The sequence below is a fragment of the Geodermatophilus sp. SYSU D00708 genome (assembly GCF_054050115.1).
The window spans coordinates 57672-172660 of the sequence record NZ_JBJGYS010000004.1 but is presented as its reverse complement, the minus strand read 5'-3'; the positions used below and the strand labels follow the sequence as shown (position 1 = coordinate 172660).

Here is a 114989-nt window from a genome sequence, read left to right as displayed (position 1 = left end):
CCGCGTGCGCTCGACGGCGGCCTCGGCCAGCAGCCGGTCGGCCGTCGCCCTGGCCTGCCGCAGCACCTCCGCCGCCTGCTCGCGGGCCTCCTGCCGGGTGGCCGCCGCCTCCTCCGCGGCCCGATGCCGCTCCCCGGCCGCGTCGGCCGCCGCCTCCTCCCGCATCCGGACCGCCTCGGCGCCGGCCAGCTCCCACTCCGCGGCGGCGTCCTCGCGGACCGCCTGCGCCTCCTCCTGGATCCGGCCGGACTCGGCCACCGCCTCGTCCTTGACCTGGTGCGCCCGCCGCAGCAGGACGTCGGCCTCGCTGCGTGCCTGGGCGCGGATCCGGTCGGCCTCGACCTGCCCGGCCTCGGTCAGCTGGGCCGCCTCGTCCGCGGCCAGGCGGAGGATCTCGCCGACGCGCTCGGAGGTGCGGACCATCTCGCGGCCCTCGGGCGAGCAGGCCAGCAGGCGCCGGGAGAGCTCCAGCTCCGCCGAGCACGCCCCGTACCGGCTGAGCAGGTCCTCGTTCTCCCGGCGGGCGGCCAGCAGCTCGGACTCGGCCCAGGAGACGTAGTTGTCCACCTGCAGCCGGTCGTAGCCGCGCAGCGCCGTCCGGAAGAGGGGGCGGGGACCGAGGAGGGACTCGAGGTCACCGGCGAGGTTGGGCCGCCGGGACGACCCGCCGGAGGGGACGGGTTCCGGCTGCCGGGCGCCGTCGCCGACCTCGGCCGCACCGTGTCGGAACATGCGGGCTCCCCTCTCCCCCGAGCCACGACCACGCCCCCGCCTCGACCGACCCGACGCCGGGACGACGCGAACGACTGCTCGGGGCTCCGCACAGTGCCAGAACGCAGCGTTCCGTCAGGGCGACACCGGCGTCCCGGCACGCCGGTCGGGATGACACCGGCGTAGTCCCGTCCACGAGTACCGGAACGGCTACGGCCGGTGAGGTCGGGTCAGCGGTAGGCGGAGCCCCCGCGCAGCCGCGCGCCGACCGCGACCCGCAGCGGCGCCAACACCACGCCGTCGCGCGCCAGCCGCTGCCGGATCTGCCGCCGGTGGCGCAGCACACCGACGAACCCGATGGCCCAGAACACGTACTGGACGGAGAAGGCCGCCCGGAAGGCGTCGAGGGAGTAGGCGGTGGAGCCGCCCGGCGTGAGCAGGTCGAGCACCGCGCCCACGGCCAGGATGGTCAGCAGCGACGCCAGGAAGCCGCCGACGTTCACCACCCCGCTCGCGCTGCCCTGCCGCTCGGCGGGGTTCCAGGTGCGGGCGAAGTCGAAGCCGATCATCGAACCGGGGCCGTTGGTGCCCAGGACGACGACCAGCAGCACCAGGAGCGGCAGCGGAGCGCGGCCCGGCCACAGCAGCACGACGGTCCAGGTGGCCGCGGTGAGCACGAGGATCGTGAAGACCAGCGTCGAGCGGCGCAGCGGCCAGCGGCCGCACAGCCGGCCCAGCAGCGGGCCGACCAGGATCCCGACGACGACCAGCAGCGTCAGCAGCCCCGCCGCCGTCTGCGGGCTGCGGCCCTCGGCGACGACGAGGAAGGGGTAGCCCCACAGCAGGGCGAAGACGGTGCCGGAGAACTGGGTGACCAGGTGGGTGTAGAGGCCGATCCGGGTGCCCGGCTCCCGCCAGGTGAGCGCCAGGCTGCGGCGGACCTCCTCCAGCCCGGACGGCGGGCTGAGCACGGTGCCGGGCGGGGCGTCCCGCAGCGCGACGACGACGAGGACGGCGACGAGGACCCCGACCGCCCCGGCGCCGAGGAACGTGGCCTCCCACGACGTCGAGTGCAGCAGCGCGACCAGCGGGTAGGCGGCGACGATCTGCCCGAACTGGCCGAGCATGCCGGTGAGCTGGGTGATCAGCGGAACCGTCGGGCCGGGGAACCAGAAGCTGATCACCCGCAGCACGCTGACGAAGGTCATCGCGTCGCCGGCGCCGACCAGGACCCGCGCGGCGACGGCGGTCGGCACGTCCCCGGCCAGGGCCAGCAGCGCCTGGCCGGCGGCCATGGTGAGCGCCCCGGCCAGGATCAGTCTGCGGGAGCCGAACCGGTCCAGGGCCACCCCGACCGGCACCTGCATGCCGGCGTAGACGACGAGCTGGAGGACCAGGAACAGCGAGATCGCCGAGGCCCCGGCCGAGAAGCGCTCCTGCGCCTCCACCCCGGCGACCCCCAGCGAGGCGCGGTGGAAGACGGCGACCGCGTACGCGGCGAGCGCCACCAGCCACACGGTGTAGGCACGGGCCGTCGGTCGGGCAGCGGTCGGCGTCGTCACCCCATGGACGACGCCCTCCTCCGCCGAGTGCTTCCCCTCGGAGCCGTGAGATCCCTCACCGCCGGTCCCCGCCGCGCCTCCGCCGCGGGCACGGCCGCACCCCCTGCGCCGGTCCGTCCGGGCGCCTCGTCCGACCGGGTGAGCGTGATCAACTCCTCGCCGATCGAGGACTAACCGTGCACGTCGGCGGGCAGGAGCAGCGCAGCCGCCGGGTCCGACCCCGGCCGCAACTGCCCACGCGACGAGAGGAGTGCCCTCGAATGGCGTCCGTCATCCACTACGAGATCGCGACCGAGGCCGAGAAGTACGCCGACTTCCGCCGGGTCCTGTGGACCGGCAAGAACACCCAGCTGGTGATCATGACCATCCCGCCGGGCGGCGAGATCGGCGAGGAGGTGCACGAGGACATCGACCAGATCCTCACCTTCGTCAGCGGTACCGGCGAGGCGCGGATCGCGGGCAACAAGAAGAAGGTCACCCAGGGCGACCTGGTGGTGGTGCCGGCCGGCACGAAGCACAACTTCGTCAACACCGGGCCCAACCCGCTGGTCCTCTACACGGTGTACGGCCCGCCGGAGCACGCCGACGGCGCGGTGCACAAGACCAAGGAGGAGGCCGACGCCGCCGAGGAGGCGGGCAAGGACGAGCCGCCGACCGAGTGAGCCCCGGGCCCGGTGTGCGGGAGCGCGGTCCGGCGCTCCCGCACACCGGTCAGCCGCGCGCGGTGCCGCGGTGCGACCGCGCGGCAGGCGGCCGCGGCGCGAGCGCCGGGGAGGGCGCGACCTGCGCGGGCATCAGGGTGGTGCCGCCGTCGCCGGCCGCGCGGTGCTGCACGCGCGCCGGCTGCTCCGGCTGGATGCGGGTCAGGATGAACAGGCAGAAGGCGATGACGGTCAGCAGTCCGCCGACGACGAGGTAGTCCAGCACGCGGTCCAGTCTCCCGGCGTGACCGTTTCGTGACACTGCGAGAAGCCTCACCCGGGGGTGCCGCGTGTCGCTCCCCGGGCCGGCGGATCCCCGGCGTGTAGAGGGCGGTGCGCGGGCTGGCCCCGTCCCGGCCGCGGCAGCAGACTCCATAGGCGCGCACCGCGCCCGACCGTCGCCGACCCAGGAGGGGTCATGCCGTCGCCCACCTACTCCCCCGCGAACCCCGAGAGCGTCTTCACCTACGGCGCCCCGCAACTGAAGTTCGGCCCCGGCGCCTCCGACGAGATCGGCTACGACCTGAGCCTCACCGGCGCCAAGCGGGTCCTCGTCGTGACCGACCCCGGGGTCGCGGCGACCGGACACCCCCAGCGGGTCGCCGACCAGATGGCGCAGTTCGGCATCGAGGCGCAGGTCTTCGACGGCGCGCACGTCGAGCCCACCGACGAGAGCCTCGAGCACGCCGTCGCCTGGGCGCGCGACCACGGCCCCTGGGACGCGATCGTCGCCGTCGGCGGCGGGACGAGCATCGACACGGCCAAGGCGATCAACCTGCTCACCACCAACCCGGGTGAGCTCATGGACTACGTCAACAAGCCGGTCGGTGAGGGCCGCGCGCCGGTCAACCCGCTCAACCCGCTGGTCGCCGTCCCGACGACCACCGGCACCGGCGCGGAGAGCACGACGATCTGCGTGCTCGACGTCCTGGCCCAGAAGGTGAAGACCGGGATCAGCCACGCCCGGCTGCGGCCCACCATGGCCGTGGTCGACCCCGCGCTGACCCGCACCCAGCCGGCCGGGGTCACCGCCGCCGCCGGCATGGACATCCTCTGCCACGCGCTGGAGAGCTACACCGCGCGGCCCTACACGACCTTCGAGCACAAGCGCCCGGAGGAGCGGGTGCCCTACAACGGCGCCAACCCGATCGCCGACATGTGGTCGGAGAAGGCGCTCAGCCTGCTCGCCGGGTCGTTCCGCACGGCGGTGCGCAACGGGGAGGACACCGAGGCCCGCGGGCAGATGGCGATGGCGGCCACCTTCGCGGGGCTGGGGTTCGGCAACGCCGGCGTGCACATCCCGCACGCCAACGCCTACCCGATCGCCGGGCGGGTGAAGGACTTCCACCCCAAGGACTACCCGGCCGACGAGCCGATGATCCCGCACGGCATGTCGGTCGCGCTGACCGCGCCGGAGGCCTTCCGGTTCACCTTCGACGCCGACCCCGACCGGCACCTGCGGGCCGCGCGGCTGCTCGACCCGCGCGCCGAGCAGACCGACGACCCCGCCGAGTTCCTGCCGACCGTCCTGACCGCGCTGATGCGCGACATCGACATCCCCGGCGGCATCGGCGCGGTCGGCTACGACGAGGGCGACGTCCCCGACCTGGTCCAGGGCACGATGAAGCAGCAGCGACTGCTGGCCACCGCGCCCAAGGAGGTCACCGAGGACGACGTCGCCGGCATCTTCCGCCGCTCGATGACCCTCTGGTGACCGGCGGGTCGTAGGACCCCTGTCCAGGTGCGGCGCCCCCGTCCGGGCTGGTCTGCTCCCTCGGGTGCGGACGACGGAGCGCGGGCGGACCGCGGTGGCGGACGGCACCCCGTCCGGCCCGCGTCTGCTGCTGGGCGTCGCCCCCCTGACGCCGGCCGGCGGCGTCGACACCCTGCTGACCGCCTTCGGCCTGCTCGCCGGGGACCGGCCGGGCCTGGTCCTCGAGGTGGTCGGCGGCGGCCCCCTCGGCCGGGACCTGCGCTGCGGCGCCGACCACCTCGGCCTGGACGGGCGGGTGCGCTTCTGCGGCGCTCTCCCCCGCTCCGCGGTGCGGGCGGCGGTAGGCCGCAACGAGGTGCTCGTCCTCCCCCACCGCCGCCACGACGACCGGGAGCACCTGGTGCCCGGCCTCCTCGACGCGTTCGCGGCCGGCCGCCCGGTGGTGGCCACCCGACCGGTCGCCGACCCGCTCCTCGTGCGGCACGGCGAGACCGGTCTGGTCGTGCCACCCGGCGACGCGCCCGCGCTCGCGTCGGCGCTGGCCGACCTCCTCGACCACCCCGACCGGGCCGGCGCGCTGGCGGCGGCCGGAGAGTCCGCCGCCGGCGCGCTCCCCGCCGAGGGGCCGACCTCCCCGCTGCAGCGCCTGTGGCAGCGGGTCACTGGATGAGGTCGTACGACTCCCGTCCCCTTGCGCACTCGACGTCCCCGATGGCACAACTCCCCGGCAGGGCAGTGCCGGAGGGTCCGGAGACCGCGCAGCAGTGCGCGACGCACGCGGGGGGGTGGGCCATGGCCACGCGCCAGTCGACGAGCCCCGTGCCGCCGCCGCGGACGGCGCCCGACACCGGCCGCGCCCGCGACTGGGTCGCCCTGGTCGACCACACCGAGGCCCGGCACCGCCCGCGGGTCGCCTCGGTCGGCCGCGTCGTCGCCCGCTTCCTCGCCGCCAACGTCGCGGCCATCCTGCTGCTGCTCGGGCTCGGCGTGTGGGCCAGCGCCCGGGCCGCCGAGCACGAGGCGCTCGCCGACGCCCGCCGCATGACCGACCTGCTGGCCGAGGTCCTCGTCCAGCCCACCCTCGACGAGCCCCTGCTCGCCGGGGAGCCGGCCGCGATCGCCGCGTTCGACGACCGCATGCGCGACCGCCTGCCGGGGGTCGGCATCATCCGGATCAAGATCTGGACCGGCGACGGGCGGATCGTCTACTCCGACGAGCCCCTGCTGATCGGCCGCTCGTTCCCGCTCGGCGACGACGACCGGGAGGCCCTGCGCGACGGCGTCACGCGGGCCGAGGTCAGCGACCTGAGCCGGCCGGAGAACCGGTTCGAGGAGGCCGACAGCGGCCGCCTGCTCGAGGTCTACAGGCAGATCACCGGCCCCGGCGGGCAGCGGCTGCTGCTGGAGACCTACTCCGACTACAGCCAGGCCACCGCCCGGCAGCAGGAGATCTGGTGGGAGTTCGCCCCCATCTCCGCGGCCGCGCTGCTGGCCATGGTCGCCGTGCAGCTCCCCCTGGCCCGCCGGATGGTCACCCAGCTGCGCGCCATCCAGCAGGAGCGCGAGCTGCTGCAGGCGCGGGCGCTGGACGCCTCCGACGAGGAGCGCCGCCGGATCGCCGGCAGCCTGCACGACGGCCTGGTCCAGGACGTCTCCGCGGCCGCGCTGCTGGTCGCCCGCGCCGCCGACGACCTGGGACGGACCTCGTGCACCGCGCCGTCCCACGACGTCGCCGACCGACTCGGGCAGGCCGCCGGGGCGCTGCGGGACTCCGTGGCGTCCCTGCGGTCGCTGCTGGTCGAGATCTACCCACCGACCCTCGAGCAGGCGGGGTTGCCGGCCACCCTGGTCGACTGCGCGGACCGGCTGCGCCCCCGCGGCATCGCCGTGCGGCTGTCCCTCCCGGACCGGCTCTGCCCGCCCCCGGACGTGGCCGCGCTGGTCCTGCGCACCGTCCAGGAGGCGCTGCGCAACGTGGTGAAGCACTCGGGCGCCCGCCGGGTCGACGTCACCGTCTCGCAGCTCCCGGCGGCACTGGTCCTGGAGATCGCCGACGACGGCGTCGGGTTCGACGTCGGCCCGGCACTCGACCGGCAGGACGGCGGCCACCTGGGGCTGCGCCTGCTCGCCGACCGGGCCGCCGCCGAGGGCGCGACCCTGTCCCTGCGCGCCGCACCCGGCGCCGGGACCAGTCTCCGGCTGGAGGTGCCCCAGCGGTGATCGACGTCCTGGTGGTCGACGACCACGCACTCATGCGGTCGGGGCTGGCCGGCCTCATCGCCGGCGCCGACGACATGCGGGTCGTCGGCACGGCCGCCGACGGCGCCGAGGCGGTGGCCGCGGTCGCCCGGCTGTCCCCCGACGTCGTCCTCATGGACCTGTCCATGCCGGTCCTGGACGGCGTGACCGCGACCCGCCGAATCGTCGAGGACCACCCCGAGGTGGAGGTGCTGGTGCTCACCTCCTTCTCCGACCAGCAGCGGGTGGTCGAGGCGCTGGACGCCGGCGCCGGCGGCTACGTGCTCAAGGACACCGAGCCGGCCGACCTGCTGGCCGCGATCCGCTCGACCGCGCGGGGCCACTCGCCGCTGGACCCGCGGGTGGCCCGGACCCTGCTGCACGCCCGGCGCAGACCGGCCCGGGTCGCCGAGCTGACCGAGCGGGAGCAGGAGGTGCTCGCCCTGGTCGGCCGGGGGCTGGCCAACAAGCAGATCGCCCGGGCCCTGGGCATCCGCGAGGGCACCGTGAAGGCGCACCTGACCAACGTGTTCCAGCGCATCGGGGTCCGGGACCGGACGTCGGCGGCGCTGTGGGCGCGCACCCACCTGCCCGAGGTCCCGCCCGGCCTCGCGGAGTGACCCCCCTCGCCGCGGCCCGGGCCCCGGGCCGAGACTGGGCAGCGTGACCCGGACAGCCACTCCCCCTGACGCCGACCTCCTCCCCGCGCTGCGCCGGGCCGGCATCGGCGACGTCGACGACTCCGGGCTCGCGCGGGCGCTCTACTCCTCCGACGGCTCGCTGTACCGGGTGCTGCCGCGGGCGGTGGTGCGACCCCGCCACCCCGACGAGATCGAGGCCACCCTCGCCGTCTGCCGGGAGCTGGGCGTCCCGCTGACCGCCCGCGGTGCGGGCACCTCCATCGCCGGCAACGCGGTCGGGCCCGGCGTCGTCGTCGACACCAGCCGCCACCTCGCCCGGGTGCGCGCGATCGACGCCGAGGCGCGGACGGCGACGGTCGACCCCGGCGTGGTCCAGGCGGCGCTGCAGGCGGCGGCCCGGCCGCACGGGCTGCGCTTCGGGCCCGACCCGAGCACGCACAACCGCTGCACGATCGGCGGGATGATCGGCAACAACGCCTGCGGCTCCCGCGCCCTGGGCTACGGCCGGACGTCGGACAACGTCGTCGGCCTCGACGTCGTCACCGGCGCCGGCGAGCGGCTGCGGCTGGGCCGCGACGGCGCCCCGGACGGCGGGGTGGTCGGGGAGCTGCGGCGGCTGGTCGAGGACAACCTGGCACCGATCCGCACCGAGCTGGGCCGCTTCGGCCGCCAGGTGTCGGGCTACTCGCTGGAGCACCTGCTGCCCGAGCGCGGCTTCGACGTCGCCCGGGCACTGGTCGGCAGCGAGGGCACGCTGGGCCTGGTGCTCGGCGCGACCGTGCGGCTGGTGGCCGACGCCCCGTACCGCGGCCTCGTCGTGCTCGGCTACCCGTCGATGGCCGACGCCGCCGACGCCACCCCGCCGCTGCTGCGGCACGAGCCGACCGCCTGCGAGGGCCTGGACCAGCGGATCGTCCAGCGGCTGCGGGACGTGCCCGCCGCGGTCGTGCCGGACCTGCCGCGCGGCGACGGCTGGCTGATCGTCGAGCTGACCGGCGACTCGGTGGCCGAGATCGAGGCCAAGGCGAAGGGAGTGCTCGACGACGCCGGCGCGCTGGACTCGCTGGTGGTCACCGACCCCGCCGAGGCCGCCGCCATCTGGCGCATCCGCGAGGACGGCGCGGGCCTGGCCGCCCGCACCTCCGACGGCCGGCCCGCGCACGCCGGCTGGGAGGACGCGGCGGTGCCGGTCGAGCAGCTCGGCGCCTACCTGCGCGGGTTCGAGGCGCTGCTGCGCGAGCACGGGCTGCAGGGCGTCCCCTACGGCCACTTCGGCGACGGCTGCGTGCACGTCCGGATCGACTTCCCGCTCGGGCGCGGCGAGGACCGCGGCCGCAGCGCCTACCGCGCCTTCGTGCAGGACGCCGCGGCGCTCGTGGCCCGCTTCGGCGGGTCGGTCTCCGGCGAGCACGGGGACGGGCGGGCCCGCAGCGAGCTGCTGGCGACCATGTACTCCCCCGAGGTCCTCGCCCTCTTCGAGCGGGTCAAGGGCCTGTTCGACCCGGCCGACGTGCTCAACCCCGGCGTCCTGGTGCGGCCGGCGCGGGTGGACGACGACATCCGGGTGGCCGCCGCGCCGCGCCGGACCGAGCGCCTGGCGCTGGCCTACCGGCACGACGGCGGGGACTTCTCCGCCGCCGTCCACCGCTGCACCGGCGTGGGCAAGTGCCGGGCCGACCTGCAGGCCGCCGGCGGGGTGATGTGCCCGTCCTGGCCGGCCACCCGCGAGGAGAAGGACACCACCCGCGGCCGGGCCCGCGTGCTGCAGGAGATGCTCGCCCCCGGCGGCCCGGTGCGTGACTGGCGCTCCCCCGAGGTGCACGCCGCGCTGGACCTGTGCCTGTCCTGCAAGGGCTGCTCGCGGGACTGCCCGACCGGGGTGGACATGGCCTCGTACAAGGCCGAGGTGCTGCACCAGAGCTACCGGCGGCGGCTGCGGCCGCGGTCGCACTACGCGCTGGGCCGGCTGCCGCGCTGGGCCGACCTGGCCGCACGGGCGCCGCGGGTGGTCAACGCGGTGATGACCTCCCGGCTCGGCGGCCGGCTGGCGAAGTGGGGCGCCGGGGTCGACCAGCGGCGCAGCCTCCCCGCCTTCGCGACCCGCACCTTCCGGGCCGGCTGGGCGGCCCGGCCGGTGTCCACGGACGGACCGCCGGTCGCGCTGTGGGTGGACTCGTTCACCGACCACTTCGCCCCCGAGGTCGCCGAGGCCACCGCCGCGGTGCTGGAGGCCGCCGGCTACCGGGTGCAGGTGCCGCCCGCCGAGACCTGCTGCGGGCTGACCTGGATCACCACCGGCCAGCTCGACGCCGCCCGCCGCACCCTGGGCCGCACCGTCGAGCTGCTGCGTCCCCTGGTCGACGCCGGGGTGCCGGTCGTGGGCGTCGAGCCCTCCTGCACCGCCGTCCTGCGCGGGGAGGCGCTGGAGCTGGTGGGCGGGCCGGCCGCGGAGGCGGTCGCGGCGGGCACCCGCACGCTGGCCGAGCTGCTGCGGGAGACGCCGGGCTGGACGCCGCCGTCCCTGGCCGGGGTCGAGGTCGTCGCCCAGCCGCACTGCCACCACCACGCCGTGCTGGGGTGGGCGACCGACGAGCGGCTGCTGCGCGACGCCGGCGCCACCGTGCACCGGGTGGGCGGCTGCTGCGGGCTGGCCGGCAACTGGGGCGTCGAGCGGGGCCACCACGACGTGTCGGTCGCGATCGCCGAGCACCAGCTGCTGCCCGCCGTCCGGGCGGCGGGGCCGGACGCCGTCGTGCTGGCCGACGGGTTCTCCTGCCGCACCCAGCTCGACCAGCTCGCCGGCCGGCGCGCCCTGCACCTCGCCGAGCTCCTGGCCGCCCGGCTACCCTCCGCCGCCCGCTGAGCGGCGCGCGCTCTGCCACGATGCGGCGGTGGAGCTCGAGGAGACCCTGCTGCCGGGCGTGGGCGTCCGCTACGAGATGCGCACGCGGGCCGGCCAGGTGCTGGCCATCGTCGTCCAGCGGGAGGGGGGCGCCGAGGCCGCGGTCTACGACCCGCGCGACCCGGACCGGGCGCTGGGCGTGGTCCGGCTCGACCCCGAGGAGGTCGACGCCGTGGCCGAGGTGCTCGGCGCGCCGCGGCTGACCCAGCGGTTCGCCGACCTGTCCCGCGAGGTGCCCGGCCTGGAGTCCGGCCGGTTCACCGTCTCGGCGCACTCCCGGTTCGCCGGCCGGCCGCTGGGCGACACCCGGGCACGCACGCTGACCGGCTGCTCGATCGTGGCGCTGGTGCGCGACACCGACGTCGTTCCCTCGCCCGGCCCGGCGGACCTGCTGCACGCGGGCGACGTGCTGGTCGCGATCGGGTCGGAGCAGGGGCTGGAGCAGCTCGAGCGACGCCTGAACGAGCACCCGTAGGGGCGGCCCGGTGGAGCACGTCACCGCCCTCCTGCTCGAGCTCGGCCTGCTGTTCCTCGGCCTGTCGGTGCTCGGCCTCCTCGCGCGCCGGGTGGGCCTGTCCCCCATCCCGTTCGTGCTGGTGGCCGCGCTGGCCCTCGGGGAGGGCGGCGTCGTCCCGCTGGCCACGTCCCAGCCGTTCCTCGAAGCCGCGGCCGAGATCGGCGTGGTCCTGCTGCTGCTCGCGCTGGGCCTGGAGTTCTCCGCCGAGGAGCTGTTCGCCTCGCTGCGCCACCACGGCCCCTCGGGCCTGGCCGACCTGCTGCTCAACGCCCCGCCGGGGTTCGTCGCCGGGCTGCTGCTCGGCCTGCCGTGGCAGGGTGCGCTGGCGCTGGCAGGGATCACCTGGATCTCCTCCTCGGGCATCGTCGCCCGGCTGCTGGGCGACCTGGGACGCCTGGCCAACCGGGAGACGCCGGCGGTGCTGTCGGTGCTGGTGCTCGAGGACCTCGCGATGGCGCTGTTCCTCCCGCTGCTGGTGGTCGCCCTGGCCGGCGGCGGGCCGGCCTCGGCGGCCGCGGGCGTCGCGCTCGCGGTGGGCGCGGTGGTGCTCGTGCTGCTCGCCGCCCAGCGGCACGGGTCCCGGCTGGGACGGCTGATGGCCTCCCCCGACGACGAGCAGGTGATGCTGCGCCTGGTCGGGCTGACCCTGCTGGTCGCCGGGGTGACGCAGGCGCTCGGCGCCTCGGCGGCGGTCGGGGCCTTCCTCGTCGGCCTGGCGCTGCCCGCGTCGTTCGCCGACCGGGCGCGCGCCGTGCTGGGTCCGCTGCGCGACCTGTTCGCCGCCACGTTCTTCGTCGCCTTCGGGCTGGCGACCGACCCGGCCCTGGTGCTGCCGGTGCTGCCCGCGGTGCTGCTGCTCGCGCTGGTCACGACCGCCACCAAGGTGGGCACCGGCTGGTTCGCCGCCCGCCGGGACGGCGTCGGCGTGCCGGGCCGGCTGCGCGCGGGGACGGCGCTGGTGGCCCGCGGCGAGTTCTCGATCGTCATCGCCGGCCTGGCGGTGACCGCGGGCGTCGGCGAGCTCGGCCCGGTGGCGACCGGCTACGTGCTCGTCCTCGCGGTCACCGGGCCGGTGCTGACCCGGTTCGCCGACCGGCCCGCGCTGCGCGCCCCGCTGCGCCGCTGATCACCGCCGCGGGCGCCGCAGCCGCTCCACCACGGGCGCGGTGGACCCCGGCAGCAGCCGGACGGCCGGCACCGGCGTCCGGACCTCCAGGTGCACGTCCTCGCCGATGCGGTAGGGCTGGGCCGAGACGACCGACCCCAGCGTGCGCCGCAGCCGCGACACCTCGGCGCGCACGGTGACGGTGCGGGCGGGGTCGCCGAACAGGTCGCCGGCGAGGTCGGCGGCCGACCGGCCGGCGCGGTGCTCGGCGAGAGCCAGCAGGATCTCCGCGTGCCGCAGGCTCAGCGGCGCCGACCAGGTCCCGCTCGCGCCGGTGACCCGCACCTCCGGGCGCGGCCCGGCGAGGTCGAGGACGACGCCGGCCGGTCGGGCGTCGTCGGCCCCGCCGGCCGGCCGCAGCAGCCAGCCCCCGGGCAGCGGCTCCGCGGTGCACCGGCCCAGCACCGGCAGCTCGAGGGGCCCGGCCTGCAGGCCGTCGGGCAGCGCGACCCGGTCGGGGGCGGCCAGGCCGGACGCGGCCGCGGTGCACCCGTCGGGTCCGACCACCAGGGCGGGGCCGGCGAGCCGGGCCAGCAGCGGGGCGGCCAGCGCGCGCAGCCGCTCCACCTGACGGGCGTGCGCGGCGGACAGCTCGAGCTCGGCCAGGCGGGCGACCGCGTCGACCAGCGCGATCGTGCTCGGGTGCACCGTCGACGCCGGGCCGGAGAGGTCGACCGCCCCGAGCAGGCGGCCGGTGACCGGGGCGTGCAGCGGCGCGGCGGCGCAGGTCCAGGGCTGGTGCCCCTCCGCGTAGTGCTCACCGGCGTGCACCTGCAGTGGAGCGCCGACCACCAGGCTGGTGCCGATCGCGTTGGTGCCCACGGTGTCCTCGTCCCAGGCCGAGCCCTCGACGAAGCCCAGCCGGTCGGCCCGGCGGCGCACCTGCGGCCCGCCCTCGCGCCACAGCACCCGGGACTCGGCGTCGACCACGACGAGCACCTGGCCGGCGTCGCGCGCCACCGGCAGCAGCCGCTCGCGCAGCAGCGGCAGGAGGGGCGCCAGCCCGCTCTCGGCGCGCCGGCGCTCCAGTTCCGCGCCGTCCAGCGGCGGGACGTCGGGCGCCTCGGAGGGGTCCAGGCCCGCGCACCGCACCCGCCGCCAGGAGGCCCCGATCACCGGGCGCGGCGCGGCCGGGGGTGTGCCGCCGCCCAGCGCCGCGGCGCGGACGCGCTCGAGCAGGCGGGTGTGGGCCCGCGGGTCGGCGCCGGGCGGGAGGGCGCTCTGGACGGCGCTGGACATGGGCAGCTCCTCGGGCTGTGACCTGCGCCACGACCATAGGCGGTGCAACCCCCTGCAACGCTCCCCTCCCGCCCGTCGACGGGAGTGTGCTGGGCGCCACACGTCCCCCGCGACGACGCAGGAGGCCCTCCCCCGTGACGCAGACGATCCAACGACCCGGGACCACCGGTTCCCCCGCCGAGCGCGCCGACGCCTGGTTCGCCGCGTTCGGCGACGCCCTCGCCGCACACGACGTCGACCGCGCCGCCGAGCTGTTCGCCACCACGAGCTTCTGGCGCGACCTGGTGTCCTTCACCTGGAACATCACCACGGTCGAGGGGCGCGAGGGCGTCCGCGACCTGCTCACCGAGACCCTGGACCGCACCGACCCGCGGTCGTTCACCGTCGAAGAGCCCCCGGACGAGGCCGACGGCGTGGTCACCGCCTGGTTCACCTTCGAGACCGCGGTCGGCCGGGGACGCGGGCTGGTCCGGCTGGCCGACGAGGGCGGGACGACGAAGGCGTGGACCTTCCTCACCACCGTGTACGAGCTGAAGGGCCACGAGGAGCCGCGCGGTCCGCGGCGGCCGATGGGCGCCGAGCACGGCGTCAACAAGCAGCGGCTGACCTGGCTGGAGCGACGGGAGAAGGAGCGGGCCGAGCTGGGCACCTCCGTCCAGCCCTACGTGCTCGTCGTCGGCGGCGGCCAGGGCGGCATCGCGCTGGGCGCGCGGCTGCGGCAGCTCGGCGTCCCGAGCATCGTCGTCGACAAGCACCCCCGGCCGGGCGACCAGTGGCGCGGCCGCTACAAGTCGCTGTGCCTGCACGACCCGGTCTGGTACGACCACCTGCCGTACCTGAAGTTCCCCGACACCTGGCCGGTGTTCTCGCCCAAGGACAAGATCGGCGACTGGCTCGAGTCCTACGTCGAGGCCATGGAGGTCCCGTACTGGTCGAGCACGGTCGCGACGAGGGCCTCCTACTCGCCCGAGAAGGGCGAGTGGACCGTCGAGCTGGAGCGCGAGGGCGACGCGGTGACCCTGCGGCCGAAGCACCTGGTGCTGGCCACCGGCATGTCCGGCAAGCCCAACATCCCCGACCTGCCCGGCAAGGACGTCTTCCGCGGCGACCAGCACCACTCCTCGGCCCACCCCGGGCCGGACGCCTACGCCGGCAAGCGCTGCGTCGTCATCGGCAGCAACAACTCCGCCTTCGACATCTGCGGCGCGCTGTGGGAGCACGACGCCGACGTCACCATGGTCCAGCGCAGCTCGACGCACATCGTCAAGAGCGCCACCCTCATGGACATCGGCCTCGGCGCCCTCTACAGCGAGGAGGCGGTCGCCAACGGCGTCACCACGGAGAAGGCCGACCTGGTGTTCGCGTCGATCCCGTACCGGATCATGCACGAGTTCCAGATCCCGCTGTACCAGCAGATGGCCGAGCGCGACGCCGACTTCTACGAGCGGCTGGAGAAGTCGGGGTTCCGGCACGACTGGGGCGACGACGGCTCCGGGCTGTTCATGAAGTACCTGCGCCGCGGCTCGGGCTACTACATCGACGTGGGCGCCGCCGACCTGGTGGCCGGCGGTGAGGTGAAGCTGGCTCAGGGCCAGGTCGACCACCTCACCGAGGACGCCGTCGTCCTCGCCGACGGCACCGAGCTGCCGGCCGACCTCGTCGTCTACGCCACCGGCTACGGGTCGATGAACGGCTGGGCCGCCGACCTCATCTCCCAGGAGGTCGCGGACTCCGTCGGCAAGGTCTGGGGCCACGGCTCCGGCACCACCAAGGACCCCGGCCCGTGGGAGGGCGAGCAGCGCAACATGTGGAAGCCGACCCAGCAGGAGGCGCTGTGGTTCCACGGCGGCAACCTGCACCAGTCGCGGCACTACTCGCTGTACCTGGCGCTGCAGCTCAAGGCCCGGCAGGTCGGCCTCCCGACGCCGGTCTACGGCCTGGCACCGGTGCACCACACCTGCTGACGCCCCTCCCCGGTCCCCCGTCCCGCCTGCACCTGGTCGCCTGGTCCTGGTCACCCGACCCCGGTGTCGATCATGGGGTTGTTGCACGCGGACACGGCTCGCCCCGGCGTGTCCCGCGGCGACAACCCCATGATCAACGCGTTCAGGCGGCGGACTCCCGGCGGGCGGCCGCCGCGGCGAGCAGGTGCGGGGTGAGCGCGTCGGCGATGTGCGCGTAGCCCGACGAGGACGGGTGGAAGCGGTCGGCGGAGAACAGCGACACGTCGGCGGAGAAGGCGGCGGCCACGGCGGCGGAGACCTCGGCGACCACCGCGCCGGCGGCCCGGGCGACGGCGGCCTGCTCACGCTGCAGCTGCTCGGAGGCGGTGCGCACCAGCGCGCGGTAGGCCGGGGGCACGAACGGCACCATCGACATGTCCGGGGCCGGGACGACGAGCACGTCGCTGCCGGCCGCGCGCAGCTCGCCCACCGCCGCGCCGAGCGCGGCGGCCGCCTGCGCGGCGGGCACCATCCGGGCGAGGTCGTTGGCGCCGACCACCACGACGGCGAGGTCCGGGGCGAGGGGGACGGCGCGGCGGACCTGCGCGCCGAGGTCCCGCGAGACCGCGCCGGGCACGGCCACGACGTGCAGGTCGACGTCGTACCCGGCGCCCTCGAGCGTCCGCGCCAGCCGGGGACCGAGCGTGTCGCCGACGCGGGAGGCCCCGGAGCCGTAGGCCAGCGAGTCGCCGAGCAGGACGAGGCGCAGCGGAGTCACCGGCCTCCCCTACCCCCGGCTCGGTCCGGACACGCAGCAGGGCCCGGCCGGAACGCCCGGCCGGGCCCTGGTGAGGTGCTGCGAGCGGCTAGGCGCGCGGGCCGCCCGCGGCGTAGACGACCTGCCCGGAGACGAAGCCGGCGCCCTCGCTGACGAGGAAGGACACCAGGTGGGCGATGTCCTCCGGCTGGCCGACGCGCTGCACCGGGATCTCCTTGGCCGCCGCGGCGATGAAGTCCTCGAACGGGACGCCGATCCGCTCGGCGGTCGCCTTGGTCATCTCGGTCTGGATGAACCCGGGCGCGATCGCGTTGGCGGTGACGCCGAACTTGCCCAGTTCGATGGCGAGGGTCTTGGTGAAGCCCTGCAGGCCGGCCTTGGCGGTGGAGTAGTTGGCCTGGCCGCGGTTGCCCAGCGCCGAGACGCTCGACAGGTTGACGATCCGGCCCCACTTGGCCTCGATCATGTGCTTCTGCACGGCGCGGCTCATGAGGAAGGCGCCCCGCAGGTGCACGTTCATGACGACGTCCCAGTCGACCTCGGTCATCTTGAACAGCAGGTTGTCGCGGGTGACGCCGGCGTTGTTCACCAGCACGGTCGGCGCGCCCAGCTCGGCGGCGACCCGCGCGACCGCGGCCTCGACCTGCTCGGCGTCGCTGACGTCGGCGCCCACGGCCAGCGCCCGTCCGCCGGCGGCCTCGATGGCCTGCACGGTGTCCTTGCCGGCGGACTCCTCCAGGTCGAGCACGCCCACCGCGAACCCGTCCTGTGCCAGCCGCAGGGCCGTGGCCGCGCCGATGCCGCGGGCTGCCCCCGTCACGATGGCCACGCGGGCCCCCGTGCTGCTCGTCTCGCTCATACCGATCCCCTTCGATGTCTGGCGCCGTCCGGCTGCCCGGAGACACGGTACGGCGGCCGGTCCGCCGGGCTACCGACCGGTAGCCCCCGGCGGGTCGCGGCCGCGCCCCGGCTCAGGGCCAGATGCTGGCCACCACGATCGCGGCGACCGCGAGCTGCACGGCCCCCAGCACCATGCTGGCCGGGTGGAACGGCACCTCGGTGACGTGCTCGCCGAGTTTGCCGGGGGTGATGAGGTCCAGGACGAGGAAGGCAACGGCCTGCAGCAGGACCCCGAGCACCCCGAAGACCACGGTGTAGAGCAGCGCCTCGCCGAAGCCGCTGGTGGCGTTGGTCCAGATGGCGGCGAAGACGACCGCGCCCTGGCCGAGGTAGCCGGTCGCCAGCACCAGGCCGGCGTTGACCGAGCGCTCCTCGTGGATGTGCCGTCCGAGCCGGCCCGGGGTGAGCAGGTCGAGGACGACGAAACCGAGGGTCAGCAGTGCGATGCCGAGCCCGGTGTAGGCGACGGCGTAACCGATGCTGGCCAGCACGGGGGACCTCCGACGGTCGAGGGGACGGGCGGACAAGTCCTACCGCACCGGGAGTCCGGCCCCGACCTCGGCGTGCCGGACGGACCGGCCGGTCAGCCGGTCCGGACGACGTCGACCCGGTCGAAGCCCTCCACGACGGTCGGCGGGACCAACCGCGCGGCCGTGCCGTACAGGCCCACCAGGGGGACGCGGGCCCGGCCCTCACGGGTGTCGTTGCGGGCCACGCAGGTCGGCACCGGGGTGTCCAGCCAGACCGCGCGGACGGGGACGCCGGCCGCCCGGGCCGCGGCCACCAGGGGCGCACGGTCCTCCGGGGCCGGGCTGGTGTTGTCGACGACGACGCTGTGCCCGGCGGCGAGCAGCTCGGCGACCACCCGCTGCTGACGGGCCTCCCGCCGGCGGGCGCGGGGCCAGTGGTCCTTGCTCACCACGACGTGGGTGGCGGCCAGGTGCTCCCCGACCCAGGTGGACTTGCCGCTGCCCTGGAGCCCGACCATGACGACCAGCTCCTGGACCGGCTGCGCGACGGGGTCCTCCCTCAGGCGGTGTCCACGGCGCGACTCCGCGCCGGCCCCGTCCAGGGCACCGCCCCGAGCCTGCGCGGGGTGGGGAGGACGGGGTCCTTCTTCACGCGGACTGCCGCAGGGGGGTCACCTCGGCGTCGTCGTCGTCCGCTGCGCGGCACGGAGCCGGGTGCTCCACCAGTGCCAGCACCCGCCCGGCCATGAACCGCGCGGTGCGGACGGGCGTGCCGCCGCGGGTGGTCTCGGTGACCTCCACCAGCCCCCGGCCGTGGGTCACGTCCACCCGCCGTCCGGCGCGGGTGGCCTCGATGTCGTAGGTGCGGGTCGTGCCGCCGGCGTCGATCACGACCTCTACGCGGTCGCCCTTCATGTGTTCCTCCGAAGACGTTCCGCCGGGCGGCGTGCCCGACACGATGACAACGTCCTCCAGGGGTCTGACATTCCGCGCTGACCTGTAGGTTCAGCCTCCCGACCGGCCCTCCGCACTGGCCGGTTCCTCGGTCTCCGGCGCCGGCGGGTCCGCAGTGGCCGGGGCCGCGCCGGGGTGCCGCCGTCCGGGCAGGTGCGGCTGCAGGGCGCGGACCGAGGCCAGCGCCGCACGCCGGGCGTTGGCCCGCTGCCGGGCGCGACTGGTCCGCGGCGCCCGCGGCTCCTCCCGCAGCAGCGCGTCCAGCCAGTGCCCCCGCGGGTCGACGTCCACCAGCATGGCCTTGACCAGCAGGGTCAGCGGGATCGCCAGCAGCGCGCCCAGGGCGCCGAGCACCCAGCCCCAGAACAGCAGGGCGACGAAGGTGACCGTCATCGACAGCCCGACCGAGTCGCCGACGAAGCGCGGCTGGATCAGCGTCTGGACGACGAAGTTGAGCAGCGCGTAGATCGCGACGACGACCCAGAACTCCGTCCAACCGCCGGACAGCAGGCCGAGGATGGCCGGCGGCACCAGCCCGAGGACGAAGCCGATGTTGGGCACGTAGTTGGTGATGAACGACAGCAGGCCCCAGATCACCGGCAGCGGGATGCCGATGATGGCCAGCGCGATCGCGTCGCCGATCGCGACGATGGCGCCGAACACCGTGCTGACCCACAGGTAGCTGCGGGTGCCGCGGGCGAACAGGCCCAGCGCGATCGGCAGGTGGGGGCGCTCGGCGGCGACCAGCGCCAGCCGCCGGCCGAACCCACCGGACTCGATGGCGAGGAACACGAGCGCGGCCAGCAGCAGGACCAGGGTGGAGGCGGCATCGGTGGCCCGGGTCAGCACGCCGGTGGCCACCCCGACCAGCTGGCTGTAGTCGAACCGGGCGATGAGGTCGGAGAGCTGGCCGGAGACGATCCCCCGGTCGTTGAGGTCGGCGACCACGGAGGCGAGCAGCGCCTCGGCGGAGTCGGCGTAGTCGGGAAGCAGCGCGGCGAACTGGGCTATCGAGACGATCAGCAGCGCGACGAAGGCGAGCAGGATCGTCCAGACCAGCACCAGCAGCACCGTGGCGCTGGCCCAGCGCGGCCAGCCGTGCCGCTGCAGGAAGCGCTGCACCGGCATGAGCGCGACGACGACGACCAGCGCCAGCAGCACCGGGCCGACCAGCCACGCGATCGACCGGACGCCGGCGATGGCGACGGTGGCCGCGGCGGCGCCGCCCACCAGCACCAGCCACCGCGGCAGACCCCCGGGCGAGGGGTCGGGGAGCTCGTCGGGCGCCTGGTGCGCCGCGCCGTGGCCCACGTCGGCCGCCCGGGCCGCGGCCACCGTGGCGTCCTCGGCCTCGGCGGCCTGCACGTCGGCGGCCTGCGCGTCGGCGGCCTGCACCTCGGCGGCCTGCACCTCGGCGGCCCCGGCGGGGGTCAGGGCGCTGGCCCCCGCAGCCGCCGGGATCCCCGTCCCGCTGCCGGGCAGCCGCTGCTGCGCGACCATCCTGCTCGTCCCGCCCGCTCAGCCGGTGCGGGCGGGCGCCGACCCGCCGGACGTCTCGACGTCGACCATGTGCCCTCCGCCTTCCCCCACGCGGCGCCGCGTACCCGCACCCCAGCCTGGCATGCCCGGCCGACGGGGGTTCAGGAACGCGCGCCGTCCAGCAGCGCGGCCATCGCCGGCAGGTCGAAGAACGCGGCCGTCTCGCGGGCGGTCGGGCCACCGGCGTCGGGGTCGGCGCCGGCGGCCAGCAGCCGGCGCACGGTGTCCCCCGACTGCTTGAACACCGCGGCGGCCAGGGCGGTCTGGCCGCGGTCGTTGACCCGCGCGGGGTCGGCTCCCCGCTCCAGCAGCGCCGCCACCGTCTCCGGGTGGCCGTGGTACGCCGCGAGGATGAGCAGCGTGTCGCCCTTGTCGTTGGTCAGGTTGGCCGGGACGCCGGCGTCCAGGTAGGCCACCAGCTCCTCGGTGGCGCCGAACCGCGCCAGGTCGAAGACCCGGGCCGCCAGCTCGATGACCTCGGGGTCGATCCCGCCGCTGTGCTCGTCGCTCACCCGGCCCAGCCTAGGAGGTGCCGGAGGGCGCTCGGGACGAGGCGGTGGACCGTGCGGTCGGTCCTCGCCCCGGGGTCCTTTCCGGGGTCCTCCCTCAGGGGGTCGCGACCCGGTCGGTGAGGGCGAGCACCCGCCGCCAGACGTCGGCGCAGGCGTCGGCCCAGTCGCCGTACGCGCGGTCGAAGAACGAGTGCGGGGCGCCGTCGTAGACCGCGGTCTCCACCTCGGCCCCGCCGACGCGGAGCTTCTCGGCGAGCGCGAGCTGGTCCTCGACAGGGGTGGCCTGGTCCGCCCCGGCGATCACCATCAGCGTCGGGCGGGTGGCCGCGGCGTCGCCGACCATCGCCGGCCGGCCGTAGAAGCCGATGCACGCGGCCAGGTCCAGGTCCCCGCCGGCCAGGCGCCACGAGTGGCTGCCGCCGAAGCAGAACCCGACGGTCACCACCGGCAGGTCCGGCCGGGTGCGCTCGCGCAGGTAATCGATCGCGACGGCGACGTCGGCGTCCACCCCCGCCGGCGTGGTCTGCGGGATGTGCGTCTGCCAGTCGAAGTCCTGCTCCCGCGTGCCGGTCGGCGGCAGCTCCGCCGTCCGGCCGAAGTAGTCGATCGCCACGGCGGGCAGGCCGGCCTCGGCGAACCGCTCGGCCAGGGCCACGTAGTACGGGTGCAGGCCGCGGATGTCGGGCAGGAGCACGACCCCCACCCGGGCGGGCTCGGCGGGCGCGGCGTGGGCCGCGGCGAACTCGGTGCCGTCAGCGGAGGTGAGGGTCAGCGTGCCACGCTCGGCGACGTCACCGCTCCTCGGCGGCGCGGGCGGGCGGCTGTCGGTGTCGTGGCACATGCACCGTTCCTACCTGCGCCGACGGCCCGGCGCCCGCTCAGGTGTCGGCGGCCTCGTCGGCGGCGCCCGCCTGTCCCCCGAACACGTGGGCGGCGACCTCGCGCCGGACGGGGGCCAGCCACTGGTGCTGCTTGTCGGCCTGCTCGATCAGCCGGTGGAACAGCTGCGCGTCGACCCGCTCGTCGGTCTCGCCCAGCGCACGGAGGGTCTCGAACCCGGCCCGCTTGGCCAGCACCGCGGTGGAGATGAACTCGAACTCGACCAGGTCCGACAGCGGCGACCGGGAGAGCAGGTGGCCGTTGAGCTTGAGCCGGGAGAGCTTCTCCCCCACCCAGGTGGCCACCTGCTTGTACTGGCGCACCGGCAGGCCGAGGGCCTGCATGGTGCCGCGCAGCGCCGCCCGCTCCTCGTGCAGCTCGCCGAGCAGCTCGGCCAACCGCGACTCGTACGGGCCGCCCCGGTGCCGGCCGAGCATGCGGCTGACCAGCTCGATGCCGCCGGTGGCGGCGGCGAGGTGGTCGTTGGTGTAGACGGCGAGCAGCTCGACGTTGCGGAGCCCGGCGGGCGCGGACGGCTCGGACACGGTTCTCCCAGGGGCTCGGGACGGCGGGGGCACCTCATTCTCCCCGCCCGGTGATCACCGCGCGCGACGACGGCTCAGCCGGCCGCCCGGGCGAGCAGCCGGGCGGCGGTGGGGCGCAGCTCCCGTTCGAGCTCCCACAGCCCGGCGGCCAGCCGCTGGCCGACGGCCTGGCGGGAGATGCCCAGGGCCGCGGCGGCCTGGGCCTGGGTGCGTCCCGCGCCCACCAGCTCGATCGCCTGCCACGCCTGCGCACTGCGCCGCTGCACGAGGACCGCGAGCGCGGTGAGCACCGCCTGCGCGTCGCCGGCGTCGGGCGGCACCACGCCGCGAACGGCCAGCCGGACGCCGCGCTGCCCGGCGGCGTCCACCGCCCGGCGGGCGGCCAGCACGGCGGGCGCGCCGGTCCGGAGGCCGTCGGGCAGCGGCCCGGCGCCCACGCCGACGTCCCACCCGCCCTCCCGGACCAGGCCGAGGACCAGGTCGACGACGGCGGCGGGGTCGGCCAGGACGCCGGACAGCTCGCGGCCCGCCGTCCGCTCGAAGGGCTGCAGCACCGGGACGGCCTCCGCCAGCCGGGCGAGGACGGCGGCCACCCGGTCCCCGCCGTCCCGCTGGGCGAGGGCCAGGACGAAGGGCATCCGTCAAGCCTGGCAGCTTGACGGCGCGGGCTCACATCCGGGCGACGACCTCGGGCGGGAAGCCGCCGGTCGCGATCGGTCCCCACCGCTCGACGGTGATCCGCAGCAGCGACTTGCCCTGCCGGGTCATCGCGGCGCGGTACTCGTCCCAGTCGGGGTGCTCGCCGCTGATCGCCCGGAAGTAGTCGACGAGCGGCTCGAGGGCCTCGGGCAGGTCGAGCACCTCGGCCCGGCCGTCCACCTGCACCCAGGGCCCGTCGAAGTCGTCGGAGAGCACGCACAGCGAGACGGCCGGGTCACGACGGGCGTTGGCGACCTTCGCCCGCTGCGGGTAGGTGGAGACGACGATGCGGCCCTCGCCGTCCAGGCCGCAGGTGACCGGCGAGAGCTGCACGCCCCCACCGCTGCGGCGGGTGACCAGCACGGCCTTGTGACGGGGACGCAGGAACTCCTCGAGCGCCGCCCGGTCGACCCGGTCGGCTGTCGCGGTCTTCGGCATGCACCGACGCTACGACGCCCACCACGTGATCGTTTCCGCGCGTCCCGGAACGGACATCCACGGGTGGTGATCTCGCGCATGCGACTCCGAGGGTCCGACCGCTCCGCCGGGTCGGAGGCGCCGGCCTCCGTCGACGAGCGCGAGCACGTCGCCCACCCCGACGCGGCGGCCGTCACCGGCGCCCCGGCGCCCTCCGACCAGCGCGGCCCCCGGCTGCGGCGGGCGACCCGGTCGCTGGCGATCGCCTCGGCCCAGCTGCTGCTGATCACCGGCGCGGTCGTCGTCCTCGGGTGGGTGCTGGGCCGGCTGTGGGTGATCCTGCTGCCGATCGTGCTGGGGCTGCTGTTCGCCACGGTGCTGTGGCCGCCGACGCGGTTCCTGCGCAAGCACCGCTGGCCGCCGGCACTGGCTGCGGCGGTGTCGTTGCTCGGGTTCCTCGCGGTCATCGGCGGGCTCGTCGCGGCGATCGCGCCCCAGGTCGCCGACCAGGTGGGCGAACTGGCCGACCAGACCGCCGTCGGGCTGCAGCAGGTCCAGACCTGGCTGCAGGGCCCGCCGTTCAGGATCGGCGAGGACCAGATCGGTCAGGCGGTCGACAACGCGATCAACTCGCTGCAGGACAACGCGCAGAACATCGCCGGGTACGCGCTCACCGGCGCCTCGGCGGTGGGCAACGGGCTGATCAACCTCGTGCTGGCGCTGGTGCTGGCGTTCTTCTTCGTCAAGGACGGCCCGCGCTGGGTGCCCTGGCTGGCCGCCCAGACCGGGCCGAAGGCCGCGCCGCACGTGGCGGCGCTGTCGCAGAAGACCTGGAGCACCCTGTCGGAGTTCATCAAGCAGCAGGCCCTGGTCGGGTTCGTCGACGCGTTCTTCATCGGCCTGGGGCTGTGGATCCTCGACGTCCCGCTGGTGCTGCCGCTGGCGGTGCTGACCTTCTTCGGCGCGTTCATCCCGATCATCGGTGCGTTCGTCGCCGGGGCGTTCGCCGTGCTGATCGCCCTGGTCGACGAGGGCTTCACGGTGGCGCTCATCGTGTTCGGGATCGTGCTGCTGGTGCAGCAGATCGAGGGCAACGTGCTGCAGCCGATCATCCAGGGCCGCGGGTTCAACCTGCACGCGGCGGTGGTGATCCTCGCGGTGACCGCGGGCGGCAGCCTGGCCGGGATCACCGGCGCGTTCCTCGGCGTCCCGGTGGCCGCGCTGATCGCCGTCGTCTACCGGTACGTCCGCGACGAGCTCGACGGGCGCTCCCCCGACGTGACCGACGACGGCACCCGGCCCGAGATCCGGGGCGACGAGACCGGCGCGACGGTGACCCGCGAGCAGGTGGCGGCGCCGGCTCCGGACGGTATCCGCCGGCCGTCGCAGCAGGACCTCGGGGACGGCGACGGGTGAACCGGGAATGCCCGCCGCCCGCGGCGAGCTGATCACCGACAGGACCCGAACCCGAGGAGGCACCCCCCGTGGCGCACCGACCGGAGGAGCTCGTCGAGCTGCTCGCCGAGGCCGAGCCGTTCCTCGCGCGGGAGGCGGAGGTGAGCGCGGCGGCGCAGCGCCGCGGGCTGGTGCTCGTGCACGAGCTCGCCGGCGAGTTCGACGCGGCGCACGCCGGCGCCCTGGCCGGCTCGCACCTGCTGGCGAGCCTGCCGCACCAGATCATCGCGCGGTTCGACGTCGACGCCCTGGTCGACTACCGGGCCCACCGGCCCCGCATGACCTTCAACGGCGACCGGTACGAGTCGTTCACGCCGCCGGAGATCGTGCTCTACGCGGTGGAGGACGACGCGGGTGAGCCGTTCCTCCTGCTGCACGGCGCCGAGCCCGACTTCGCCTGGGAGCGGTTCGTGGCGGCGGTCGGCTGGCTGGTCGAGCGGCTGGGCGTGACGTCGGTGGTGGCGCTGCAGGCGATCCCGATGCCGGTGCCGCACACCCGCCCGGTGACGGTGACCGCGCACGCCACGCGGCGGCAGCTCATCGAGTCCTACCCCGTCTACTGGGGCGAGCTGCGCATCCCCGGCAGCGTCGCGGCGCTGCTGGAACTGCGGATGGGCGAGGCCGGCGTCGACGCGTTCGGCGTGGCCGCGCACGTGCCGCACTACCTGGCGCAGGCGACCTTCCCGGCCGCCTCGCTGACCCTGCTGGAGCACCTGTCCCGGCTCACCGGGCTGCACCTGCCCACCGAGACGCTGCGGGAGGCCGCCGAGGCCCACCGCACCGAGGTCGACGAGCAGATCGCCCGTTCCCCGGAGAACACCGCCGTCGTGGCGACGCTGGAGCAGCAGTACGACCAGTTCGCCGCCGCCCGAGAGGGGTCGGACCTGCTCAGCGACGTCGGCGAGGTGCCCACCGGCGAGGAGATCGGCGCGGAGTTCGAGCGGTTCCTCGCCGAGCAGGAGCGCCGCCGCGGCGACTGAGGTCGCCCCGAGTGGGCCGCGCGGAACGAGGGCCGCCCTGCGAGGTGCCGCGACGAGTGGGGGCCGGAGGCTCCCCGAGACGTGGCAGCAGCGGCTCAGCGCACCGGGGGGACGGCACCCGGCCGCGGTGCGGTCCGGAGGATCGCAGTGTCATCGTGACCGGACGACGCTGATGCCCAGCGCGCCGAGGACCCCGACGACGGCGAACACGTAGAAGCCCCACGGGAAGGCCACCCCGGCGGTGACCAGCGCCCCGGTGATCACCGGCCCGACGATCGCCCCGATCCGCCCGGCGCCGGCCGACCAGCCCAGCGCGGTCGCGCGCACCTGCGGCGGGTGGTTGGCGCTGACGAAGGCGTAGACCAGCACCTGGGCGCTGAACACGAAGCAGCCGGTGAGGAAGCACATCGCGTACAGCCCGGCCGTCGGCAGCTGGATCGACAGCAGGGCGAGGAACAGCGCACCGGAGGCGAACCACGCGATGCCGGCCGTGCGGATGCCGATGCGGTCGGCGACCGCCCCGGCGACCAGCAGGCCGACGATCGCGCCGACGTTGAGCACCAGCAGGAACGCCAGCGAGTCGCCGAGGTCGTAGCCGGCCTCGCGCATGATCGTCGGCAGCCAGTTGTTCAGGCCGTAGACCAGCAGCAGGCCCATGAACGAGGTGACGCCGATGGCGAGGGTGTTGCGCAGGTAGTCGCGGGTGAACAGGGTCCGCACCGTGGCGGCGGCCCCGGCGCTGCTGCTCTTCCCCGCGTGCGCGTCCGCGGGGGCGGCCGGGCGCTCCAGCTCCAGGTCGTACCGCCGGGCCACCTCCTCGGCCTCGCCACGGCGGCCGTGGGCGAGCAGGTAGGCGGCCGACTCGGGGAGGTGCCTCAGCATCAGCGGCACGAGCACCAGCGCCGGCAGCGCGCCGAGGACGAACATCCAGCGCCAGCCGATCGAGTCGACGACGACGATCGCCAGCGCCGCGGTGGCGACCGCGCCGACGTGGTAGCCGGTCATCATCGTGGTCGTCGCGCGGCCGCTGCGCCCGGCGCGGGTGAACTCGTTGACCATGGCGATCGCCGTCGGCAGGCAGCCGCCCAGGCCCAGGCCGGCGAGGAACCGCAGCAGGCCGAAGACGGCGGCGTTGGGCGCGAACGCGCACAGCAGGGTGAGCAGGGAGAACGCCGCGACGGCGCCGATCAGGGCCCGGCGGCGGCCCACCAGGTCGGTCAGCGTCCCGATGGTCAGCGCGCCGATCATCATGCCGATCAGACCGATCGTGATGACCGCGGTCGCGCCGGTACCGCTGAGCGCCCACTCCTCCGGCGTCCGCAGGGCGGGGACGACGGTGCCGACCACGACGAGGTCGAAGCCGTCGAGGAGGACGGCGGTCCAGCACAGCGGGGCGACCCAACCGGCGGCGCGGGCGACCCCGCCCGTCCGGTTCGAGGTGCTCGCGGGCGTCGTGCTCATCAGGCCCTCCGGTGCCGTGGGTGCAGGTCCGGACGGACGCTAGGGGAGAGCGAGCAGCGCGCCCCCATGCGATCTCCCGTCGAGCGGAAGCCGGGTGGTGACGGCGGCCACGCGCGCGAACGACAGCGGGCCGCGACCGGATCCCCGGTCGCGGCCCGCCGGCCGTGCTCCCGCGGCTGTCAGCCGACGACCACGCGCTCGTTCGGCACGCAGTGCGTCATGACGTGCCCGCTGACGTCGCGCGGACCGTTCTTGCCGAGGTTGGCGGCGCGCTGCTGCTCCTCCTCGGTGAGGGTCTGCGTCTGCAGCGGCGGCAGCCCGCGGACGTCGTCCGCGGTGATGCCCAGGCCGTCGCCGACCCGCTGGCCGAGCTCGTCCTCGCACATGAAGAAGTGCCAGACCATCCGCTCCTGGATCGCGCGGTTGCACTGCTGCAGTGCGGCCACCAGGTTGGCGACGAGCTCGTCCTTCTCCCACTGCTCCGACAGCAGGTAGCGCTCGCCGGCCTGCGTGTAGTCGTCGGTCCGCGGGATCCGCTTGCGGGTGAGCCGGCCGGTGATGACCGGGCCCTGCTCGTCGTGGCTCGGGTACTCGGCCTCACGCAGGCCGCCGAGGATCGACGGCTCGTAGTTCACGTGCGGGTTGGAGCCCTCGGCCCGGTCGACGCCGTAGGCCATCTGGCCGTCGCGCTGGTTGGTGGCGACCCGCGCCTTCGGCTGGTTCACCGGCAGCTGCAGGTAGTTCGGGCCCACCCGGTAGCGCTGGGTGTCCGAGTAGGAGAACGTCCGGCCGACCAGCATCTTGTCGTCGGAGAAGTCCAGGCCGTCGACCAGCACACCGGTGCCGAACGCGATCTGCTCGTTCTCGGTGAAGTTGTCCTGCGGCATCCGGTTCAGGGTCATCGTCCCGACCTTGCGGAGCGGGAAGACCTCCTCCGGCCAGACCTTGGTGTCGTCGAGCGGGTCGAAGTCCAGCTCCGGGTGCTCGTCGTCGCTCATGATCTGGACGTGCAGGTCCCACGACGGGAAGTCGCCGGCGGCGATGGCGTCGTGCAGGTCCTTGGTGTGGGCGCCGAGGGTCTGGGCCTGCACCGCGGAGGCGTCGGCGGCGGTCCAGGACTTCACGCCCTGCTTCGGCAGCCAGTGGTACTTGACCAGGACGGTCTCGCCCTGGGCGTTGACCCACTTGTAGGTGTTCACGCCGAAGCCCTGCATGAAGCGGTAGCTGGCCGGGGTGCCGCGGGGGCTGAAGACCAGCGTGACCATGTGCATGGCCTCGGGGGTCTGGCTGAAGAAGTCGAACGCGCGCTCGGCGACGTTGGCCTCGAAGGTGACCGGGTCCGGCTTCTGCGAGTGGATGAAGTCGGGGAACTTGATGGCGTCGCGGATGAAGAAGACGCCCAGGTTGTTCCCGACGAGGTCCCAGTTGCCGTCCTCGGTGTAGAACTTCACCGCGAACCCGCGCGGGTCGCGTGCGGACTCCGAGGAGTCGCGGCCACCGGCCACGGTCGAGAAGCGCAGCGCCACGTCGGTGCGCTTGCCCTTCTCCTGGAACAGCTTGGCGCGGGTGTACTTCGCGATCGGCTCGTCGCCGACGGCGCCGTCGGCCTCGAAGTAGCCGAACGCGGTGACGCCGCGGGCGTGCACGACGCGCTCCGGGATCCGCTCTCGGTCGAAGTGGCTGATCTTCTCGAGGAACTGGTAGTTCTCCAGGGTCGCCGGGCCGCGAGCGCCCACCGTCCGCTGGTTCTGGTTGTCGAAGACCGGGTGGCCCTGACGGTTGGTCAGGACCGGACGGTCCGCCTCGCTCGGGGCCGGGCCCTGCGATGCGACGTCGGTCATGCTCCTACTCCTCCTCGATCGTCCTGCTCGGGGACCTGCGCGCCGCCGCCCGGGGTCCGCGTCCGGCACTGCCGGCACAGACCCCAGAAGACGACCTCTGCCTCGTCGACGACGAAGCCCGCCGCGTCCGAGGGCGTCAGGCACGGAGCCGCACCCACGACGCAGTCGACGTCCGCGACCGCGCCGCAGGAGCGGCAGACCAGGTGGTGGTGGTTGTCGCCGACCCGCAGCTCGTAGAGCGCGGGTGCGCCCGCGGGCTCGATGCGGCGGGCCAGCCCGCCGGCCACGAGCGCCCGGAGCACCCCGTACGCCGCCTGGGGCGACAGCGAGGGGTGCAGGTCGCGGGCGGCGGTGACCACGGTGTCGGCGTCGGCGTGCGGGCGGTCGGCCAGCACGCTGAGCACCGACAGTCGGGGCCGGGTGACCCGCAGCCCCGCCGCCCGGAGACGGTCCGCCCAGGTCGTGTCCACCGGGACCATCCAACCCGCTTTTCTTGACCCAGTCAAGAAAAGGGCGCGCCGACAGGTGATGACCCGGAGGTGCCGGGACGCCTGCCCCCGATCTCGCCGGGGTACACCCACCCCGGTCCGACCGCAGGTCAGCGAGGCCTCAGGTGGTGCCACGGGGCGGCCCCGTCCAGAGGCTCGCCGCGAGCCTGCCAGCGGTGAGGAGGACGGGGTCCTTCCTCAGGCGATGTCCACGGCGCGACTCCGCGCCGCGGTCCGCTCCTCGCTCGTTCCTCGCTGCGATGCTCCCGCGGCTGTCCTCACGCGAAGACGATGGTCTTGGCGCCGTCCACGATGACCCGGTCCTCGACGTGCCAGGTCACGGCCTGGGCGAGCACCTGGCGCTCGACGTACCGGCCGATCCGCCGCATGTCCTCCACCGTGGCGCGGTGGTCGATGCGGGCGACCTCCTGCTCGATGATCGGCCCCGCGTCGAGCTCCGGCGTCACGTAGTGCGCGGTGGCGCCGATGAGCTTGACCCCTCGGTCGTGCGCCGCCTGGTACGGGTTCGCCCCGACGAAGGCCGGCAGGAAGCTGTGGTGGATGTTGATCAGCCGCTCCGGGAACCGGGCGCAGAAGTCCGCCGACACGATCTGCATGTACCGGGCGAGGACGACGAGGTCGACGTCCCCGATGAGCTCGAGGGCCCGCGCCTCGGCCTCCTCCTTCGTGTCGGCGGTGACCGGCACGTGGTGGAAGGGCACGCCGTGGGCCCGTGCCACCGGCTCGAGGTCGGGGTGGTTGGAGACGACGGCGGCGATCTCCGCGCGCAGGTCGCCCGAGCCCACCCGGTAGAGCAGCTCCTGGAGCACGTGGTCGGTCTTGCTGACGAACACGGCCAGCTTGGGCCGGTACGCCGCCTCGGTCAGCCGCCAGGTGAACTGCCACTCGCGCCCCAGCAGGTCCAGCGCGCCCTCGAGCTGGTGGCGGCGGTGCGCGAGGTCGGCGAGGAAGAACTCCAGCCGCAGCGTGAAGGTGCCGCCCACCGGGTCGGAGGAGTGCTGCTGCGACTCGGTGATGTTCGCCCCGGCGTCGGCCAGCAGCCGGGACAGCACCGCGACGATCCCGGGCCGGTCAGGGCAGCGGACGACCAGGCGCCCGACGTCGGTCAGCCGGTCGTCGCGGGGACCGAGGGAGGGCAGTTCGACAACGGACACGGGAACCGAGGATGCCAGGCGCGGGCGCCGTTCCCGAGCGGCCCACCCCCAAGGAGCGAGACGGCGGACGGCCGCGGGTCACGCCGCCGGCAGGACGGCGCGCTGCGCCCCGGCGATGTCGAACAGGTCGCCGTACTCCTCGACCCGGGCGAGCACGTCCTCGGTGCGGAACCGCAGCTCCCCGGGGTCGGCGCCGTCGAGCACCGCCTCCACCTCGTCCCAGCCGATCGGGGTGGAGACGGTGGCGTCCGGGCGCGCCCGCAACGAGTACGGCGCCACGGTCGTCTTGGCCGGGTTGTTCTGGCTCCAGTCGATGAGCACCTTGCCGGGCCGGAGCACCTTCTCCATCCGCCAGACCACCTGGTCGGGCGTCTCCGCCGACAGCTCCTGGGCCAGCTTCCGGGCGTACCGGCTGGGGTGCTCGCGGTCGGTCACCCGGATCGGCGCGTAGACCTGCATCCCCTTCGACCCCGAGGTCTTCACGACCGGGTCCAGGCCGTCGTCGACCAGCCGTTCGCGCAGCCGCTCGGCGACCTCGCAGCACTCCAGGATGCCGGCGTCCGGGCCGGGGTCGAGGTCGAGGACGAGCAGGTCCGGCAGGGCCGGCTGCCGCCGGCTGCCCACCTGCCACTGCGGGACGTGCAGCTCGATCGCGGCGAGGTTGGCCGCCCAGGCGAGGTCGGCGACGGTCTCCAGGACGACCATGTCGAGGGTCTCCCGGCCGCGGGAGCTGCCCGGGCTGGGGACGGTCACCCGGCGCACCCAGTCCGGCGCGTGCCGGGCGCTGTTCTTCTCGAAGAACGCCTGCCCCTCGACACCGTCGGGCCAGCGGGTGAAGGTGACCGGCCGGCCGGACAGGTGCGGCAGCAGCACCGGCGCGATGCGGACGTAGTAGTCGATCACCTGCGCCTTGGTGAAGGAGACCTCCGGGAAGAGCACCTTCTCCAGGTTGGAGACGTGCAGCTGCCGCCCCTCCACGCGCACCAGCTGGCGACTCACGAGCACACCTGTACCCGGCGGCGGCTCACCACTCCTCGACCACGTCCTCCGGGACGAGGTCGTCACGGAGCCCGCGCCACGACGGGTGCCGCATCCGGCCGTCCGCCGTCCAGACGGCGAAGGCCACCTCGCCGACCAGGTCGGGCTCCACCCAGTGCGCGCCGCGGGTCACCTCCCGCGGGAGGCCGCCCGAGAACGGGCTGCTCGCCCGCGGCGTGAACAGCTCCCCCAGGTCGCGCAGGGCCTGGGCGGTGAACCCGGTGCCGACGTGGCCGGCGTACACGAACCGCCCCTCGTCGTCGTGCAGGCCCACCAGCAGCGAGCCCACTCCCCCGGCCCGCCGGCCCTGCCCGGGCCGCCAGCCACCCACGACGACCGCCTGGGTGCGGACGTTCTTCACCTTGCGCCAGTCCGGACCGCGCAGGCCGGGCCGATAGGGCGAGTCCAGCCGCTTGGCCACGACGCCCTCCAGGCCGTTCTCCCGGCTGGCCGCGAGCACCGCCGCCCCGCCCCCGCGGAACCACGGCGTGCTCACCCAGCGCTGCCCGCCGATGCCGAGGGCGTCGAGACGTTCCCGGCGCTGCGCGTAGGGCAGGTCCACCAGGAGCTCGCCGTCCCAGGCCAGCACGTCGAAGACCAGGTAGGTGACCGGCGCGGCCGCCGCCAGCCGGTGCACCTCGGGCCCGGTGCGGTGCATCCGGCCCTGCAGCGCGCCGAAGTCCGGCCGGCCCTGGTCGTCGAGCGCGACCACCTCGCCGTCCAGCACGGCGTCGTGCCCGAGGAGCTGGGCGGGCAGCCGGGCCAGCTCGGGATAGCGGACGGTGATCTCGGTGCCGCTGCGGGCCCACAGGCTGAGGGCGCCGTCGCGCACCACGGCGACGGCGCGGACGCCGTCCCACTTGAACTCGTAGCCCCACCGGTCGTCCTGCGCGGCCGGCGGGAGCTCGCCGAGGGTGGCCAGCATCGGCGACGGGGCCTCGACCGGGGGCTCCGGCGGGGCGGGGTCGAGCTTGCGCACGTTCCAGGTGCCGTCGGCCAGCCGGAACAGCACGTACCGGCCGCGCAGCCGCTCGCCGTCGAAGGCGACGGTGACGTGGTCGTCGGCCCACTTCTCGGTGGCGTACCGGCCGGCGTCCCAGATGCGCACCTGGCCGCCGCCGTACTCGCCGGCGGCGATGGTCCCCTCGAAGGCCGCGTACTCCAGCGGGTGGTCCTCGGTCGGCACGGCCAGCCGGCTGGGGCCGGTCGTGGTGGGCGGCCCCTTGGGCACCGCCCAGCTCTTGAGGACGCCGTCCCGCTCGAGGCGCAGGTCCCAGTGCACCCGCTCGCCGGTTCCACGGGGCGTGTGGTGCTCCTGGACGACGAAGGTGTCGCCGCTGCCGGCGGGCAGCGGCCGGCCCGCCGGCGGGACGGGCTCGGCGGTGCGGGCCGGGTCGCGCTTGGCGCGGTACTCGGCGAGCGGGTCCTCGCGCGGGCGCGCCGGCACGTCAGGCGGTGCGGCGGGCGCGCTTGGCCGGCTGCTCGTCCGCCGTGGCCTTCTTCGCGGCGGTGGCCTTCTTCGCCGCCGTGGTCTTCTTCGCGGCCGTGGCCTTCTTCGCCGCCGTCGCCTTGCGGGCGGTGGTCTTGCGGGCCGGCCGCTCCTCGGGCTCCTCGTCGGCGGCCTGCGGCGCGGCGCGCTTGGCGGCGGTGGCCTTCTTCGCGGGCGCCCGCCGGGCCGGCGGCTCCTCGTCGGCGGCGCCGCCGCGCGCCTGCTCGACGCTGCGCCGCAGGGCGCTCATCAGGTCGACCACGGCGGCACCCGGGTCCGCCGTCTCCGGCAGCGGCTGCACCTCGCCGCCGCTCTGCTTGGCCTCCAGCAGCGCGGTCATGGCCTCGCGGTAGTCGTCGGTGTACTCCGAGGGGTCGAAGTCCCCGGTCATCGACGAGATGAGCGCCTCGGCCATCTGCAACTCCTGGGGCCGGACGGCGATGTCCTCGTCGAGGAAGGCGAAGTCCGGACGGCGGATCTCGTCGGGCCAGCGCATCGTGTGCAGCACCATGACGCCCTCGCGCACCCGCAGCGCGGCCAGCGACTCGCGCTGCCGGATGGCGATCTTGGTGATCGCGACCTGGCCGGCGTTCTCCAGCGCGTCGCGGAGCAGCACGTACGGGCGGGTCGCCGACGCGTCCGGCTCCAGGTAGTAGGTCTTCTCGAAGTGGATCGGGTCGATCTCGTCCTGGTCGACGAACTCGAGCACCTCGATCTCCCGCCGGCTGGTCAGCGGCAGCTCCTCGAAGTCCTCGTCGGTGAGGATGACCAGCTGGCCGTCGGGCAGCTCGTAGCCCTTGGCGATCTCGGAGTACTCGACCTCCTCGCCGTCGATCGAGCAGACCCGCTTGTACTTGATCCGGCCGCCGTCGGTGGCGTGCACCTGGTTGAACCGGATGTCGTGGTCCTCGGTGGCGGTGTACAGCTTCACGCCGATGCTCACCAGGCCGAAGGAGACCGCACCGCGCCAGATCGACCGCATGCCCGTTCCTTCCGCAGGTCCCGTCCCACGACCGCGGGCGGGGAAGGCCAGGCGGTCCAAGATCACAGGATAGGCGCGCCCACCGCGCCGCGGCAGGTCGAGCGGCCTGCTCCTCCTCCGTATGGGTGGCCTACTGCTCGCCCTCCTCGTCGTCCCCGGTCGCCTGCGCCTGGATGGCGTCGTAGGCGAACTGGAGGACGTCGGAACCGGCGACCGCGGTCATCGTCAGCGCCGCGAGCCGGGTGGCGTTGGGCGCGGCCACGTAGGCGAACACGAACGTCGTGGCCACCCACTGCGCCAGGCAGAACGGGCAGGTGAGCAGCTCCCCCACGGCGTGCTTCCAGCCCCCGTGCGCGCGGACCTCCTCGGCCAGCTCCGCCTCGCCCGAGGCGCCGTTGAACTGGGCGAACGGCGCGCGGATCGGGCTGGTGACCGGGTCCTTGGCGATCCGCCGGGCCAGGCGGAACGTGCCGATGGTGAGCAGGACCGCGTCGCCCAGCGGGATGCGCCGGGGCAGCGGGCGACCCGAGGCCCGGACGACGGCGGCCCCCGCCGCCACCGCGGCGCTGTAGACGCCCATCGCACCGAGGAAGCCCCCGAGGGGCCGCTCCTCCCCGCCCGCGTACGCGCGCTGCTGCCCGCGTGCCCACCGCCGGACCGGGGCACCGATCCGTTGCACCTCGTCTGGGATTGCCATGACGGCCGCGCTACCCCGGCCCGGCCAGGCCCATGCGGAACGGCGCCGGGTCGTGTCCGCGGACACGGCCCGCATGGACTCGGGACCGGCGGGTAGGCGAGGAGCAGCCCGCGGCCGTCGACCGGCCGCTCCCCCGGCCCGGCCGGCCCACCGCACCAGGAGGCACCATGACGCAGCCCGAAGGCCAGACCGCCCGCGACGTCTTCCCCGAGGACGAGGGCATCCCCGACATCTCGCAGGACGACTCGCCCACCCAGGAGCGGGCCGAGGACCCCCAGTTCGCCCCCGTGCCGCGCGACGACGCCGGCGCCAGCGTCGACTTCGGCACCACGGCCTTCGAGCAGTCCGAGGGTGAGTCGCTGACCGGCCGCCTGGAGCGGGAGGTCCCCGACGTCCAGCCCGGGGTCCGGGCGTCCGAGGACCCGAACCGCCCCGCCGGCCAGCTCGAGCAGGACTACGACACCTCCCCGGACTCCGACTCGGGGACCAACCGCACCGCCGACGACGTCGAGGCCAGCCTCGACGCCTCGGTCGGCGGCGAGAGCGCCGAGGAGGCAGCGGTCCACCTCACCGACTGACGGTGCGACCGGGTGACCTGTCACGCCCGCCGTGCCGGCCGCGGCGCCGCCGCGTCGCGGAGCCCGTCGCGCCCCTCGCCCGGACGGGCGAGTTCCCGCGCCCGGACGGGGACGGCGACCGGGCCGGTTGGCGGACACGCGGACGGTTGCATACCTTGGGCGACGGCGGTTCAGCAGGCAGCCGCGGCCGTGCCGGGTCGTTCCCCGGTGCGGACACGTTCGACGACGAGCGTGTCCGGGGGCCACGACACCGGGGGGCCGCTCAGCGGTAGATTGACCGGGCGGTCGTGCCGCCGGGTACTGCCGTTGAGAGGAGCTCAGCCCGTGACCACATCCGACCTGCCTGCCGAGGGGCAGCCCGACGTGTCGACCGAGGGCACGGAGGCACCCTTCGACGACGTGATCACGCTCTCGACCTCCACCGGTGAGGACGGCGCGGTCACGGTGACGGTCGTCGGCGAAGTGGACACGTTCACGGCCCCGGTGCTCCGGTCGTCGCTCGACACCCAGCTCGAGCAGCAGCCCAAGGCGCTGGTCATCGACCTCTCCGGCGTCCAGTTCCTCGGCTCCGCCGGGCTGGCCGTCCTGGTCGAGACCCAGAAGTCGGCCCGCTCCCGCGACGTCGACCTGCGCCTCGTGGCCACCACGCGCGCGGTCACCCGACCGCTGGAGGTCACCGGACTGATCGACCTGTTCACCATCGTGGACGGCAGCTCCCGCTGACGACGGCCCCCGCGGGGGCCGACCACGACGAAGGCCCCGCCACCGGCGGGGCCTTCGTCGTGTCCGGAGCTCAGGCGGTCAGCATCTGGCAGACCGCCTGCTCCAGCACCTTCTGCGCCGTCCGGTCGTCGGGCGCCGAGGCGGCCTCTTCGAGGGCGGGCGCGATCGTCTCCCCGCTCTCGAAGTGGTCCACCACCCGCGGGTCGACGTAGCTCGCCTTGCAGACCGCCGGGGTGTTGCCGAGGGTCTCCGAGACCCGCTCGTAGGCCTGCTTGACGACCCGCTTGCGCGCCGTCCGGGTCGCCGGCTCCGGCGTCTCGGCCAGCGCCGCGGCCATCAGCACGGTGGCGTTCCAGGTCCGGAAGTCCTTCGCGGTGATCTCGGCGTCGCTGACCTCCTTCAGGTAGGTGTTCACCTCCGTGCTGCTGACGTCGTGCCACACCCGCTCCGAGCTCGCCGGGTCCTCCACCCAGTAGCCGAGCAGCTCCTCCCCGGTGTCCTCGGGGCGCTTGAGCAGTTCCCGGACGACGTCCGCGGTGGGTTTGTCGGTGAGCTCCAGCTCGCGCTCGATGCCGCCCTTGGCCGTGTAGGAGAAGAACACCCGCTCGCCGCGGACGCGCACGTGGTCGCGGCGCAGGGTGGCCAGGCCGTAGGTGCCGTTGTCCTCGGCGTACTGCTCGCTGCCGACGCGGAAGGCGCCGACGTCCAGCAGCCGGACGGCGGCGGCGAGCACCCGCTCCCGGGTCAGCCCGCTGCCGGTGACCGCGTCGACGACGGCGTCCCGGACGTCGGGCAGCTGGTGGGCGATCTCCAGCACCCGCTCGTGCTTCTCCGCGTCCCGGCGGGCCCGCCAGGCGTCGTGGTAGCGGTACTGCTTGCGACCGGCGGCGTCCACGCCGGTGGCCTGGATGTGGCCGTTGGGCCACGGGCAGATCCAGACGTCCCGCCACGCCGGCGGGATGGCGAGCGCGCGGATCCGGTCCAGTCGGTCGTCCCTGATCAGCGACCCGTCGGTGTCGTAGTAGGCGAAACCGCGGCCGGCGCGCCGGCGTCGGTACCCGGGGCCGTGCACGTCGCTGCGGCGGAGTCTCACGCGGGGTGGATGCGCACCGGACCCGTTCCCCAAACGGGACGGCGCCGACATCCCCCGTCAGTGCAGCTCGACCAGGCCGGCCAGCCCGCTGATCTCGAGGATGTGCCGGGTCACCCCGCCGTCGGGGGCGTCCACCACCAGCCGCCAGCCCTCGTCGCCGGCGATCCGGGCCATGGCCAGGACGACGCGCACCGCGGCGCTGCTGAACAGGGTCACGTCGCTGAGGTCCAGCTCGACCTGGCCGGTGCCGCCGTGGCTGGCCTCCAGCATCCGGATGCGCATCTGCTCGGCGCCGAGCAGGTCGACCGCGCCGGCGACCCGCACCACGGGCCGTTCCGCCGTCCGGTCGACGACGACCTCCGCGGTGCCGGTGCCGGCGTGCCGCTGCTCGATCTCCTCGGGGCTGCGGCGCAACCGCATGCTCAGCGTCACCGTCGTCCCGTGCTCGCCCTGCAGGACGACGCCGTCCACGAGCTGGCGCATGATCAGCAGGCCGCGGCCGCGGTCGCCGGGGTCCCGGTCCGGCGGCCGCCAGCGGCCCTGGTCGCGGACGGTCACGGTCAGCAGCCCGTCGACGTCGACGGCCGCGGTGACGTGGACGCGGCCCGGCGTCGTCCCGCGGTAGGCGTGCTCGACGGCGTTCGCGCAGGCCTCCCCCACGGCCACCATGACGCCGACCCGGTCCTGCTCGCCCATGCCCAGCCCGGCCAGCCACGCGGTCAGCCGGCGGCGCACCGCCGGCAGCGACGAGGGGGCCGCGGGCAGGTCGAGGTCCAGCGGCTCCGGCGCCTCGGCCAGCCGGTGGGCGACCAGGACGGCGATGTCGTCGGGGCGCTCGCCGGGAGCCAGCAGTCCCTCGGCGAGGGCAGCGGCGAGCGTGGCCACGCCCTCACCCTCCAGGGCCCCGGGCGCGGTGAGCACCTCGCGGGCGACCGCGCCCAGGCGGCTGAGCCCCTGGGCCGGCGGCGGGCCGGAGGCGGAGACCGCGCCGTCGGAGTACAGCACCAGCGTGGCGCCCTGCGGGACGTCCGCGGTGGCCACGGCGGTCGGCGCGCCGGGCAGGCTGCCCAGCGGCGGCCGCGGGGTCAGCGGGAGGAACGAGATCGAGCCGTCCTCCTCGACGAGCATCGGCGCGGGGTGACCGGCCGCCGCGTAGGTCAGCCGGCCGGTGGCCGCCTCCAGCACCCCGTAGAACACCGAGGCGCCCTCGACGTCCTCCATCTCGGCGGCGAACGCGTCCAGCGCCGCCACGACGGCCGCCGGCGACGGGTCCCGCAGCGCGGCCGATCGCATCGCGCCGCGCAGCCGGCTCATGGCCCCGGCCGCGGGGACACCGTGGCCGACGGCGTCCCCGATGACCAGCGCCACCCGGCCCCGGCCCACCGGCACCGCGTCGTACCAGTCGCCCCCGGCCGCGCAGACCGAGCTGGCCTGGTGGTAGCTGCCGGACAGCCGCAGGTCGGGCAGCAGCGGCAGGGCCGGCGGCAGCAGGGCGTGCTGGACCTGCTCGACGACGTCGACCGCGGCGTCGGAGGGGTTCTCGGCCCGGTCGGCCTCGACGAGGAGCAGCACCCCGGGCCGCCCCTCCACCTCCAGCGGCTGCAGGACGACGCTCGCCGCCGGCCCGTCCGACCCGAGGGAGCCGTGCACCGTCTCCGGGCGCCCCGACTGCGCCACCACCGCGGCCAGGTCGGCGATGCGGCGGCCGTCGACCGACGGCAGGTCGGCACTGGCCGTGCCGAGCGCGCGGGCCCGGGCGTTGGCCCAGACCGGCTCCATGGCCGGCCCGGCAAGGCAGTAGATGGCCGTGGGGGCGTCTTCCATGGCCGCGACCAGCAGGGCGCCGCCCGCGTCCTCGACGGGACCGGACCCCCGCGGCCCGCTGTCCTGGCTCGTGTTCATCTGCGACCAGGGAACAACAGCCCCGGGACCCCGGCAACCGCGCTCCCGCGCAGGCCAACCCGTGTTTGGGCCCCGCCGGCGGACGGGTAGTCCTCTCCGCTGGGCCCACTCCCCCGACCCGGTGACGCGCCGCCATCGGCGCGCGGTCGGGCAGGATGGGGGCGAGCCGCGCGGCCGGGATCCCCGGCGCCGGTGCGAGAGCTGAGGATGAGGAGCGGACGACGGATGGTGGACTCGAGGGGTGCCCTCGCGCACGACGGGCGGCGCGCCGAGCGACTGGAACTGCGGGTGCCCACCACCCCGACCCAGCTGCCCGCGGTGCGTGCGATGGCCGGTGACCTGGCGATGCGGATGGACTACGACCTGGACGCGGTCGAGGACCTCCGCCTGGCGGTGGACGAGGCGTGCGCGACGCTCGCCTCGGTCGTCAACGACGACCGGCGGCTGACCGTGGTCTTCGAGACGACCCGGGCCGGGCTGCACATCGACGCCTGGGTGTCGACGGCGGAGGGCACCGACGTCCCGCGGGACGGCTTCGGGTGGGCGGTCCTGCACACCCTCGTCGACAACGTGGAGGCCGGCCCCGCCACCCAGGCGACCGTGCCGGCCGGGGACGGCACCGCCGCCGCCGTGGCGGTGATCTCCATGGACAAGTACCTGCCGGGCCAGCGCCCGGACCAGCAGCTCGGGCAGACGGGCCAGAACGTCTCGGTCGCGCGGTGACCCGGGGAGCCGCCGCGAAGTCCCAGACGGCCGAGGAGGACACCCTGCCCGACGACGACACCCCGACCACCGCGCACGGGCCGGACGACGCGACCCCGTCCGGCGAGCAGCCGGTCGTGGTGCCCGACCCGCGCAGCGAGACGGTGCCGGACACCGACGTCGAGCCCACGCCCGACGCCGACCCCGAGCCCACACCGGCCTCGGACAACCGGCGCCGGGCCGAGCGCACCGCGCCACTGTTCGCCGAGCTGGCCACGCTCGAGAAGGACGACCCGCGCCGTGAGCGGCTGCGGGAGATCCTGGTCGAGGAGCACCTGCCGCTCGTGCGGCACTTCGCCCGCCGGTTCAGCAACCGCGGTGAGCCGTTCGACGACCTGCTGCAGGTCGGCACGCTCGGCCTGATCGCGGCGATCGACCGGTTCGACCCGACGCGCGGGGTGGAGTTCCTCTCCTTCGCCGTCCCGACGATCACCGGGGAGATCAAGCGGCACTTCCGCGACCAGGGCTGGTCGGTGCGGGTGCCGCGGCGGCTGCAGGAGCTGCACCTGTCGCTCAACGCGGCCGTCGGGGAGCTGGCGCAGAAGAACGGGCGCGCGCCGACGCCGTCGGAGCTGGCAGAGCACCTGGGCATCCCGCGCGCCGAGGTGCTCGAGGGGCTGGCCGTCGCCAACGCCTACCGCAGCAGCTCCCTGGACGAGCGGCTCTCCGGTGAGGACGACTCCCCCACCCTGGCGGCGACGCTGGGCGAGGAGGACGCCGCGCTGGAGGGCGTGGAGTACCGGGAGTCGCTGCAGCCGCTGCTGGCCACCATCCCGGCCCGCGAACGGCGGATCCTCATCCTGCGGTTCTTCGGGAACATGACCCAGTCGCAGATCGCCGCGGACATCGGCATCTCGCAGATGCACGTCTCCCGGCTGCTCAGCCAGACCCTGGCCAAGCTCCGCGAGGGCCTGCTCAAGGACTGAACGGGGCCCCTGCAGGGTGGCCCTCAGTCGATCATGGGGTTGTCGCCGGCGGGCGCGCCGCCACCCGGCGTGTCGCGCGGCGACAACCCCATGATCGACTTCGTGGCGGGGGTGGTCAGCCGCGGGGCGGCGCGTCGCCGTTCCCGCCGAACTGCTCCCGCACGGCCGGGTCGGCGGCCGGCCCGCTGTCGCGCACGTCCTCGGTCACCTGGGACAGCGGCGGCGGGGTCGGGATGGCCGGCGCGCTGTCGGTGATGCTGGAGAGCTCGATCCGGGCCTCCGGCTGGTCGGCCGCCCTCGGCAGCTGGGACTCGAACCAGCCGCTGGTGTCCAGCCCGCCGTCCGCCGGGCGCGAGCCGCCGTCGCCGGGCGAGCCGACGTCCATCCACGACGTCCCGCTGCCGGCGCCACCGAGGTTGGCCAGCCCCTCCAGCGCCTTGCTGAACTCGCTGGGGACGATCCACATCTTGTTGGCGTCGCCCTGGGCGATCTGCGGCAGGGTCTGCAGGTACTGGTAGGCCAGCAGCCCCTGGTCGGGCTTGCCGTCGTGGATGGCCTGGAAGACCGTCTCGATCGACTTGGCCTGGCCCTGCGCCTGCAGGAACAGCGCCGCCCGCTCGCCCTCGGCCCGCAGGATCCGGCTCTGCCGCTCGGCCTCCGCCTCGAGGATCGCCGCCTGCTTGCGGCCCTCGGCCGACAGGATCGCCGAGGCCTTCTCGCCCTCGGCGGAGGTGATCGCCGCCTGCCGGTGTCCCTCGGCGGTGAGGATCACCGCGCGCTTGTCCCGGTCGGCGCGCATCTGCTTCTCCATGGAGTCCTGGATGGACGGCGGCGGGTCGATCGCTTTGATCTCCACGCGGGCCACGCGCAGACCCCAGGGGCCGGTGGTGCCGTCGAGCACCTCCCGGAGCTGGCTGTTGATGCCGTCGCGCCCGGTCAGCGCGCCCTCGAGGTTGAGCCCGCCGACGACGTTGCGCAGCGTCGTGGTGGTCAGCTGCTCCATGCCGGTGATGTAGTTCGCGATGCCGTACACGGCCAGCCGCGGGTCGGTCACCTGGAAGTAGACGACGGTGTCGATGCCGACCTGCAGGTTGTCGGCGGTGATCACCGGCTGCGGCGGGAAGGAGACGACCTGCTCGCGCAGGTCGATGGTGGCGCGGACCCGGTCGATGAACGGCACCAGGATCGACAGGCCCGGCGACAGCGTGCGGCTGTAGCGACCGAGGCGCTCGACGACCTTGGCCTGCGCCTGCGGCACGATCGTCACGCTCTTGGCGACCACGATGACCACCAGCAGCGCGATGACGATCAAGGCGATGAGTGCGGGCTCCACGGAGTTCCCTTCGTCGGGTGGTGCGGGGTTCAGTCGAGCTCGAGGGCGTCGCCGACGACGGCCGTGGCCCCGTCGACCTGGAGGATCCGGACGGTGGCCCCCACGGGGAAGTTCTCCCCGCCGTACTGGCTGCGGGCGGTCCACTCGTCGGCGCCGAGCCGGATGCGGCCGCCGTGCCCGTCGACGGCCTGGGTCACCCGGGCCGTCCGGCCGATCAGCGTCGCCACGCCGTCCAGCTGCTCGGGGGTGCGCTGGGTCAGGTGCCGCTTGGCCAGCGGCCGGACCAGCGCCAGCAGCACCGCCGAGACGACGATGAACCCGACCAGCTGCAGGACGACGGGACCGCCGAGCAGGGCGACGGTCATCCCGCCGAGCGCGCCGCCGGCGAACATGAGCAGCACCAGGTCCATGCTCGCCATCTCCCCCGCGGCGAACAGGCCCGATGCGATGAGCCACAGCAGCCAGGCGTCCACGTGATCACTCTCGCAGAATCGGACGGCAGAGTGATCGATCTCAACACCATCGTCACCTGGCCGGGGGCCCGGCATAACCTCGCTGGGTGCACGACTTCCCCGCGGGCCGGTTCGCGGTCTGGGCGACCGCCTGGCTCTCCGGCCGCAGCTCCTACGACGAGGCGCTCGACGCGCTGGTCGGCGACACCGCGCACCGGGTCTCCGGCCTCCCCGGGACCGACGAGGCGGTCCCGCTGGGCTGGGCCCTGACCGCGCTGCGCGGCCTGGGCGAGCGCCGGTTCCGACTGGTGCTGCCGGTGCCGGGCGACGTCCGCGGGCTGCCCCGCGTGCCGGGGCTGACCGAGCTGGCGCTGGAGGCGGGGCAGGCCGCCGTCGGCGACCGGCTCGCGCTGGTGCCCGAGCCGCTCGGGCCCGAGGCCGTGCAGTGGACCGCCTTCTCCCTGGACGGCGCCGCCCCGGCACCGCCGCCGGTCGAGGGGAACCTGCGCGCGGTCTCCGGAGAGCTCGACCTGGCCATCTCCGACGCCGCGCGGACGCTGGGCCGGCTCGACCTCGCCCGCTGGCACCCGGAGGTCCCGACGCTGCTCGCCGGGCTGGCCCAGGCCGCGCACGTCCCCGGCATGCCGCCCGGCTCGGACCCGCTGGCGCTGTCGCTGCTCGCCCGCGCCCAGCGGCTGGCCCGGGTGCTGGACCTCGCGCTCACCGACGCCCCGGGCGGCGCGGTCACCCACGGCCAGGCGGTGGCCCGCGACGACGCGCTGCGCCCGCTGGGCGAGGCCGTGCGCGACGCGGTCACCGCCGCCTTCAACCACGTCGACCGTCGTCCTCCGGACGACACCGCGGCCAGGTAGCGTCCCCGGCCGCCGTTCCTGTGGCGTTGCCGGGGTTCCTCGCGCTGTGCCGGTGCTGCAGGCCCGGCAACGGGCGAGCAACCCCGGCAACCTGCTCAGCCGGTCGGACGGGGCCGCGGCGCGACGAAACAGCAGGCGGCGGGGCAGCTGGTGCCCAGCCGCGGCGACCCACCGGCGCGCCGCTCGCGGAGCAGGTCCACCAGCGAGCGGACGAACGCCGGGTGCGTGCCCGCCGTCCCGGCCCGCGCGAAGGCCAGCCCCAGCTCCCGGGCCGTCTGCTCCGCTTCGTTGTCGAGGTCCCAGACGACCTCGAGGTGGTCGCTCACGAAGCCGACCGGGAAGACGACGACGGCCCGCTCCCCCCGCTCCGCCAGCGCCCGCAGGTGGTCGTTGACGTCGGGCTCGAGCCACGGCACCGACGGCGGGCCGCTGCGGCTCTGCCACACCAGGTCGAAGGGCCGGCCCGGGGCGGCGGCGTCGACGACCTTCTGCGCGGTCACGAGCAGCTCGGCCTGGTAGGCCCCGCCGGCCGGGCCCGCGACGGCGGCCATGGAGTCCGGGATGCTGTGCGCGGTCGCCACCAGCCGGGCGGTGTCCCGGACGTCGTCGGGCAGGGTCGCCAGCGCCGCGGCCAGCGCGTCGGCGTTGGCCTGCACGAAGCCGGCCGTGTCGAAGTAGTGCGGCAGCTTCTCCGCGGTCGGCCCGCCCGGCGCGGCGGCGTCCCCGGAGAGCGCGGCCCGCGCCCGGGCGACGTCCTCGTGGTACTGCCGGCAGCCCGAGAACGACGCGTAGGCCGACGTCGCCAGCACGTGGACGTGCTCGACGCCGTCGTCGGCCATCTGCCGCCACACGTCCTCGACGTAGGGCGCCCAGTTGCGGTTGCCCCAGTAGACCGGCAGGTCGACCCCGGCCGCGGCCAGCTCGCCCTCCAGTGCCGCGAGCAGCGCCTGGTTCTGCTCGTTGATCGGGCTGACCCCGCCGAAGTGGTGGTAGTGCTCGGCGACCGCCTCGAGCCGCTCCCGGGGGATGCCGCGGCCGCGGGTGACGTTCTCCAGGAACGGCATCACGTCGTCGTGCCCCTCCGGCCCGCCGAAGGACAGGAGCAGCAGCGCGTCCCGTCGTCCGGCCGGAGCGGGGTCGGACGACGGCAGGCGCCCGCCGTTGTTGCGGACGGCCAGCGAGGGCTCCTCGTCGGGTCGCTGTCCTGATGGGGTGATCTCGACGGTGGAGCGGGGCACGTCCGTTCTTTCTCGGGGAGGGACGACGACGGATGCGGTCACACGCCCACGGCGTGGAAACCCCCGTCGACGTGCACGATCTCGCCGGTGGTGGCGGGGAACCAGTCCGACAGCAGGGCGACGACGGCCTTGCCGGCGGGCTCGGTGTCGGTGACCGACCAGCCCAGCGGGGCGCGGCCCTCCCACGCCTCCTCGAACTGGGCGCTGCCCGGGATGGACTTCATCGCCATGCTCCGCAGCGGGCCGGCGGCGACGATGTTGGACCGCACGCCCTCGGGACCGAGTTCGCGCGCCACGTAGCGGCTGACGGACTCCAGCGCCGCCTTCGCCGCACCCATCCAGCCGTAGACCGGCCAGGCCACGGAGGCGTCGAAGGTGAGCCCGACGACCGAGGACGGGTTGCCCAGCAGCGGCCGGCAGGCCTGGGCGAGCGAGGCATAGGACCACGACGAGACCTGGAACGCCGTCGCGGCGTGCTCCCACGCGACCTCGGGGAAGCCCTCCCCCATCGCCTCCTGCGGGGCGAAGCCGATCGAGTGGACGACGCCGTCGAGGGTGTCGAAGCCCTGCTCCCGCAGCCGGTCGGCCAGCGTCGACAGGTGCTCGGTGTTCGTGACGTCCAGCTCGATCACCGCCGCCTCCTGGGGCAGCCGCTTGGCGATCCGCTGGCACAGCGACAGGGCGCGGCCGAAGTTGGACAGGACGACGGTGGCGCCCTGCTCCTGCGCGATGCGCGCGGTCGCGTACGCGATCGACGCCTCGGTGAGGACCCCGGTGACCAGGACCTTCTTGCCCTCGAGGATGCCGCCCATCAGTGCCCCATTCCCAGTCCGCCGTCGACCGGGACGACCGCCCCGGTGATGTAGCCGGCCGCGTCGCTCGCCAGGAAGCGCACCACGCCCGCGATCTCCTCCGCCGAGGCGTAGCGCCCCAGCGGCACCTGCCCGAGGATCTCCTGCTGCCGCTTCTCCGGCAGCGCCGCCGTCATGTCCGTCTCGACGAAGCCGGGCGCCACCACGTTGGCGGTGATGCCGCGGCTCCCCAGCTCCCGGGCGATCGAGCGGGCCAGGCCCACCAGGCCGGCCTTCGACGCCGCGTAGTTGGTCTGCCCGGCCGAGCCCAGCAGCCCCACGACGGAGGAGATGAAGACGATCCGGCCCGAGCGGGCCCGCACCATCTTGGCCGCGGCCCGCTTCGACACCCGGTAGGCAGCGGTGAGGTTGGCGTCGAGGACGTCGGTGAAGTCCTCCTCCTTCATCCGCATGAGCAGCCCGTCCCGGGTGATGCCGGCGTTGCTGACCAGCACCTCGACCGGGCCCTGGTGCTCCTCGACCTCGCCGAACGCCCGGTCGACGTCCTCGGCGCTCGTGACGTCGCACTGCACGCCGAAGAGCCCGTCGGGGGCGCCGCTGCCGCGGTGGGTGACCGCGACCGAGTCGCCCTGCTCGGCGAAGGAACGGGCGATGGCCAGCCCGATCCCCCGGTTGCCGCCGGTCACGAGCACCGATCTGCCCACGTGCCACTCCCCTGCGCCGACCACTCCGTCGGGTGCCGAACCTAGTCGGTGGCCGCAGGTCACACCCGCGCAGTGCGGGGTCCGGGGCCGGGGCGGTCGATCGGGCCGGTCCCCGGTTCCACCGCGGCCGGATCGGAAGCCGCCGCTCCACCGTTCGACGGCCCCGGCCGACGGCGCCGGGGAGTGCCCGACCGGGCATGGGGAGTCATGCCGGGGTCCGCCCGGCCGCCGGTATCACCGCCCTGCTCCGCTGCGCAGGGCGTGGGGTCGGCCGTGTGACCTGGGTGCGCCTCCGCGGGCGCTGCCTTGACGCGTGTGGTGCGCATCACTACGAATACGTATGCATTGCCTCCCCACCCTCGACGCCCCGGAGTTGCCGTGCCCAAGCTCAGGTGGATGACCAGCACGCTGACCGCCGGCGTGCTGGTGGCGACCCTCGCGGCGTGCGGGGGTGACGACGGCAGTGCCGAGCCGGCCGCCGGCCCCAGCGGATCGGGCACGGGGGAACCGGAGAAGACCGAGCTCACCGTCGGCACCCTCCCCATCCCCGAGGTGGCGCCGCTCTACCTGGCCGTCCAGGAGGGCTTCTTCGAGGACGAGGGGCTCACCGTCACCGCCGAGGCCACCCAGGGTGGCGCGGCCGCCGTCCCCGCCCTCATCGCCGGCGACCTCGACGTGACGTTCGGCCAGAACGTCGCCTTCCTCGTCGGCGTCCAGCAGGGGCTGCCGCTGGTGTCGGTGGGCCAGACCACGGCGATCGGCGAGGAGGAGCCGGGCAACGGCGTCTTCGTGGCGGCCTCGTCGCCGATCCAGGGGCCGGCCGACCTGGCCGGCACCACCATCGCCATCAACACGCTGAACAACATCACGCAGTTGCGGACCCTGATCGACCTGGAGGACGAGGGGGTCGACCCCAGCGGCGTCGACTTCGTCGAGATCCCGCTCGCCGACATGCCCGCCGCGCTCGAGGCCGGCCGGATCCAGTCCTCGTTCAGCGTGGAGCCGTTCACCACCATGATCGAGGCGGCCGGCGCGCGGCAGGTGCTCGACGCGGTCAACGACGACCTCACCGGCATCCCGGTCGGCGGCTTCGCCGTCAGCCGCGAGTTCGCGCAGCAGAACCCGAACACCGTGGCGGCCTTCCAGCGGGCGCTGGCCAAGGGCGCCGACATCGCGATGGACGACCCGCAGGCCGTCCGCGACGTCCTGGGCACCTACACGACGCTCTCGCCGGAGCTGATCGAGCAGGTCGCCCTGCCGACCTACATCGCGCCGGACGACACCGACAGGCTCCAGGACCTCGCGGACCTGATGGTCGAGCACGACTTCGTCACCGAGGAGCTGGACGCCTCGCCGTTCGTGACCGCCCCGTGAAGACCATGACGTCGCTGCTCCTGCGCGCCGGCTCCGGCGACCGCGACGGGCTGCGCGCCGCCCTCGAGGAGGAGGCGGCCCGCGTGTGGGGTCAGGTCGGGGACCGTCCGGGGGCCCGGGTCCGCGTGCTGGACCTCCTCGACGGGGTGGTCGACGGCAGCTCGCACCAGCTGGCCATGGGCGGGCAGCCCTTCGACGCGGAGATCGAGGCCGGGTGGGACGACGCTCCCCTCGCCGAGCTCGTCCCCGTCTTCGCGGGCCTGGCCGGCCGGCTCGGGGCCCTGGTGGACGCCGGGGACTCCTACGCCCAGGTCGGCACGGTCTACCCGTTCACGCCGCGGGAGACCGACGTCGTGACCCTCGTGGTGATCAGCCGGGCACTGACCATGAGCTGGGACGCTCACCACTCGCACTGGCTCAACCGGCACGGGTGGCTGGTCAAGCCCGGCGCGGACGCGCGGGGCAGCGGCTACCGGCAGTTCCACGCCGACCCCAAGGCCAGCTCCTTCGCCGCCCGCGCAGCCGGGGTCGGCCGCCACGAGTACGAGGGGTTCGCGATGGCCTACTTCGACGACCCGGAGGCCTACCGGGCGGTGATGGTCAACGCCCGCCCCGAGGTGCTGGAGGACGAGCGCCGGTTCATCGACATGACCGACTCTGCCCCCGGCGTCTACCGCGTCACCACCGTGCACCAGGCCTGAGCCGGCGGTCCCCCGGCCGCGCTCACCGGGCGCCCGGCTCGACCATGAACCGGGCGAAGAACTCGCCGAGCTCGTCGGTGGCGTCCAGCGGCAGGACGTGCGCGACGTACTGGTCGGGACGGACGACGACGACGCAGCCCTGCGCGCGGTCGATGCCGCGCAGGTCGAACACGTCGGTCCCGGCCTTCAGGTCGGGGCAGAAGACCTTCTCGTAGTCGACCAGGCCGAACCGGCCCTTCCGCGGCAGCAGCAGGGGCGGCAGCCCGGTGACCGACAGCTCCCGGTGGCCCTGCTGGACGACGGCGCGCAGGTCGAACACCGCGTCGACGTCGGCCCCCTCGGGCGTGTACCGCCGGACCGGCGACCGGTCGGACTCCGCGAGGAACTCGCAGAACGCCCGCAGCCGGGAGTCCGCAGCGCGCGGGTCGGCCGCGTCCGCGAACGCGTAGAGCCGCCACCGGCCGTCCGCCCGCGCGACGTGCCCGAGGTGCACCGCCTTGGCGTCGGCGAGCCGGACGACGGGCGCGGAGTGGAACCGCTCGCCGATGACGAACCCCTTGGCGAGGTCCTGGGAGGTCGTCGCGCCGGTGATCAGCGAGCGCTCGTAGTGCGTCGCCACGCCGGCGGTGAACCGGCCCTGCTCGGAGTAGAGGCGCTGCAGGTCCGGAGCGTCGCCGCCCTCGCCCCCGGCGTCCGTGGGCCGGGCGCTGTGCTTTGCCGCCCACTCGCGGTCGAAGTCGATCAGCCGCTGCGCGACCGCCTGGCGCTCGGCGGAGTAGGTGCCCAGCAGCTCCGGCGCGGCGCGGCCCTCGACGACCGCGGCGAGCTTCCAGCCGAGGTTGAACCCGTCCTGCATCCCGACGTTCATGCCCTGCCCGGCCTTGGGGCTGTGCGTGTGGCAGGCGTCGCCGGCGATGAACACCCGCGGCAGGCGGGACCCGACCTGGTCGGCGGGGACGTCGTCGAACGCGTCGGTGAGCCGCTGGCCGATCTCGTACACCGACCACCAGACGACGTCCCGCACGTCGAGCGTGTACGGGGAGAGGATCCGCCGGGCCGACTCGATCAGCCGGTCCACGGTGATACCGCGCGCCGCCACGCGCTCGCCGGGCGCGAGGTCCTCGAGTTCGATGTAGAACCGGACGAGGTAGCCGCCCTCGCGCGGGATGAGCACGATGTTGCCGGCCTCGGACTGGATCACCGCCTTGAACCGGATGTCCGGGAAGTCGGTCACGGCGAGGACGTCCATGACGCCCCAGGCCTGGTTGGCCGAGTCGCCGCGCAGCTCCCGGCCCATCGAGCGGCGCACCGTGCTGCGCGCCCCGTCGCAGCCGACGACGTACCGGGCGCGGACGGTCACCTCCTCCCCCTCCCGGTCGGGGCCGGTCCGCGCGAGGGTGACCTCGACCGGGTGGTCGCCCGAGTCGCCGACGACGACGTCGCGGACCTCGAGGCCGTAGTCCGGAGTCACGCGACCGGGCGAGCGCCGCATGAGGTCGAGCAGGTGCTGCTGGATCCGCGCCTGGTTGACGATGACGTGCGGCATCTCCGACAGGCCGTCCTCGACGTCCTGGATCCGGCCGCCGCGCGCGATGCGCGTGCGGTCCCCGTCGTCCGGGCGCCAGAAGACGGTCTCGTTGACCCAGTACGCCTCCTTGAGCAGCCGCTCGGTGATGCCGAAGGCCTCGAACATCTCCACGGAGCGGCAGGCGACGCCGTCGGCCTGGCCGAGCTCGAGCGGGCCGGGCCGCCGCTCGACGACGCGGGTGGTGATGCCGGGGAAGGCGGCCAGCTGCGCGGCCAGCACCAGCCCGGCCGGCCCGGTGCCGACGACGAGGACGTCGACCTCCGCGGGGAGCTCCCCGGGCTCCCCCTCGGCACGCGGTTCCGTGCCGGGGGGCAGCTCCGGGTCACCGGGGTGGTAGCCGTCCAGGTAGAACTGCACGAAGGCCTCCTCCGATCCGGTCCGGCGTCGTCGACCCGGGACGTCCGCCGTCTCTCAGGACACCACGGTCGCCACCCGGCGCCCACCCGGGCTACCAGAGCAGGGCGTCGAGGTCCGGTTCGGCCTTCAGCGTGCCGTACTCGACCGCGGACGCACCCAGCGCCGTCAGCGCCTCCTGGTTCACCTCGGTGCGGTACACGGGGAGGGTCAGGTTCACGATCAGCTTCGGCGCCAGCTGCGTGTAGGTGCCGATGACCCGGCGCACCTCGTCGGGGTTCTGCCGGCAGAACTCCAGCGACCGGTTCATCGCCGACCGGAAGGCCTCGACCAGCTCGGGCTGGCTCTGAGGTCGTGGCCGGCCAGCAGCGTGGAGATGCCGCGCACCGCCGCCGGCAGGACGCCGCGGAACGAGGCGTGCCGGGTGGGGAACGGGCACCGCGACACCGACGGCGCGATCCAGGCCGGCATCCGCATCCGTTCGGCGAGCTCGACGGCCGGCCCGTTCGCGGCCACCGCGTCCACCGCTCCCCCCGACCAGCACCGGGTTCCGCGCGGCGGACAGGACGGCGACGAGCTCGTCGACCTGCGCCGGGGACGGCCAGGCGGCCTGGGCGACGGCGCGGTCGGCCAGGTGCTCGCTGTCGGGCCCGGCCTCCTGGGCCCAGTCGTCGTAGGGCACGGAGACGAAGACCGGGCCCTGCGGCTCCAACAGGGCGTTGTGCGCCGCCTGGCTGATCGTCCGCGGGACGTCGGTGGCGCTGGCCGGCTCGGCGCTCCACTTCACCAGGGGTCGGGACGAGGTGCGGCTGTACTGGCAGGCACGGCACCGGGAGACAGCGGCCCAGCTGTGGTTCCGCGGGGCCATCGTGGCCGCGCTGGCCCCGGAGGCGGCACCGGCCGGCGCGCCTGAGCGGGGACGTCGCCGGCCGCCCCGCCCCACCCGTTCCCCCGCGGCGCCCCGTGGCATAGCGTCGGGGAGGTCGGGTAGTGGCCGATGAAAGCGGGCGCGGCGGATCCGGAAGTCAGCCCGACGGAGAACGGGACGTCGCACATGAGCCGTAGCGCCACCCACCGGTTCAGCAACACGGCCGTCCTGACCGTGCAGACCGCCGACGCCTCCCGCGTCGTCACCTCCGACGCGCTCGACGAGGCGCTCGCGGACACCTATCAGCGGGTCGGGCTGCGTCCCGGCCTGCTCGAGCGCCTCGCCGGGATCCGGGAGCGCCGCTGGTGGCCCGAGGGCGTCACCTTCGTCGACGGCGCCGCGACGGCCGGAGCCAAGGCCATCAGCGAGAGCGGGGTCGACCCGGCCGGGATCGGCGTGATGATCAACACCTCGGTCAGCCGCCGGTACCTCGAGCCCTCGACCGCGGTCGCGGTGCACCACGCGCTGGGCCTGCCGCGGTCCTGCCAGAACTTCGACGTGACCAACGCCTGCCTCGGCTTCGTCAACGGCATGGAGCTCGCCGCCGCCATGATCGACTCCGGGATGGTCGAGCACGCGCTGATCGTCAACGGCGAGGACTCCCGCCCCGTCCAGGAGCGCACCGTCGACCGGCTCAACCAGCCCGACACCGTGTCCAAGGACGTGCTGGCGCAGTTCGCGACCCTGACGCTGGGCTCGGGAGCCGTCGCCATGGTGCTGGGCCGCGCCGACCGCCACCCGGAGGGGCACCGCCTCGTCGGGTCGGTGAGCCGGGCGGGCACCGAGCACCACGAGCTGTGCGTCGGCGACAACGACATGATGCGGACCGACCTCAAGGGCCTCCTGGACGCCGGCCTCGACCTCTCGCTGCAGATGTGGGCCGACGCCGCGGTGGAGTTCGACTGGGCGCAGGGCATGAGCCGCTACGTCATGCACCAGGTGTCCAAGGTGCACACCAAGGCCATGTGCGACCGGTTCTCCGTCGACCCCGCGCTGGTGCCGACGACGTTCCCGACCCGCGGCAACCTCGGCCCGGCGTCGGTCCCGTTCACGCTGGCCGGCGAGCAGGACTCGCTGGTGGACGGCGACCGGGTGCTGCTCATGGGGATCGGCTCGGGCCTCAACGCGTCCTGCCTCGAGATCGCCTGGTGAGGGCGGACGACGCCGCGAGCCCCCCGCCGGCACTCCCCGGTCTGGACCCCGCCTGGTCCCGGCTGGTCCCCGTCAAAGACCGCACCGGCGTCGAGCACACCTGGCACGTCCTCGACAACGGCGTCCGCGACCCGGCCGGGACGCTGCTGTGCGTCCACGGCAACCCCACGTGGTCCTACCTGTGGCGCCGGCTGCTGGCCGCCGCCCCGCCCGGCTGGCGCGTGGTCGCCCCCGACCAGCTGGGCATGGGCTGGTCCGACCGCCCGGCCGGGCCGCGGTCGCTGGCGCAGCGGGTGGCCGACCTCGGGGACCTCACGGCGGCGCTCGGCGTTGCCGGGCCGGTGGTCACGGTCGGGCACGACTGGGGCGGCGTCATCTCCCTCGGATGGGCCCTCGAGCACCGGGCGGACCTGCACGGCGTCGTCCTGGCCAACACCGCCGTCGCCATGCCCGAGGGCGACCTCGGGCCGGCGCTGATCCGGCTGGCCGACGTGCCCGGCGTGCGCGCGGCGGTCACCGTCGGCACCCCCGTCTTCGTCCGGGCGACCACGGCGCTGTCGCGGCCCGCGCTGCCCGCCGACGTCCGCGACGCCTTCGCCGCGCCCTACCGGTCGCCGTCACGCCGGCGGTCGGTCGGCGACTTCGTCGCCGACATCCCCTTCTCCCCCGGCCACCCGTCCCGCCCGGTGCAGGAGGCGATCGCCGAGGGCGTCCGCACGCTCGACGTCCCGGCGCTGCTGCTGTGGGGCCCGCGCGACCCGGTGTTCGGCGAGCGGTACCTCTCCGACCTGCGCCGCCGCCTGCCGCAGGCCCGGCTGCACCGCTACGAGGGCGCCTCGCACCTGCTCCCCGAGGACGCGCCGGAGTACGCCGCGGCCGTGGCCCGGTGGGTGGCCGACCTGGGGACCGGCCCGGTGGAGTCGCCGGCCCGCCCGGTGCGGGACGCCGGACGCCGCCTGTGGTCCGCCCTGGACGAGCGGTCGGGCGACGACGCACCCGCGGTCGTCGAGGTCGGCGGCACGACGGTGAGCTGGGCCCGGCTGGCCCGGCGGGTGGCCGACCTCGCCGCCGGGCTGGCGGCGTCCGGGGTCCGGCCCGGGCACCGGGTCGCGCTCCTCGTGGAGCCGTCGGCCGACCTCACCGCCGCGGTGTACGCGGTGTGGCGCGCCGGTGCCGTGGTCGTCGTCGCGGACAAGGGCCTGGGGCTGGCCGGGATGCGCCGGGCCCTGCGCAGCGCGGCGGTCGACTCCGTCGTCGGCAGCCGGGCCGGCCTGGCCGCCGCCCGCCTGATGGCCCTGCCCGGCTCCCGGATCGCGGCCGGCCCGGCGCCCCTGCGCGCGCTAGGGGCCGCGCACACGCTGGCCGGGCTGGAGGCCCTCGGCCGCACGGCGCCGGTCCCGGCCGAGGCCCCGCTGGACGCCGACTGCGCCGTGCTGTTCACCTCCGGGGCGACGGGGCCGGCCAAGGGCGTCGTCTACACGCACCGCCAGGCCGCCGCCCAGCTCGACCTCATGCGGTGCGCCTACGGGCTCAGCGCCGAGGACCGGTTCGTGGCGGCGTTCGCGCCGTTCGCGATCCTCGGGCCGGCGCTGGGCATCGGGTCGGCCGTCCCGGACGTCGACGTGACCGCGCCGGCCTCGCTGACCGCGGCGGCGCTGGCCGACGCGGCGGCGGCCGTCGACGCGACCGTGGTCTTCGCCTCCCCCGCGGCGCTGCGCCGCGTGACGGCCACGGCGGCGGACCTGTCGGAGGAGCAGCGCACGGCCCTGTCCCGGGTCCGGCTGCTGATGTCGGCCGGCGCCCCCGTCCCGGCGTCCCTGCTGCGGTCGCTGCGCGCGGTGCTGCCCGCCGCCGACGCGCACACGCCCTACGGGATGACCGAGGTCCTGCCGGTCACCGACGTCTCCCTCGCCGGCATCGAGGCCGCGGGCACCGGCGACGGCGTGTGCGTGGGCCGGCCCCTGCCCGGGGTCGACGTGCGGATCAGCCCGCTGTCGGCCGACGGGCGGGCCGACGGCGAGCTCACCGACCGCCCGGGCGTCCCCGGCGAGGTCTGCGTGCGGGCCGCACACGTCAAGGACCGCTACGACGCGCTGTGGGCGCTCGAGCGGTCGACGTCGCGGGACCCCGGCTGGCACCGCACCGGCGACGTCGGCCACCTGGACGCCGAGGGGCGGCTCTGGATCGAGGGCCGTCTCCAGCACGTGATCACCACCGCGGCCGGTCCGGTGACGCCGGTCGGGGTCGAGCAGCGGGTGGAGGCGCTCGCCGGGGTGTCGGCCGCCGCGGCCGTGGGGGTCGGGCCGGCGGGGACGCAGGCGGTCGTGGTGGTCGTCGTGCCCTCCGGCGTCCGCCCCCGGCGCGGCGGCCGGACGGCGCGGCTGGGGCTGGCCGGGGAGGACGTCGCCGCCGCGGTCCGGGCCGCCGCCGGGACCGACGTCGCGGCGGTGCTGACCGCGGCGCGGCTGCCGGTCGACGTGCGGCACCAGTCGAAGGTGGACCGCGCCGAGGTCGCCCGCCGCGCCGCACGGCTGCTGGCCGGCGCCCGGGCCCCCCGCCGACCGTGAGGGTGCTGGTCACCGGCGCCAGCGGGATGCTCGGCCGGGCCACGGCCCGCGGACTGCTGGAGCGCGGCGACGAGGTGACGGTGCTGCAGCGCCGCCCCTCCGGCCTGCCGTGCGCGGAGGTGCTGGGGGACGTCGCCGACCCCGCGGTGGTGGCGCGGGCCGCCCGGGGGCAGGACGCCGTGCTGCACCTGGCCGCGAAGGTGGACGTCACCGGCCCGTGGGCCGAGTACGTCGCCGCCAACATCGAGGGCACCCGCACCGTGCTGGGCGCCTGCCGGGCCGCGGGCGTCGGCCGGCTGGTGCACGTCTCGTCCCCGTCCGTGGCGCACGCCGGGACGCCGCTGACCGGCGTGGGCGCCGGGGCCGCCGACCCCGCGCGGGCCCGCGGCCGGTACGCCCGCTCCAAGGCCGTGGCCGAGTCCGACGCCCTGGCCGCGGACTCCTCGTCGCTCGCCGTGCTGGCGGTCCGTCCGCACCTGGTCTGGGGTCCCGGCGACACCCAGCTCGTCGCGCGCATCGTGCAGCGGGCCCGGGCCGGGCGGCTGCCGGTGATCGGGTCGGGGGCGGCGCTGATCGACACGACCTACGTCGACAACGCGGCGGCCGCCCTGGTCGCCGCCGTGGACGCGTGCGGGCCGGTGCACGGCGAGGCCCTGGTCGTCTCGAACGGGCAGCCGCGCCCGGTCGCGGAGGTCCTGGGCCGGCTGTGCGGGGCCGCGGGGGTGCCCGGGCCGCGCGGCCGGGTGCCGTTCGGTGCGGCCTGGCTGGCCGGCGCCGCCGTGGAGGGGGTCTGGGCGGCCGCGCGCCGTCGCGCCGTCCCCCCGCTCACCAGGTTCCTGGCCGAGCAGCTGGCGACCGCCCACTGGTTCGACCAGAGACGGACGCGGGCCGCGCTGGGGTGGCGGCCCGAGGTGACCCTCGAGGAGGGGTTCACGCGCCTGCGCGACTGGTACCGCGCCGCCGCCCCGGGCTGAGCGCGGCTCAGGCCGCGGCCACGGCGACGCAGCCGCGCCCGGCGCGCTTGGCGTCGTAGAGCGCGGCGTCCGCGATCTCGTACAGCGCCGCCAGACTGTCCGCGGCCTGCGGCAGGTGGGCCACCCCGAGGCTGATCGACAGGGCCAGCGTCGTGCCGTCGGTGAGCGTCACGGGGGTCCGGCGCACCGCCTCCAGCAGGGCCTCGGCCCGGCGCTGGGCGGTGCGCGCGGAGCAGCCGGGCAGCAGCACGGCCAGCTCGTCACCGCCCAGCCGGGAGAGGACGGCGTCGTCGGCACGCACCTGCTCGGTCAACACCCGGGCCAGGTGGACGAGGACCTCGTCGCCGGCTGGGTGGCCGTGCGCGTCGTTGATCGACTTGAACGCGTCGACGTCGATGAGCACCAGCGCGGTCCCCGGGGCCGGCCGGCGCGCGGTCGTCCGGACCAGCGCCTCCTGGAAGACCCGGCGGTTGACCAGGCCGGTCAGCGTGTCGACCTGCGCCTGCCGTTGCAGCGCCGCGACCAGCTGTTCCTGGCGGACCGCCGCCCGGCAGAGGACGGCCGCCATCAGCACCAGCACGGCGCCCACGAAGACGAGGTTGGTCAGCGCCTCGCGGACCGGCAGCAGGTACAGCAGCGTCCCGGCGTCCACGAGCACCGTCGTCCCGGTCACCAGGACGACGCCTGCGGTCTTCAGGTGGGACGCCGCCCACAGGACCGGCAGGGAGAGGAAGGACTGCGCCGCGGCAGAGGTGTCGTCGGTGAGCAGGGACAGGAAGGCCCCGAGCAGGACGCCGCCGACGGACATCAGCGCGCCGGCCGCCATCCGGTCCAGGCGCTCCGCCAGCACGACCCGGTGGACGACGGCGAACGCGGCCAGGAGTCCCGCGGCCGACCAGCAGAGGCCGCGCGCGAGGGGGGCCTGCGTCGAGTGCTCCAGGAGCGCCCACCCGGCCAGGGCGACGGCGGCCAGCAGGAGGATGACGGCGGCGCTGCGCGCCGCGGACTGCGGGTCCCGCGCCCGGACGTCCCGCAGGAGGCTCGTGTCAGGCGTGTCCGACGGGGCGCGCACGGTGCGTCAGGGTAGCCCAACAGAGCGACAGACCCCCAGCCCCAGCGGCCGATCGTCCCGCCCGATCACGTCGACGACGGTCTGCGGCGGCCGCGCGGGGTCACGCGCCGGCGGAGCTGCCCTCCCGCTGCCGGGTCCCCCGCCGCACCCGGGCGGCCTCGGCGAGCTCGGCCAGCACCACCTCGGTGGTGTCGAGGTCGATGCAGGCGTCGGTGACGCTCTTGCCGTACTCCAGCGCCTCGGGGTGCCGGCGGTCGAGGTCCTGCCGGCCGGCGACCAGGTTGCTCTCCACCATCACGCCGCGGATCGCCCGCTCGCCGCCGGCCACCTGACCGGCCAGGTCGCGCACGACCTCGATCTGGCGCCGGTGGTCCTTGCGGCTGTTGCCGTGGGAGGCGTCGACGACGACCACCTCCGGCAGACCGCGCGCCGCGAGCTTCCGCTTGGTCTCCGCGATGTGCGCGGCCGAGTAGTTGGGGCCGTCCTGGGCGCCGCGCAGGATGACGTGACCGGTGTCGTTGCCCGTCGTCGACAGCTGGGCCGACACCCCGTGGTGGTCGACACCGAGGAACTCGTGCGGCGCCCGCGCGGCCACGACGGCCGAGATGGCGGCCTCGATGCTGCCCTCCGGCGAGTTCTTGAAGCCGACGACGGACGAGAAGCCCGACACCCGCTCGCGGGCGGTCTGGTCGGTGACGTTGCGCGCGCCGACGCCGTTGTAGGTGACCAGCCCGTTGACGTACTGCGGCGTCAGCGCGTTGAGCGGCTCGGCGGCCACCGGCACGCCCAGGGCGGTGATCTGGCACATGAGCACCCGGGTGGCGACGAGGCCGACGCTGATGCGGCTGGACCCGTCGAGGAACGGGTCGTAGGCGAACCCCTTCCAGTCGACCTCGGTCCGCGGCTTCTCCGTGTACGTCCGCATCAGGATCTCGAGGTCGTCGCCGTGCCGTTCCCGCATGCGGGCGAGGAAGCCGGCGTACTCCACGGCGGCGGCCGGGTCGTGGATCGAGCAGGGGCCGGCGATGACGGCCAGGCGGTCGTCGGCACCGGTGACGATCTCGGTCATGGCGCGGCGCCCGGCCCGCGTCGTGGCGGCCGAGGCGGCCGACAGCGGGACGACGGTGGCCACCGCCGCGGGCGTGACGACGACGCTCAGGCCGGTGATCCGGGCGTTCACCAGGTCGGAGAGGTCGACGTCGTCCGCCGGTCGGACGTCCAGCCGCTCCTGGACGCCGGGCAGCAGGTCGGCCAGGGCGGCGTCGATCTGCCCGTTGACCCGGGTCTGGACCTCCAGCAGCTGGTCGGCGATCCGCGTCGCCACGTCCAGGATCCGGTCGGCCGGGAGAGGTGCCTGCATGGTCCCCACTGTCCACGACCGCGCCGCATCCGCGCCCGGGCGGTCCGGGGCGGGTGGCTCGCCGAGGGCCGGCGGAGGCCTCCCCGGCTGCCCCGGGTGACCGGCCGCGTCCCGCCGGTTCCGGAACTCCGCAGCCGGTGCGCCGGCCCGTTGCCGTCGTGCCCGGTCGGGACGACGGTGTCCCCGGACCTGATCCGGTTCGTCCCGCTCCCGGCGGCGCACGGGGCATCGGTCGCCTCGGTGCACCGCCCGACGACGGTGCTGGGGGTGACGGCGTCGATGGACACCTGGCCGTTCACCGGGCGCGACGACGAACTGCGGTCCGCGGTGGAGGCGGTGCGGCGGCGCGGCTGCCTGGTGATCGCCGGCGCCCCCGGGGTGGGCAAGAGCCGGCTGGCCCGGGAGCTGCTCGCGCGGGTGGGCGGCCCGGGTGCCGGGCACGGGTTCGTGACGGCCACCGCGTCCTCGCGCGACGTCCCGCTCGCCGCGCTGGCGGGGTGGACCGGGACCGACTCCGACGCCGAGCCGGACGTGACCGCGGTGCAGCGGGCCACCCAGGCCCTGCAGGCCGCCGGTCGCGAGTGGGTGCTGGCGGTCGACGACGCCCACCTGCTCGACGAGGTCTCGGCCACGGTGCTGCAGCAGGCCGTCGCCGAGCGCGCGATCCCGATGGTCCTCACGGTGCGCAGCGGGCAGGCTGCGCCGGACGCGGTCACGGCGTTGTGGAAGGACGGCCTGGCCGAGCGGCTGGACCTGCTGCCGTTGGCCGAGGCGGCGACGGGCGCGTTGCTGCGCGCCGGCCTCGGCGGCCCGGTCTCGGCCGCGAGCGAGCACCGGTTCTTCGAGATCACCCGGGGCAACGTGCTGTGGCTGCGCCACCTCGTGGACGGGGAGCGCCGCGCCGGCCGCCTGGCGTGCACCGACGGGGTGTGGCGGTGGGCGGGGCCGGCCGGGTTGCCGCCGGCCCTGGACGAGCTGGTCGCGCAGCGGATCGGCGTCCTGACCGAGGCGCAGGGCCGGGTGATGGAGCTGCTGGCCTTCGGCGAGCCCCTGGGTCTGGACCAGCTGACCCGGCTCACCGACGCGGAGGCGGTCGAGCAGGTCGCCCAGCGGGGCCTGGCCGCCGTCGGGCGGGAGGGCACGCGCTGGGACGTGCGGGTCGCCCACCCGCTGTACGCGGAGTCGGTCCGGGCACGGGTGAGCTCGCCGCGGGCCCGGCGGCTCCGCCGCGAGCTCTCCGAGGTCTTCGCCGGGGGACGCCGCGCCGGCGACGCCCTGCGCAGCGCCGTCCTCGGGCTCGACGGCGACACGCACCCGGACCCCGCGATGCTGGTACGCGCCGCAGGGCAGGCGGTGGACCTGACCGACTACGAGCTCGCCGAGCGGCTCCTCCGCGCCGCCTGCGACGCCGGGGGCGGGTTCGACGCCCGGCTCGGGCTCGCCAGCGTGCTCTCCTGGCAGGCACGGGCGACCGAGGCGGAGGCCGCCCTGGGGCCGGCGCTGGCGTCGGCCGCCTCCGACGCCGAACGCCTCCGCTTCGCGCTGTCGTCCGCCTACCTGCGCTGCGTGCGCCCCGCGGACGCCGAGGGGGCGCACCCGGTGCCGGTCGCGGCGCGGACCGAGGAGACCGCTCCCGGCGCGGCGCAGGTTCGGACCGCGCTGCACGCCACCGCGGCGATGGCGTCCGGCCAGGTCGAGCGCGCCGCGCGGCTGGCCCAGGAGGTGCTCGCGGACGACGGCGTCCCCCCGTGGGCGTCGGCCTGGGCGAGCTGGACCGCGGTGTACGCGCGGGCCTGGTCGGGGCGGGGTGACCCGATCGCCGACCTGGCCCGCCGCGGCATCGGGGCGGCAGGAGCGAGCCTCGAGACGCTGCCGCTGCAGCACGACATCGCGTTCGCCGAGGTCCTCGGGGTGTGCCTGGAGGGCGAGCCGGCACGCGCCCGGGTGCGGCTGGAGTGGGTCCGCGGACGGACCGGGAGCCACGCCGCCGGGTTCGGCGCGCTGCTGGCGGCCTGCGCCGAGCTCGCCTGCGGGCACCCGCGGACGACGATCCGGCACGTCGAGGCAGTGCTCCCCCAGCTGCCGGGGCACGGAGGCGGGTGGACGGCGGTCCTCGCGGCGCTCCAGGCCCAGGCGCACGCCGTGCTCGGCGAGGCCGCCGCCGCCCGGACCGCCCTCGCACAGGCCGAGCGCGCGGCCCGCTCCGGCGTCCGGCTCCCCGACGCCCACCTCGGGCTGGCCCGGGCCTGGGCCGCGGCGGCGGACGGCGCGACGGTGGCGGCGCGCGAGCACCTGACCCGGGCCGCCGAGCTCGCGCACGCGGCGGGACAGTCGGCCGTCGAGGTGCTGGTGCGCCACACCGCGGTCTGCCTCGGCGACCGGGAGCAGGCGCCGCGGCTGGCCGCTCTCGCCCGCGCGCCCGCCTGCCGGGCCGCCGTCGCGGCCGCGGCCCACGCCCGGGCGCTCGCAGTGGGCGACGCCGTCGGGCTCCTGGCCGTGTCGGCCGACCTCGAGGCGGCCGAGCGGTACCTGTTCGCCGCCGACGCCGCCGCGCAGGCCGCCGTGACGGCGCGGGAGCGGGGCCGGTGGCCCGAGGCCGCCGCCGCGGCGGACCGGGCCGCGGCGCTGGCCGAGGTGTCCGAAGGCGCGCGGACCCCGGCGCTGCTGGCCGCGAGGTGCCCGCTGCCCGTCCGGGACCGGGAACGGGAGATCGCGCTCCTGGCCGGCGAGGGGCTGACCAACCGCGCGATCGCCGACCGGTTGCAGCTGTCCGTGCGCACCGTGGAGAGCCACGTCTACCGCGCCTGCACCCGGCTCGGCCTCGCCGACCGGGCCGCCCTCGTCGCCGCGGTGCGCCCCGCTCGCGGGTCGCCCGCGGCCGCCGCGACGGGTCACCGCGAGTGATGGCGGCGGTGCGGGCGGGAGTGCAGTAGTGCACTACTGCTGACCGGAGCCCGGCCGCGGGGCCACCCTCTCCTGCGGCACCCGCTGCGGCGGTGCCGCACCGATCAGCCCGACGGGGGTCGTCGCTGAACCCGGGTCCTGCCCGAGCGGGCGGGTCGCGTCCTCCCTGCGTCGGGACCGGCCCCGCCCACCTCGAGGAGGACGTCATGACCCGCAGCCGTCGTCGCACCACCGGTCGCGCGTTCACCGTCGCAGTCGCCGTCTCCAGTGGGCTGGTCCTGGCCACACCGGTCGCGGCCTCCGCCGCGCCCGAGGACTGCAACTACATGGGCTACGGCTCCGGCCCCGACCTGCTGGGGCTGCAGTGGGACGAGGACGAGCAGTGGGTGGCCGACAACATCAACGCCTACCGCGCCCAGAACGGCCTGCCCGCCCTGACGGCGTCCGAGCCGCTGCGCCGGCCGACCATGTGGGGCGCGCTCGACTCCGCCCAGCGAGGGTTCTCGCCATCCGACCACATCGACTCCCGCGGCATGGGGATCGTGGAGCGGGCCGAGTACTGCGGCGGCTACACCGGCCCGATCGGTGAGATCAACTACTGGGGCGAGGGCGGCGACTCCCCCTTGGGCCCCGCCGCGCTGGCGTGGTGGCAGCAGTCCCCCGGCCACAACGCGCTGCTGCTGAGCCCGGAGTACACCACCTTCGGGGTCGGCTGGGCCTACATCGGGTACCCCGAGGTCACGCGGGGACACTGGGTGGTCATGTTCGGCACCTCCTGACCCCGGCCGGCGGGCGGGGCTGCACGATCGAGCCCCGCCCGGCCCGGACACGGGTCCTCCTCCTCGGCTGGCCGTCGGCGTCGACCTGCGGGAAGGTCGGCGAGGGACCGTGGGGAGGACAGCTCATGAGGGTCGGCGACATCGACGTCCACCCGATCGCCGACGGCACGTTCCGGACGAGCCCCGGCTACTTCGGGGAGCACGTCACCGCCGACGGCCACGAGGACCTCTTCAACCGGCACGGCCAGGCGTGGCTGCCGATCGGCTGCTTCCTCGTCCGGACCGGCTCGCACGTGGTGCTGGTCGACGCGGGGCTGGGTCCGGACCTGCACGACGACGGCCCCCGGCGGCTGCTCGTCGGCGGCCAGCTCATGACCGGGCTGCGGGCGGCCGGGGTGCGGCCCGAGGACGTCGACGTCGTCATCTGCACGCACCTGCACCTCGACCACTGCGGATGGCTCTTCGACCTGGCCGGCCGGCCGACCTTCCCCCGGGCCGAGCTCTGGTTCGGCGCGGCCGACTGGAAGCACTTCGTGCTCAACCCGGAGAGCCGGATGCTCCCCCACATCCGGCACGGGATGCAGACCACGGACGGCGCCCGCATCCACCTGGTCGGCGACGACACCGCCGTCGTCCCCGGCGTCGACGTCACGATGACCCCCGGGCACACCCCGGGCCACCTGTCGGTCGTCGTGTCCTCCGGGGTGCACCGGGCGCTGCTGCTCGGCGACGCGATCACCTGCCCCGTGCAGCTGGACGAGACCTCGTGGCACGCCATGGGCGACCTCGACCCCGAGCTCGCCGCGCGGGTCCGGGAACGGTTGTTCCGCGAACTCGAGGGCGACACCACCTACGGCGCCGGCGCCCACTTCCCGGAGCTGCAGTTCGGCCGGGTGCTGACCGGCCAGGTGCGCCGCTGGATCGGCTGAGCACGCCGCGCCAGGGCCGGCCCGCCGGTGAGCGCACGGTCAACTCCTGACGAACCGGACCGGTCCGTCTCGTCCGTCACTGTGCTCGCATCCCTCTCGCCGATCTCATACGGTCAGTAGCAGCACGGACGCACAGCGTCGCCAACGGCGAGCCAGACCCGCGTCCCGTGGACCGCCACCGAGAGGAACGACGTGTCCCTGCCCCAGCGCTCCCCCGCTCCGGCTCTCCACCGCCAGGCCGCCTACGGCCAGCGTCCCTACACCCGCCCCGCCGTGCCCGGCCCCCAGTCGGCAGCCCGCCCCACGTCGCCGGGCGTTCGCCCGCAGTTCGGCGCCGGCCCGATGGGCCAGCGACCGATGGCCGTGCGACCGGGGACCCCGCACCCGACCGCGGTGCAGCCGGGCATCGAGCGGCCCGCGCCCCGCGCTGGGGTCAGCTTCCTCACCGTGGCCGAGGTCGCGGCGATCATGCGCGTGTCGAAGATGACCGTGTACCGCCTCGTGCACGGCGGGGACCTGGCCGCCGTGCGCGTCGGCCGGTCCTTCCGCGTCCCCGAGCCGGCGGTGCGCGAGTACCTGTCCGACGCCCGCACCGACGTCGCCTGAGGACCCGCACGAACCGTCGCCGACGGCCCGCCGACCCCCGGGCGGCGGGCCGTCGGCGTCTGTTCGGGTGCATCGACCGTCCCGGCATCGAAGCCGCGCTCCGAGGAGGAAACACCTGCACCGGTCGCGGCGTTCACCCGTCGTGCTGCAGACAGAGGGAGGCACACGTGACCACTGAGACCGCGATCCTCGCCGGCGGCTGCTTCTGGGGTGCCCAGGAGCTGCTGCGCAAGCGCCCGGGGGTGCTCTCCACCCGGGTCGGGTACTCCGGCGGCGACACACCGAACGCCACGTACCGGAACCACGGTGACCACGCCGAGGCGGTCGAGATCGTCTTCGACCCCGAGAAGATCTCGTTCCGGGAGCTGCTGGAGTTCTTCTTCCAGATCCACGACCCGTCGACCAAGGACCGGCAGGGCAACGACGTGGGCCGGAGCTACCGCTCGGCGATCTTCTACACGAGCGAGGAGCAGCAGCGCGTCGCGCTCGACACCATCGCCGACGTCGACGCCTCGGGCCTGTGGCCAGGCAAGGTCGTCACCGAGGTCGTGCCGGCCGGCCCGTTCTGGGAGGCCGAGGAGGAGCACCAGGACTACCTGCAGAAGGTCCCCTTCGGCTACACCTGCCACTACGTGCGGCCCGACTGGGTGCTCCCGCGTCGCGAGGCGCAGACCACCCGATGACCTGAGGTCCCGATCGCGCGTCCCGGACGATCGAGCCGGGACGCCGATCGGGGCCATCGGTGCGACGACGCGAGGGGGACGTCCCTGCACGGGGGCGTCCCCCTCGACGCGTCTCCTGCCGGCGCTGGGACACAACGGAACCGGTGGGACGCGTGGGAGCCGTGGGGCGCGGCGCCGGCACCGGCGCGGCGCCCGTGCGCACGATGGGGCATGCCCGCCCGACCGGACGCCGTCGCCGCGCTGCCGGCCGCTCCGGGCGTGTACCGCTTCCGGGACGACAGCGGCCGCGTGCTGTACGTCGGGCGGGCCGCAGAGCTGCGCCGCCGGGTCAGCTCCTACTGGGGCGACCTGCGGGACCGCCGCCACCTGCGGCGGATGGTGCTCCGGGTCGCCCGGATCGAGGCGCTGGTCTGCGACTCCGCGCACGAGGCCGCCTGGGCCGAACGGAACCTGCTCGAGCGGTCGCTCCCACCGTGGAACCGGATCGTCGGCGGCCTGGAGGTGCCCGTCAGCATCCGCCTGGACCCCTCGCCGGAGGCGCCGCGTCTCGGCCTCGCCTCCGCGCACCGGCCGGCACCGGGGGTCCGCTGCTTCGGCCCCTACCTCGGGGCCCGCAAGGTGCGGCTGGCCGTGTCCGGACTGGAACGGCTGTACCCGCTCGGCCACGCCGGGCCCACCCGCACCGCCGGCGAGCGGGAGCTGGCGCGGCTGCGCGGCGGACAGGACACCCCCGTCGCCCGGCTGGCGAGCGCCGTGGCGTCCGTGCTGGACCGGGAGCCGACGGCGGTCGCCGACGCACTGGCGGCGCTCACCGTCCGGCGCGACGCCGCGGCCGCGGCGCAGGCCTACGAGGCCGCGGCCCGGCTCCAGGAGGAGATCGAGGCGGTCCAGTGGGTGGTCGCACCGCAGCGGGTCACCGCGCCCGGCGGGGAGGGCGACGAGGACGTCACCGCCTGGGCGGACGACGTCCTGGTCCGGCTCCGGATCCGGGACGGCCGACTCCGCGCCTGGGAGCAGGAGACCTGCACCAGGTCGGCGCCCAGCGCCCGGGCACCGACCGGATGGGAGCCGTTCCTGCGGCGCAACGCGGAACTGGCCGCCCGGCTCGCAGCGTTGCCCGTCAGCTGAGCTGCGCCGCGGCGGGCTCTCCACGTCGATCACTGCAGCGGGCCCCGCCCGGAGACCACCGCTCACCGTCGGTCCACCGCATGGCCATAGCCTCGGAGGATGCGAGCCGTGCAGATCACCCGCTTCGGCGGCCCCGAGGTCCTCGACGTCGTCGACCTGCCCGACCCGGTCCCGGGCCCCGGTCAGCAGCTCTTCGCGGTCTCCTCGGCCGGCGTCAACTTCGCCGACACCCACCAGATCGAGGACAGCTACCTCGCCCCGCAGCAGCTGCCGCTCGTCCCGGGCGCGGAGTTCGTCGGCACGTCCGCCGGCGGCGGGCCGCGCGTCGTGGGGCTGCTGGACGGCGGCGGCTACGCGGAGAAGGTCGCGGCGCACCCGCGGCTGACCTGGCCGGTACCCGACGGCGTCTCCGACGAGCAGGCGCTGGCCGTCGTCCTCCAGGGCGCCACCGCCTGGCACCTGCTGCGCACCAGCGCCCACCTGGCCGCCGGCGACACCGTCGTCGTCATCGCCGGCGCCGGCGGGGTCGGCTCGCTGGCCATCCAGCTGGCCCGGCGCTGGGGCGCCGGCCGGGTCATCGCCACCGCGTCCAGCCCGGAGAAGCGGGCGCTCACCGAGGAGCTCGGCGCCGACGCCAGCGTCGACCCCGCCCTGGCCGACGACGACCCGAAGGCCTTCGCCGCCGCGCTGCGGGAGGCCAACGGCGGCAAGCCGGTCGACGTGGTGCTGGAGATGACCGGCGGCAACGTCTTCGACGGCTCGCTGTCGGCGCTGGCCCCGTTCGGCCGGCTGGTCACCTACGGGATGGCCGCCCGGACGCCGGCAGCCCCGGTGCACCCCGGCGCGCTGATGCAGAAGAGCCGCGCGGTCATCGGCTTCTGGCTGGCCCACTGCATGACCCGGCCGCACATGATGGACGACGCGATGACCGAGCTGCTGCCGCTGGTCGCCGACGGGGCGCTCAAGCCGATCGCCGGCGGCCGCTACCCGCTGACCGCCGTCCGGGAGGCCCACCAGGACCTGCTCGCCCGCCGCACCACCGGCAAGCTGGTCCTCGACCCCTCCCGCTGAGAAAGGACCCCGTCCTCCCCACCACTCGCAAGCTCGCGGCGGGGCCCTGGACGGGGCCGGACGGGGGCTACAGCAGGCGGTTGGTCCAGAGCAGGCTGAGGACGACGCCGAGCAGGGCCAGCAGCACCCCGCCCCGGACGAACCAGTAGCTGACGTCGCGCGGCTCGGTGGTGTAGCCGATCTGGCTGCCGAGGTCCTCGTAGACCTGCTCGAGCTCCGCGGCGCTGGCCGCCTCGCTGTAGCTGCCGCCGGTGTCGTCGGCGATCCGCTCGAGGGTCTCCCGGTCCACCGGCACCGGCACCCGCTCCCCGTCGAGGTCGAGGGTGCCGTAGTCGGTGCCGAACGCGATCGTGGAGACCGGGATGCCCGCGTCGACGGCGGCGTCGACGGCCTGGGTGTCGTCGCGGCCGACGGTGTTGTAGCCGTCGGAGAGCAGCACGATCCGGGCCGGCGGCAGCTCCTCCTCGGTCGCCTCCAGCGAGGCCTGGTAGTTCTGGATCGCCGAGAGCGACGTGAACACCGCCTCGCCGATCGCCGTCGACTCCGCGAGGTCGAGGTTGTCGATGGCGCTGCGCACCTGGCCGCGGTCGGTCGTCGGGGTGACCAGCGTGGTCGCGGTTCCGGCGAAGGACACCAGCCCCAGGTTGATCCGCTCGGGCAGGACGTCGACGAACTCCTTGGCCGCCTTCTGCATGGCCTCGAACCGGCTCGGCTCGATGTCGGTGGCCTGCATCGACAGCGAGACGTCGACGGCCATGATCACCGTCGCCCGCTCGCGGGGCACCCGCACCTCGGTGCTCGGCACGGCGAGGGAGACCACCAGCGCGGCCAACGAGAGGGCCACCAGCCCGAAGGCCAGGTGCCGCCGCCAGCCCGGCCGCTTCGGCACGAGACTGCCCAGCAGTGCGACATTGGTGAACCGCGCCGCGTAGGCCTTGCGGCGCAGTTGCAGGACGACGTACAGCGCGACCAGCGCCACGACGGCGAGCAGGCCGAGCAGCCACAGCGGTGCCTGGAAGGTCATCGGGAGGCTCCTCCGCTGCCGGCGCGCCGGCGGTCGGCGACGAACCGGACGACGTCCATGAGCCAGTCGCGGTCCGTGCGCAGCTGCAGGTGACCGGCGCCCGCCCGGCGCAGCGCCGCGGCGATCGCCTGCCGCTGGCCGGCGGCCCCGGCCGCGTACCGGGCGCGGAACTCCGCGTCGCCGGTGGGCACCTCGAGGGTCTGGCCGCTCTCCGGGTCGACGACGGTGAGCAGCCCGACGTCGGGCAGCTCCAGCTCGCGTGGGTCGACCACCTCGATGGCGAGCAGCTCGTGCCGCCCCGCCAGCCCGCGCAGGGGCCGTTCCCAGTCGCTGTCGCCCAGGAAGTCCGACACGACGACGACCAGCCCGCGTCGGCGCGGCGGGCGGCGCAGCGACTCCAGCGCGGCCGCGAGGTCACCGCGCCGTCCCCCGGCGGCCCGGGGCGTGGCCACCACCGCACGCAGCAGCCGGTCGGCGGCCAGCCGGCCGGCCGCGGCCGGGTAGCGGTCCACCCGCTCCCCCGTGGTGACCACGGCGCCGAGCCGGTTGCCGCCGCGGACGGTCAGGTGGCTGACGGCGGCCAGGCCGGCGATCGCGAGGTCGCGCTTCTCGCACCGCGCGGTGCCGAAGTCCAGGCTCGCCGAGAGGTCGACGACGGCCCACGTCTCCAGCTCGCGGTCGGCGATCGTCTCCCGGACGTGCGGCACCTGCGTGCGCGCGGTGACCGGCCAGTCCATCCGCCGGACGTCGTCGCCGGGGTGGTAGGTGCGCGAGTCCCCGGCCTCGGTGCCCGACCCGGGGACCAGCCCGAGGTGGTCGCCCTGCAGCAGGCCGTCGAGGCGGCGCCGGACGGTGAGCTCCAGCCGCTGCAGCAGGACGTCGGCCGGGCCCTCGGCGAAGCGGGGCGGGGCGCCGTCCCCGGACCCGGGATCGATCCCGGACCCCGGCGTGGGCGCGTGCCCGGGCGGCTCCGGCGTCGCGGTGCCGGAGCTCCCGGAGCGACGACGGAGGATCACGCCGGCGACGACCCGGGCGCGTAGCCGTTGCCGGCCGGCCCCGGCTGGCCCTGCGAGGCCGGGCCCGGGTGGCCCTGGGGGCCGACACCCGGGTGGCCCTGCGCACCGGTGCCGGGCTGTGCCTCCCCCGGCCGGCCGGCGAACGGACCCGCCGCCGGCCCGGGTGCGCCGAACTGCGGCACCGGCTGGCCGAACGGGGGGACGCCCTGCGGCGGGCCGAACGCGGGCACGGCCGGCCCGCCCGGCGTGGCCGGGCCGAAGCCGCCGGTCCGCTGCCGCGGGGTGACCTGCGGCAGCGGGACGGTCTGGAGGATCCGCTTGACCACGTGGTCGGCGGGCACGCCGTCGGCCAGCGCGTCGTAGGAGAGCACCAGCCGGTGCCGCAGCACGTCGGCGGTGACGTCGAGGACGTCCTGCGGCAGCACGTAGTCGCGGCCGCGGACGAGCGCCAGCGCCCGGCTGGCGGCGATCAGGCCCAGCGAGGCACGCGGGCTGGCGCCGTAGGAGACCCACGAGGCGACGTCGTCCATGCCGTGCTCGCGCGGCGCCCGGGTGGCCACCACCAGCCGGACGACGTAGTCGACCAGCGCGTGGTGGACGAACACCTGGGAGGCGGTGCGCTGCATCCGCAGCAGGTCGCCCGGAGCCAGCACCGTCTCGGCCACCGGCGGGGTCGACCCCATCCGGTAGATGATCTCCCGCTCCTCCTCGGGGCTCGGGTAGTCGACGAGCACCTTCATCAGGAAGCGGTCGCGCTGCGCCTCGGGCAGCGGGTAGACGCCCTCGGACTCGATCGGGTTCTGCGTGGCCAGCACCAGGAACGGGTCGGGCAGCGGGTGGGTGACCCCGCCGATGGAGACCTGCCGTTCGGCCATGACCTCCAGCAGCGCCGACTGCACCTTGGCCGGCGCACGGTTGATCTCGTCGGTGAGGACGAAGTTGGCGAACACCGGCCCGAGCTCGGTGTCGAAGGCGTCCTGCCCGGCCTTGTAGATCCTGGTGCCGATGATGTCGGCCGGCACCAGGTCGGGGGTGAACTGCAGGCGGGTGAACGAGCCGCCGACGACGGTGGCCAGCGTCTCCACCGCGAGGGTCTTGGCCACCCCCGGCACGCCCTCGAGGAGCACGTGGCCGCGGGCGAGCAGCGAGACGAGCATCCGCTCGACCAGCCGGTCCTGCCCGACGATGACCCGCTTGATCTCGAAGAGCACGCGCTCCAGCTGCGCAGCGTCGGCCGATGGCGGCACCGGCTGACCGGCGGCCGGGGACCCGGCGGACTGCCCGAGGGGGGTGCTGGCGGCGCTGCTCACGGAACTCCCATGATCGTGCGGGTCCGCGGCCTCGAGGAGGCCGGCGACGGGGCGGCGTGCCCGTCTCCGCGCCAGTGTCCTACACGTTCCTGGACGGCAGCCGGGTCGCCGTCGGCGGCCACCGAGTCGCCCGCGGTCCGGCGCGCCGACCGTCCGCGTGGCGTGTGCACACCCCTGCCCGCGGGGGCGGGTGACTGCTAGCCTCGGCACTGCGTCGGGCAGCTCCCCCCGTGGCTGCCCGACGCCCCACGTCCCGGCCCGTGCGTGGCCTCGCTGCAGGGGCCCGCCGCGAGCCTGTGAGCGGTGGGGGGCAGTGAGGTCCTTCCTCAGCCGGTCGGGCGCACCGCGCCGAAGTAGTCGCTGCCGAACCACATCGACGAGATCCGCACGACGTCCCCGCTCTGCGGCGCCTGGATCACCTGGCCCCCGCCGATGTAGAGCGCCACGTGGTAGATCGACGTGTAGGCCGAGCCGGAGCCCCAGAACACCAGGTCGCCGGCCTGCAGGTCGGACGCCGCCACGGTGCGGTCCCGGAACCGCCAGTACTGGTCGCGGCTGGTGCCGCCGATGGCGACGCCGGCCCGCGCGTAGGCGTACTCGGTCAGGCCCGAGCAGTCGAAGCCGTAGATCGCCGTGTCCGGCGGGATGCCGTGGGTCGGACCGGAGCTGTTGCCGCCACCCCAGCTGTAGGGCAGGCCGCGCTGCGACTTGGCCGCGGCGATCGCCGTCTGCACCGCCGAGCCCGAGGGCGAGTCGGCCGTCGTCGGCACGGGGGCCGGCGCACCGCCGGCGGAGCCGCCGGACGAGCCGCCCGAGGAGCTGCCGCCCGAGGAGCTGCCGCCCGAGGTGGACGGGGTCGAGGCCGGCGGGGTGGTGCGGGCCGCCTCCTGCGCCGCGGCGGCCGCGGCCGCCGCGGCCTGGGCGCCCTGGGCGCCGTAGAGGGCCTCCTGCGCCTCGTCCAGCTCGGCCTGCCAGGCCTCCCGCTGCTCGGCCAGCGCCGCCGTCTGGGCGCGCGCCGAGATCTCCTGGTCCTGGGCCACGGCCAGCGACTCCGCCGCCTCGTCCTGCCGGGCCTCGGCCTCCGCCACCGCCTGTTGGGCGGCGCGGTCTGCCTCGGCGGCCTCCTGCTCGAGCACGGTCAGCTGGTCGACGACGTCGACCCGGTGGTCGCCGGCGGCGTCGAGCAGCGCGGCCCGCTCCAGCAGCTGGGTCGGGCCCTCGGCGCTCATCAGCGCCTCGGCGCCGGGCGCGGTGCTGCCCTGCATGTAGGTGGAGCGCGCGAAGTCGGCGACCTGCTGACGGCCGCGGGCCAGCTCCGCCCGGGCGCGATCGGCGTCCTCCGCGGCCTCGTCGGCGGCGGCCTGCGCCTCCTCCTGGGCGGCGCGGCGCTCCTCGTACTCCTGCAGCGCGATCTGCGCGGCCTGGTACGCGGCGGCCGCGGCGGACTCGGCCGCGGCGAGCTGCGCGCTGATCTGGCCGACCTGGGCGGCCGCCGCGTCGCGGGCGGCCTGCGCGTCGGCGACCTCGGCGTCCCCCGGTGCGGCGAGGGCCGCAGCAGGAGCCGCGCCCACCGCGACGAGGGCGGCGACGGTCGTGCCGATCCCCCGGAGGAGCCACCGGGGCACCGCGCCCCTCGTGGCCGTACCCCGCGTGTCCGTTCCGCTGCCCACCGACCCGACCTCTCCCCGACCCGACACCGTCGGCGTCCCGCAGGACGCCTGCTGGTGGGGTGATCGGAGAGAACGGGCAGGCCGTTGAGGGGGCCCTCACCCGGTGGGGTGAGGACCCCCGACAGCCTGGGTCAGGGTGGCCCCGTCCAGAGGCTCGCCGCGAGCCTGCGAGCGGTCGGGTGGCCCCGTCCCGGGCCCCGCCCTGAGCTTGCGAAGGGTGGGGAGGACGGGGTCCTTCTCGGGGTCCTTCTTCAGTGCACCTGGCGGTCCGAGGTGGACCAGAAGGCCTCGCGCAGCTTGAACTTCTGGATCTTGCCGGTGGCGGTGCGGGCCAGCGCGTCGCGGAACTCCACCCGCTTGGGGATCTTGTACCCGGCGATCCGGCCGCGGCAGTGGGCCACGATCTCCTCCTCGGTGACCTCCTGCCCCTCGGCGCGGACGACGATCGCCGTCACGAGCTCCCCCCACTTGTCGTCGGGGATGCCGATGACGGCGACCTCCGCGACCGCCGGGTGGCTGAAGACGACGTCCTCGACCTCGATCGACGAGACGTTCTCCCCGCCGGTGATGATCACGTCCTTCTTGCGGTCGGAGATGGTGAGGTAGCCGGCCTCGTCGATGGAGCCGCCGTCGCCGGTGTGGAACCAGCCGCCCTCGAGGGCCTCACCCGAGGCGTCGGGGTTGTTCCAGTAGCCGGCCAGCACCGTGTTGCTCTGCACGAGCACCTCGCCGGAGTCGCTGACCCGCATCCGGGTGCCCAGCGCCGGGACCCCGGCCCGCGACAGCTTCTTCGCGCGCTCCTCCGGGTCGAGCGCGTCGTGCTCCTCGCGCGGCCGGTTCACGGTGACCAGCGGAGCGGTCTCGGTGAGGCCGTAGATCTGGTTGAACTGCCAGCCCAGCTCGGACTCGATGCGGGCGATGGTCCGCGACGGCGGCGGCGCCCCGGCGACCACGATCCGCACCTGGTCGCGCCCGGGGACCTCGCCGTCCCAGTGGGCCGCCGCCTCGAGCACCGAGTTCCACACCGCCGGCGCCCCGCACATCAGCGTGATGCCGTGCTGCTCCACCCGCCGGAGGATCTCCGCGCCGTCCACCTTGCGCAGCAGCACCTGCCGGGCGCCGAGGCCGGCCAGCGCGTACGGCATCCCCCAGCCGTTGCAGTGGAACAGCGGCAGCGTGTGCAGGTAGACGTCGCGATCGCTGACCTGCATGTGCATGCCGAACGTCACCGCGTTCACCCACTCGTTGCGGTGGGTCATCTGCACGCCCTTGGGCCGGGCCGTCGTCCCGCTGGTGTAGTTGATCGTGGCGGTGGCGTCCTCGTCGGGCTGCGCCCACGGCCGCGGCTCGACGTCGTAGCGCAGCAGCTGCTCGTACTCCTCCCCCGTGCCGAAGCGGTGCTCCACGTCGATGCCCTTGAGCGACGCCTCGAGGTCGGGGTCCACGAACAGCGCGCGGGCTCCGGAGTGCCCGACGATGTAGGCGACCTCCTCCTGCGCCAGCCGGAAGTTGATCGGCACCAGGACCCGTCCCGACGACGGGACGCCGAGCAGCATCTCCAGCAGCCGCCCGGAGTTGTGGCTGACGACGGCGACCCGCTCGCCCTCCTCGATGCCCAGCTCGTCGAGGGCGGCCTGCATCGCGCGGGCCCGGCGGGCGACCTCGCGGTAGGTCAGCTCGCCCAGGGACGGCGCGGGCTGGTCGGGCTCGTCGACGATGCCGATGCGGTCGCCGTACACCAGCTCGGCGCGATCGAGGAAGTCTCGGGTGGTCAGAGGCACGCGCATGTCCGGCTCCCGGGTGGTCGGGCCGCCGCGCGCAGGCGCCCGGCAGCCGCTCGACGTGGTCCTCGTCACGCTAGCGCCGGACCGGTGCGGGATGGCACTCAGGCCGGATCGCGGAACCGGCCCGACGGCCCGACCTCCCGGCCCGGCTGGCGCCGATGCGCGCGGTCGCCCCGGCGCTCGTGGACCTCGTCGCGGACATGCCCTTCGCCGCGGTCGACGCCATCCACACGGACCCGACCGACCCCATGCCCACCCACGACCGGGGGACGGCGCTGCGCGAGCTGCCGGCCGAGGCCGTCGACGCGCTGCTGGACTTCCTGGGCCGCCCGGCGAGCGAGCGGCTGTGGAACGACGCGGACTGCGCGCGGCTGGCCGCCGTCCGGTGCCGGGTGGACCCGTCCGGGGTCTTCGCGCCGGCCCGCTGAACGACCGCCGCCCGGCCCCGGGGACACCGGGGCCGGGCGGTGCTCAGCGGGCGACCAGGCGGGGCAGCGAGGTGCCGATCGGCTCCCGGACGACGAGGTCGGCCAGCCCGTCGTACGGGGTGGGCTCGGCGTTGACGACGACGACCCGCGCCCCCGCCCCGGCCGCCAGATCGATGAGCCCCGCGGCCGGGTGCACGGTCAGCGAGGTGCCGACGGCGAGGAAGACGTCGCAGTCGGTCGCGGCCTCCGCGGCGGCCTCGACCACCGCGGCGTCGAGCGCCTGGCCGAAGCTGATCGTCGCGGACTTGAGGATGCCGCCGCAGCGCCGGCAGGCCGGGTCGGGCTCACCCGCCTCGACGCGGGCCAGCGCCGCGGCCATCGTCGTCCGGTCGCGGCAGGCGAGGCACTCCACCTCGTGCACCGTGCCGTGCAGCTCCAGCACCAGCTCCGGCGAGGACCCGGCCGCCTGGTGCAGCCCGTCGATGTTCTGGGTGAGCAGCGCCCGCAGCCGGCCCTGCCGCTCGAGGTCGACCAGCGCCGCGTGGCCGGCGTTGGGCCGGACGTCGCGGGCCTGCAGGTCGCGCCGCATCAGCCAGGCCCGGCGCCGGATGTCGGGGTCGGCCACGTAGTACGACAGCGTCACGAGCTTCTCGGCGTCCGGGTCCTTGGTCCACACGCCGTTCGGGCCCCGGTAGTCGGGGATGCCGCTGTCGGTGGAGATGCCGGCGCCGGTCAGGACGGTCACCCGCCCGGCCTCGGCGAGCCAGGCGGGCAGCGGGTCGGGCAGGGTCACGCTGCCACGGTAGGGCCCGTGCTGGACGTCACGACGTAGGCAAGGGTCGCCTCACCTGCGCGCCTGCGGGCGCGGCTGGGATGATCGGGGGTGGCAATCAGCGCGATCGACCAGCGAGGGGTAGGCGCAGAGCAGTGGCAGCCAGCAAGGACAGCTTCGGAGCACGGGCGACGCTGAGCGTCGACGGCACCGACTACGACATCTACCGGCTCGACGCGGTCGAGGGCTCCGAGAAGCTGCCCTTCAGCCTGAAGGTGCTCCTCGAGAACCTGCTGCGCACCGAGGACGGCGCCGACATCACCGCCGACCACATCCGGGCGCTGGCCAACTGGGACCCCAACGCCCAGCCGGACCAGGAGATCCAGTTCACCCCGGCCCGCGTGGTCATGCAGGACTTCACCGGCGTCCCCTGCATCGTCGACCTGGCCACCATGCGCGAGGCCATGGCCGAGATCGGCGGCGACCCGCAGAAGATCAACCCGCTCGCCCCGGCCGAGCTCGTGATCGACCACTCCGTGATCGCCGACGTCTTCGGCACGCCGGAGTCCTTCGAGCGCAACGTCGAGATCGAGTACGAGCGCAACGGCGAGCGCTACCAGTTCCTCCGCTGGGGCCAGGGCGCGTTCAGCGACTTCAAGGTCGTGCCCCCGGGCACCGGCATCGTCCACCAGGTCAACATCGAGCACCTGGCCCGCGTCGTGTTCCCGCGCCAGGAGGGTGACCGCGTCGTCGCCTACCCCGACACCTGCGTGGGCACCGACTCGCACACCACGATGGTCAACGGCCTGGGCGTGCTGGGCTGGGGCGTCGGCGGCATCGAGGCCGAGGCCGCGATGCTCGGCCAGCCGGTGTCGATGCTCATCCCGCGGGTCGTCGGCTTCAAGCTGACCGGCCAGCTGCCCGAGGGCTCCACCGCGACCGACCTGGTCCTCACGATCACCGAGATGCTCCGCCAGCACGGGGTGGTCGGGAAGTTCGTCGAGTTCTACGGCGAGGGTGTCTCCGCCGTCCCGCTGGCCAACCGCGCCACGATCGGCAACATGAGCCCGGAGTTCGGCTCGACCGCGGCGATGTTCCCCATCGACGAGGAGACCATCGGCTACCTGCGCCTGACCGGCCGCAGCGACCAGCAGGTGAAGCTGGTCGAGGCCTACGCCAAGGAGCAGGGCCTCTGGCACGACGCGTCCCGCGAGCCGGCCTTCTCCGAGTACCTGGAGCTGGACCTCTCCACCGTCGTCCCGTCGATCGCGGGCCCGAAGCGCCCGCAGGACCGGGTCGCGCTGTCCGACGCCAAGGCCTCCTTCCGGCAGGCGCTGCCCACCTACGCGCCGGTCGACGAGATGCAGAAGGACGACGACGACGCCCCGCGCGACACCGAGTCGGCCGTCGACGAGGCCTCGGAGGAGTCCTTCCCGGCCTCGGACCCGGTGAGCCCGTTCGCGCACGGCAACGGCGACGCCGGCAAGCCGCACCACGTCGTCCCCGACCGCGTCCCGGACCGCCCCTCGAAGCCCACCCGGGTGGTGCTCGAGGACGGCACGGAGACCTTCGTCGACCACGGTCACGTGGTGATCGCCGCGATCACCTCCTGCACCAACACCTCCAACCCGCAGGTGATGATCGGCGCCGCCCTGTTGGCCAAGAAGGCCGTCGAGCTGGGCCTGTCGAGCAAGCCCTGGGTGAAGACGACGCTGGCGCCGGGCTCGAAGGTCGTCACGGACTACTACGAGAAGGCCAACCTCACCCCGTACCTGGAGAAGCTCGGCTTCTTCCTGGTCGGCTACGGCTGCACCACCTGCATCGGCAACTCCGGCCCGCTGCCGGAGCCGGTCTCGGCGGCCGTGAACGAGGCCGACCTCGCCGTGGTCTCGGTGCTGTCGGGCAACCGCAACTTCGAGGGCCGGATCAACCCCGACGTCAAGATGAACTACCTGGCCAGCCCGCCGCTGGTCATCGCCTACGCGCTGGCCGGCTCGATGGACGTCGACATCACCACCGAGCCGCTGGGCCAGGGCAAGGACGGGCAGGACGTGTACCTGCGCGACATCTGGCCCTCCCCGGCCGAGGTCCAGCGGGTGATCGACGAGGCCATCTCGGCGGAGCAGTTCGGCCGCAGCTACGAGGACGTCTTCGCCGGGACCGAGCAGTGGCAGAACCTGCCCACGCCGACCGGTGACACGTTCGCCTGGGACGCGGAGAGCACCTACGTCCGCAAGCCCCCGTACTTCGAGGGCATGCCGGAGACCCCGGCTCCGGTGCAGGACATCACCGGCGCCCGCACGCTGGCGGTGCTCGGGGACTCGGTGACCACCGACCACATCTCCCCGGCCGGCTCGATCAAGGCCGACAGCCCCGCGGGCCGGTACCTGCAGGAGCACGGCGTCGAGCGCCGCGACTTCAACTCCTACGGCTCCCGGCGCGGGAACCACGAGGTGATGATCCGCGGCACGTTCGCCAACATCCGGCTGCGCAACCTGCTCGTGCCCGGCACGGAGGGTGGCGTCACCAAGAACCACCTCACCGGCGAGACGACGTCGATCTACGACGCGTCGGTGGCCTACCAGGAGCAGGGCATCCCGCTGGTCGTGCTGGCCGGCAAGGAGTACGGCTCCGGGTCGTCGCGCGACTGGGCGGCCAAGGGGACGGCGCTGCTCGGCGTCAAGGCGGTCATCGCGGAGAGCTACGAGCGGATCCACCGCTCCAACCTCATCGGCATGGGCGTGCTGCCGCTGCAGTTCCCCGAAGGCCAGAACCGCGAGTCGCTGGGCCTGACCGGCGACGAGGAGTTCACCATCACCGGGATCACCGCGCTCAACGACGGCGAGACCCCGCGCACGGTGAAGGTGAAGGCCGGTGACGTGGAGTTCGACGCCACCGTCCGGATCGACACCCCCGGTGAGGCGGGCTACTACCGCAACGGCGGGATCATGCAGTACGTGCTGCGCTCGCTGCGCGGCGCGTCGGCCTGATCCGGCCGGTCGACGTGGACCTGGGCCTGGGTGGCCGCCGCTACCTGCTGACCGGTGCGAGCCGCGGGCTGGGGCTCGCGGCCGCCCGGGCCCTGGTCGACGACGGGGCGCGGGTGCTGCTGAGCTCCCGCTCCCCCGACTCCGTGGACGCCGCCGTCGCCTCGCTGGGCGGGCCGCCGGCGGCGGCCGGGGTCGCGGCCGACCTGGCCGACCCCGGCGCCGCCGAGCGGCTGGTCGAGGCGGCGCTGACCGAGCTGGGCGGCGTCGACGGCGTCCTCGTCTCGGTCGGCGGACCGACGCCGGGGACGGTGCTGGAGTCCGCCGAGGAGAACTGGCGCGACGGCGTGGAGAGCGTGCTGCTCGGCCCGCTGCGGCTGGTCAAGGCACTGGTGCCGCATCTGGACGCCGGTGCCGTGATCGCCTTCGTGCTCTCCACCTCGGTCCGCCAGCCGATCGGGCACCTGGCCATCTCCAACGGGCTGCGGCCGGGCCTGGCGATGACGGCCAAGGCGCTGGCCGACGAGCTGGGGCCCCGCGGCATCCGGGTGATCGGGCTGATGCCGGGCACCATCGCCACCGACCGGATCACCGACATCGAGCAGGCCTCGGGCGACGCCGCCGCGATGCGGGCCCGCACCGAGGCCGGCATCCCGCTGCGGCGGGTCGGCCGGCCCGAGGAGTTCGGCCGGGTGGCGGCCTTCCTCCTCTCCCCCGCCGCCTCCTTCGTGACCGGCGCGATGATCCCGGTGGACGGCGGCGTCCTTCGGGCGCTCTAGCGAGCCGACGCGTGCTCTCCGCCGGAGACCCCGCCGCGGCGCCGGTCCTGGTCGCCTGCGCGCACGGGACACGCAACCCGACCGGCCGCCGGCTGGTCGCCGAGCTCGCCCTCGCGGCCCGCCGGCTGCGACCCGGTCTGGAGACCACGGCGGCCTTCGTCGACGTCCAGCCCCCCACCGTGGCCGACGTGGTCAGCGGCCTCTCCGGGCAGGGCCGCGCGGCGGTCGTCGTCCCCCTGCTGCTGTCGGGCGGCTACCACGTGCACGTCGACATCGCCCGCGCCGTGCAGGCGCACGACTCCGCCCGCGCCGCCCGGCCGCTGGGGCCCGATCCGCGCCTGGTCGCGGTGCTGGCCGACCGGCTGGCGGCCGCGGGCGCCGATCCGCAGGACCCCCGCACCGCCGTCGTCCTCGCCGCCGCCGGGTCCAGCGACCCCCGGTCGCGGGCCGACGTCGAGCACACCGCCGGACTGCTGCAGCAGCGGTGGGGCGGGCCGGTGACCACCGGCTACGGGTCGGCCGCGAGACCGCCGGTGCCCGAGGCGGTCGCCGCGGCACGGGCCGCCGGCGCCGTCCGGGTGGTGCTCGCGGCCTACCTGCTCGCCCCCGGGCACTTCCACGACAAGCTGACGGCGGCCGGCGCGGACGCGGTCACCGCTCCGCTGCTGCCCGACGAGCGGATCGCCGCGGTCCTGCTCGACCGCTACGACGCGGCCCTGCCGGCCTGAGGAGGGTGTTCGGTTGTCCGCCGGCCCGCGGCGGGCGAGGCTGCCGTCATGGGCTCCGACGTCGTCTTCTACGCCCGGCCGGACGGGGAACCCCGCCGGCTGGGCATCGCCCCCCGCCTGGCCGGCTGGATGGCGACCGGCCACCCCGACCAGGTGCACGTGCGCGCCTTCGTCACCCACGCCCAGTCGGTCCTCGGGGCGCCGCCGTCCGGGCCCACGGGGCTGCGGCTCGACGTCGGGCTGCCCGAGGACGTCCGGCTGCTCGACCAGTACGGCCTGGGGCACTACGTCTGCCCGCTCGCCGAGTGGCTGGAGTCCCAGGGCGGGTGGGAGCTGGCCAGCGTCTGGGCGGCCAAGGCACCCGGCGAGGACACCGTGCTGCGCGTGGCCGAGGCCCGGCCGGTGCCCGAGCCCGAGGGCGACCGCCGGTTCACCGTCCGGACCACCACGTCGGCGGGGTCGCCGCAGTTCACCGAGCAGGTGCGCGAGCAGCTCGCCGGGGAGCCGGCGCTGCCGGCCGGTCCGATCGCGCTACAGCTGGCCTTCGCGGTGCCGGCCGGCTGCAACTGGCCGGGCCTGTGGCAGCCCACGCTCGACGGGCTGGCGCAGCTGCTCGGCGCGGCCGCTGACGACAGCCCGGAGGAGCCGTGCGACGGCCGGGTCGTCGAACTCGGCCTGCACCGGCAGGAGGACGCCGCGCTCGACCACGACGTCGTGGTGACCGGGATCGCCCGCGCTCTGGGAGACGACGCCGGCCCGGTGTGAGAGCCTGGGGTCCGGGCCTCCTCCCGGGCCCCCCGGACGAGCGGTGCCGTACCCGGACAGCGACAAGACGGCGCCCGGGAGGCACCGTGTCCTGGCTCGTGCTCGTCCTGTCCGGCGTGCTGGAGGCCGTCTGGGCCACCGCGCTCGGCCGCTCCGAGGGTTTCACCCGGCTGGTCCCCTCGATCGTCTTCGCCGTGAGCCTGCTGCTCAGCATGGGCGGACTCGCCTTCGCCATGCGGGAGCTCCCGGTCGGCACCGCCTACGCCGTCTGGGTCGGCATCGGTGCCGCCCTCACCGTCGGGATCGCGATGGTCACCGGCCAGGAGCCGGCGTCGGCGGTGCGGCTGCTCCTGGTGGCCGGGATCGTCGGCTGCGTGATCGGGCTCAAGGTCCTGCACTGAGGCCGGTCCCCCAAGGGCGGGGGTCCTAGTACCCCCCAGCGGCGGCTCGGGACCGTTCCGGAACCCGGCGAGGGTGGCGGTCACGGGGACCGATGCCGCACGGGGGCACCGAGACCAGGAGCACCGCCATGGACCAGCCCACCCTCACCCGCCGCGACGCCCTGAAGGTCGGCGTGCTGGGCACCGCAGCACTGACCTTCCCGTTCCTCCCCGGTCCGCTCAGGGCCAAGCGCGCCTCGGAGTTCAAGAACCTGCCGCGGCCCTACACCCTCCCGTTCCGGCAGCCGGAGGACCTGCTGCCGACGGGGACGGTCACGGTCGCCGGGGCGCAACGCCCGCTCTACGAGATCACGCAGCGCCCCTTTCAAGCACGGATCCTGCCCGGCGTCACGACCACGATGTGGGGCTACAACGGCCAGTTCCCCGGGCCGACCATCCGCGCGACCCGCGGCGTGCCGATCGCCGTCCGCCAGGCCAACCGGCTCCCGGAGAAGCACCCCACCCTGGGCTACGTGCCGGCGACCTCGACGCACCTGCACGGGGCGCCGTCCCGGCCGCAGTACGACGGCTACGCCAACGACCTCACCATGCCGGGCCAGTTCAAGGACTACCTCTACGACAACATCGAGGAGGAGCGCACGATCTGGTACCACGACCACGCGGTCATGCGGACGACGGAGAACGTCTACATGGGCCTGGCCGGCATGTACGTCGTCCGGAACCCGGTCGACGGACAGCTCCCGAGCGGCCCGTACGACGTCCCGCTGGTCATCAACGACGCGGCCTTCACCGAGAAGGGCCAACTGCTCTTCGACGACAACAGCCAGTCCGGCATCAACGGCGACGTCATCCTGGTCAACGGTGTCCCGTGGCCGGTCATGCCGGTGGAGCGGCGCCGCTACCGGTTCCGCATCCTGGTCGCCTCACTCGGTCGCGGCTACCGGCTGAGACTCTCCCCCGAGGCGCCGATCACGGTGGTGGCCACCGACGGGGGCCTGATGCCGGCGCCCGTCACCGTGACCACGCTGACGGCCGCCATGGCGGAGCGGTACGAGGTGGTCATCGACTTCAGCGCCTTCCGCGCGGGCCAGCGGGTCGAGCTGCGCAACCTCGGGATCGACAACGCCATCGACTACGACAACACCGACAAGGTGATGGCCTTCCAGGTGACCGACCGGGTCACCGTGCCGGACACCGCGCTGACCATGCCACCGGTGCCCCCGGCCGCCCCCGGCGAGAAGCCGCTGATGGAGCTGACCGAGGCGGATGCGGTCCGCAAGCGCGCGCTCCGGTTCCGGCGGCACAACAGCAACTGGACGATCGACCAGAAGACCTGGGCCGACGTCGAGGCCTCCGAGTTCCAGGACGTCCTCGCCGATCCACAACCAGGCGACGTCGAGGTCTGGGAGCTGCAGAACAACGCCGGGGGCTGGTTCCACCCGATCCACGTGCACCTGGTCGACTTCAAGATCCTCAGCCGCAACGGCAAGCCGCCCCAGCCCTACGAACGCGGACCGAAGGACGTCGTCTACCAGGGTGAGAACGACGTCATCCGGATCATCGCCCGCTTCGGCGGGGTCCTCGGCACCGATCCGGCCGGGCAGCCCATCCGCCGCACCGGCCGGTACATGCTGCACTGCCACAACACCAGCCACGAGGACCACGACATGATGCACCAGTTCCGGGTGGGGCAGGACACCCCCGAGAACGACCCCTTCTCCGCCCCGGCGCAGGACCTGCCGGCGTCGTGACGGCCGGGGCTCAGCCGGCGTCCGGGCCGGTGGCCGCGGGGCGATCGGGGTCGGCCGACCACTGGGACCACGAGCCGGGCCACAGCGCCGCGTCGAGGCCGGCCACCGCGAGGGCGGCGACCTCGTGCGCGGCGGTGACCCCCGATCCGCAGTAGGCGCCCACCGCGCGCCCGGGGACGGCGCCCAGGCCGGCGAACCGCTCGCCCAGTACAGCGGCTGGAAGGAACGTGCCGTCGTCGGCGAGGTTGCCGGTGGTGGGGGCGCTCACCGCTCCGGGGACGTGACCGGCGCGGGGGTCGACCGGCTCGGTCTCGCCGCGGTAGCGCTCGCCGGCGCGGGCGTCGAGGAGCACCCCGCCCGCGCCGGGCAGGGCCGCCGCCTCGTCGATGGTGAGCACGGGCATCCCGCCGGGGGTGAGGGTCACGTCGCCGGGCGCGGGGACGACGTCACCGGTCTCCAGCGGGCCGCCGGCGCGCCGCCACGCCGCGAGGCCGCCGTCGAGCAGCCGGACGTCGGCCAGCCCGCCCCAGCGCAGCAGCCACCAGGCCCGCGCCGCGGCGAGGCCGCCGCTGTCGTCGTAGGCCACGACCGGGTCGCCGTCCCGGATCCCCCACCGGCGGGCTGCGGACTGCAGTCGCTGTACCGACGGCAACGGGTGGCGGCCGGCCGCGGCCGACGGCGGGCCGGCCAGCTCGGCGTCGAGGTCGACGAGCACCGCGCCGGGGAGGTGGCCGGTCAGGTACTCCGCCCGGGACCGCGCGGCGTCGTACCCGAGCGCCCAGCGGACGTCGAGCAGCACGACCCTCCCCCGCCGGCGCAGCAGCTCCTCGACCGCGACCAGCACCGGCGTCCGGGTCACTGCGGCGCCAGCAGCCCGCGCAGCTCCTGGGTCAGCGCCTCGCGGGCCTCGGGGTGCTGCTGCCACGCGGCGGGCGTCGCCTGCAGCAGGGAGATCCGCCAGCGGCCGCTGCCCTCGTCGACCGCGACCAGCGTGTGGATGGTGTGGAAGCGCGGATCGACGTCGTTGTGCCCGGGCGGGATCATCCCGGCGTGGGCGAGGAGCACCGCGACGCCCGCCGCCACGGGCCGCACGGTGCGGATCACCGCCACGTAGGTGGCCGTCTGGTGGCTCCCGAAGATCTGCCGGAAGTCGGCGGCGATGGCCAGCCGCCCGTGGTGGTGCGTGCCGTCGTACCCGATGATGTCGCCGTCGTCGGCGAAGGCGGCCGCGACCGCGGCGCCGCTGCGCCGGTTCCAGCCGTCGAGGAACTGGGCGTAGAGCGCACGGATCTGGGCGTCGTTCGGGTGCGCGGACGTCACGCTGGCTCCTCCTGCGTTGCTGGGACAGGAGGAACGGTAGTGGTCACGCCGCGCCGACCGTCCGCCCCTCGCCGACCGCGAACTGGGTGCGGTAGAGGTCGGCGTACCGGCCGCCGAGCGCCAGCAACTCCGCGTGTGTGCCCGACTCCACGATGCGACCGTCGTCGATGACGAGGATCTGGTCGGCGCTGCGGATGGTCGACAGCCGGTGGGCGATCACGAGCGACGTGCGACCGGTCAGCGCGGTGTCGAGCGCGTGCTGCACCGCCACCTCCGACTCGCTGTCCAGGTGCGCGGTCGCCTCGTCGAGGATCACGATGCCGGGCGCCTTGAGCAGCACCCGGGCGATCGCCAGCCGCTGCTTCTCCCCGCCGGAGAGCCGGTAGCCGCGGTCGCCGACGACGGTGTCGAGCCCGTCGGGCAGCGAGCGGACCAGCCCGGCGATCCGCGCCCCGGCGAGCGCCGCCTCCAGCTCCTCCTCGGTGGCCTCGGGCCGGGCGTAGAGCAGGTTGGCGCGGATCGTGTCGTGGAACAGGTGCGCGTCCTGGCTGACCACCCCGATCGCGTCGCGCAGCGAGGCCAGCGTCACCGAGCGGACGTCGACGCCGCCGACCCGGACGGTTCCGCCGGTCGCGTCGTACAGCCGCGGCACCAGGTTGGCGATCGTCGACTTCCCCGCGCCGGAGTGGCCGACCAGGGCCACCAGCTGCCCCGGCTCCACGCGGAAGCTGACGTCGTGCAGGACGGCGGTCGGCCCGCCGTGCTCGGGCAGGGAAACGTCCTCCAGTGACGGCAGCGAGACCTCCGCCGCCGACGGGTAGCTGAACGACACGTGGTCGAACTCGATCGACCGGTCCCCCGCCGGCACCGGGACGGCGTCGGGCTCCTCGCGGATCATCGGCTGCAGGTCGAGCACCTCGAAGACCCGGTCGAAGCTGACCATCGCGCTCATCACGTCGACGCGGACGTTGGACAGCGCGGTCAGCGGCCCGTAGAGCCGGGACAGCAGCAGGGCGAGGGCGACGACGTCGCCCGGGCTCAGCGACCCGGTGAACGCCAGCCAGCCGCCGAGGCCGTAGACCAGCGCGGTCGCCAGGGCCGCGACGAGGGTCAGCGCGGTGAAGAAGGTGCGCCCGTACATGGCCGACAGGACGCCGATGTCGCGGACCCGCGCCGCACGGCCGCGGAACCCCTCGGCCTCGGCGCCGGGCCGGCCGAAGAGCTTCACCAGCAGTGCGCCCGCCACGTTGAACCGCTCGGTCATGATCGCGTTCATCGACGCGTTGAGGCCGTAGGACTCCCGGGTGATCTCCTGCAGCCGGCGCCCGATCCGGCGGGCGGGGAGGACGAACACCGGGACCAGCGCGAGCGACAGCGCGGTGATCTGCCAGGAGAGGCTGAACATCACGCCCGCGGTGAGCACCAGGCCGATGGCGTTGGACAGCACCCCCGACAGGGTCGAGGTGAACGCCTGCTGCGCGCCGATGACGTCGTTGTTGAGCCGGCTGACCAGCGCGCCGGTCTGCGTCCGGGTGAAGAAGGCGACCGGCATCCGCTGCACGTGCTCGAAGACCCGGCTGCGCAGGTCGTAGATGACGCCCTCGCCGATGCGGGCGGAGTACCAGCGGGTGGCCAGCGAGATGCCGGCGTCGAGGACCGCCAGGGCGGCGATGAGCAGCGCGATCCGGACGATGTCGGCCGCCGTGCCCTCCAGGCCCGCGATCCGGTTGATGATCCGCCCGGCCAGCAGCGGGGTGAGCACCCCGATCACCGACGAGCCGATCACCAGCAGCACGAAGAACGTCAGGTCCCGCCGGTACGGCCGGGCCACGCCGAGGATGCGGCGCACGGTGCCCTTCGGCAGCTCGCGCGCGGTGACCGACGGGTCGCGGCGGAACGAGCGCATCGCCGCCATCGAGGTCATGGGACCGCTCACGTCCACGCCACCCCCCTTCTCGACCGGCCAACACCCCCGTCGGACGGCCTGTTCCAGGGAGGATTCTCCCAGCACCCTGCGACGGTTCAGCCGCCCGCGGCCAGCTCCCGCAGCCGCCGGGTCTGCGCCGCCCGCTCCGCGGCGTCCTGGGCGGCGGGGTCGCTGCGGACGGCGGACCGGACCAGGGCCGCGGTCTCCCGGGCGGCCGCCACCGGCGTCGCGGTGAGGGCGGCGACCAGCGCCGCGACCGCGGTGTCCAGGTCGGCCGCCGGGACGACGGCGTTGGCCAGCCCGACGGCCCGCGCCTCCTCCGCCCCCACGGCGCGGCCGGTCAGGCAGATCTCCAGCGCCCGCGAGTAGCCGACCAGCTCCACCAGCGTGCTGGTGCCGGTGAGGTCGGGGACCAGCCCCAGCGTCGCCTCGGGCAGCCGCAGCAGGGCGTCCTCGGTGAGGACCCGCAGGTCACAGGCGAGCGCCAGCTGGGCGCCGGCGCCGATGGCGTGCCCCTGCACCGCGGCCACCGAGACGATCCCGGGTGCGCGCAGCCAGCGGAAGCCGGCCTGGTAGCGGCGGATCCGCTCCTGGGTCTCCTCGGCCGGCAGCCGCCCCAGCTCGGCCAGGCCGCCCGCGGTCCCGGGGTCGGTGCTGAACAGGCTGCGGTCCAGGCCCGCCGAGAACGACCGGCCGGCTCCGCGCACGACGACGACCCGGACGTCGTCGTCCAGCGACTCCCCCACGGCGGCCAGGGCGGCCCAGGTGGCGGGGGTCTGCGCGTTCAGCTGGTCGGGGCGGTCCAGCGTGACGGTGAGGACGGCGCCGCTGCGCGCCGTCCTCACCCAGCCGCCGGAGTCCCCGGCGATCACGCGCCCGCCTCGCTGGCGCTCGTCGAGCGCGCGCCCGGAGGTGCTGCGTCGTTGGTCGAGCTCGCGGGCTCGCTCAACTCTTCTTGCTGTTCCGGTTGGCCCCACCGCGACTGCGCAGGGTGGCCCCGGACTCCGAGAGCAGGCGGTGGACGAAGCCGTACGAGCGGTTGGTCGACGTCGCCAGGGAGCGGATGCTCTCGCCGCCGTCGTACCGCTTGCGGAGGTCGTCGGCGAGCGACGACCGGTCGTCACCGGTGATCCGCTTGCCCTTGCCGAGGTCTGCAGTGTTCGAGTCGGCCATGACTCCCCTCCGTCAGCAGCCGGCCGGCGGACCCGCACGGCCCACCGGGCTGCTCGTCCCCTTGGCGCCGGGGTCCCCATGACCGCGGCGTCCCGCGACCCATGATCACCCAGCACTCCCCGGCGCGCGACGCGAGAGGTCAGGCCAGCTCGACGAGATCGACGAGGTCCTCGCTCCAGGCGTCCTCGGTGCCGTCGGGCAGGAGGATCACCTTGTCCGGGTCCAGCGCCCGCACCGCGCCCTCGTCGTGGGTGACCAGCACGATCGCGCCGGTGTACGTGCGCAGCGCGTCGAGCACCTGCTCCCGGCTCGCCGGGTCGAGGTTGTTCGTCGGCTCGTCGAGCAGCAGCACGTTGGCGCCGGACACGACCAGCGTGGCCATCGCCAGCCGGGTCTTCTCACCACCGGAGAGCGTCCCTGCCCGCTGGTCGACGGTGTCGCCGGAGAACAGGAACGCGCCCAGGATCCGCCGCAGCTCGGTGTCCGTGGTCTCGGGTGCCGCCGCCCGCATGTTCTCCAGCAGCGAGCGGTCGTGGTCGAGGGTCTCGTGCTCCTGGGCGTAGTAGCCGATCCGCAGCCCGTGCCCGGGCCGCACCGCGCCGGTGTCGGGCACCTCCGTGCCGGCCAGCATCCGCAGCAGCGTCGTCTTCCCGGCCCCGTTGAGGCCGAGGACGACGACCCGCGTGCCCCGGTCGACGGCGAGGTCGACGTCGGTGAAGACCTCCAGCGAGCCGTAGCTCTTCGACAGGCCCTCCGCGGTCAGCGGCGTCTTGCCACAGGCCGCCGGCGTCGGGAAGCGCAGCTTGGCCACCCGGTCGGAGACCCGCACGGCCTCCAGGCCGGCGGCCAGCCGCTGGGCGCGCTTGTCCATGCTCTGCGCGGCCTTGGCCTTGGTGGCCTTGGCGCGCATCTTGTCGGCCTGCGCGGTCAGCGCGTCGATCTTGCGCTCGGTGTTCGCCCGCTCCTGCTTGCGGCGGCGCTCGTCGGTCTCCCGCTGCGCCAGGTAGGGCTTCCAGCCCAGGTTGTAGACGTCGACGGCCGCCCGGTTGGCGTCGAGGTGCCACACCTTGTTGACGACGGCGTCGAGCAGTTCGACGTCGTGGCTGATGACGATCAGCCCGCCCTTGTGCGCGGACAGGAAGCCCTTGAGCCAGGTGATCGAGTCGGCGTCGAGGTGGTTGGTGGGCTCGTCGAGCAGCAGCGTCTCGGCGTCGGAGAACAGGATGCGGGCCAGCTCGACGCGGCGGCGCTGCCCACCGGAGAGGGTGCGCAGCGGCTGTCCCAGCACCCGGTCGGGCAGGCCGAGGGCGGTGCAGATGCGGGCCGCCTCGCTCTCGGCGGCGTACCCGCCGAGCGCGGCGAACTGGTCCTCCAGGCGGCCGTACCGGCGCACCGCCCGGTCGCGCTCGGCGTCGTCGGCGGGCTCGGCCATCGCGATCTGCGCCTTGGTCATCTGCGCGCGGAGGACGTCGAGCCCGCGGCCGGAGAGGACGCGGTCGCTGGCGGTGGTGTCGAGGTCGCCGCTGCGCGGGTCCTGCGGCAGGTAGCCGATCTCGCCACTCACCTCGACCTTGCCGGCGTGCGGCAGCCGCTCACCGGCGAGGGTGGTCAGGGTGGTGGTCTTGCCGGCGCCGTTGCGGCCGACGAGGCCGATGCGGTCGCCGGGCTGCACGCGGAGGGTGGCCTCGCTGATGAGGATGCGGGCGCCGGCGCGCAGCTCGAGACCGGTCGTCGTGATCACTGATCCCAGGGTAGGCGCTCGCGCGCCCGCTTCCGACCGCATTGCGGGTGACGTCCGTCCACAGGCGGGCCGGCGAGGGACCCACGCCGGCCCCGAAGGGGCCACCATCCCCGGCATGAGCTCGACGTACGGCCCGTTCACGGGGCCGCCGTGCCCGGTGTGCGGCCTGCCCAGTGCCGGCCCGGGCCCGGCGCCCTGCCCGTCCTGCGGCCTCCCGGCCGTCGGCGAGGCGGCCCGCGTGGTCGCCCGCATCGGCGCGACGATCGACGAGCTGGCCCGCGACCGGGAGCGACTGCTGGCCACGCTGCGGGCCGCCACCGCCCCGGCGACACTCCCGGCTCCCTCCCCCGTCCCGCCGCCGCCGTGGCCGGTCGCGCCCGCGCCGCCCGAGGCCGCCGAGCCGGTCCCCCCGGTGTCACCGCGCACCCCGGCCCGCCGGGTCAGCCCGCAGCAGGTGCTGCTCGGCCTCGGCGCGCTGCTGGTCGTCGCCGCCGCGATCGCCTTCGTCGCCGTGGCCTGGACCCGCCTCGGCCTGGTCTTCCAGGCGGCGGTGATGGGCACCGTCACGGCGACCGCCTGCGGCGTCTCGGCGTGGACGGCGCGGCGCGGGCTGCGGGCCACCGAGGAGACGCTGGCCGGGGCGGGGGCCGCGCTGCTGGCCGTCGACCTGGGCGCGGCGCACGCCCTCGGGCTGTGGGGCCTCGACGACGTCCCGCTGCGGCTGTGGACGGCGATCTCGTGCGGCACCGTCGTCGCCGTCGCGCTCCTCCTGGGCCGGCTGACCGGTAGCACCACCACGTGGCCGCTGGTCGCCCTGCTCGCCGCCCAGCCGGTGCCGGTGCTGCTCGTCCCCGAGGGCGCCACCGCGGCGACGCCGGCCGCTCTGCTCGGCACCGCGCTGCTCGACGTGGGGGTGCTCCTGCGGCTGCGGCCGGCGCTGGCGCCGGTCGCGCAGGTGCTGGCGGCGCTGGCCACGGTCGCCGCGGGGCTCGTCGGCACGGCCGTCGCCTGGACGGGGTCCGCGCTCGACGGGTGGCTCGCGACCGCGCTGCTCGCCGGGGCCGGGCCGGTTGGGCTGCAGCTGCGGCAGGACCCGCGGCTGGCGGCACGTCTGCCGCGCGCCGTGCTCGTGGCGGGGGCCGGGGCGGGGGTGACCGCGGTGGCGCTGGCCGGGTCGCTCGCGCGCAGCGGCGTCCCCGGGGCGGTCGCCGCCGCAGGGCTCGGCGTCGCGCTGCTCACCGCCTCCGTGCCCGCGGCGCGGCGACCGGTGCCCCTGGCCGCGCTGCTCGCGGGCGGCGGGGTCCTCGCCGTCCTCGGGAGCGTGCTGCTCGCGCTGGACGGCCGACTCGGCCTGTTCGGCCTCGTGGTGGCCGCGGCCGCCCTGCCGGCAGCGCTCGCCGCGGTGCGGGTGCCCGAGGTGCGCCGGGCCGCCCTGGTCACCGCGTTGCTGTGCCCGGTGGGAGGAGTGCTGCTCGCGCGCGAGGACGGCTGGCTGACCCCGGCCGCGGCCGGGTTGCTCGTGGTGCTGGTGGCCGTCGCCGGGTTCGCCGTCGCGACCGCCCGGGCGGGCACCGCGGAGGAGCCGGCGGCCGCGGGCACGGCGGCCCTGGTCGCGCTGGTCGCCGCGCTGTCGACGGCGGAGGTGGGCGCGTGGGGGCAGACCGCCCTGCACCTGGGTCTCGGCGGCGCCGCGGGCGGGGTCTACGCCCTCGTCAGCCGCCGGCGGGACGTGGCGGTGCTCGCCGTCGCCGACCTGGTCGTCGCCGGCTGGGTCGCCGCGGCCGGGGCCCGGGTCGAGACCCCGGAGGCCTACACGCTGCCCGCGGCGCTCGGGCTGCTGGTGGTCGCCCTGCCGCAGCTGCGGGCCCGGGGCCGGTCGTGGGCGGTGGAGGGGCCGGCGCTCGCCACCGCGCTGGTGCCCTCGGCGCTCGTCGCGGTCGCCGAGCCGTCGGTGGTGCGGCTGCTGCTCGTCGTGGTCGCCGCGGCGGCACTGACCGTGCTGGGCACGCTCGCCCACCGCCAGGCGCCGTTCGTCCTGGGCGCGGCGTCACTGGCCTTCGTCGTCCTGGGCCGGCTGGCGCCCTACGCCCCGCTCGCGCCGCGCTGGCTGTCGCTGGCCACCGTGGGGCTGGTCCTGCTGGTCCTCGGCGCGACCTACGAACGGCGCCGGCAGCAGGCCCGCGAGGCGGTGGCCTGGGTGACGCAGATGCGCTGACCGCCGGCGGGTGGGACCGCGCTCCCGGCCCTAGCGTGGACCCCGCCGCACGTGCACGGGAGGGGGACGGCCATGGGCTCCGCGCCGGTGCCACCGCTCCCCTACCGCGCACGACCGCCGTTGGTCTTCCTCGTGGTCGGAGCGGCCCTGTTGGTCAGCGGCGGGGGCACGGCGGCCGCGGTGTTCGGTCCCGGGCCGGCTCGCGTGCTGCTGCTCGGGCTGGCCGGGGCGGCGGCCGCCGCGTCGGCCTGGGGCTCGGTCCACCTGCTGCGCAGCACCGAGGAGGTGCTCGCCGTCGCCGCCGTCGTGCTGGCGGTCCTGGGGGCGAGTGCCGCGGGCGCTCCGGTGTTCAGCGGCTCCGTCGTCCCGCTCCTGGTGCTGGCCGGGGTCTTCCTCGCGCTCGCCTGGCTGCTGCGGCGTCCGGCGACCTGGCCCCTGGCCTCCTGGGCGGCCGTCCAGCTCGCCGTGCTGCGAGCGCTGCAGGACACGGAGTCGGAGTGGGCCCGCACCGCCGCGGCGCTGGGAGTGGCCCTGGGAGGACTTCTCGTCGTCCTCGGCGGACGGCGGCTGGTGGCCAGGATCGCGCTGGTCAGCACGGCGCCGTGGTGGGTCGCCGGCGTCTTCGGCGGGATCGTCACCGCCTGGAGCGGGTCGGCGGGGGAACGCTGGGGCGCCGCCGGGCTGACCGCTGCCGCCGCGGCGGCGCTGCTGGTCGCCCGTCTGGAACGGGACCTCGATCCCCTCCTGGGCCGGCCGGTCACCGTCCCGGTGCTGTCCGGGGTGGTGGTGGGCGCCGCGGTCGGCGGCCCGCTGGCCTTCCCCGGTCCCGCCGGGGTGATGCTGGCCGGCTACACCGGTGTGCTGGTGGCCTCGGTGGCCGCGGCGCTCCTGACCGGCTGGCCGCGCGGCGTGCTGTTGCCGCTGGCGGTCGCGATCGGCGGCACCCTGGTGCTGTTCAGCGTGGTGCAACTCATCGCCGGAGCCCGGTGGACGGAGCTGTCGCTGCTGCTCCTGCTCACCGCGGTGCCCAGCGCCCTGGTCGCGGTGCGGCGGCGGGACGAGCGGGCTGCCGCGGCCCCGACAACGGTCGGCTGCCTGGCCGGCGCCGCGGTCTTCGCGATCGCCGCCGGGGCGCTGAGCTCGGCGGCCGCGGCGGCGCTGCTGAGCGGGCTCTACGCCATCTCCCTCGTGGCCGGGTACTTCCTGGACACCGACTCCCGACAGGCGACCCTCGTCGCCGGCGCGGTCTGCGCGGCGGGCGCGGTCGTGCTGCTCGTCGGATCGCGCGACCGGGTCGTGCTCGCCGTCCTGCTGGCCGTGCAGGGCGTGCTCACCTGCGCCTGGGCCTGGCACGCGTGGCGGACGGCGGTGCCCCGTGTCGACCCGCCCGAGTCCTCGCGCGCCTGGCGCGCCGGGGCCGCGCAACTGGTGGTCGCGGCGTGGACGGCGGTGGCGCTGGCGGACGTGTCGGTGGTCGAGGCCTACACCCTGCCGCTGGCCGCGGGCCTGCTGCTCGCCGCCGGGCCGCGGCTGACCTCCGGGCCCTCCTGGCCGGTGTGGGGGCCGGCGCTGCTGACGGCCGCCGTCCCGTCGGTGGTGTGGTCGGCGGTCGTCCCGAACAACCCGCGGCCGGTGGCCGTGGTCGTCGTCGCGGCCCTGGTCATGCTCGGCGGTGTGCACCTCGGGGCACGGGCACCGCTCGTGGCCGGAGCCACCACCGAGCTGGCGATGGCCGGACTGCTCGGGCTCATCGCCCTGCCGTGGCCGGTGAGCGCCGCCCTCGTGGTGGGTGCGGCACTCGCCGCGCTCGGCGCCTGGCGCGAGTGGCTGCCGGTGGACGGGTGGACCCGTCGACTGGCGGAGATGCGCTGAGCCGGAGACGACGACGGCCCGCGTCCCGGACGGGGACGCGGGCCGAGGCGAGGGGCTGGAAGGCCCCCTTCCAGGGCTCCACCCTGAGCCTGCGAAGGGTGGGGAGGAAGGGGGTCCTCACACGCGGAAGCCGAGGGCGCGCAGCTGCTCGCGGCCGTCGTCGGTGATCTTGTCCGGGCCCCACGGCGGCATCCAGACCCAGTTGATCCGGACGTCGTCCACCAGGCCGGGACCGGGCCCGCCGGTGAGCGCCGAGCGCGCCTGGTCCTCGATGACGTCGGTCAGCGGACAGGCCGCCGAGGTCAGCGTCATGTCGATGACGGCGACGTCGTCCACCACGTCGATGCCGTAGACCAGGCCGAGGTCGACGACGTTGACGCCGAGCTCGGGGTCGACGACGTCGCGCATGGCCTCCTCGACGTCCTCGAGGAGCGCCGACTTGTACGGCGGCAGCTCGGCCGGCGACTCGACGGTCGCGGGCGTCGTGTTCTCGGTCGTCTCGCTCACGATTGACCTCCAGTCGGGGCGGCGGGCTGGGCGATGGACAGCGCCCGTGCGGATGCGTCCTTGAGCGCCATCCAGCTCATCAGCGCGCACTTGATGCGCGCCGGGTACTTGGACACCCCGGCGAACGCGACGGCGTCCTCGAGTTCGTCCTCGAGCTTCTCGGCGACCGCCGTGTCGCCCTTGCTCTGCATCAGCGTCATGAAGTGCTCGCCGGTCTCCAGCGCCTCGGGCACCGTCTTGCCGATGACCAGGTCGTACATGGCCGACACCGACGCCTGGCTGATCGAGCAGCCCATCCCCTCGTAGGAGACGTCGGCGAGCCGGTCGCCGTCCAGGTGCACCCGCAGGGTCACCTCGTCCCCGCAGGTCGGGTTGACGTGGTGCACCTCGGCCTCGAACGGCTCGCGCAGTCCGCGGCCGTGCGGGTTCCGGTAGTGGTCCAGGATGATCTCCTGGTACATCGACTGGAGCTGCATGCTCAGCCCTCCTCTACCGGGGCAACACCGAAGAACTGCTGCGCCTTCCGGATCCCGTCGGCCAGCGCGTCGATGTCGTCGTAGCCGGTGTGCACGTAGAACGTCGCGCGGGTCGTGGCCGGGACGCCGTAGCGCCGCACCACCGGCCACGCGCAGTGGTGGCCGACCCGCACCTCGACGCCGAGGTCGTCGAGGACCTGGCCGACGTCGTGCGGGTGGATGCCGTCGACGGTGAAGGAGATGGCGCCGCCGCGGGCGACGGTGTCGGGCGGGCCGACGACCGTGACGCCTGGGATCTCGGCCAGCTTCGCCAGCGCGTAGGCGGTGAGCGCCTCCTCGTGCGCGTGCACGTTCTGCATACCCAGCCGCTGCAGGTACTCGACGGCCGCGGCCAGGCCGATGACCTGGGCGGTCATCGGGACGCCGGCCTCGAAGCGCTGCGGCGGGGGCATGAAGGTGCTGCCCTCCATCCGCACGACCTCGATCATCGAGCCGCCGGTGAGGAAGGGCGGCAGCGCGTCGAGCACCTCGTAGCGGCCCCACAGGACGCCGACGCCCGTGGGCCCGAGCATCTTGTGCCCGGAGAAGACCAGGAAGTCCGCGCCGAGGGCGGCGACGTCGACCGGCTGGTGCGGCACCGACTGGGCGCCGTCGACCAGCACCAGGGCACCGACCTCGTGCGCCCGGGCGACGATCTCCTCCAGCGGGTTGATCGTGCCGAGGATGTTCGACTGCTGGGTGACCGCGACCAGCTTGGTGCGCTCGTTGACCACGGTGGCGAGGTCGGCGAGGTCCAGCCGGCCGTCGTCGGTCAGCCCGAGCCAGCGCAGGGTGGCGCCGGTGCGCTCGCACAGCTGCTGCCAGGGCACCAGGTTGGCGTGGTGCTCCATCTCGGTCACGACGATCTCGTCGCCCTGGCCGACGGCGTACCGGCGGAACTCGGGCTCCTTGGCCGTGGCCGCGTTGGACAGCGCGTAGGCGACCAGGTTGATCGCCTCGGTGCTGTTGCGGGTGAAGACGACCTCCTCGGCCGGCGCGCCGATGAACGCGCCGATCGTGGCCCGCGCCGCCTCGTAGCGGCCGGTCGCCTCCTCCGCCAGCTGGTGCGCGCCCCGGTGGGGGGCGGCGTTGCAGGTCTCGTAGAAGTCCCGCTCGGCGTCCAGGACGCTGCGCGGCTTCTGCGACGTGGCCCCCGAGTCCAGGTAGACCAGCCGCTTCCCGTCGCGGACGGTGCGCGACAGGATCGGGAAGTCCGCCCGGATCGCCTCGACGTCCAGAGGCAGGGGCGCCTTCTGCGCCCCGGTACCGGGACGCGAGACGGTCTGGGTCATGCGGTCGCGACCTCCGTCGAACCCTTGACGTACGCGGCGTAGCCCTCGTTCTCCAGCTTCTCCGCCAGCTCCGGACCGCCCTCCTCGACGATCTTGCCGTTGACGAAGACGTGCACGAAGTCGGGCTTGATGTAGCGCAGGATCCGCGTGTAGTGCGTGATCAGCAGGACGCCGACCTCGCCCTCCTCGCGGGTGCGGTTGACGCCCTCGGAGACGATCCGCAGCGCGTCGACGTCGAGGCCGGAGTCGGTCTCGTCGAGGATCGCGATCGCGGGCTTGAGCAGCCGCATCTGCAGGATCTCGTGGCGCTTCTTCTCGCCGCCGGAGAAGCCCTCGTTGACGTTGCGCTCGGCGAACGCCGGGTCCATCTCCAGGGCCGCCATCTCGGTCTTGACGTCCTTGACCCAGGTGCGCAGCTTGGGCGCCTCGCCCTTGACCGCGGTGGCGGCGGTGCGCAGGAAGTTCGACACCGAGACGCCGGGGACCTCGACCGGGTACTGCATGGCCAGGAACAGGCCGGCCCGGGCGCGCTCGTCGACGCTCATGGCGAGGACGTCCTCGCCGTCGAGGGTCACCGAACCACCGGTGATCGTGTACTTGGGGTGACCCGCGATCGAGTACGCCAGGGTCGACTTGCCCGACCCGTTCGGCCCCATGATCGCGTGCGTCTCACCGGAGCGGACGGTCAGGTCGACGCCGCGGAGGATCTCCTTGGCGTCGTCCCCCTCGCCCACGGTGACGTGCAGGTCGCGGATCTCCAGCACGGACACTCTTCTTCTCGCTCCTCAGTTGCGGGCCGCGGGGACCTCGGCGTCGACGTCGACCAGGACGTCGTCGCCGTCGACCCGGACCGGGTAGACGGGCACCGGCTCGGTGGCCGGCAGGTTGGTGGGCTCACCGGTGCGCAGGTCGAAGCACGACCCGTGCAGGTAGCACTCGATGGTGGGGGCGCCGTCGAACTCCTCGACGTCGCCGTCGGACAGCGGGACCTCGGCGTGCGAGCAGAGGTCCTCGATCGCGTAGACCTCGCCCTCGAACCGGACGACGGCGACGTCGACGTCCGCGAGCTCGACCCGCAGCGAGCCGTTCTCGGGGACCTCCGACAGCGCGCAGACCCGCTCGAAACTCACGCCTGGACCTCCACCGGCTGGTCGTCCAGCCCGGGGAGGGCGCCGAGGCGGGCCTCGATGGAGCCCATCAGGCGGTCCTGCAGCTCGGGCAGGCCGATGTGCTGGACGACGTCGGCGAAGAAGCCGCGGACGACCAGGCGACGCGCGGTCTCGGCGTCGATCCCGCGCGAGCAGAGGTAGAACAGCTGCTCGTCGTCGAACCGGCCGGTGGCGCTGGCGTGCCCGGCGCCGACGATCTCGCCGGTCTCGATCTCCAGGTTCGGCACCGAGTCGGCGCGGGCGCCGTCGGTGAGCACCAGGTTGCGGTTGAGCTCGTAGGTGTCGGTGCCGGTGGCCGCCGGGCGGATCCGGACGTCGCCGATCCACACCGTGCGCGCCTTCTCGCCCTGCAGCGCGCCCTTGTAGAGCACGTTGCTGGTGCAGTTCGGAACGGCGTGGTCGACCCAGAGCCGGTGCTCCTGGTGCTGGGTCTCGTCGGCGAAGTAGACGCCGAACAGCTCCGCCGTCCCGCCGGGGCCGGCGTACTGCACGTTGCTCACCAGCCGGACCAGGTCCCCGCCGAGGGTGACCACGACCTGCTTGAACGTGGCGTCGCGGCCGACGACGGCGTCGAACTGGCCCCCGTGGACGGCGCCGGGCGCCCAGTCCTGCACGGAGACGACGGTGACCTGCGCGCCGTCCCCGACGAGGACGGCGACGCCGCCGGAGTACCGGGCCAGGCCGGCGTGGTCGAGGACGACGGTCGCCTTCGCGAACGCGCCGACCTCGACGACCAGCTGGCCCCACACGACCTCGTCGGCGCCGGTGCCCGACAGCCGCAGGGTGACCGGGCGGTCGAGCTGGGCCTCGGCCGGCACGCGGACGACGGCGGCGCCGCCGCTGCGCTGCCGGGTGAGGGCGGCCAGCCGGTCGACCGGCTCGGGCAGCCCCTTGATCAGCGGGTCGTCGGCCTCGACGCGGGTGAGCTCGACGCCCTCCGGCAGGTCGGTGTCCCACTGCAGGTGCGCGTCGGACGGACCACCCTGCAGCAGCGGGCGGATCCGGCGCATCGGGGTGAAGCGCCAGTCCTCCTCGCGGCCGGTCGGCTCGCCGAAGGCCTCGGGGTCGGTCGAGGTGAACCGCTCCGCCGGGGAGCCGGTCGGGGCGGGGCCGCCGTGCGAGTGCGCCCCCGGGGTGGCGCGGCCGGCGGTGGCCGTCTCCGAGGCCGGGGTGGTCGGCGGGCCGGCCTGCGCACCCACGCCGGGGGCGAACAGCTCGCCGGCGAGGGTGGCGGGCGCGACCGCGACGTCCTCGGTGGTGCTGGGGGTGTTCTGGTCCGGCATCAGCCGACGGCACCTTCCATCTGCAGCTCGATCAGGCGGTTCAGCTCGAGGGCGTACTCCATGGGCAGCTCGCGGGCGATCGGCTCCACGAAGCCGCGGACCACCATCGCCATCGCCTCGTCCTCGGACAGACCCCGGCTCATCAGGTAGAAGAGCTGGTCGTCGCTGACCCGGGAGACGGTCGCCTCGTGGCCCATCGCGACGTCGTCCTCGCGGACGTCGACGTAGGGGTAGGTGTCCGACCGGCTGATCGTGTCGACCAGCAGCGCGTCGCACTTCACCGTCGACTTCGAGCCGTGCGCGCCCTCGTCGATCTGGACCAGGCCGCGGTAGGAGGTGCGCCCGCCGCCACGGGCCACCGACTTCGACACGATCGTCGAGGAGGTGTTGGGCGCGGCGTGCACCATCTTCGCGCCGGCGTCCTGGTGCTGCCCCTCGCCGGCGAAGGCGATGGAGAGCACTTCGCCCTTGGCGTGCTCGCCGGTCATCCAGACCGCGGGGTACTTCATGGTGACCTTGGAGCCGAGGTTGCCGTCGACCCACTCCATGGTCGCGCCCTCGTGGGCGATCGCCCGCTTGGTGACCAGGTTGTAGACGTTGTTCGACCAGTTCTGGATGGTTGTGTACCGGCAGCGCGCGTTCTTCTTGACGATGATCTCGACGACCGCGGAGTGCAGCGAGTCCGACTTGTAGATCGGCGCGGTGCAGCCCTCGACGTAGTGCACGTAGGCGCCCTCGTCGACGATGATCAGCGTCCGCTCGAACTGGCCCATGTTCTCGGTGTTGATCCGGAAGTAGGCCTGCAGCGGGATCTCCACGTGCACGCCCTTCGGCACGTAGATGAAGGAGCCACCCGACCACACCGCGGTGTTCAGCGCGGCGAACTTGTTGTCGCCGGACGGGATCACCGAGCCGAAGTACTCCTTGAAGATGTCCTCGTGCTCCCTGAGCGCGGTGTCGGTGTCCAGGAAGACGACACCCTGCTCCTCGAGGTCCTCACGGATCTTGTGGTAGACGACCTCGGACTCGTACTGGGCGGCGACACCCGCGACCAGGCGCTGCTTCTCCGCCTCCGGGATGCCCAGCCGGTCGTAGGTGTTCTTGATGTCCTCGGGCAGCTCCTCCCACGAGGTCGCCTGGGCCTCGGTGGAGCGCACGAAGTACTTGATGTTCTGGAAGTCGATCCCGGACAGGTCCGAGCCCCAGTCGGGCATCGGCTTCCGGTCGAACAGCTTGAGGGCCTTGAGCCGCCGCTCGAGCATCCACTCGGGCTCGTTCTTGCGCCGCGAGATGTCCCGGACGACCTCCTCGTCCAGGCCGCGACGGGCCGACGCCCCGGCGACGTCGGCGTCAGCCCAGCCGTACTGGTAGCGGCCGAGCTGCTCGATCTGCTCGTCCTGCGTCAGCGGCGTGCTGGTCACCGGCTGCTGGGTGCTGGTCATGCGGGCGTCCTCTCCCGGGTCTTCGTCAGGGTGGAGCTGGTGGACGGTGCGGTGCGCTGGGTGGCCGGATCCGGCCGCGCTCCCCGCTCACCTGGTACAGGGCGCACGGAGGTCGATCTGTTCCCCGCGCGAGTGTGAGCGACGCCCCCGGACCGGACCGGACCGGGGATGTGGGTCGTGCAGACGCCGTCGCCGTGGGCGATCGTCGCCAAGCGCTGTACGTGCGTACCCACCAGGCGGCCGATCACTGCCGTCTCGGCCTCGCACAGTTGCGGGAACTCCGCCGCCACGTGCGCCACCGGGCAGTGGTGCTGGCAGAGCTGCCCGCCGCTGGAGATCGCCGAGGCCGAGGCAGCGTAGCCCTCGGCCGTCAGCGCCTCGGCGAGCACCTGGGCGCGGTCGACGGGGGCGCCCGATCCGGCAGCCTGCTCGACCGCGGTCGAGCAGCGCCGCTCGAGGCCGGACAGCTGCTGCTCGGCCACCGCCCGGACGGCCTCGGGGCCGCCCTGCGCGGCGACGAACCGCAGCGCGGTGAGCGCGAGGTCGTCGTAGGCGTGCGGGAAGTCCGCGCGGCCGGCGTCGGTCAGGTGGAACAGCCGGGCCGGACGGCCGCGGCCGCGCGGAGCGCCCGTCGCGTGCCGCTCCTCGGCCCGGCCGGCGGCCACCAGGGCGTCGAGGTGCCGGCGGACGGCGGTCGGCGAGACCCCCAGCCGGCCGGCGAGTTCCGTCGCCGTCTGCGGGCCGTTCTCGAGCAGCAGCGCGGTGACGCGGTGGCGTGTGCGCCGGTCGTCGACGACCGTCGACGACCGGGACGAGCCCCTGTCCGCCTGCAGCCGGTCGGTTTCCACAACACAAGTGTTGCCTATTTCCGCGCGCCTGCAAGCAAGGCTGACCTAACTCCCGACGCGCACGGGACCTGCGGCGATGGCCGGACGCGGGACCTGGGGGCGATCTGTGACCAGGACCTCACCTGCCCGTGCCCACCGAGTCCCCCGTCGGCCCGGGGGCAGCCGCCGCGGCAGCGCCTAGCATCGGGACGTGCCGGTCTCCCCTGCCGTCGTCTCGCGGATCGCCCTCGCCAACGCCGTCGCCAACGGCGCCATCGTGCTCACCGGCGGAGCGGTCCGGCTGACCGGCTCGGGGCTGGGCTGCCCGACCTGGCCGCGCTGCACCGACGCGAGCTTCGTGGCCACCCCCGAGCTCGCCGGGCACGGCGTCATCGAGTTCGGCAACCGGCTGCTGACCTTCGTCCTGGCCGCGGTCGCGATCGCCACCGTGGTCGCGGTGTTCCGCTCGGCGCGGCGGGACCTGCGCGGTCTCGCCGTCCTCTCCTTCCTCGGCATCCCGGCACAGGCGCTGCTCGGCGGTGTCACCGTGCTGACCGGGCTGAACCCGTGGACGGTGGCGGCGCACTTCCTGCTCTCGTCGGTCCTGGTGGCCCTGACGACGGTGCTGTGGCTGCGCTCCCGCGAGCCGGGGGTCGGCCAGCCGCTGGTGCGCCGTCCGTTCGCGCTGCTGGTCACCGGCATCGGCGTGGCCACGGCCGCCGTCCTGGTGCTGGGGACCGTGGTGACCGGCAGCGGCCCGCACAGCGGCGACCCCGAGGCCGGCCGCACGGGCTTCGACCCCGAGCTGGTCAGCCAGCTGCACGCCGACGTCGTCTTCCTGCTGCTCGGCCTGACCGTGGCGCTCCTGGTCGCGCTGTACGCCACCGACTCCCCCGGCCGCGTGAAGCGGGCCGCCCGCGACCTGCTGGTGGTGCAGCTGCTGCAGGGCGTCGTCGGCTACGTCCAGTACTTCACCCACCTGCCGGTGGTCCTGGTGCTGCTGCACATGCTGGGCGCGGTGCTGGTCACGGCGTTCACCGCCCGGCTGGTCTGGTCGGTGCGCGGCCCGGCGTCCGAGCTGCCGCTGGAGCAGTCCGCGGTGCCGGCGTCCGCCGCTCGCTGAGCGAGTCCCCCAGCACCGCGGTCGCAGCCGGGCAGTCGGGCGAGCACCTCCCCAGAGGCGCCGAGTGGCGGGTCCCCGTGGTCTCGCGCGCAGGGAGACCACGGCGACCCGCCACTCGAGGGGCGGACGGCCGAGCGGCCGGTCAGACCAGGACGTCGACGATAATCGCGACCGACAGCAGCGTCATGTACGAGATCGAGATGTGGAACAGCTTCATCGGCCGGGTCGCGGCGCCGGACGTGATGCGACGCAGCAGCCGGTGCGCCTCGAAGGCGAACCACAGGCCCAGGCCCGCGGCGGCCGCGGTGTAGATCCAGCCGATCCCGGTCGCCGCACCCACCGGCCACAGCAGCAGCGAGACGGCGACGGTCAGCCAGGTCCAGACGACGGTCTGCCGGCCCACCGACAGCGGGGTGGCCACCACCGGCAGCATCGGGACCTCGGCGCGGGCGTAGTCGGACCGGAAGCGCATCGCCAGCGCCCAGAAGTGCGGCAGCTGCCAGCAGAAGACGACGCCGAAGAAGACCACCGCCGGCCAGGCCAGCGACCCGGTCACCGCGGCCCACCCGATGAGCACCGGCGCCGCACCGGGCACGCCGCCGAACAGCGTCGAGTGCCGGGTGTGCCGCTTGAGCACCATCGTGTAGACGACCGCGTAGTAGACGATCGCGCCCAGCGCCAGCACGGCGGCCAGCGGCGTGGTCGTGGCCGCCAGCAGCGCGACCGACAGCACGGTCAGGACCAGCCCGAAGACCAGCGCCCCGCGCGGGCTCACCTCGCCCATCGGCAGCGGCCGGCGCTCGGTGCGGTGCATGAGCCGGTCGATGTCGCGGTCGTACCAGCAGTTGAAGACGTTGGCCGCGCCGGCGGCGAGGGTGCCGCCGACCATCGTGGCCAGCAGCAGCCGCCAGGTCGGCCAGCCGTGCGCGGCGAGCATCATCGCCGGCACCGTCGTCACCAGCAGCAGCTCGATGATCCGCGGCTTGGTCAGGGCGACGTAGGCCTTGAGCGTGGTCGAGAAGCGGCGGGCCTGGACGGCCGGCCGCTCGGAGAGCGCCGTCACCGCGAGGCTCCGGTCGTGCGGAGGCGTGGGCAGGGCACCACCGGGCACCAGGACAGCACGGGGTCCCTTCCGAGCGGGGACAGCAGAACGGGTCAACTGTAGCCCGGGCCCCCTCCGCCGGCCGGTGGGCATGACCAGGGTCTCCTTCCTGAGCGAGCCGACTAGGGTCGATCACGTTGGTGCTGCGCACGCAGCGGGTAGGGCGGACGTCGATGACGACGGTGCGTCCAGGTCCAGCGCGTCGATCCGATGCGCGCGAGGCCGGTCGCTGGAGCCGCGCACCGTCGTCCGCCCGCGGCCGGTCGGTCCACACCGTCCCGGGCGGTCCCGCAACCGGTCGACCCCCGAGGAGCACGCGAGACATGGGAACCCAGAGCACCGAGTCCGAGGCCCCGGCCGAGGCCGCGACCGACACCCCGACCGGCAGCCCGTCCCAGCCGAGACCGACCCTGCCGGAGGGCTTCGGGGACCTCGACCGCCGCGCGATCGACACCGTGCGCGTCCTGGCGATGGACGCCGTCCAGAAGGTCGGCAACGGCCACCCGGGGACGGCGATGAGCATGGCCCCGACCGCCTACCTGCTGTTCCACAAGTGGCTGCGGCACGACCCCACCGACCCGAACTGGGTCGCCCGCGACCGCTTCGTGCTGTCGATGGGCCACTCCAGCCTGACGCTGTACATCCAGCTGTTCCTCTCGGGCTACGGCCTGGAGCTGGCCGACCTGGAGGCGCTGCGCACCTGGGGCTCGAAGACCCCGGGCCACCCCGAGGTCAACCACACCCCCGGCGTGGAGACGACCACCGGCCCGCTGGGCCAGGGTGTCGGCAACGCGGTGGGCATGGCGATGGCCGCCCGGCGCGAGCGCGGCCTGCTCGACCCCGACGCCCCCGAGGGCGAGAGCCTCTTCGACCACACCATCTGGTGCTTCGCCTCCGACGGCGACATGGAGGAGGGCGTCAGCGGCGAGGCGTCGTCGCTGGCCGGCACCCAGCAGCTGGGCAACCTGGTCCTGGTCTACGACGACAACCGCATCTCCATCGAGGACGACACGAACGTCGCCTTCACCGAGGACGTCGGCAAGCGCTACGAGGCCTACGGCTGGCACGTCCAGCACGTCGACGACGGCGAGGACCTCGCGGCGATCGACGCCGCGTTCGCCGCCGCCAAGGCCGAGACCGGCCGACCCTCGCTCGTCGTGCTGCGGACCATCATCGCCTGGCCCGCGCCGAACAAGCAGAACACCGGCGCCTCCCACGGCTCGGCGCTCGGCGCCGACGAGGTCGCCGCGACCAAGCGGATCCTCGGCTTCGACCCGGAGAAGACCTTCGAGGTCGACTCGCAGGTCCTCGAGCACGCCCGGTCGGTCGTCGAGGAGGGCCGCAAGGAGCACGCCGCGTGGCAGGAGCGCTTCGACGCCTGGAGGGAGCAGAACCCGGAACGGGCCGCGCTGCTGGAGCGGATGACCACGCGCACCCTGCCCGAGGGCTTCGCCGCCGACCTGCCGAGCTGGGACGCCGACCCCAAGGGCGTGGCCACCCGCAAGGCCTCCGGCGAGGTGCTGGCCAAGCTCTACCCGGTGCTCCCGGAGCTGTGGGGCGGCTCGGCCGACCTGGCGGAGAGCAACAACACCGCGGTCAAGGGCGAACCGTCGTTCCTCCCGGCCGACCGGCAGACGAAGATGTGGTCCGGCGGCCCCTACGGCCGCACGCTGCACTTCGGCGTCCGGGAGCACGCGATGGGCGCCGTCATGAACGGCATCGCCCTGCACGGCGGGACCCGCGTCTACGGCGGCACGTTCCTCACCTTCTCCGACTACATGCGCGGCGCGGTCCGGCTGGCCGCGCTCATGCAGCTGCCGGTCATCTACGTGTGGACCCACGACTCGATCGGCCTGGGCGAGGACGGACCGACCCACCAGCCGATCGAGCACTTCGCCGCGCTGCGCGCCATGCCGGGCCTGGACGTCGTCCGGCCCGCGGACGCCAACGAGGTCGCCGTCGCCTGGCGGACGATCCTGGAGCACAACGACCGGCCGGCCGGCCTGCTGCTGTCCCGGCAGAACCTGCCCGTCTTCGACCGGACGGCGTTCGCCTCCGCCGAGGGCGTGGCCCGGGGGGCCTACGTCCTGGCCGACGCCTCCGACGGGGAGCCGCAGGTGATCCTGCTCGGCACCGGCTCCGAGGTGCAGATCGCCGTGGCCGCCCGCGAGCGGCTGGAGGCCGAGGGTGTGCCGACCCGGGTGGTCTCGGTGCCCTGCGTCGAGTGGTTCGCCGACCAGGACCAGGCGTACAAGGACGAGGTGCTCCCGCCGTCGGTCCGCGCCCGGGTCAGCGTCGAGGCGGGCGTGCCGATGGGCTGGCGCGAGTTCGTCGGGGACGCCGGCCGGATCGTCGGCCTCACCCACTACGGGGCCAGCGCCGCCTACTCCGTGCTCTACGAGGAGTTCGGCCTGACCGACGAGGCGGTGGTCACCGCCGCGCGCGAGAGCATCGAGGCGGCCAGGTCGGGCGCCGCCGTCCCGGCCGGTCCCGTGCCGGCCACGGGCGGTCTCCCCCACCCCACCGGCGACCGCTGAACCACCCACCGAAACGCCCGGAAGGGGCCTGAAGATGGCACAGAACGAGAAGCTGGCCGAGCTGTCGGCGGCCGGGGTCGCCGTGTGGCTCGACGACCTGTCCCGCGACCGCATCCGCAGCGGCAACCTCCAGTCGCTGGTCGACGAGTACTGCGTCGTCGGCGTGACGACCAACCCGACCATCTTCGCCGCGGCGATCAGCGGGTCGGAGTCCTACGACGACCAGCTGCACGCCCTCGCCGTCCGCCAGGTGAGCGTCGGGGAGGCGCTGCGCACCATCACCGCCGCCGACGTGCGGGACGCCTGCGACCTGCTGGCGCCGGTGGCCCAGCGGCAGCCCGGCGACGGCCGCGTCTCCCTGGAGGTCGCGCCGGGCCTGGCGCACGACACCGACGCGACGGCCGCCGAGGCCGCGCACCTGTGGTGGCTGGTCGACCGGCCCAACCTGTACATCAAGATCCCCGCGACCGAGGCCGGCCTGCCGGCCATCACGACGTCCATCAGCCGCGGCATCAGCGTCAACGTCACCCTGATCTTCAGCCTCGAGCGGTACCGGGCGGTCATGGACGCCTACCTCTCCGGGCTGGAGAAGCGGGTGGCCGAGGGCGGCTCGCTCGACGGCATCGCCTCGGTGGCGTCGTTCTTCGTGTCCCGCGTGGACAGCGAGATCGACAAGCGGCTGGACAAGGCGGGGGCGGACGCCTCGCTCAAGGGCAAGGCGGCGCTGGCCAACGCGCAGCTGGCGTACCAGGCCTACGAGGAGGTCTTCTCCTCCGACCGCTGGAAGGCGCTGGAGTCCCAGGGCGCCCGCCCCCAGCGGCCGCTGTGGGCCTCGACCGGGGTGAAGAACCCCGAGTACCCCGACACGATGTACGTGAGCGAGCTGATCGCCCCCGGCACGGTCAACACGATGCCGGAGAAGACGCTCATGGCCTACGCCGACCACGGCAGCGCCGGCACGCCCGTGCAGAAGACCTACGAGGACGCCGCGGCGACGATGAAGGCGATCGCCGACGCCGGCGTCGACCTCGACGACGTCTTCCGGGTGCTCGAGGACGAGGGTGTGCAGAAGTTCGTCGACTCCTGGGACGAGCTCACCGAGTCGGTGCGCACCCAGCTCCAGGACAAGGCGTGACGCCCGCTCCCTCCCCCGCCGGGGGCGACGCCCCCCATCTCATCCGGTCCCGGCCGGCCGGGGACGCCGTCCCCGGCCGGCCGGTCCGGCTGCCCGGTGCGCTGCCTCGCGCCGCCAGGCCGGTGGAGTAGACCTGTACCGCCCCACCGTCCGGTCCACCGCCGCGCCGGACGTCGGCTCCCTCTCCCACCCCGAGGACGGACGATGATCCCCAACCCGCTGCGTGATCCGCGGGACCGGCGGCTGCCCCGTGTTCCCGAGCCGTGCGCACTGGTGGTCTTCGGCATCACCGGCGACCTGGCCCGCAAGAAGCTGCTGCCGGCGGTCTACGACCTGGCCAACCGCGGGCTGCTGCCGACCAACTTCGCCCTGCTCGGCTTCGCCCGCCGCGACTGGGGTGACACCGACTTCGCGGAGCTCGCCCGCGACGCGGCCCGCAAGGCCGCCCGCACGCCGTGGCGCGAGGAGGTGTGGGAGCGGCTGGCCGGCAGCGTCCGGTTCGTCCAGGGCTCGTTCGACGACGACAACGCCTTCGACCAGCTCGCCGCCACCCTCGGGGAGCTGGAGGGCAGCCACGGCATCGGCGGGAACGCGGCGTTCTACCTGTCCATCCCGCCGGCGATGTTCCCGGTGGTGCTCAAGCAGATGCAGCGCACGGGCATGGCCGACAGCACGCCCGACCGCTGGCGGCGGGTGGTCGTGGAGAAGCCGTTCGGCACCGACCTCGCCTCCAGCCGCCAGCTCAACGCGCTGGTCGACTCGGTGTTCACCGCCGACGACGTCTTCCGCATCGACCACTACCTGGGCAAGGAGACCGTCCAGAACCTGCTGGCGCTGCGGTTCGCCAACACCCTGTTCGAGCCGGTCTGGAACGGCCACCACGTCGACTCGGTGCAGATCACGATGGCCGAGGACGTCGGCATCGGCGGGCGGGCGCAGTTCTACGAGCAGACCGGCGCCGCCCGGGACGTGCTGCAGAACCACCTGCTGCAGCTGCTGGCGCTGACCGCGATGGAGGAGCCGGTCGAGTTCTCCGCGGAGGAGATCCGCACCGAGAAGCTCAAGGTGCTGCGCGCCGTCTCGCTCCCCGACGACCTGGGCACCTTCGCCGTGCGCGGGCAGTACGAGCAGGGCTGGCTGGCCGGGCAGCGGGCCAACGGCTACCGGCAGGAGGAGGGCGTCGACCCGCACTCGACGACCGAGACCTACGCCGCCGTCCGGCTGGGCGTGGAGACCCGGCGGTGGGCCGGTGTCCCGTTCTACCTGCGCACCGGCAAGCGGCTGCCGCGGCGGGTCACCGAGATCGCGCTGGTGTTCAAGCGGGCGCCGCACCTGCCCTTCGCCGACACCGACACCGAGGAGCTGGGCAACAACCAGCTCGTCGTCCGGGTCCAGCCCGACGAGGGGGTCACCCTCAAGTTCGGGTCCAAGGTGCCCGGCAGCGTCATGGAGGTCCGCGACGTGTCGATGGACTTCCTCTACGGCGAGCAGTTCACCGAGGCCAGCCCGGAGGCCTACGAGCGGCTGCTGCTCGACGTCCTGCTGGGCGACGCGACGCTGTTCCCGCGCAACGCCGAGGTGGAGGCCTCCTGGTCGGTGATCGACCCGCTGGAGGAGTTCTGGGCCGGCACCACGCCGCACCCGTACCGGGCCGGCGAGTGGGGTCCGCGGGCGGGCGACGAGATGCTCGCCGCCGAGGGACGCCGGTGGCGGCGACCGTGACCGTCCCGTCCGTGCGATCCGAGGAGACCCGATGACGACCCTGTGGGACACCACCGGCTCCGCCGTGGTCAAGGAGCTGGCCGCCCAGCGGCGCACCGGCGGCGCGGTGCTCTCCGGGGTGGCGCTGACCCTGGTGGTCGTGGCCGACGAGGGGCGGGTGGCCGAGGCCGAGGAGGCCGCCACCGCCGCCGCCGAGCAGCACCCCTGCCGGCTGCTCATCGTGGTCCGCCGTCAGATCGAGGCGCCCACGCCCCGGCTGGACGCTGAGGTGCTGATCGGCGGCCGGCTCGGACCCGGCGAAGCCGTGGTCATGCGGATGTACGGACGGCTGGCGTTGCACGCCGAGTCGGTGGTGCTGCCGCTGCTGGCCGCCGACGCCCCCGTCGTCACCTGGTGGCACGGCACCCCGCCCGACCGGCTGTGCACCGACGCGCTGGCGGTCATCGCCGATCGCCGGATCACCGACTCCTCCCTCGCCGACGACCAGCTGGCCGCGCTGCGCACCCGCGCCGACGACTACGCCCCCGGCGACACCGACCTGGCCTGGACGCGCAGCACCCCCTGGCGGTCCACCCTCACCTCGACGCTCGACTCGGTCGCCGGACGTCGCGGCGACGCGGTGCGGGTGCTGGGCGGCCGGGTCGAGGGCGCCCCCGGCTCCGCGACCGCCCGGCTGCTGGCCGGGTGGCTCAGCGCCCGCTGCGGCTGCGCCGTCGACGTCGTCGAGGGCGAGCGGCGGCCGGGCCCCAGCGGGGTCTCCTCCGTCGTCCTGCAGCTCGACCAGGACGAGGAGGTCCAGGTCACCGCCGACCGCCGGGGCGGCGCGGTCATCGCGCAGCCCTACCGGCCCGAGGCGATGGCGGCCCTGCCCGACCGGCAGCTCGGTGACCTGGTCGGTGAGGAGTTGCGCCGCCTGGACCCCGACGAGCCGTTCGCGGAGGCCCTGGAGGCCACCACCGGCGTTCCCGGGCTCTCCGAGCGCTCGCCCGTGAGGGAGCACGTGTGGTTCGACCCCGCGCGGACGCAGGGCGGGGACGGCGAGCCGCTGCCCACCGTGCCGGAGGACTCCCAGGGCGCCGAGGAGGTCGCCGAGCACGGCGAGCGCAACGCCGAGGAGGTCGTCCCGTGACCGAGCCGGCGAGGTCGCGCAGGGGCCGGAGCGTCCGCGAGGTCGACTCGTGAGCCTGCCGCCCGGTGAGCGGGTCGCCGCCGAGCTGGCGGCGGAGGGCCAGGTCCCCGACATCGTGATCGAGCCCGACGCCGACCGGCTCGCCCGCGCGGCCGCCTCCGCGCTGGTCGCGCGGCTGGCGGCCGCGCAGGCGGTGCACGGCACCGCCTCGGTGGTGCTCACCGGCGGCGGGATCGGCACCGCCGTCCTCGAGCGGGTGGCCGCCCTGGCGGCCGAGCCGGAGCGGGAGCGGGTCGACTGGACGGCGGTGGACGTCTGGTGGGGCGACGAGCGGTTCGTCCCCGCGGGCCACGACGAGCGCAACGAGACCGGCGCGCGGCGGGCCCTGCTCGACCCCGTCGGCGTGCCGCCCGAGCGCGTGCACGCCATGCCCGCGTCGGACGCCGGGTTCGCCGAGCCCGAGGACGCCGCCGCCTGGTACGCCGAGCAGCTCGCCTCCGCGGCGCCCCCGGGTGCGCAGCTGCCCCGCATCGACGTGCTGCTGCTGGGCATGGGCCCCGAGGGGCACGTGGCGTCGATCTTCCCCGAGTCGCCGGCCGCGTCCGACGAGCGGCTGGTGGTCGCCGTGCGGGACTGCCCGAAGCCGCCGCCGACGCGGACCAGCCTCGGCTTCGCCGCGATCAACTCCGCCGAGGAGATCTGGTTGCTGGTGTCCGGGGAGGCGAAGGCCGCCGCGGTCGCCGCGGCACTGCGCGAGGGCGTCGGCCCCCTGCAGCTCCCCGCGGCCGGCGTGCACGGCCGGCGGGCCACCCGCTGGCTGCTGGACGCCGCCGCCGCGAGCGAGCTGGAGCCGCCCGCCGGCTGACCCGTCGAGACGGTCGGGGCGGCCGGCGACGTCAGTGCGGTCGGCGACCACCGTCCGCAGGCGTGCCCGTCCGCCGGGGCGAGCGACGCGCTGTGCCGGGCGCTCCGTGCCCCTCGTCCCTGGTCCGGGGGGACCCGGCGGAGCACACTGCCGGTCGCGGCCGCTGCAAGCAGATCGCAGGCGGGACGCCAGAATCCGACGGCACGGTGACCGAGCTCCGTCGGCCACACCCCCGGAGAGACCCATGACGCTCCCCGCCACGACGATCCCCCAGCCCGCCCGTGCCGAGGACGCCCTCGGGGACGTCGCGACCCATGAGGGCACCGGGCGCGGCCGGCACCACGTCGGGTGCTACTGGGACCTGGAGCAGGCGGCGTGGGTGCCGCACACCCCGGTGCCCCTCCCCCGTCCACCGATGGACTGAGCACCGTCAGGTGCCGCGGGCCCCGGCTCGGAGCCCGCGGCGCGGGTCAAGGCCCCGTCCCGGGCCCCGCCCTGAGCCTGCGAAGGGTGGGGAGGACGGGGCCTCTCGCTCAGGCGCCGCGGCGGGCCCGCAGCTTGGCGAGGGCCTCTTCGAGGAGCGCGTCGCCGTCGGCGTCGGTGCGCCGCTCGCGCACGTAGGCCAGGTGGGTCTTGTACGGCTCGGTGCGGGGTGCCGGCGGCGGGGCGGCCTGGTCCTGGCCGGCGGGCAGCCCGCAGCGCGGGCAGTCCCACAGGTCCGGCACCTCGGCGTCGCTGGCGAAGGCGACCCGGGTCTCGTGCCCCTGGGTGCACCAGAAGGCGATGCGGCGGCGAGGCGCGGTCTCGCCGCGCTCGGCCTCCCCCATCGGCCCCGCGCCGACTCGCGTGCCCCGGATCGCGTTACCACCAGCCACGAGCGCTCCCTGTGTCTTCGAGAGGTCTGCGGCGTCGACCGGCCGCGCGGGCAGTCTAGGGCCTGGACAGCGAGATTCCGCTCACCTTTCCCACGAGCAACACCGCGGCGCGCTGGTCAGACCTTGAGCAGGATCCCGAGGCCGACGATGCAGACGGCCCAGACGAGGCCGGTGAAGACCGTCAGGCGGTTGAGGTTCTTCTCCACCACGGAGGACCCGGACAACTGCGAGGACACCGCGCCACCGAACATCGAGGACAGGCCCCCACCCTTGCCCCGGTGCAGCAGGATCAGCACCACGAGGAGCACGCTGGTGAGCACCAGCAGCACGTTGAGGACCAGCTCGATCATGCATCGAGGGTAACCGACCGCGCAGCGGGTCCCGGCCGACACGACCCGGACGGGTCCCGACCGCGGTCGGTGGACCGTTTGTGTCAGCGGACGCCGGCGGTCGCGACGTCGTAGCCGCTGTAGGCGGTCATCACCACGCCGTTGCGCAGCCGCTGACCGGCGAGCAGCTGCACCCGGCCCTCGGCCAGCGGCACGTACGCGCTCGTGGCCGTGGCCGCGGCGGCGACGTCCCGCCATGCGGCACGGGCCTCCTGCGCGTCGCCGGCCGCACGGGCGGTGTCGATCAGCCCGTTCAGCTCCGGGTCGGCGAGCCGCGCGAAGTTGGTGTTCCCGACGGGGCTCACCGAGCGCCCGTCGACGAGCGGCACGAGGAAGGAGCCGGGGGTCGGGAAGTCCGCCGTCCAGGTGGCCAGGACGATCCCGAAGCCCTGGGCCGCGACGTTGTCGGGGTTGCCCACGTCGGTGGCGTAGAAGCTGGGGGCGGCCAGCGGCCGGACCTCGGCCTCGATGCCCACCTCGGCCAGCTGGCCGGCGACCTCGTCGGCCACGGCCACGCTGCTGGCGGCATCCGGGACGGCCAGCACGGTGCTGAACCCGTCGGGCTGCCCGCAGGCCTCGAGGTGCTCGCGCGCGGCAGCCGGGTCGGGCGCGGGGTCGCCGTCCTCGGGGCCGCCGTCGAGCCCGCGGGGCCACAGCTGGGAGGTCCGCACCGCGTTGACCGACCCGCCCAGGACCTCCTGCACGGCGCGGCGGTCCACGGCCGCGGCCACCGCGGCGCGGCAGTCCGGGTCGTCGAGCGGCGCGACGTTGGTCGGCAGGGCCAGCAGCCGCACGACGCCGCTGGTCACCTCGTCGACCCGGTCGGTCACCGGGACCTCGCCGCCGGTCCCCTCCGCCAGGCGTGCCTGGGTGGCGGCCTGCACGCCGGTCCCGGAGACGTCGACGTCCGCCGACCCGGCCAGCAGGGCCTGGTCGCGCTCGACGCCGCTCAGGCCGGTGCGGACGACGACCTGGTCGGGCAGCGCGGTGCGGACGTCGTCGGTCGCCGGGTCCCACTCGGGGTTCCGGTCGAGCACGATGCCGGTGACCGCGTCGACGCTGGTGATCGCGTACGGGCCGGAGGAGACCGGGTCCCCGCCGTAGTCGGCGCCGCGGTCGTTCTCGATCGGCACGGGGCTGCTCGACGGCAGGGCCATGACGTACGGGAAGTCCGGCTGCTGGCTGCGCAGGCGGAAGGTGATCGTCCGGTCGTCGGGCGTCTCGATCGCGGCCAGGCCCAGCTTCTCGGGCGACTCGTCCTGGTACGGGCCGGCGTAGGGGTTGCCCGGGTCGTCCAGCAGCTCGACGACGTGGGTGGGCCCGCCCACCACCACGTCGGAGGCGAAGGACCGCTCGATGCCGTACTTGACGTCCCGCGAGGTGATGGCCCGGCCGTTCTCGAACCGGGTCCCGTCGCGGAGGGTGAACGTCCAGGTGGTGCCGCCGTCGGGGGTGGTGCCGAGGTCGGTGGCGAGGTCCGGCACCAGCTCGTCGGTGCGCCCGGGCTCGGTGGAGTACGTCACCAGCGTGCGGGTGTAGAGCCGCATGAGGTTCCACACGCCCGGCAGGTAGGAGCGCTGCGGGTCGAGGTTGTCGATCTCGCCGGCGACCACCCGCAGCGTGCCGCCGGTGGCGTCGGAGGCGGCCCGGACGCCGGTGAGGCCGGCGTCCGGACCGTCGCCCTGCACGGGGACCCCCGAGGTGTCCCCCGAGCCACTGCTGCAGCTCACGGCGGCGCCGACGACCAGGGCGACGGCGCCGGTGATGGCCGCCACCCGGCCGCGGGTGCCGCGGGCCCAGGCCGGGCCCCGCCCCGCCGATCCCTGCTGCGTGCTCTCCACTACCGCTCCCCGCCTCGCCGGCGGCGGCGGTCAGCTGCCGTCGGCTGCTGTCCGACAGATCTGCGCGAACTCGTCAGCGTCCAGGCTGGCGCCACCGACGAGCGCGCCGTCGACGTCCGGCCCGGCCAGGATCCCGGCCGTGTTCGCGGCCTTCACCGACCCGCCATAGAGGATACGGACCACTGCGGCCGTCTCCGGACCGAAACGCTCGGCGAGCCGTGACCGAAGGGCACCGCACACCTCCTGAGCGTCCTCGGGGGTGGCCACCTCGCCGGTCCCGATCGCCCACACCGGCTCGTAGGCGATCACGATGGACCGCACCTGCTCGTCGGTCAGGCCCTCGAGCGCGGCGTCCAGCTGCGCGGTGCAGTGCGGCACGTGCTGCCCGGCCTTGCGGACGTCGAGCCCCTCCCCCACGCAGAGGATCGGCACCAGGCCGTGCCGCAGGGCGGCCTGCACCTTGGCGGCCACCAGCGCGTCGTCCTCACCGTGCAGCGCGCGCCGCTCGGAGTGCCCGACCACGACGTAGGTGCAGGCCAGGGCGGCCAGCATCGCGCCGCTGACCTCGCCGGTGTACGCGCCGGAGTCGTGGACCGAGAGGTCCTGCGCCCCGTAGCCGACCTCCAGCTTGTCGCCGGTGACCAGCGTCTGGACGCTGCGCAGCGCGGTGAACGGCGGCAGGACGACGACCTCGGCCGCCTCGAGCTCGGGCTCCTTGAGCGAGAAGACGAGCTTCTGCACCAGGCCGATGGCCTCGAGGTGGGTGAGGTTCATCTTCCAGTTGCCGGCGATGAGGGGACGTCGTCCCTCCCGCCGGACCGGCGTGCCCTTCCGTGCCATCACTCGCCCCCTCGGTCGGCCAGCACCGCGAGGCCCGGCAGCTCCCGGCCCTCGAGGTACTCCAGCGACGCGCCGCCGCCGGTGCTGATGTGCCCGTAGGCGGTCTCGTCGAGGCCCAGCTGGCGCACCGCGGCCGCGGAGTCGCCGCCCCCGACCACGGACAACCCGGCCACGGCGGCGACCGCCTCGGCCACGCCCCGGGTGCCCGCCTGGAACGGCGGGAGCTCGAAGACGCCCATCGGGCCGTTCCAGAACACGGTGCGCGCCCCGCCCAGCTCCCGGCCGAACGCCTCGACCGTCCGCGGGCCGACGTCCAGGCCCATCTGGTCGTCGGGGATGGCGTCGACGCCGACCGTGGTGGTGGGGGCGTCGGCGCTGAACTCCGGCGCGCACACCACGTCGAGCGGCAGCACGATCCGGTCCCCGGCCTCGGCCAGCAGCCGGCGGCAGGTGTCGACCTGGTCGGTCTCGAGCAGGGACTTGCCCACGCCGTGCCCCTGGGCGGCCAGGAAGGTGAAGCACATCCCGCCGCCGACCAGCAGTCGGTCGACCTTGGGCAGCAGCGCCTCGATGACGGCGAGCTTGTCGCTGACCTTCGAGCCGCCCAGCACGACCACGTAGGGCCGCTCCGGGTCCTGCGTCAGGCGGGTCAGGACGTCGAGCTCCTGGGCGACCAGCCGGCCGGCGACGTGCGGCAGCCGCTGGGCGACGTCGTACACCGAGGCGTGCTTGCGGTGCACCGCGCCGAAGGCGTCGTCGACGTAGACGTCGGCGAGGGCGGCCAGCCGGTCGGCCAGCGCACCCCGCTCGGCGTCGTCCTTCGACGTCTCGGCCGCCTCGAACCGGACGTTCTCCAGAAGCAGGACGTCGCCGTCACCGAGCGCCGCGGCCCGGGCCTGCGCGTCCTCGCCGGCCACGTCGGCGGCCAGCGGGACGCCGACGCCCAGCAGCTCCCCCAGCCGCCCGGCGACCGGGGCCAGGGAGTACTGCGGGTCGGGCGCGCCCTTGGGCCGGCCGAGGTGCGCGGCGACGACCACCCGGGCGCCACCGTCCCGCAGCGCCTGCAGGGTGGGCAGGCTGGCGCGGATCCGGCCGTCGTCGGTGATCGCGCGGGTGCCCTTGTCCAGGGGGACGTTCAGGTCGGCGCGCACGAGCACGCGCCGACCTGAGACCCCCTCGGCGAGCAGGTCGTCGAGGCTGCGCATCGTCGCCGTCAGAGGGAACGGCCGACGAGCTCGACGGAGTCGACGAGGCGGTTGGAGTAGCCCCACTCGTTGTCGTACCAGCCGAGCACCTTGGCCATCGGGCCGAACACCTTGGTCAGCTTCGCGTCGTAGATGCACGACGACGGGTCGGTGACGATGTCGGAGGAGACGATCGGCGCGTCGGTGTAGCGCAGGTAGCCGGCCAGCGGCCCGGAGGCTGCAGCCTCGCGGTAGGCGGCGTCGATCTCCTCGGCCGAGGCCTCGCGGGAGAGCTGGACGGTGAGGTCGGTGGCGGAGCCGGTGGGCACCGGGACGCGGACGGCGTACCCGTCGAGCTTGCCCTGGAGCTCGGGCAGGACCAGGCCGATCGCCTTCGCGGCACCGGTCGAGGTCGGCACCATGTTCAGCGCGGCGGCGCGGGCGCGGCGGAGGTCCTTGTGCGGGCCGTCCTGCAGGTTCTGGTCGGCGGTGTAGGCGTGGATGGTGGTCATCAGGCCGCGCTCGATGCCGAACGCGTCGTTGAGGACCTTCGCCAGCGGCGCCAGGCAGTTCGTGGTGCAGGACGCGTTGCTGATGATCGTCTGCGAGCCGTCGTACTTGTCGTGGTTGACGCCCATCACGATCGTGAGGTCGTCGCCGGTGGCCGGCGCGGAGATGACGACCTTCTTCGCCCCGCCCTTGTCGACGTGCTTGCGCGCGTCGTCGGCCTTGGTGAAGAAGCCGGTGGACTCCACGACCACGTCGACGCCGAGGTCGCCCCACGGCAGGTTGGCCGGGTCGCGCTCGGAGAGCACCTTGACGGTGGCCCCGCCGACCTTGATGCCCTCGCCGTCGGCGGCGACGTCCTCGGGGAACGTGCCGAGGATGCTGTCGTACTTGAGCAGGTGCGCCAGGACCTCGGGGCTGGTGAGGTCGTTGACCGCCACGATCTCGACGTCCTTGCCGCTGGCCGCGGCGGCCCGGTAGAAGTTGCGGCCGATCCGGCCGAATCCGTTGATGCCCACCCGTACGGTCACTGCAGACCTCCGCTGTCGGTCGACGACTGTCACTCGGGGGCCGCGTCCTCGCGGCCTCGCCCCGTGCAGACCCTAGCGGTCCCCGACCGGCCGTGGCCCGGGCCCACAAGGAGCCGGCCCGGGCCCCGCCGCCAGCGTGGTGACGCACTGGAACGGCCTCACCGCAGGGACCCGCGCCGAGCCCGGTGACGTGCGGGAACGGCCTCCCTGCAGGGACCCGCGCCGAGCCGGCGAGGCGTGGGGGGCAGGGAGGCCCTTCTCCTACTGGGTGAGCATGTCCTCGGTGACGACGGACTCGGTGTCGGGGATGCCGAG

General features: G+C 74.9%; 106 protein-coding genes and 1 riboswitch (2 of these 107 cut by a window edge). Of the genes, 44 read left to right on the top strand and 62 right to left on the bottom strand.

Translation table 11 applies throughout. The annotated features are described in order from the left end of the window. Nucleotides 1–732, bottom strand: the 5' portion of a protein-coding gene (locus tag ACI79D_RS05785; RefSeq protein WP_456917384.1) for a hypothetical protein. 408 nt of this gene lie to the left of the window's left edge; 732 of the gene's 1140 nt are visible here — the first part of the coding sequence; its start codon is at nt 730–732; its stop codon lies beyond the left edge, outside the window. Between the two features lie 209 nt (nt 733–941). Then, nucleotides 942–2273 (bottom strand): MFS transporter, encoded by a 1332-nt coding sequence (locus tag ACI79D_RS05780; RefSeq protein ID WP_456917383.1) that lies wholly within the window; start codon nt 2271–2273, stop codon nt 942–944. Nucleotides 2274–2533: 260 nt separating this feature from the next. Here ACI79D_RS05780 and ACI79D_RS05775 point away from each other — a divergent pair, with 260 nt between their 5' ends. Beyond that, complete coding sequence (locus ACI79D_RS05775) at nt 2534–2935, top strand: cupin domain-containing protein (protein ID WP_456917381.1); 402 nt, start codon at nt 2534–2536, stop codon at nt 2933–2935. A gap of 49 nt (nt 2936–2984) precedes the next feature. Here the strand turns inward: ACI79D_RS05775 and ACI79D_RS05770 are convergent, their stop codons facing one another. Then, nucleotides 2985–3200, bottom strand: a complete 216-nt coding sequence (locus tag ACI79D_RS05770; protein ID WP_456917379.1) for a hypothetical protein — start codon at nt 3198–3200, stop codon at nt 2985–2987. A 192-nt stretch (nt 3201–3392) separates the two neighbouring features. On the opposite strand from ACI79D_RS05770, the gene ACI79D_RS05765 reads away from it, so the two are divergent. From ACI79D_RS05765 to ACI79D_RS05735, 7 genes are all read left to right on the top strand, one after another. Then, nucleotides 3393–4688: a hydroxyacid-oxoacid transhydrogenase gene (locus ACI79D_RS05765; protein WP_456917378.1), complete on the top strand. Its 1296-nt coding sequence runs from the start codon at nt 3393–3395 to the stop codon at nt 4686–4688. A 64-nt stretch (nt 4689–4752) separates the two neighbouring features. Continuing rightward, entirely contained in the window at nt 4753–5358 is a 606-nt protein-coding gene (locus ACI79D_RS05760; RefSeq protein WP_456917377.1) for a glycosyltransferase, read from the top strand. 122 nt (nt 5359–5480) lie between these two features. Then, nucleotides 5481–6908 carry a sensor histidine kinase gene (locus ACI79D_RS05755; RefSeq protein WP_456917375.1) on the top strand — a complete coding sequence of 476 codons (1428 nt, stop codon included), beginning with the start codon at nt 5481–5483 and terminating at the stop codon, nt 6906–6908. After that, the gene (locus ACI79D_RS05750) at nt 6905–7546 is read left to right on the top strand and encodes a response regulator (RefSeq protein ID WP_456917374.1); all 642 of its coding nucleotides are present in this window, start codon (nt 6905–6907) and stop codon (nt 7544–7546) included. Before ACI79D_RS05755 ends, ACI79D_RS05750 begins: the two co-directional genes overlap by 4 nt. A gap of 43 nt (nt 7547–7589) precedes the next feature. Then, nucleotides 7590–10430 (top strand): FAD-binding and (Fe-S)-binding domain-containing protein, encoded by a 2841-nt coding sequence (locus ACI79D_RS05745; protein ID WP_456917372.1) that lies wholly within the window; start codon nt 7590–7592, stop codon nt 10428–10430. A 28-nt stretch (nt 10431–10458) separates the two neighbouring features. After that, entirely contained in the window at nt 10459–10944 is a 486-nt protein-coding gene (locus ACI79D_RS05740) for a cation:proton antiporter regulatory subunit (RefSeq protein WP_456917370.1), read from the top strand. A gap of 10 nt (nt 10945–10954) precedes the next feature. After that, the gene (locus ACI79D_RS05735; RefSeq protein WP_456917368.1) at nt 10955–12112 is read left to right on the top strand and encodes a cation:proton antiporter; all 1158 of its coding nucleotides are present in this window, start codon (nt 10955–10957) and stop codon (nt 12110–12112) included. On the opposite strand, the gene ACI79D_RS05730 is transcribed toward ACI79D_RS05735, so the two are convergent. Further along, nucleotides 12113–13390, bottom strand: a complete 1278-nt coding sequence (locus ACI79D_RS05730; protein ID WP_456917367.1) for a GAF domain-containing protein — start codon at nt 13388–13390, stop codon at nt 12113–12115. A 134-nt stretch (nt 13391–13524) separates the two neighbouring features. On the opposite strand from ACI79D_RS05730, the gene ACI79D_RS05725 reads away from it, so the two are divergent. After that, complete coding sequence (locus tag ACI79D_RS05725) at nt 13525–15354, top strand: NAD(P)-binding domain-containing protein (protein ID WP_456917366.1); 1830 nt, start codon at nt 13525–13527, stop codon at nt 15352–15354. A gap of 142 nt (nt 15355–15496) precedes the next feature. Here ACI79D_RS05725 and ACI79D_RS05720 read toward each other — a convergent pair whose 3' ends face one another. The 11 genes from ACI79D_RS05720 to ACI79D_RS05670 all read right to left on the bottom strand — a co-directional run bounded on the left by ACI79D_RS05720 (nt 15497) and on the right by ACI79D_RS05670 (nt 23047). Then, a complete protein-coding gene (locus ACI79D_RS05720; protein ID WP_456917365.1) occupies nt 15497–16111 on the bottom strand; it encodes an SGNH/GDSL hydrolase family protein in 615 nt (204 codons plus the stop codon). A gap of 88 nt (nt 16112–16199) precedes the next feature. Continuing rightward, on the bottom strand, nt 16200–16970 hold the full coding sequence (fabG, locus tag ACI79D_RS05715; RefSeq protein ID WP_456911579.1) for a 3-oxoacyl-ACP reductase FabG: 771 nt from the start codon (nt 16968–16970) through the stop codon (nt 16200–16202). A 112-nt stretch (nt 16971–17082) separates the two neighbouring features. Beyond that, on the bottom strand, nt 17083–17502 hold the full coding sequence (locus tag ACI79D_RS05710) for a DUF350 domain-containing protein (RefSeq protein WP_456917363.1): 420 nt from the start codon (nt 17500–17502) through the stop codon (nt 17083–17085). 92 nt (nt 17503–17594) lie between these two features. Continuing rightward, complete coding sequence (locus tag ACI79D_RS05705; protein ID WP_456917361.1) at nt 17595–17999, bottom strand: AAA family ATPase; 405 nt, start codon at nt 17997–17999, stop codon at nt 17595–17597. A gap of 130 nt (nt 18000–18129) precedes the next feature. Further along, on the bottom strand, nt 18130–18396 hold the full coding sequence (locus ACI79D_RS05700; RefSeq protein WP_456917359.1) for a hypothetical protein: 267 nt from the start codon (nt 18394–18396) through the stop codon (nt 18130–18132). A gap of 90 nt (nt 18397–18486) precedes the next feature. Further along, nucleotides 18487–19935: an AI-2E family transporter gene (locus ACI79D_RS05695; RefSeq protein ID WP_456917357.1), complete on the bottom strand. Its 1449-nt coding sequence runs from the start codon at nt 19933–19935 to the stop codon at nt 18487–18489. 140 nt (nt 19936–20075) lie between these two features. Further along, nucleotides 20076–20486 carry an ankyrin repeat domain-containing protein gene (locus ACI79D_RS05690; protein WP_456917355.1) on the bottom strand — a complete coding sequence of 137 codons (411 nt, stop codon included), beginning with the start codon at nt 20484–20486 and terminating at the stop codon, nt 20076–20078. A 94-nt stretch (nt 20487–20580) separates the two neighbouring features. Beyond that, a complete protein-coding gene (locus ACI79D_RS05685; protein WP_456917353.1) occupies nt 20581–21327 on the bottom strand; it encodes a dienelactone hydrolase family protein in 747 nt (248 codons plus the stop codon). Between the two features lie 37 nt (nt 21328–21364). Continuing rightward, nucleotides 21365–21910, bottom strand: coding sequence for a hypothetical protein (locus tag ACI79D_RS05680; RefSeq protein ID WP_456917352.1), 546 nt, complete (start codon nt 21908–21910; stop codon nt 21365–21367). 74 nt (nt 21911–21984) lie between these two features. Beyond that, nucleotides 21985–22548 (bottom strand): hypothetical protein, encoded by a 564-nt coding sequence (locus ACI79D_RS05675; protein WP_456917350.1) that lies wholly within the window; start codon nt 22546–22548, stop codon nt 21985–21987. A gap of 31 nt (nt 22549–22579) precedes the next feature. Then, nucleotides 22580–23047 (bottom strand): PPOX class F420-dependent oxidoreductase, encoded by a 468-nt coding sequence (locus ACI79D_RS05670; RefSeq protein ID WP_456917348.1) that lies wholly within the window; start codon nt 23045–23047, stop codon nt 22580–22582. Nucleotides 23048–23125: 78 nt separating this feature from the next. On the opposite strand from ACI79D_RS05670, the gene ACI79D_RS05665 reads away from it, so the two are divergent. Beyond that, entirely contained in the window at nt 23126–24442 is a 1317-nt protein-coding gene (locus ACI79D_RS05665; protein ID WP_456917346.1) for an AI-2E family transporter, read from the top strand. A gap of 68 nt (nt 24443–24510) precedes the next feature. Further along, on the top strand, nt 24511–25461 hold the full coding sequence (locus tag ACI79D_RS05660) for a proteasome assembly chaperone family protein (protein WP_456917345.1): 951 nt from the start codon (nt 24511–24513) through the stop codon (nt 25459–25461). A 150-nt stretch (nt 25462–25611) separates the two neighbouring features. Here the strand turns inward: ACI79D_RS05660 and ACI79D_RS05655 are convergent, their stop codons facing one another. From ACI79D_RS05655 to ACI79D_RS05620, 8 genes are all read right to left on the bottom strand, one after another. After that, a complete protein-coding gene (locus ACI79D_RS05655) occupies nt 25612–26922 on the bottom strand; it encodes an MFS transporter (protein WP_456917344.1) in 1311 nt (436 codons plus the stop codon). 179 nt (nt 26923–27101) lie between these two features. Beyond that, complete coding sequence (locus tag ACI79D_RS05650) at nt 27102–28763, bottom strand: catalase (RefSeq protein WP_456917343.1); 1662 nt, start codon at nt 28761–28763, stop codon at nt 27102–27104. Further along, on the bottom strand, nt 28760–29242 hold the full coding sequence (locus ACI79D_RS05645; protein ID WP_456917342.1) for a Fur family transcriptional regulator: 483 nt from the start codon (nt 29240–29242) through the stop codon (nt 28760–28762). Before ACI79D_RS05645 ends, ACI79D_RS05650 begins: the two co-directional genes overlap by 4 nt. Before the next feature lie 287 nt (nt 29243–29529). Further along, nucleotides 29530–30426: a formyltetrahydrofolate deformylase gene (gene purU, locus ACI79D_RS05640; RefSeq protein ID WP_456917341.1), complete on the bottom strand. Its 897-nt coding sequence runs from the start codon at nt 30424–30426 to the stop codon at nt 29530–29532. Between the two features lie 78 nt (nt 30427–30504). Then, entirely contained in the window at nt 30505–31425 is a 921-nt protein-coding gene (ligD, locus tag ACI79D_RS05635; RefSeq protein WP_456917340.1) for a non-homologous end-joining DNA ligase, read from the bottom strand. A gap of 25 nt (nt 31426–31450) precedes the next feature. After that, on the bottom strand, nt 31451–32911 hold the full coding sequence (ligD, locus tag ACI79D_RS05630) for a non-homologous end-joining DNA ligase (RefSeq protein ID WP_456917339.1): 1461 nt from the start codon (nt 32909–32911) through the stop codon (nt 31451–31453). Nucleotide 32912: 1 nt separating this feature from the next. After that, nucleotides 32913–33935: a non-homologous end joining protein Ku gene (gene ku / locus ACI79D_RS05625; protein ID WP_456917338.1), complete on the bottom strand. Its 1023-nt coding sequence runs from the start codon at nt 33933–33935 to the stop codon at nt 32913–32915. A gap of 130 nt (nt 33936–34065) precedes the next feature. After that, complete coding sequence (locus tag ACI79D_RS05620; RefSeq protein WP_456917337.1) at nt 34066–34632, bottom strand: DUF1360 domain-containing protein; 567 nt, start codon at nt 34630–34632, stop codon at nt 34066–34068. A 167-nt stretch (nt 34633–34799) separates the two neighbouring features. On the opposite strand from ACI79D_RS05620, the gene ACI79D_RS05615 reads away from it, so the two are divergent. Both ACI79D_RS05615 and ACI79D_RS05610 read left to right on the top strand, forming a co-directional pair. After that, nucleotides 34800–35210 carry a hypothetical protein gene (locus ACI79D_RS05615; protein WP_456917336.1) on the top strand — a complete coding sequence of 137 codons (411 nt, stop codon included), beginning with the start codon at nt 34800–34802 and terminating at the stop codon, nt 35208–35210. 324 nt (nt 35211–35534) lie between these two features. Then, nucleotides 35535–35933 (top strand): STAS domain-containing protein, encoded by a 399-nt coding sequence (locus tag ACI79D_RS05610; RefSeq protein WP_456917335.1) that lies wholly within the window; start codon nt 35535–35537, stop codon nt 35931–35933. A gap of 70 nt (nt 35934–36003) precedes the next feature. On the opposite strand, the gene ACI79D_RS05605 is transcribed toward ACI79D_RS05610, so the two are convergent. Then, on the bottom strand, nt 36004–37026 hold the full coding sequence (locus ACI79D_RS05605) for a DNA topoisomerase IB (protein WP_456917334.1): 1023 nt from the start codon (nt 37024–37026) through the stop codon (nt 36004–36006). A gap of 57 nt (nt 37027–37083) precedes the next feature. Next, entirely contained in the window at nt 37084–38928 is a 1845-nt protein-coding gene (locus ACI79D_RS05600) for a SpoIIE family protein phosphatase (protein ID WP_456917333.1), read from the bottom strand. A gap of 225 nt (nt 38929–39153) precedes the next feature. Between ACI79D_RS05600 and ACI79D_RS05595 the strand changes: the two genes are divergently transcribed. Both ACI79D_RS05595 and ACI79D_RS05590 read left to right on the top strand, forming a co-directional pair. Next, nucleotides 39154–39651, top strand: coding sequence for an ATP-binding protein (locus ACI79D_RS05595; RefSeq protein ID WP_456917332.1), 498 nt, complete (start codon nt 39154–39156; stop codon nt 39649–39651). Then, entirely contained in the window at nt 39648–40616 is a 969-nt protein-coding gene (locus tag ACI79D_RS05590) for a SigB/SigF/SigG family RNA polymerase sigma factor (RefSeq protein ID WP_456917331.1), read from the top strand. The genes ACI79D_RS05595 and ACI79D_RS05590 overlap by 4 nt, the downstream gene beginning before the upstream one ends. 115 nt (nt 40617–40731) lie before the next feature. Here ACI79D_RS05590 and ACI79D_RS05585 read toward each other — a convergent pair whose 3' ends face one another. Continuing rightward, the gene (locus ACI79D_RS05585) at nt 40732–41949 is read right to left on the bottom strand and encodes an SPFH domain-containing protein (protein ID WP_456917330.1); all 1218 of its coding nucleotides are present in this window, start codon (nt 41947–41949) and stop codon (nt 40732–40734) included. 29 nt (nt 41950–41978) lie between these two features. Next, complete coding sequence (locus tag ACI79D_RS05580; RefSeq protein ID WP_456917329.1) at nt 41979–42422, bottom strand: NfeD family protein; 444 nt, start codon at nt 42420–42422, stop codon at nt 41979–41981. Nucleotides 42423–42508: 86 nt separating this feature from the next. Here ACI79D_RS05580 and ACI79D_RS05575 point away from each other — a divergent pair, with 86 nt between their 5' ends. After that, on the top strand, nt 42509–43273 hold the full coding sequence (locus ACI79D_RS05575) for a hypothetical protein (RefSeq protein WP_456917328.1): 765 nt from the start codon (nt 42509–42511) through the stop codon (nt 43271–43273). 95 nt (nt 43274–43368) lie between these two features. Here the strand turns inward: ACI79D_RS05575 and ACI79D_RS05570 are convergent, their stop codons facing one another. Genes ACI79D_RS05570 through fabG (ACI79D_RS05560) form a run of 3 tightly spaced genes read right to left on the bottom strand, consistent with a single transcriptional unit; the run spans nt 43369 to nt 46027 of the window. Continuing rightward, complete coding sequence (locus ACI79D_RS05570; RefSeq protein WP_456917327.1) at nt 43369–44511, bottom strand: ferrochelatase; 1143 nt, start codon at nt 44509–44511, stop codon at nt 43369–43371. A 38-nt stretch (nt 44512–44549) separates the two neighbouring features. Then, entirely contained in the window at nt 44550–45323 is a 774-nt protein-coding gene (gene fabI / locus ACI79D_RS05565) for an enoyl-ACP reductase FabI (RefSeq protein WP_456917326.1), read from the bottom strand. Next, nucleotides 45323–46027 (bottom strand): 3-oxoacyl-[acyl-carrier-protein] reductase, encoded by a 705-nt coding sequence (fabG, locus tag ACI79D_RS05560; protein ID WP_456917325.1) that lies wholly within the window; start codon nt 46025–46027, stop codon nt 45323–45325. The genes fabI and fabG (ACI79D_RS05560) overlap by 1 nt, the downstream gene beginning before the upstream one ends. A gap of 396 nt (nt 46028–46423) precedes the next feature. Here fabG (ACI79D_RS05560) and ACI79D_RS05555 point away from each other — a divergent pair, with 396 nt between their 5' ends. Together ACI79D_RS05555 and ACI79D_RS05550 are read left to right on the top strand one after the other, a co-directional pair. Further along, nucleotides 46424–47401 carry an ABC transporter substrate-binding protein gene (locus ACI79D_RS05555; protein WP_456917324.1) on the top strand — a complete coding sequence of 326 codons (978 nt, stop codon included), beginning with the start codon at nt 46424–46426 and terminating at the stop codon, nt 47399–47401. A gap of 5 nt (nt 47402–47406) precedes the next feature. After that, nucleotides 47407–48102 carry an EthD domain-containing protein gene (locus tag ACI79D_RS05550; protein ID WP_456917323.1) on the top strand — a complete coding sequence of 232 codons (696 nt, stop codon included), beginning with the start codon at nt 47407–47409 and terminating at the stop codon, nt 48100–48102. Between the two features lie 22 nt (nt 48103–48124). Here the strand turns inward: ACI79D_RS05550 and ACI79D_RS05545 are convergent, their stop codons facing one another. Together ACI79D_RS05545 and ACI79D_RS05540 are read right to left on the bottom strand one after the other, a co-directional pair. Next, entirely contained in the window at nt 48125–50047 is a 1923-nt protein-coding gene (locus ACI79D_RS05545) for an FAD-binding monooxygenase (protein WP_456917322.1), read from the bottom strand. A 91-nt stretch (nt 50048–50138) separates the two neighbouring features. After that, entirely contained in the window at nt 50139–50831 is a 693-nt protein-coding gene (locus tag ACI79D_RS05540) for a hypothetical protein (RefSeq protein ID WP_456917321.1), read from the bottom strand. Nucleotides 50832–51098: 267 nt separating this feature from the next. Between ACI79D_RS05540 and ACI79D_RS05535 the strand changes: the two genes are divergently transcribed. Genes ACI79D_RS05535 through ACI79D_RS05525 form a run of 3 tightly spaced genes read left to right on the top strand, consistent with a single transcriptional unit; the run spans nt 51099 to nt 55665 of the window. Further along, a complete protein-coding gene (locus ACI79D_RS05535) occupies nt 51099–52124 on the top strand; it encodes a 3-oxoacyl-ACP synthase III (protein WP_456917320.1) in 1026 nt (341 codons plus the stop codon). Then, complete coding sequence (locus ACI79D_RS05530) at nt 52121–54691, top strand: alpha/beta fold hydrolase (protein WP_456917319.1); 2571 nt, start codon at nt 52121–52123, stop codon at nt 54689–54691. Before ACI79D_RS05535 ends, ACI79D_RS05530 begins: the two co-directional genes overlap by 4 nt. Then, nucleotides 54688–55665, top strand: a complete 978-nt coding sequence (locus ACI79D_RS05525) for an NAD-dependent epimerase/dehydratase family protein (protein ID WP_456917318.1) — start codon at nt 54688–54690, stop codon at nt 55663–55665. The genes ACI79D_RS05530 and ACI79D_RS05525 overlap by 4 nt, the downstream gene beginning before the upstream one ends. Before the next feature lie 7 nt (nt 55666–55672). On the opposite strand, the gene ACI79D_RS05520 is transcribed toward ACI79D_RS05525, so the two are convergent. Both ACI79D_RS05520 and ACI79D_RS05515 read right to left on the bottom strand, forming a co-directional pair. Continuing rightward, entirely contained in the window at nt 55673–56737 is a 1065-nt protein-coding gene (locus ACI79D_RS05520; protein WP_456917317.1) for a GGDEF domain-containing protein, read from the bottom strand. Nucleotides 56738–56837: 100 nt separating this feature from the next. Continuing rightward, nucleotides 56838–58097 carry a 3-deoxy-7-phosphoheptulonate synthase gene (locus ACI79D_RS05515; protein WP_456917316.1) on the bottom strand — a complete coding sequence of 420 codons (1260 nt, stop codon included), beginning with the start codon at nt 58095–58097 and terminating at the stop codon, nt 56838–56840. 177 nt (nt 58098–58274) lie between these two features. Here ACI79D_RS05515 and ACI79D_RS05510 point away from each other — a divergent pair, with 177 nt between their 5' ends. From ACI79D_RS05510 to ACI79D_RS05480, 7 genes are all read left to right on the top strand, one after another. Next, a complete protein-coding gene (locus ACI79D_RS05510; protein WP_456917315.1) occupies nt 58275–61001 on the top strand; it encodes a LuxR C-terminal-related transcriptional regulator in 2727 nt (908 codons plus the stop codon). A 206-nt stretch (nt 61002–61207) separates the two neighbouring features. Next, nucleotides 61208–61780 carry a CAP domain-containing protein gene (locus ACI79D_RS05505; protein WP_456917314.1) on the top strand — a complete coding sequence of 191 codons (573 nt, stop codon included), beginning with the start codon at nt 61208–61210 and terminating at the stop codon, nt 61778–61780. Between the two features lie 125 nt (nt 61781–61905). Continuing rightward, entirely contained in the window at nt 61906–62709 is an 804-nt protein-coding gene (locus ACI79D_RS05500; protein WP_456917313.1) for an MBL fold metallo-hydrolase, read from the top strand. Nucleotides 62710–62901: 192 nt separating this feature from the next. Beyond that, a complete protein-coding gene (locus tag ACI79D_RS05495; protein WP_456917312.1) occupies nt 62902–63315 on the top strand; it encodes a helix-turn-helix domain-containing protein in 414 nt (137 codons plus the stop codon). A gap of 167 nt (nt 63316–63482) precedes the next feature. Beyond that, nucleotides 63483–63998: a peptide-methionine (S)-S-oxide reductase MsrA gene (gene msrA / locus ACI79D_RS05490; RefSeq protein ID WP_456917311.1), complete on the top strand. Its 516-nt coding sequence runs from the start codon at nt 63483–63485 to the stop codon at nt 63996–63998. A 210-nt stretch (nt 63999–64208) separates the two neighbouring features. Then, a complete protein-coding gene (locus ACI79D_RS05485) occupies nt 64209–65126 on the top strand; it encodes a hypothetical protein (protein WP_456917310.1) in 918 nt (305 codons plus the stop codon). Nucleotides 65127–65225: 99 nt separating this feature from the next. After that, on the top strand, nt 65226–66197 hold the full coding sequence (locus ACI79D_RS05480; RefSeq protein ID WP_456917309.1) for a quinone oxidoreductase family protein: 972 nt from the start codon (nt 65226–65228) through the stop codon (nt 66195–66197). Nucleotides 66198–66264: 67 nt separating this feature from the next. Here ACI79D_RS05480 and ACI79D_RS05475 read toward each other — a convergent pair whose 3' ends face one another. From ACI79D_RS05475 to ACI79D_RS05455, 5 genes are all read right to left on the bottom strand, one after another. Further along, nucleotides 66265–67221 (bottom strand): VWA domain-containing protein, encoded by a 957-nt coding sequence (locus ACI79D_RS05475; RefSeq protein WP_456917308.1) that lies wholly within the window; start codon nt 67219–67221, stop codon nt 66265–66267. Then, nucleotides 67218–68237: a DUF58 domain-containing protein gene (locus tag ACI79D_RS05470; RefSeq protein ID WP_456917307.1), complete on the bottom strand. Its 1020-nt coding sequence runs from the start codon at nt 68235–68237 to the stop codon at nt 67218–67220. Before ACI79D_RS05470 ends, ACI79D_RS05475 begins: the two co-directional genes overlap by 4 nt. Continuing rightward, nucleotides 68234–69547: an AAA family ATPase gene (locus tag ACI79D_RS05465; RefSeq protein ID WP_456917306.1), complete on the bottom strand. Its 1314-nt coding sequence runs from the start codon at nt 69545–69547 to the stop codon at nt 68234–68236. Before ACI79D_RS05465 ends, ACI79D_RS05470 begins: the two co-directional genes overlap by 4 nt. A gap of 326 nt (nt 69548–69873) precedes the next feature. Continuing rightward, nucleotides 69874–71172 (bottom strand): NlpC/P60 family protein, encoded by a 1299-nt coding sequence (locus ACI79D_RS05460; RefSeq protein WP_456917305.1) that lies wholly within the window; start codon nt 71170–71172, stop codon nt 69874–69876. 296 nt (nt 71173–71468) lie between these two features. Beyond that, a complete protein-coding gene (locus ACI79D_RS05455; protein WP_456917304.1) occupies nt 71469–73004 on the bottom strand; it encodes an AMP-binding protein in 1536 nt (511 codons plus the stop codon). A gap of 155 nt (nt 73005–73159) precedes the next feature. Here ACI79D_RS05455 and ACI79D_RS05450 point away from each other — a divergent pair, with 155 nt between their 5' ends. Further along, a complete protein-coding gene (locus ACI79D_RS05450) occupies nt 73160–73429 on the top strand; it encodes a hypothetical protein (protein WP_456917303.1) in 270 nt (89 codons plus the stop codon). Nucleotides 73430–73472: 43 nt separating this feature from the next. Here ACI79D_RS05450 and ACI79D_RS05445 read toward each other — a convergent pair whose 3' ends face one another. Continuing rightward, on the bottom strand, nt 73473–74222 hold the full coding sequence (locus tag ACI79D_RS05445) for an SIR2 family NAD-dependent protein deacylase (protein ID WP_456917302.1): 750 nt from the start codon (nt 74220–74222) through the stop codon (nt 73473–73475). A 134-nt stretch (nt 74223–74356) separates the two neighbouring features. Here ACI79D_RS05445 and ACI79D_RS05440 point away from each other — a divergent pair, with 134 nt between their 5' ends. The 6 genes from ACI79D_RS05440 (at nt 74357) to ACI79D_RS05415 (ending at nt 81612) form a co-directional block, all read left to right on the top strand. Continuing rightward, nucleotides 74357–77191 carry an aconitate hydratase gene (locus tag ACI79D_RS05440; RefSeq protein ID WP_456917301.1) on the top strand — a complete coding sequence of 945 codons (2835 nt, stop codon included), beginning with the start codon at nt 74357–74359 and terminating at the stop codon, nt 77189–77191. 14 nt (nt 77192–77205) lie between these two features. Next, nucleotides 77206–77967 carry an SDR family oxidoreductase gene (locus tag ACI79D_RS05435; RefSeq protein WP_456917300.1) on the top strand — a complete coding sequence of 254 codons (762 nt, stop codon included), beginning with the start codon at nt 77206–77208 and terminating at the stop codon, nt 77965–77967. A gap of 11 nt (nt 77968–77978) precedes the next feature. Then, nucleotides 77979–78695: a sirohydrochlorin chelatase gene (locus ACI79D_RS05430; protein ID WP_456917299.1), complete on the top strand. Its 717-nt coding sequence runs from the start codon at nt 77979–77981 to the stop codon at nt 78693–78695. Between the two features lie 48 nt (nt 78696–78743). After that, nucleotides 78744–79460, top strand: coding sequence for a hypothetical protein (locus tag ACI79D_RS05425; RefSeq protein WP_456917298.1), 717 nt, complete (start codon nt 78744–78746; stop codon nt 79458–79460). Nucleotides 79461–79469: 9 nt separating this feature from the next. Then, nucleotides 79470–79537, top strand: a riboswitch (guanidine-III (ykkC-III) riboswitch). Between the two features lie 9 nt (nt 79538–79546). Further along, nucleotides 79547–79861 carry a DMT family transporter gene (locus ACI79D_RS05420; protein ID WP_456917297.1) on the top strand — a complete coding sequence of 105 codons (315 nt, stop codon included), beginning with the start codon at nt 79547–79549 and terminating at the stop codon, nt 79859–79861. A gap of 128 nt (nt 79862–79989) precedes the next feature. Beyond that, nucleotides 79990–81612, top strand: coding sequence for a multicopper oxidase family protein (locus ACI79D_RS05415; RefSeq protein ID WP_456917296.1), 1623 nt, complete (start codon nt 79990–79992; stop codon nt 81610–81612). 10 nt (nt 81613–81622) lie between these two features. On the opposite strand, the gene ACI79D_RS05410 is transcribed toward ACI79D_RS05415, so the two are convergent. From ACI79D_RS05410 to abc-f, 6 genes are all read right to left on the bottom strand, one after another. Continuing rightward, nucleotides 81623–82471, bottom strand: a complete 849-nt coding sequence (locus tag ACI79D_RS05410; protein ID WP_456917295.1) for a sulfurtransferase — start codon at nt 82469–82471, stop codon at nt 81623–81625. Continuing rightward, nucleotides 82468–82932 carry an SgcJ/EcaC family oxidoreductase gene (locus ACI79D_RS05405; protein ID WP_456917294.1) on the bottom strand — a complete coding sequence of 155 codons (465 nt, stop codon included), beginning with the start codon at nt 82930–82932 and terminating at the stop codon, nt 82468–82470. Before ACI79D_RS05405 ends, ACI79D_RS05410 begins: the two co-directional genes overlap by 4 nt. A gap of 43 nt (nt 82933–82975) precedes the next feature. Continuing rightward, a complete protein-coding gene (locus ACI79D_RS05400; RefSeq protein WP_456917293.1) occupies nt 82976–84868 on the bottom strand; it encodes an ABC transporter ATP-binding protein in 1893 nt (630 codons plus the stop codon). Nucleotides 84869–84954: 86 nt separating this feature from the next. Then, nucleotides 84955–85731 (bottom strand): enoyl-CoA hydratase/isomerase family protein, encoded by a 777-nt coding sequence (locus ACI79D_RS05395; RefSeq protein ID WP_456917292.1) that lies wholly within the window; start codon nt 85729–85731, stop codon nt 84955–84957. A 73-nt stretch (nt 85732–85804) separates the two neighbouring features. Continuing rightward, entirely contained in the window at nt 85805–86032 is a 228-nt protein-coding gene (locus tag ACI79D_RS05390; RefSeq protein WP_456917291.1) for a helix-turn-helix domain-containing protein, read from the bottom strand. Nucleotides 86033–86171: 139 nt separating this feature from the next. Then, on the bottom strand, nt 86172–87773 hold the full coding sequence (gene abc-f / locus ACI79D_RS05385; RefSeq protein WP_456917290.1) for a ribosomal protection-like ABC-F family protein: 1602 nt from the start codon (nt 87771–87773) through the stop codon (nt 86172–86174). Between the two features lie 115 nt (nt 87774–87888). On the opposite strand from abc-f, the gene ACI79D_RS05380 reads away from it, so the two are divergent. Together ACI79D_RS05380 and ACI79D_RS05375 are read left to right on the top strand one after the other, a co-directional pair. Continuing rightward, nucleotides 87889–89988 (top strand): SCO7613 C-terminal domain-containing membrane protein, encoded by a 2100-nt coding sequence (locus ACI79D_RS05380; protein ID WP_456917289.1) that lies wholly within the window; start codon nt 87889–87891, stop codon nt 89986–89988. 72 nt (nt 89989–90060) lie between these two features. Next, on the top strand, nt 90061–91860 hold the full coding sequence (locus ACI79D_RS05375) for an SCO7613 C-terminal domain-containing membrane protein (RefSeq protein ID WP_456917288.1): 1800 nt from the start codon (nt 90061–90063) through the stop codon (nt 91858–91860). Between the two features lie 117 nt (nt 91861–91977). On the opposite strand, the gene ACI79D_RS05370 is transcribed toward ACI79D_RS05375, so the two are convergent. The 8 genes from ACI79D_RS05370 to ACI79D_RS05335 are packed head-to-tail and all read right to left on the bottom strand — an operon-like array spanning nt 91978 to nt 98916. Beyond that, the gene (locus tag ACI79D_RS05370; protein ID WP_456917287.1) at nt 91978–92367 is read right to left on the bottom strand and encodes a metal-sulfur cluster assembly factor; all 390 of its coding nucleotides are present in this window, start codon (nt 92365–92367) and stop codon (nt 91978–91980) included. Continuing rightward, on the bottom strand, nt 92364–92843 hold the full coding sequence (gene sufU, locus ACI79D_RS05365) for a Fe-S cluster assembly sulfur transfer protein SufU (protein WP_456917286.1): 480 nt from the start codon (nt 92841–92843) through the stop codon (nt 92364–92366). The genes ACI79D_RS05370 and sufU overlap by 4 nt, the downstream gene beginning before the upstream one ends. Nucleotides 92844–92845: 2 nt before the next feature. Next, nucleotides 92846–94174 (bottom strand): cysteine desulfurase, encoded by a 1329-nt coding sequence (locus tag ACI79D_RS05360; RefSeq protein ID WP_456917285.1) that lies wholly within the window; start codon nt 94172–94174, stop codon nt 92846–92848. Continuing rightward, the gene (gene sufC / locus ACI79D_RS05355) at nt 94171–94944 is read right to left on the bottom strand and encodes a Fe-S cluster assembly ATPase SufC (RefSeq protein WP_456917284.1); all 774 of its coding nucleotides are present in this window, start codon (nt 94942–94944) and stop codon (nt 94171–94173) included. The genes ACI79D_RS05360 and sufC overlap by 4 nt, the downstream gene beginning before the upstream one ends. Nucleotides 94945–94959: 15 nt before the next feature. After that, the gene (locus tag ACI79D_RS05350; protein ID WP_456917283.1) at nt 94960–95304 is read right to left on the bottom strand and encodes a non-heme iron oxygenase ferredoxin subunit; all 345 of its coding nucleotides are present in this window, start codon (nt 95302–95304) and stop codon (nt 94960–94962) included. Further along, nucleotides 95301–96626: a Fe-S cluster assembly protein SufD gene (gene sufD, locus ACI79D_RS05345; protein WP_456917282.1), complete on the bottom strand. Its 1326-nt coding sequence runs from the start codon at nt 96624–96626 to the stop codon at nt 95301–95303. Before sufD ends, ACI79D_RS05350 begins: the two co-directional genes overlap by 4 nt. Further along, nucleotides 96626–98068: a Fe-S cluster assembly protein SufB gene (gene sufB, locus ACI79D_RS05340; RefSeq protein ID WP_456917281.1), complete on the bottom strand. Its 1443-nt coding sequence runs from the start codon at nt 98066–98068 to the stop codon at nt 96626–96628. Before sufB ends, sufD begins: the two co-directional genes overlap by 1 nt. Then, nucleotides 98065–98916 (bottom strand): helix-turn-helix transcriptional regulator, encoded by an 852-nt coding sequence (locus ACI79D_RS05335; protein ID WP_456917280.1) that lies wholly within the window; start codon nt 98914–98916, stop codon nt 98065–98067. Before ACI79D_RS05335 ends, sufB begins: the two co-directional genes overlap by 4 nt. 190 nt (nt 98917–99106) lie before the next feature. Between ACI79D_RS05335 and ACI79D_RS05330 the strand changes: the two genes are divergently transcribed. Then, nucleotides 99107–100018 (top strand): COX15/CtaA family protein, encoded by a 912-nt coding sequence (locus tag ACI79D_RS05330; RefSeq protein WP_456917279.1) that lies wholly within the window; start codon nt 99107–99109, stop codon nt 100016–100018. 142 nt (nt 100019–100160) lie between these two features. On the opposite strand, the gene ACI79D_RS05325 is transcribed toward ACI79D_RS05330, so the two are convergent. Beyond that, nucleotides 100161–101081: a heme o synthase gene (locus ACI79D_RS05325; RefSeq protein ID WP_456917278.1), complete on the bottom strand. Its 921-nt coding sequence runs from the start codon at nt 101079–101081 to the stop codon at nt 100161–100163. 362 nt (nt 101082–101443) lie between these two features. Between ACI79D_RS05325 and tkt the strand changes: the two genes are divergently transcribed. The 6 genes from tkt to ACI79D_RS05295 all read left to right on the top strand — a co-directional run bounded on the left by tkt (nt 101444) and on the right by ACI79D_RS05295 (nt 108932). Beyond that, nucleotides 101444–103657 (top strand): transketolase, encoded by a 2214-nt coding sequence (tkt, locus tag ACI79D_RS05320; RefSeq protein ID WP_456917277.1) that lies wholly within the window; start codon nt 101444–101446, stop codon nt 103655–103657. Nucleotides 103658–103691: 34 nt separating this feature from the next. Then, nucleotides 103692–104792 carry a transaldolase gene (gene tal, locus ACI79D_RS05315; RefSeq protein WP_456917276.1) on the top strand — a complete coding sequence of 367 codons (1101 nt, stop codon included), beginning with the start codon at nt 103692–103694 and terminating at the stop codon, nt 104790–104792. Between the two features lie 204 nt (nt 104793–104996). Further along, the gene (gene zwf, locus ACI79D_RS05310; RefSeq protein ID WP_456917275.1) at nt 104997–106514 is read left to right on the top strand and encodes a glucose-6-phosphate dehydrogenase; all 1518 of its coding nucleotides are present in this window, start codon (nt 104997–104999) and stop codon (nt 106512–106514) included. A gap of 31 nt (nt 106515–106545) precedes the next feature. Next, nucleotides 106546–107643: a glucose-6-phosphate dehydrogenase assembly protein OpcA gene (locus ACI79D_RS05305; protein WP_456917274.1), complete on the top strand. Its 1098-nt coding sequence runs from the start codon at nt 106546–106548 to the stop codon at nt 107641–107643. Nucleotides 107644–107692: 49 nt separating this feature from the next. Continuing rightward, nucleotides 107693–108508 (top strand): 6-phosphogluconolactonase, encoded by an 816-nt coding sequence (gene pgl, locus ACI79D_RS05300; protein ID WP_456917273.1) that lies wholly within the window; start codon nt 107693–107695, stop codon nt 108506–108508. 244 nt (nt 108509–108752) lie between these two features. Continuing rightward, nucleotides 108753–108932: a hypothetical protein gene (locus ACI79D_RS05295; RefSeq protein WP_456917272.1), complete on the top strand. Its 180-nt coding sequence runs from the start codon at nt 108753–108755 to the stop codon at nt 108930–108932. A 109-nt stretch (nt 108933–109041) separates the two neighbouring features. Here the strand turns inward: ACI79D_RS05295 and ACI79D_RS05290 are convergent, their stop codons facing one another. From ACI79D_RS05290 to whiA, 7 genes are all read right to left on the bottom strand, one after another. Further along, a complete protein-coding gene (locus tag ACI79D_RS05290; protein ID WP_456917271.1) occupies nt 109042–109383 on the bottom strand; it encodes an RNA polymerase-binding protein RbpA in 342 nt (113 codons plus the stop codon). 116 nt (nt 109384–109499) lie between these two features. After that, a complete protein-coding gene (gene secG / locus ACI79D_RS05285) occupies nt 109500–109733 on the bottom strand; it encodes a preprotein translocase subunit SecG (protein WP_456917270.1) in 234 nt (77 codons plus the stop codon). An 83-nt stretch (nt 109734–109816) separates the two neighbouring features. After that, nucleotides 109817–111613 (bottom strand): ABC transporter substrate-binding protein, encoded by a 1797-nt coding sequence (locus ACI79D_RS05280; RefSeq protein ID WP_456917269.1) that lies wholly within the window; start codon nt 111611–111613, stop codon nt 109817–109819. Between the two features lie 30 nt (nt 111614–111643). Beyond that, nucleotides 111644–112453, bottom strand: a complete 810-nt coding sequence (gene tpiA / locus ACI79D_RS05275) for a triose-phosphate isomerase (RefSeq protein ID WP_456917268.1) — start codon at nt 112451–112453, stop codon at nt 111644–111646. Next, complete coding sequence (locus tag ACI79D_RS05270; protein ID WP_456917267.1) at nt 112453–113658, bottom strand: phosphoglycerate kinase; 1206 nt, start codon at nt 113656–113658, stop codon at nt 112453–112455. Before ACI79D_RS05270 ends, tpiA begins: the two co-directional genes overlap by 1 nt. Nucleotides 113659–113666: 8 nt before the next feature. Further along, complete coding sequence (gene gap / locus ACI79D_RS05265) at nt 113667–114674, bottom strand: type I glyceraldehyde-3-phosphate dehydrogenase (protein ID WP_456917266.1); 1008 nt, start codon at nt 114672–114674, stop codon at nt 113667–113669. Nucleotides 114675–114935: 261 nt separating this feature from the next. Then, nucleotides 114936–114989, bottom strand: partial view of a DNA-binding protein WhiA gene (gene whiA, locus ACI79D_RS05260; protein ID WP_456917265.1) — the end only. The gene runs 927 nt beyond the window's last position; only the last 54 of its 981 coding nucleotides appear in the window; its start codon lies off the right edge, out of view; the stop codon is at nt 114936–114938.

Excerpts from the sequence above, each read along its gene's own strand:
- ACI79D_RS05775 (WP_456917381.1), top strand. The coding sequence starts at position 2,534 with ATGGCGTCCGTCATCCACTACGAGATCGCGACCGAGGCCGAGAAGTAC.
- ACI79D_RS05765 (WP_456917378.1), top strand. The coding sequence starts at position 3,393 with ATGCCGTCGCCCACCTACTCCCCCGCGAACCCCGAGAGCGTCTTCACC.
- ACI79D_RS05755 (WP_456917375.1), top strand. The coding sequence starts at position 5,481 with ATGGCCACGCGCCAGTCGACGAGCCCCGTGCCGCCGCCGCGGACGGCG.
- ACI79D_RS05730 (WP_456917367.1), bottom strand. The coding sequence starts at position 13,390 with ATGTCCAGCGCCGTCCAGAGCGCCCTCCCGCCCGGCGCCGACCCGCGG.
- fabG (WP_456911579.1), bottom strand. The coding sequence starts at position 16,970 with ATGAGCGAGACGAGCAGCACGGGGGCCCGCGTGGCCATCGTGACGGGG.
- ACI79D_RS05705 (WP_456917361.1), bottom strand. The coding sequence starts at position 17,999 with ATGGTCGGGCTCCAGGGCAGCGGCAAGTCCACCTGGGTCGGGGAGCAC.
- ACI79D_RS05700 (WP_456917359.1), bottom strand. The coding sequence starts at position 18,396 with ATGAAGGGCGACCGCGTAGAGGTCGTGATCGACGCCGGCGGCACGACC.
- ACI79D_RS05695 (WP_456917357.1), bottom strand. The coding sequence starts at position 19,935 with ATGGTCGCGCAGCAGCGGCTGCCCGGCAGCGGGACGGGGATCCCGGCG.
- ACI79D_RS05685 (WP_456917353.1), bottom strand. The coding sequence starts at position 21,327 with ATGTGCCACGACACCGACAGCCGCCCGCCCGCGCCGCCGAGGAGCGGT.
- ACI79D_RS05675 (WP_456917350.1), bottom strand. The coding sequence starts at position 22,548 with ATGCCCTTCGTCCTGGCCCTCGCCCAGCGGGACGGCGGGGACCGGGTG.
- ACI79D_RS05670 (WP_456917348.1), bottom strand. The coding sequence starts at position 23,047 with ATGCCGAAGACCGCGACAGCCGACCGGGTCGACCGGGCGGCGCTCGAG.
- ACI79D_RS05665 (WP_456917346.1), top strand. The coding sequence starts at position 23,126 with ATGCGACTCCGAGGGTCCGACCGCTCCGCCGGGTCGGAGGCGCCGGCC.
- ACI79D_RS05655 (WP_456917344.1), bottom strand. The coding sequence starts at position 26,922 with ATGAGCACGACGCCCGCGAGCACCTCGAACCGGACGGGCGGGGTCGCC.
- ACI79D_RS05650 (WP_456917343.1), bottom strand. The coding sequence starts at position 28,763 with ATGACCGACGTCGCATCGCAGGGCCCGGCCCCGAGCGAGGCGGACCGT.
- ACI79D_RS05645 (WP_456917342.1), bottom strand. The coding sequence starts at position 29,242 with ATGGTCCCGGTGGACACGACCTGGGCGGACCGTCTCCGGGCGGCGGGG.
- ku (WP_456917338.1), bottom strand. The coding sequence starts at position 33,935 with ATGCGGTCGATCTGGCGCGGTGCGGTCTCCTTCGGCCTGGTGAGCATC.
- ACI79D_RS05620 (WP_456917337.1), bottom strand. The coding sequence starts at position 34,632 with ATGGCAATCCCAGACGAGGTGCAACGGATCGGTGCCCCGGTCCGGCGG.
- ACI79D_RS05615 (WP_456917336.1), top strand. The coding sequence starts at position 34,800 with ATGACGCAGCCCGAAGGCCAGACCGCCCGCGACGTCTTCCCCGAGGAC.
- ACI79D_RS05600 (WP_456917333.1), bottom strand. The coding sequence starts at position 38,928 with ATGAACACGAGCCAGGACAGCGGGCCGCGGGGGTCCGGTCCCGTCGAG.
- ACI79D_RS05595 (WP_456917332.1), top strand. The coding sequence starts at position 39,154 with ATGGTGGACTCGAGGGGTGCCCTCGCGCACGACGGGCGGCGCGCCGAG.
- fabI (WP_456917326.1), bottom strand. The coding sequence starts at position 45,323 with ATGGGCGGCATCCTCGAGGGCAAGAAGGTCCTGGTCACCGGGGTCCTC.
- ACI79D_RS05555 (WP_456917324.1), top strand. The coding sequence starts at position 46,424 with ATGACCAGCACGCTGACCGCCGGCGTGCTGGTGGCGACCCTCGCGGCG.
- ACI79D_RS05550 (WP_456917323.1), top strand. The coding sequence starts at position 47,407 with ATGACGTCGCTGCTCCTGCGCGCCGGCTCCGGCGACCGCGACGGGCTG.
- ACI79D_RS05535 (WP_456917320.1), top strand. The coding sequence starts at position 51,099 with ATGAGCCGTAGCGCCACCCACCGGTTCAGCAACACGGCCGTCCTGACC.
- ACI79D_RS05515 (WP_456917316.1), bottom strand. The coding sequence starts at position 58,097 with ATGCAGGCACCTCTCCCGGCCGACCGGATCCTGGACGTGGCGACGCGG.
- ACI79D_RS05505 (WP_456917314.1), top strand. The coding sequence starts at position 61,208 with ATGACCCGCAGCCGTCGTCGCACCACCGGTCGCGCGTTCACCGTCGCA.
- ACI79D_RS05500 (WP_456917313.1), top strand. The coding sequence starts at position 61,906 with ATGAGGGTCGGCGACATCGACGTCCACCCGATCGCCGACGGCACGTTC.
- ACI79D_RS05485 (WP_456917310.1), top strand. The coding sequence starts at position 64,209 with ATGCCCGCCCGACCGGACGCCGTCGCCGCGCTGCCGGCCGCTCCGGGC.
- ACI79D_RS05480 (WP_456917309.1), top strand. The coding sequence starts at position 65,226 with ATGCGAGCCGTGCAGATCACCCGCTTCGGCGGCCCCGAGGTCCTCGAC.
- ACI79D_RS05475 (WP_456917308.1), bottom strand. The coding sequence starts at position 67,221 with ATGACCTTCCAGGCACCGCTGTGGCTGCTCGGCCTGCTCGCCGTCGTG.
- ACI79D_RS05455 (WP_456917304.1), bottom strand. The coding sequence starts at position 73,004 with ATGCGCGTGCCTCTGACCACCCGAGACTTCCTCGATCGCGCCGAGCTG.
- ACI79D_RS05450 (WP_456917303.1), top strand. The coding sequence starts at position 73,160 with ATGCGCGCGGTCGCCCCGGCGCTCGTGGACCTCGTCGCGGACATGCCC.
- ACI79D_RS05425 (WP_456917298.1), top strand. The coding sequence starts at position 78,744 with ATGGGCTCCGACGTCGTCTTCTACGCCCGGCCGGACGGGGAACCCCGC.
- ACI79D_RS05415 (WP_456917296.1), top strand. The coding sequence starts at position 79,990 with ATGGACCAGCCCACCCTCACCCGCCGCGACGCCCTGAAGGTCGGCGTG.
- ACI79D_RS05390 (WP_456917291.1), bottom strand. The coding sequence starts at position 86,032 with ATGGCCGACTCGAACACTGCAGACCTCGGCAAGGGCAAGCGGATCACC.
- ACI79D_RS05380 (WP_456917289.1), top strand. The coding sequence starts at position 87,889 with ATGAGCTCGACGTACGGCCCGTTCACGGGGCCGCCGTGCCCGGTGTGC.
- ACI79D_RS05375 (WP_456917288.1), top strand. The coding sequence starts at position 90,061 with ATGGGCTCCGCGCCGGTGCCACCGCTCCCCTACCGCGCACGACCGCCG.
- sufU (WP_456917286.1), bottom strand. The coding sequence starts at position 92,843 with ATGCAGCTCCAGTCGATGTACCAGGAGATCATCCTGGACCACTACCGG.
- ACI79D_RS05360 (WP_456917285.1), bottom strand. The coding sequence starts at position 94,174 with ATGACCCAGACCGTCTCGCGTCCCGGTACCGGGGCGCAGAAGGCGCCC.
- sufD (WP_456917282.1), bottom strand. The coding sequence starts at position 96,626 with ATGCCGGACCAGAACACCCCCAGCACCACCGAGGACGTCGCGGTCGCG.
- sufB (WP_456917281.1), bottom strand. The coding sequence starts at position 98,068 with ATGACCAGCACCCAGCAGCCGGTGACCAGCACGCCGCTGACGCAGGAC.
- tkt (WP_456917277.1), top strand. The coding sequence starts at position 101,444 with ATGGGAACCCAGAGCACCGAGTCCGAGGCCCCGGCCGAGGCCGCGACC.
- tal (WP_456917276.1), top strand. The coding sequence starts at position 103,692 with ATGGCACAGAACGAGAAGCTGGCCGAGCTGTCGGCGGCCGGGGTCGCC.
- zwf (WP_456917275.1), top strand. The coding sequence starts at position 104,997 with ATGATCCCCAACCCGCTGCGTGATCCGCGGGACCGGCGGCTGCCCCGT.
- ACI79D_RS05305 (WP_456917274.1), top strand. The coding sequence starts at position 106,546 with ATGACGACCCTGTGGGACACCACCGGCTCCGCCGTGGTCAAGGAGCTG.
- ACI79D_RS05295 (WP_456917272.1), top strand. The coding sequence starts at position 108,753 with ATGACGCTCCCCGCCACGACGATCCCCCAGCCCGCCCGTGCCGAGGAC.
- secG (WP_456917270.1), bottom strand. The coding sequence starts at position 109,733 with ATGATCGAGCTGGTCCTCAACGTGCTGCTGGTGCTCACCAGCGTGCTC.
- tpiA (WP_456917268.1), bottom strand. The coding sequence starts at position 112,453 with ATGGCACGGAAGGGCACGCCGGTCCGGCGGGAGGGACGACGTCCCCTC.
- ACI79D_RS05270 (WP_456917267.1), bottom strand. The coding sequence starts at position 113,658 with ATGCGCAGCCTCGACGACCTGCTCGCCGAGGGGGTCTCAGGTCGGCGC.